105 protein-coding genes, 7 tRNA genes and 1 other annotated feature (1 of these 113 running past the window's edge) are annotated in these 115,343 nt (G+C 54.8%); of the genes, 79 read left to right on the top strand and 33 right to left on the bottom strand.

Annotation, left to right across the window (positions count from 1 at the left end; genetic code table 11):
* The 10 genes from lgt to recD all read left to right on the top strand — a co-directional run.
* Nucleotides 1-397, top strand: the 3' end of a protein-coding gene (gene lgt / locus RAC90_RS07730) for a prolipoprotein diacylglyceryl transferase (RefSeq protein ID WP_033739682.1). 485 nt of this gene lie to the left of the window's left edge; the window shows 397 of its 882 coding nt (coding positions 486-882); its start codon lies off the left edge, out of view; it ends in the stop codon at nt 395-397.
* Nucleotides 394-1,188, top strand: coding sequence for a thymidylate synthase (thyA, locus tag RAC90_RS07725; RefSeq protein WP_006120797.1), 795 nt, complete (start codon nt 394-396; stop codon nt 1,186-1,188). The genes lgt and thyA overlap by 4 nt, the downstream gene beginning before the upstream one ends.
* 189 nt (nt 1,189-1,377) lie before the next feature.
* On the top strand, nt 1,378-1,848 hold the full coding sequence (locus tag RAC90_RS07720; protein ID WP_033739681.1) for a prepilin peptidase-dependent protein: 471 nt from the start codon (nt 1,378-1,380) through the stop codon (nt 1,846-1,848).
* Entirely contained in the window at nt 1,845-2,372 is a 528-nt protein-coding gene (locus RAC90_RS07715; protein ID WP_081011334.1) for a prepilin peptidase-dependent protein, read from the top strand. The genes RAC90_RS07720 and RAC90_RS07715 overlap by 4 nt, the downstream gene beginning before the upstream one ends.
* The gene (locus RAC90_RS07710) at nt 2,369-2,773 is read left to right on the top strand and encodes a DUF2509 family protein (RefSeq protein ID WP_205953613.1); all 405 of its coding nucleotides are present in this window, start codon (nt 2,369-2,371) and stop codon (nt 2,771-2,773) included. The genes RAC90_RS07715 and RAC90_RS07710 overlap by 4 nt, the downstream gene beginning before the upstream one ends.
* Entirely contained in the window at nt 2,733-3,059 is a 327-nt protein-coding gene (locus RAC90_RS07705; protein ID WP_172913418.1) for a prepilin-type N-terminal cleavage/methylation domain-containing protein, read from the top strand. Before RAC90_RS07710 ends, RAC90_RS07705 begins: the two co-directional genes overlap by 41 nt.
* A gap of 103 nt (nt 3,060-3,162) precedes the next feature.
* Entirely contained in the window at nt 3,163-6,540 is a 3,378-nt protein-coding gene (gene recC, locus RAC90_RS07700) for an exodeoxyribonuclease V subunit gamma (RefSeq protein ID WP_054687109.1), read from the top strand.
* Between the two features lie 99 nt (nt 6,541-6,639).
* Nucleotides 6,640-9,528, top strand: a complete 2,889-nt coding sequence (gene ptrA / locus RAC90_RS07695; RefSeq protein ID WP_375124193.1) for a pitrilysin — start codon at nt 6,640-6,642, stop codon at nt 9,526-9,528.
* A complete protein-coding gene (gene recB / locus RAC90_RS07690) occupies nt 9,525-13,064 on the top strand; it encodes an exodeoxyribonuclease V subunit beta (protein WP_375124192.1) in 3,540 nt (1,179 codons plus the stop codon). The genes ptrA and recB overlap by 4 nt, the downstream gene beginning before the upstream one ends.
* Nucleotides 13,061-14,914, top strand: a complete 1,854-nt coding sequence (gene recD / locus RAC90_RS07685; RefSeq protein WP_033739591.1) for an exodeoxyribonuclease V subunit alpha — start codon at nt 13,061-13,063, stop codon at nt 14,912-14,914. The genes recB and recD overlap by 4 nt, the downstream gene beginning before the upstream one ends.
* A gap of 34 nt (nt 14,915-14,948) precedes the next feature.
* Here the strand turns inward: recD and argA are convergent, their stop codons facing one another.
* Nucleotides 14,949-16,277: an amino-acid N-acetyltransferase gene (gene argA / locus RAC90_RS07680; protein WP_375124191.1), complete on the bottom strand. Its 1,329-nt coding sequence runs from the start codon at nt 16,275-16,277 to the stop codon at nt 14,949-14,951.
* A 233-nt stretch (nt 16,278-16,510) separates the two neighbouring features.
* Between argA and amiC the strand changes: the two genes are divergently transcribed.
* On the top strand, nt 16,511-17,755 hold the full coding sequence (gene amiC, locus RAC90_RS07675) for an N-acetylmuramoyl-L-alanine amidase AmiC (RefSeq protein ID WP_033739588.1): 1,245 nt from the start codon (nt 16,511-16,513) through the stop codon (nt 17,753-17,755).
* 117 nt (nt 17,756-17,872) lie between these two features.
* Here amiC and dsdA read toward each other — a convergent pair whose 3' ends face one another.
* From dsdA to RAC90_RS07655, 4 genes are all read right to left on the bottom strand, one after another.
* Nucleotides 17,873-19,201, bottom strand: coding sequence for a D-serine ammonia-lyase (gene dsdA, locus RAC90_RS07670; protein ID WP_375124189.1), 1,329 nt, complete (start codon nt 19,199-19,201; stop codon nt 17,873-17,875).
* 176 nt (nt 19,202-19,377) lie between these two features.
* A tRNA-Met gene (locus RAC90_RS07665) sits at nt 19,378-19,454 on the bottom strand.
* A gap of 61 nt (nt 19,455-19,515) precedes the next feature.
* A tRNA-Met gene (locus tag RAC90_RS07660) sits at nt 19,516-19,592 on the bottom strand.
* A 62-nt stretch (nt 19,593-19,654) separates the two neighbouring features.
* Nucleotides 19,655-19,731 (bottom strand) — tRNA-Met (locus RAC90_RS07655).
* Nucleotides 19,732-19,935: 204 nt separating this feature from the next.
* Here RAC90_RS07655 and mltA point away from each other — a divergent pair.
* Both mltA and tcdA read left to right on the top strand, forming a co-directional pair.
* The gene (mltA, locus tag RAC90_RS07650; protein WP_033739585.1) at nt 19,936-21,084 is read left to right on the top strand and encodes a murein transglycosylase A; all 1,149 of its coding nucleotides are present in this window, start codon (nt 19,936-19,938) and stop codon (nt 21,082-21,084) included.
* Between the two features lie 49 nt (nt 21,085-21,133).
* Nucleotides 21,134-21,934 carry a tRNA cyclic N6-threonylcarbamoyladenosine(37) synthase TcdA gene (tcdA, locus tag RAC90_RS07645; protein ID WP_375124188.1) on the top strand — a complete coding sequence of 267 codons (801 nt, stop codon included), beginning with the start codon at nt 21,134-21,136 and terminating at the stop codon, nt 21,932-21,934.
* Between the two features lie 106 nt (nt 21,935-22,040).
* On the opposite strand, the gene csdE is transcribed toward tcdA, so the two are convergent.
* Together csdE and csdA are read right to left on the bottom strand one after the other, a co-directional pair.
* Complete coding sequence (csdE, locus tag RAC90_RS07640; RefSeq protein ID WP_375124187.1) at nt 22,041-22,490, bottom strand: cysteine desulfurase sulfur acceptor subunit CsdE; 450 nt, start codon at nt 22,488-22,490, stop codon at nt 22,041-22,043.
* Nucleotides 22,491-22,492: 2 nt separating this feature from the next.
* A complete protein-coding gene (gene csdA / locus RAC90_RS07635) occupies nt 22,493-23,701 on the bottom strand; it encodes a cysteine desulfurase CsdA (RefSeq protein ID WP_006120784.1) in 1,209 nt (402 codons plus the stop codon).
* Nucleotides 23,702-23,908: 207 nt separating this feature from the next.
* Here csdA and RAC90_RS07630 point away from each other — a divergent pair, with 207 nt between their 5' ends.
* The 4 genes from RAC90_RS07630 (at nt 23,909) to rlmM (ending at nt 26,923) form a co-directional block, all read left to right on the top strand.
* Complete coding sequence (locus RAC90_RS07630; protein WP_006120783.1) at nt 23,909-24,130, top strand: YgdI/YgdR family lipoprotein; 222 nt, start codon at nt 23,909-23,911, stop codon at nt 24,128-24,130.
* A 336-nt stretch (nt 24,131-24,466) separates the two neighbouring features.
* Complete coding sequence (locus tag RAC90_RS07625) at nt 24,467-25,384, top strand: transcriptional regulator GcvA (RefSeq protein ID WP_375124186.1); 918 nt, start codon at nt 24,467-24,469, stop codon at nt 25,382-25,384.
* Between the two features lie 50 nt (nt 25,385-25,434).
* The gene (locus RAC90_RS07620; RefSeq protein ID WP_014605150.1) at nt 25,435-25,830 is read left to right on the top strand and encodes a DUF423 domain-containing protein; all 396 of its coding nucleotides are present in this window, start codon (nt 25,435-25,437) and stop codon (nt 25,828-25,830) included.
* Nucleotides 25,823-26,923 carry a 23S rRNA (cytidine(2498)-2'-O)-methyltransferase RlmM gene (gene rlmM / locus RAC90_RS07615; protein ID WP_277283086.1) on the top strand — a complete coding sequence of 367 codons (1,101 nt, stop codon included), beginning with the start codon at nt 25,823-25,825 and terminating at the stop codon, nt 26,921-26,923. The genes RAC90_RS07620 and rlmM overlap by 8 nt, the downstream gene beginning before the upstream one ends.
* 39 nt (nt 26,924-26,962) lie before the next feature.
* Here rlmM and xni read toward each other — a convergent pair whose 3' ends face one another.
* The 3 genes from xni to queF all read right to left on the bottom strand — a co-directional run bounded on the left by xni (nt 26,963) and on the right by queF (nt 30,134).
* Nucleotides 26,963-27,721: a flap endonuclease Xni gene (xni, locus tag RAC90_RS07610; protein ID WP_006120779.1), complete on the bottom strand. Its 759-nt coding sequence runs from the start codon at nt 27,719-27,721 to the stop codon at nt 26,963-26,965.
* Nucleotides 27,722-27,754: 33 nt separating this feature from the next.
* Nucleotides 27,755-29,119 carry a nucleotide 5'-monophosphate nucleosidase PpnN gene (gene ppnN, locus RAC90_RS07605; protein WP_006120778.1) on the bottom strand — a complete coding sequence of 455 codons (1,365 nt, stop codon included), beginning with the start codon at nt 29,117-29,119 and terminating at the stop codon, nt 27,755-27,757.
* A gap of 169 nt (nt 29,120-29,288) precedes the next feature.
* On the bottom strand, nt 29,289-30,134 hold the full coding sequence (gene queF, locus RAC90_RS07600; RefSeq protein ID WP_033739575.1) for an NADPH-dependent 7-cyano-7-deazaguanine reductase QueF: 846 nt from the start codon (nt 30,132-30,134) through the stop codon (nt 29,289-29,291).
* 61 nt (nt 30,135-30,195) lie between these two features.
* Between queF and syd the strand changes: the two genes are divergently transcribed.
* The 4 genes from syd to RAC90_RS07580 all read left to right on the top strand — a co-directional run bounded on the left by syd (nt 30,196) and on the right by RAC90_RS07580 (nt 32,889).
* Nucleotides 30,196-30,744 (top strand): SecY-interacting protein, encoded by a 549-nt coding sequence (syd, locus tag RAC90_RS07595; protein ID WP_375124185.1) that lies wholly within the window; start codon nt 30,196-30,198, stop codon nt 30,742-30,744.
* A 577-nt stretch (nt 30,745-31,321) separates the two neighbouring features.
* The gene (locus RAC90_RS07590) at nt 31,322-31,651 is read left to right on the top strand and encodes a YqcC family protein (protein ID WP_006120775.1); all 330 of its coding nucleotides are present in this window, start codon (nt 31,322-31,324) and stop codon (nt 31,649-31,651) included.
* Complete coding sequence (gene truC / locus RAC90_RS07585) at nt 31,651-32,430, top strand: tRNA pseudouridine(65) synthase TruC (RefSeq protein ID WP_375124184.1); 780 nt, start codon at nt 31,651-31,653, stop codon at nt 32,428-32,430. The genes RAC90_RS07590 and truC overlap by 1 nt, the downstream gene beginning before the upstream one ends.
* A gap of 12 nt (nt 32,431-32,442) precedes the next feature.
* A complete protein-coding gene (locus RAC90_RS07580) occupies nt 32,443-32,889 on the top strand; it encodes a flavodoxin (protein ID WP_033739574.1) in 447 nt (148 codons plus the stop codon).
* A gap of 85 nt (nt 32,890-32,974) precedes the next feature.
* Here the strand turns inward: RAC90_RS07580 and garD are convergent, their stop codons facing one another.
* Nucleotides 32,975-34,534, bottom strand: coding sequence for a galactarate dehydratase (garD, locus tag RAC90_RS07575; protein WP_375124183.1), 1,560 nt, complete (start codon nt 34,532-34,534; stop codon nt 32,975-32,977).
* Between the two features lie 510 nt (nt 34,535-35,044).
* On the opposite strand from garD, the gene RAC90_RS07570 reads away from it, so the two are divergent.
* From RAC90_RS07570 to RAC90_RS07545, 6 genes are all read left to right on the top strand, one after another.
* The gene (locus tag RAC90_RS07570) at nt 35,045-36,388 is read left to right on the top strand and encodes an MFS transporter (RefSeq protein ID WP_375124182.1); all 1,344 of its coding nucleotides are present in this window, start codon (nt 35,045-35,047) and stop codon (nt 36,386-36,388) included.
* A 9-nt stretch (nt 36,389-36,397) separates the two neighbouring features.
* On the top strand, nt 36,398-37,744 hold the full coding sequence (locus RAC90_RS07565) for an enolase C-terminal domain-like protein (RefSeq protein WP_375124181.1): 1,347 nt from the start codon (nt 36,398-36,400) through the stop codon (nt 37,742-37,744).
* 10 nt (nt 37,745-37,754) lie between these two features.
* Nucleotides 37,755-39,086, top strand: coding sequence for a glucarate dehydratase (gene gudD, locus RAC90_RS07560; RefSeq protein ID WP_375124180.1), 1,332 nt, complete (start codon nt 37,755-37,757; stop codon nt 39,084-39,086).
* A gap of 46 nt (nt 39,087-39,132) precedes the next feature.
* Entirely contained in the window at nt 39,133-39,903 is a 771-nt protein-coding gene (garL, locus tag RAC90_RS07555; RefSeq protein ID WP_033739566.1) for a 2-dehydro-3-deoxyglucarate aldolase, read from the top strand.
* 18 nt (nt 39,904-39,921) lie between these two features.
* The gene (gene garR, locus RAC90_RS07550; protein ID WP_039338380.1) at nt 39,922-40,806 is read left to right on the top strand and encodes a 2-hydroxy-3-oxopropionate reductase; all 885 of its coding nucleotides are present in this window, start codon (nt 39,922-39,924) and stop codon (nt 40,804-40,806) included.
* A gap of 73 nt (nt 40,807-40,879) precedes the next feature.
* On the top strand, nt 40,880-42,016 hold the full coding sequence (locus RAC90_RS07545; protein ID WP_262959414.1) for a glycerate kinase: 1,137 nt from the start codon (nt 40,880-40,882) through the stop codon (nt 42,014-42,016).
* A 52-nt stretch (nt 42,017-42,068) separates the two neighbouring features.
* Here the strand turns inward: RAC90_RS07545 and barA are convergent, their stop codons facing one another.
* Entirely contained in the window at nt 42,069-44,798 is a 2,730-nt protein-coding gene (gene barA, locus RAC90_RS07540; RefSeq protein ID WP_039338376.1) for a two-component sensor histidine kinase BarA, read from the bottom strand.
* An 87-nt stretch (nt 44,799-44,885) separates the two neighbouring features.
* Between barA and rlmD the strand changes: the two genes are divergently transcribed.
* The 7 genes from rlmD (at nt 44,886) to queE (ending at nt 54,732) form a co-directional block, all read left to right on the top strand.
* On the top strand, nt 44,886-46,205 hold the full coding sequence (rlmD, locus tag RAC90_RS07535; protein ID WP_039338374.1) for a 23S rRNA (uracil(1939)-C(5))-methyltransferase RlmD: 1,320 nt from the start codon (nt 44,886-44,888) through the stop codon (nt 46,203-46,205).
* 32 nt (nt 46,206-46,237) lie between these two features.
* Nucleotides 46,238-48,469 carry a GTP diphosphokinase gene (relA, locus tag RAC90_RS07530; RefSeq protein WP_006120764.1) on the top strand — a complete coding sequence of 744 codons (2,232 nt, stop codon included), beginning with the start codon at nt 46,238-46,240 and terminating at the stop codon, nt 48,467-48,469.
* 89 nt (nt 48,470-48,558) lie between these two features.
* Complete coding sequence (gene mazG, locus RAC90_RS07525; RefSeq protein WP_375124179.1) at nt 48,559-49,347, top strand: nucleoside triphosphate pyrophosphohydrolase; 789 nt, start codon at nt 48,559-48,561, stop codon at nt 49,345-49,347.
* A gap of 229 nt (nt 49,348-49,576) precedes the next feature.
* Complete coding sequence (gene pyrG, locus RAC90_RS07520; RefSeq protein WP_006120762.1) at nt 49,577-51,214, top strand: glutamine hydrolyzing CTP synthase; 1,638 nt, start codon at nt 49,577-49,579, stop codon at nt 51,212-51,214.
* A gap of 76 nt (nt 51,215-51,290) precedes the next feature.
* Nucleotides 51,291-52,586, top strand: a complete 1,296-nt coding sequence (gene eno, locus RAC90_RS07515) for a phosphopyruvate hydratase (protein ID WP_006120761.1) — start codon at nt 51,291-51,293, stop codon at nt 52,584-52,586.
* A gap of 233 nt (nt 52,587-52,819) precedes the next feature.
* Entirely contained in the window at nt 52,820-53,935 is a 1,116-nt protein-coding gene (locus RAC90_RS07510) for an endonuclease/exonuclease/phosphatase family protein (protein ID WP_375124178.1), read from the top strand.
* Between the two features lie 125 nt (nt 53,936-54,060).
* Entirely contained in the window at nt 54,061-54,732 is a 672-nt protein-coding gene (queE, locus tag RAC90_RS07505) for a 7-carboxy-7-deazaguanine synthase QueE (protein WP_006120759.1), read from the top strand.
* A 33-nt stretch (nt 54,733-54,765) separates the two neighbouring features.
* On the opposite strand, the gene RAC90_RS07500 is transcribed toward queE, so the two are convergent.
* The 3 genes from RAC90_RS07500 to RAC90_RS07490 form a co-directional block, all read right to left on the bottom strand.
* Nucleotides 54,766-55,365 (bottom strand): inorganic diphosphatase, encoded by a 600-nt coding sequence (locus RAC90_RS07500; protein ID WP_039338364.1) that lies wholly within the window; start codon nt 55,363-55,365, stop codon nt 54,766-54,768.
* Between the two features lie 159 nt (nt 55,366-55,524).
* Nucleotides 55,525-55,884, bottom strand: coding sequence for a 6-carboxytetrahydropterin synthase QueD (gene queD / locus RAC90_RS07495; protein ID WP_006120757.1), 360 nt, complete (start codon nt 55,882-55,884; stop codon nt 55,525-55,527).
* A gap of 133 nt (nt 55,885-56,017) precedes the next feature.
* Nucleotides 56,018-56,845 carry an arylamine N-acetyltransferase gene (locus RAC90_RS07490; RefSeq protein ID WP_058702184.1) on the bottom strand — a complete coding sequence of 276 codons (828 nt, stop codon included), beginning with the start codon at nt 56,843-56,845 and terminating at the stop codon, nt 56,018-56,020.
* Between the two features lie 276 nt (nt 56,846-57,121).
* Here RAC90_RS07490 and cysJ point away from each other — a divergent pair, with 276 nt between their 5' ends.
* The 3 genes from cysJ to RAC90_RS07475 are packed head-to-tail and all read left to right on the top strand — an operon-like array spanning nt 57,122 to nt 61,373.
* Nucleotides 57,122-58,924 (top strand): NADPH-dependent assimilatory sulfite reductase flavoprotein subunit, encoded by a 1,803-nt coding sequence (gene cysJ / locus RAC90_RS07485; protein WP_375124177.1) that lies wholly within the window; start codon nt 57,122-57,124, stop codon nt 58,922-58,924.
* A complete protein-coding gene (gene cysI / locus RAC90_RS07480; protein WP_375124176.1) occupies nt 58,924-60,645 on the top strand; it encodes an assimilatory sulfite reductase (NADPH) hemoprotein subunit in 1,722 nt (573 codons plus the stop codon). Before cysJ ends, cysI begins: the two co-directional genes overlap by 1 nt.
* A complete protein-coding gene (locus RAC90_RS07475) occupies nt 60,642-61,373 on the top strand; it encodes a phosphoadenylyl-sulfate reductase (RefSeq protein WP_006120753.1) in 732 nt (243 codons plus the stop codon). Before cysI ends, RAC90_RS07475 begins: the two co-directional genes overlap by 4 nt.
* Before the next feature lie 91 nt (nt 61,374-61,464).
* Here RAC90_RS07475 and RAC90_RS07470 read toward each other — a convergent pair whose 3' ends face one another.
* From RAC90_RS07470 to RAC90_RS07445, 6 genes are all read right to left on the bottom strand, one after another.
* Nucleotides 61,465-62,736, bottom strand: coding sequence for an alanine racemase (locus tag RAC90_RS07470; protein ID WP_324029891.1), 1,272 nt, complete (start codon nt 62,734-62,736; stop codon nt 61,465-61,467).
* Nucleotides 62,737-62,745: 9 nt separating this feature from the next.
* A complete protein-coding gene (locus RAC90_RS07465; protein ID WP_033739676.1) occupies nt 62,746-63,483 on the bottom strand; it encodes an amino acid ABC transporter ATP-binding protein in 738 nt (245 codons plus the stop codon).
* On the bottom strand, nt 63,483-64,124 hold the full coding sequence (locus tag RAC90_RS07460; RefSeq protein WP_006120747.1) for an amino acid ABC transporter permease: 642 nt from the start codon (nt 64,122-64,124) through the stop codon (nt 63,483-63,485). The genes RAC90_RS07465 and RAC90_RS07460 overlap by 1 nt, the downstream gene beginning before the upstream one ends.
* Complete coding sequence (locus RAC90_RS07455) at nt 64,121-64,858, bottom strand: amino acid ABC transporter permease (protein ID WP_039338355.1); 738 nt, start codon at nt 64,856-64,858, stop codon at nt 64,121-64,123. The genes RAC90_RS07460 and RAC90_RS07455 overlap by 4 nt, the downstream gene beginning before the upstream one ends.
* Before the next feature lie 48 nt (nt 64,859-64,906).
* Nucleotides 64,907-65,749, bottom strand: a complete 843-nt coding sequence (locus tag RAC90_RS07450) for a transporter substrate-binding domain-containing protein (protein ID WP_039338353.1) — start codon at nt 65,747-65,749, stop codon at nt 64,907-64,909.
* Nucleotides 65,750-65,871: 122 nt separating this feature from the next.
* Nucleotides 65,872-66,264 carry a RidA family protein gene (locus RAC90_RS07445; RefSeq protein WP_033739549.1) on the bottom strand — a complete coding sequence of 131 codons (393 nt, stop codon included), beginning with the start codon at nt 66,262-66,264 and terminating at the stop codon, nt 65,872-65,874.
* A gap of 361 nt (nt 66,265-66,625) precedes the next feature.
* Here RAC90_RS07445 and RAC90_RS07440 point away from each other — a divergent pair, with 361 nt between their 5' ends.
* Nucleotides 66,626-67,378, top strand: a complete 753-nt coding sequence (locus tag RAC90_RS07440; RefSeq protein ID WP_033739547.1) for an IclR family transcriptional regulator — start codon at nt 66,626-66,628, stop codon at nt 67,376-67,378.
* 43 nt (nt 67,379-67,421) lie between these two features.
* Here RAC90_RS07440 and RAC90_RS07435 read toward each other — a convergent pair whose 3' ends face one another.
* Complete coding sequence (locus RAC90_RS07435; protein WP_033739545.1) at nt 67,422-67,706, bottom strand: YciI family protein; 285 nt, start codon at nt 67,704-67,706, stop codon at nt 67,422-67,424.
* Between the two features lie 9 nt (nt 67,707-67,715).
* Nucleotides 67,716-68,726 carry an aminopeptidase gene (locus RAC90_RS07430; protein ID WP_006120741.1) on the bottom strand — a complete coding sequence of 337 codons (1,011 nt, stop codon included), beginning with the start codon at nt 68,724-68,726 and terminating at the stop codon, nt 67,716-67,718.
* Nucleotides 68,727-68,977: 251 nt separating this feature from the next.
* Between RAC90_RS07430 and cysG the strand changes: the two genes are divergently transcribed.
* From cysG to rpoS, 13 genes are all read left to right on the top strand, one after another.
* The gene (cysG, locus tag RAC90_RS07425) at nt 68,978-70,393 is read left to right on the top strand and encodes a siroheme synthase CysG (protein ID WP_033739542.1); all 1,416 of its coding nucleotides are present in this window, start codon (nt 68,978-68,980) and stop codon (nt 70,391-70,393) included.
* 11 nt (nt 70,394-70,404) lie between these two features.
* Nucleotides 70,405-71,313 carry a sulfate adenylyltransferase subunit CysD gene (cysD, locus tag RAC90_RS07420; RefSeq protein WP_006120739.1) on the top strand — a complete coding sequence of 303 codons (909 nt, stop codon included), beginning with the start codon at nt 70,405-70,407 and terminating at the stop codon, nt 71,311-71,313.
* Nucleotides 71,314-71,324: 11 nt separating this feature from the next.
* The gene (gene cysN / locus RAC90_RS07415) at nt 71,325-72,752 is read left to right on the top strand and encodes a sulfate adenylyltransferase subunit CysN (RefSeq protein ID WP_033739540.1); all 1,428 of its coding nucleotides are present in this window, start codon (nt 71,325-71,327) and stop codon (nt 72,750-72,752) included.
* A complete protein-coding gene (cysC, locus tag RAC90_RS07410; RefSeq protein WP_033739539.1) occupies nt 72,752-73,357 on the top strand; it encodes an adenylyl-sulfate kinase in 606 nt (201 codons plus the stop codon). The genes cysN and cysC overlap by 1 nt, the downstream gene beginning before the upstream one ends.
* 55 nt (nt 73,358-73,412) lie before the next feature.
* A complete protein-coding gene (locus RAC90_RS07405; protein ID WP_375124175.1) occupies nt 73,413-73,733 on the top strand; it encodes a DUF3561 family protein in 321 nt (106 codons plus the stop codon).
* A 169-nt stretch (nt 73,734-73,902) separates the two neighbouring features.
* Nucleotides 73,903-74,220 carry a cell division protein FtsB gene (ftsB, locus tag RAC90_RS07400; protein ID WP_006120735.1) on the top strand — a complete coding sequence of 106 codons (318 nt, stop codon included), beginning with the start codon at nt 73,903-73,905 and terminating at the stop codon, nt 74,218-74,220.
* Nucleotides 74,221-74,223: 3 nt separating this feature from the next.
* On the top strand, nt 74,224-74,940 hold the full coding sequence (gene ispD, locus RAC90_RS07395; protein WP_277283075.1) for a 2-C-methyl-D-erythritol 4-phosphate cytidylyltransferase: 717 nt from the start codon (nt 74,224-74,226) through the stop codon (nt 74,938-74,940).
* Nucleotides 74,940-75,422 (top strand): 2-C-methyl-D-erythritol 2,4-cyclodiphosphate synthase, encoded by a 483-nt coding sequence (gene ispF / locus RAC90_RS07390; protein WP_006120733.1) that lies wholly within the window; start codon nt 74,940-74,942, stop codon nt 75,420-75,422. Before ispD ends, ispF begins: the two co-directional genes overlap by 1 nt.
* Nucleotides 75,419-76,459 (top strand): tRNA pseudouridine(13) synthase TruD, encoded by a 1,041-nt coding sequence (gene truD, locus RAC90_RS07385; protein ID WP_375124174.1) that lies wholly within the window; start codon nt 75,419-75,421, stop codon nt 76,457-76,459. The genes ispF and truD overlap by 4 nt, the downstream gene beginning before the upstream one ends.
* A gap of 267 nt (nt 76,460-76,726) precedes the next feature.
* Nucleotides 76,727-77,488 carry a 5'/3'-nucleotidase SurE gene (gene surE, locus RAC90_RS07380; protein ID WP_375124173.1) on the top strand — a complete coding sequence of 254 codons (762 nt, stop codon included), beginning with the start codon at nt 76,727-76,729 and terminating at the stop codon, nt 77,486-77,488.
* Nucleotides 77,482-78,108, top strand: a complete 627-nt coding sequence (locus RAC90_RS07375) for a protein-L-isoaspartate(D-aspartate) O-methyltransferase (protein ID WP_006120730.1) — start codon at nt 77,482-77,484, stop codon at nt 78,106-78,108. The genes surE and RAC90_RS07375 overlap by 7 nt, the downstream gene beginning before the upstream one ends.
* Nucleotides 78,109-78,272: 164 nt before the next feature.
* Nucleotides 78,273-79,397 (top strand): murein hydrolase activator NlpD, encoded by a 1,125-nt coding sequence (nlpD, locus tag RAC90_RS07370; RefSeq protein WP_033739535.1) that lies wholly within the window; start codon nt 78,273-78,275, stop codon nt 79,395-79,397.
* A 51-nt stretch (nt 79,398-79,448) separates the two neighbouring features.
* Nucleotides 79,449-80,441, top strand: a complete 993-nt coding sequence (gene rpoS / locus RAC90_RS07365) for an RNA polymerase sigma factor RpoS (protein WP_006120728.1) — start codon at nt 79,449-79,451, stop codon at nt 80,439-80,441.
* Between the two features lie 69 nt (nt 80,442-80,510).
* Here the strand turns inward: rpoS and RAC90_RS07360 are convergent, their stop codons facing one another.
* The 3 genes from RAC90_RS07360 to mutS form a co-directional block, all read right to left on the bottom strand.
* Complete coding sequence (locus tag RAC90_RS07360) at nt 80,511-81,242, bottom strand: 2-phosphosulfolactate phosphatase (RefSeq protein ID WP_324029899.1); 732 nt, start codon at nt 81,240-81,242, stop codon at nt 80,511-80,513.
* 48 nt (nt 81,243-81,290) lie between these two features.
* A complete protein-coding gene (locus RAC90_RS07355; protein ID WP_324029901.1) occupies nt 81,291-81,764 on the bottom strand; it encodes a helix-turn-helix domain-containing protein in 474 nt (157 codons plus the stop codon).
* Nucleotides 81,765-81,991: 227 nt separating this feature from the next.
* Entirely contained in the window at nt 81,992-84,553 is a 2,562-nt protein-coding gene (gene mutS / locus RAC90_RS07350; RefSeq protein WP_172913447.1) for a DNA mismatch repair protein MutS, read from the bottom strand.
* 335 nt (nt 84,554-84,888) lie between these two features.
* Between mutS and mltB the strand changes: the two genes are divergently transcribed.
* The 16 genes from mltB to luxS all read left to right on the top strand — a co-directional run bounded on the left by mltB (nt 84,889) and on the right by luxS (nt 97,792).
* Nucleotides 84,889-85,977, top strand: coding sequence for a lytic murein transglycosylase B (gene mltB, locus RAC90_RS07345; protein ID WP_039338335.1), 1,089 nt, complete (start codon nt 84,889-84,891; stop codon nt 85,975-85,977).
* Nucleotides 85,978-86,052: 75 nt separating this feature from the next.
* Entirely contained in the window at nt 86,053-86,388 is a 336-nt protein-coding gene (locus RAC90_RS07340; RefSeq protein WP_006120723.1) for a zinc ribbon domain-containing protein YjdM, read from the top strand.
* A 195-nt stretch (nt 86,389-86,583) separates the two neighbouring features.
* Entirely contained in the window at nt 86,584-87,360 is a 777-nt protein-coding gene (gene tam / locus RAC90_RS07335; protein ID WP_033739528.1) for a trans-aconitate 2-methyltransferase, read from the top strand.
* Between the two features lie 105 nt (nt 87,361-87,465).
* Nucleotides 87,466-87,960 (top strand): nicotinamide-nucleotide amidase, encoded by a 495-nt coding sequence (gene pncC, locus RAC90_RS07330; RefSeq protein ID WP_006120722.1) that lies wholly within the window; start codon nt 87,466-87,468, stop codon nt 87,958-87,960.
* Nucleotides 87,961-88,055: 95 nt separating this feature from the next.
* Complete coding sequence (recA, locus tag RAC90_RS07325; protein ID WP_006120721.1) at nt 88,056-89,126, top strand: recombinase RecA; 1,071 nt, start codon at nt 88,056-88,058, stop codon at nt 89,124-89,126.
* 114 nt (nt 89,127-89,240) lie between these two features.
* Nucleotides 89,241-89,753 carry a regulatory protein RecX gene (locus RAC90_RS07320; RefSeq protein WP_080752857.1) on the top strand — a complete coding sequence of 171 codons (513 nt, stop codon included), beginning with the start codon at nt 89,241-89,243 and terminating at the stop codon, nt 89,751-89,753.
* Between the two features lie 131 nt (nt 89,754-89,884).
* Complete coding sequence (gene alaS, locus RAC90_RS07315; protein ID WP_058708936.1) at nt 89,885-92,512, top strand: alanine--tRNA ligase; 2,628 nt, start codon at nt 89,885-89,887, stop codon at nt 92,510-92,512.
* 249 nt (nt 92,513-92,761) lie between these two features.
* The gene (gene csrA, locus RAC90_RS07310) at nt 92,762-92,947 is read left to right on the top strand and encodes a carbon storage regulator CsrA (protein ID WP_006120718.1); all 186 of its coding nucleotides are present in this window, start codon (nt 92,762-92,764) and stop codon (nt 92,945-92,947) included.
* 284 nt (nt 92,948-93,231) lie between these two features.
* A tRNA-Ser gene (locus RAC90_RS07305) sits at nt 93,232-93,324 on the top strand.
* A gap of 8 nt (nt 93,325-93,332) precedes the next feature.
* Nucleotides 93,333-93,409: transfer RNA gene (locus tag RAC90_RS07300), tRNA-Arg, on the top strand.
* 135 nt (nt 93,410-93,544) lie between these two features.
* Nucleotides 93,545-93,621: transfer RNA gene (locus RAC90_RS07295), tRNA-Arg, on the top strand.
* Nucleotides 93,622-93,808: 187 nt separating this feature from the next.
* Nucleotides 93,809-93,885 (top strand) — tRNA-Arg (locus tag RAC90_RS07290).
* 612 nt (nt 93,886-94,497) lie between these two features.
* Nucleotides 94,498-95,064 carry a fructose-1-phosphate/6-phosphogluconate phosphatase gene (gene yqaB, locus RAC90_RS07285; protein WP_044242548.1) on the top strand — a complete coding sequence of 189 codons (567 nt, stop codon included), beginning with the start codon at nt 94,498-94,500 and terminating at the stop codon, nt 95,062-95,064.
* Entirely contained in the window at nt 95,061-95,489 is a 429-nt protein-coding gene (locus tag RAC90_RS07280) for a YqaA family protein (protein WP_110268336.1), read from the top strand. Before yqaB ends, RAC90_RS07280 begins: the two co-directional genes overlap by 4 nt.
* 31 nt (nt 95,490-95,520) lie before the next feature.
* The gene (gshA, locus tag RAC90_RS07275; RefSeq protein WP_367143724.1) at nt 95,521-97,125 is read left to right on the top strand and encodes a glutamate--cysteine ligase; all 1,605 of its coding nucleotides are present in this window, start codon (nt 95,521-95,523) and stop codon (nt 97,123-97,125) included.
* Nucleotides 97,126-97,276: 151 nt separating this feature from the next.
* On the top strand, nt 97,277-97,792 hold the full coding sequence (luxS, locus tag RAC90_RS07270; RefSeq protein ID WP_006120714.1) for an S-ribosylhomocysteine lyase: 516 nt from the start codon (nt 97,277-97,279) through the stop codon (nt 97,790-97,792).
* Between the two features lie 126 nt (nt 97,793-97,918).
* Here luxS and RAC90_RS07265 read toward each other — a convergent pair whose 3' ends face one another.
* Nucleotides 97,919-99,205 carry an HlyC/CorC family transporter gene (locus RAC90_RS07265; RefSeq protein ID WP_033739517.1) on the bottom strand — a complete coding sequence of 429 codons (1,287 nt, stop codon included), beginning with the start codon at nt 99,203-99,205 and terminating at the stop codon, nt 97,919-97,921.
* An 18-nt stretch (nt 99,206-99,223) separates the two neighbouring features.
* Nucleotides 99,224-100,021, bottom strand: coding sequence for an inner membrane protein YpjD (locus RAC90_RS07260; protein WP_006120712.1), 798 nt, complete (start codon nt 100,019-100,021; stop codon nt 99,224-99,226).
* Nucleotides 100,022-100,188: 167 nt separating this feature from the next.
* On the opposite strand from RAC90_RS07260, the gene ffh reads away from it, so the two are divergent.
* The 6 genes from ffh (at nt 100,189) to RAC90_RS07230 (ending at nt 104,649) form a co-directional block, all read left to right on the top strand.
* On the top strand, nt 100,189-101,550 hold the full coding sequence (gene ffh / locus RAC90_RS07255; protein WP_006120711.1) for a signal recognition particle protein: 1,362 nt from the start codon (nt 100,189-100,191) through the stop codon (nt 101,548-101,550).
* Between the two features lie 142 nt (nt 101,551-101,692).
* On the top strand, nt 101,693-101,941 hold the full coding sequence (gene rpsP / locus RAC90_RS07250; RefSeq protein WP_033739514.1) for a 30S ribosomal protein S16: 249 nt from the start codon (nt 101,693-101,695) through the stop codon (nt 101,939-101,941).
* Between the two features lie 18 nt (nt 101,942-101,959).
* Complete coding sequence (gene rimM, locus RAC90_RS07245; protein ID WP_006120709.1) at nt 101,960-102,508, top strand: ribosome maturation factor RimM; 549 nt, start codon at nt 101,960-101,962, stop codon at nt 102,506-102,508.
* 35 nt (nt 102,509-102,543) lie between these two features.
* Complete coding sequence (gene trmD / locus RAC90_RS07240; protein WP_375124172.1) at nt 102,544-103,305, top strand: tRNA (guanosine(37)-N1)-methyltransferase TrmD; 762 nt, start codon at nt 102,544-102,546, stop codon at nt 103,303-103,305.
* Between the two features lie 42 nt (nt 103,306-103,347).
* Complete coding sequence (rplS, locus tag RAC90_RS07235) at nt 103,348-103,695, top strand: 50S ribosomal protein L19 (RefSeq protein ID WP_006120707.1); 348 nt, start codon at nt 103,348-103,350, stop codon at nt 103,693-103,695.
* A 399-nt stretch (nt 103,696-104,094) separates the two neighbouring features.
* On the top strand, nt 104,095-104,649 hold the full coding sequence (locus tag RAC90_RS07230) for a hypothetical protein (RefSeq protein WP_033739511.1): 555 nt from the start codon (nt 104,095-104,097) through the stop codon (nt 104,647-104,649).
* Nucleotides 104,650-104,670: 21 nt separating this feature from the next.
* Here RAC90_RS07230 and RAC90_RS07225 read toward each other — a convergent pair whose 3' ends face one another.
* Nucleotides 104,671-105,198, bottom strand: a complete 528-nt coding sequence (locus RAC90_RS07225; protein ID WP_375124171.1) for a GNAT family N-acetyltransferase — start codon at nt 105,196-105,198, stop codon at nt 104,671-104,673.
* 284 nt (nt 105,199-105,482) lie between these two features.
* Between RAC90_RS07225 and RAC90_RS07220 the strand changes: the two genes are divergently transcribed.
* Together RAC90_RS07220 and tyrA are read left to right on the top strand one after the other, a co-directional pair.
* A complete protein-coding gene (locus RAC90_RS07220; RefSeq protein WP_033739508.1) occupies nt 105,483-106,562 on the top strand; it encodes a 3-deoxy-7-phosphoheptulonate synthase in 1,080 nt (359 codons plus the stop codon).
* Nucleotides 106,563-106,568: 6 nt separating this feature from the next.
* Complete coding sequence (gene tyrA, locus RAC90_RS07215; protein ID WP_006120703.1) at nt 106,569-107,690, top strand: bifunctional chorismate mutase/prephenate dehydrogenase; 1,122 nt, start codon at nt 106,569-106,571, stop codon at nt 107,688-107,690.
* A gap of 36 nt (nt 107,691-107,726) precedes the next feature.
* Here tyrA and pheA read toward each other — a convergent pair whose 3' ends face one another.
* From pheA to bamD, 4 genes are all read right to left on the bottom strand, one after another.
* Nucleotides 107,727-108,890: a bifunctional chorismate mutase/prephenate dehydratase gene (pheA, locus tag RAC90_RS07210; protein ID WP_033739505.1), complete on the bottom strand. Its 1,164-nt coding sequence runs from the start codon at nt 108,888-108,890 to the stop codon at nt 107,727-107,729.
* Nucleotides 108,891-108,912: 22 nt separating this feature from the next.
* Nucleotides 108,913-109,036: a sequence feature (Phe leader region), on the bottom strand.
* Entirely contained in the window at nt 108,988-109,035 is a 48-nt protein-coding gene (locus RAC90_RS07205; RefSeq protein WP_193750318.1) for a hypothetical protein, read from the bottom strand. It overlaps the preceding feature by 48 nt.
* A 99-nt stretch (nt 109,037-109,135) precedes the next feature.
* On the bottom strand, nt 109,136-109,468 hold the full coding sequence (raiA, locus tag RAC90_RS07200; RefSeq protein WP_006120701.1) for a ribosome-associated translation inhibitor RaiA: 333 nt from the start codon (nt 109,466-109,468) through the stop codon (nt 109,136-109,138).
* Between the two features lie 276 nt (nt 109,469-109,744).
* Nucleotides 109,745-110,476 (bottom strand): outer membrane protein assembly factor BamD, encoded by a 732-nt coding sequence (gene bamD / locus RAC90_RS07195; RefSeq protein ID WP_006120700.1) that lies wholly within the window; start codon nt 110,474-110,476, stop codon nt 109,745-109,747.
* A 129-nt stretch (nt 110,477-110,605) separates the two neighbouring features.
* Between bamD and rluD the strand changes: the two genes are divergently transcribed.
* The 4 genes from rluD to RAC90_RS07175 form a co-directional block, all read left to right on the top strand.
* On the top strand, nt 110,606-111,586 hold the full coding sequence (gene rluD, locus RAC90_RS07190) for a 23S rRNA pseudouridine(1911/1915/1917) synthase RluD (protein ID WP_006120699.1): 981 nt from the start codon (nt 110,606-110,608) through the stop codon (nt 111,584-111,586).
* Nucleotides 111,583-112,314, top strand: coding sequence for a purine nucleoside phosphorylase YfiH (gene yfiH / locus RAC90_RS07185; protein ID WP_375124170.1), 732 nt, complete (start codon nt 111,583-111,585; stop codon nt 112,312-112,314). The genes rluD and yfiH overlap by 4 nt, the downstream gene beginning before the upstream one ends.
* Nucleotides 112,315-112,439: 125 nt before the next feature.
* On the top strand, nt 112,440-115,013 hold the full coding sequence (gene clpB, locus RAC90_RS07180) for an ATP-dependent chaperone ClpB (RefSeq protein WP_375124169.1): 2,574 nt from the start codon (nt 112,440-112,442) through the stop codon (nt 115,011-115,013).
* A partial coding sequence (locus tag RAC90_RS07175; protein ID WP_375124168.1) for a hypothetical protein occupies nt 114,979-115,343 on the top strand: 365 nt, incomplete at its 3' end. The genes clpB and RAC90_RS07175, both read left to right, overlap by 35 nt.

Below are 115,343 nucleotides of genomic sequence, written 5' to 3'. Positions count from 1 at the left end.
CGCCATGCTGTTCCCCGGCTCACGCAGCGAAGATATCGCGCTGGCGGCTAACAACCCACAATATCAGGCACTGCTGAACACCTATGGCGTCCTGCCGCGCCATCCTTCACAGCTCTATGAACTGTTCCTTGAAGGCATTGTGTTGTTCATTATCCTGAACCTGTTTATTCGCAAACCCCGCCCGATGGGCAGCGTGTCCGGCCTGTTCCTGATCGGCTACGGTTGCTTCCGCTTTATTGTTGAGTTCTTCCGTCAGCCCGACGCGCAACTGGGTTTGCTCACCGGCGGCCTGAGCATGGGACAAATACTGTCTCTGCCGATGATCATCGCCGGTGTGATTATGATGATTTGGGCGTACCGTCGACGTCCGCAGCAACAACTTCACGAGGAAAAATGAAACAGTATCTGGACTTAATGCGCTACGTGCTGAACGAAGGCACACCAAAATCTGACCGTACCGGTACAGGCACGCTTTCAATTTTTGGTCACCAGATGCGTTTTAATCTGCAGGATGGCTTTCCCCTGGTCACGACTAAAAAGTGCCATGTTCGCTCCATCATTCATGAGCTGCTGTGGTTTCTGCAAGGGGACACCAACATTGGTTACCTGAAAGAAAACAATGTCTCTATCTGGGATGAGTGGGCAGATGAGCAGGGCAATCTGGGACCGGTATACGGCAAACAGTGGCGTAGCTGGGGCACCGCCCGTGGCGAAGAGATTGATCAGATCACCAAAGTGATTGAACAGATCAAGCGCGATCCGGATTCCCGCCGCATCATTGTCTCGGCGTGGAACGTGGGCGAACTGGATGAAATGGCGCTGGCTCCGTGCCATGCCTTTTTCCAGTTCTACGTCGCGGATGGCAGGCTCTCCTGTCAGCTTTACCAGCGTTCCTGCGACATTTTCCTGGGGCTACCGTTTAACATCGCCAGCTATGCGCTGCTGGTGCATATGGTCGCGCAACAGTGCGATCTGGAGGTCGGTGACTTTGTCTGGACCGGCGGCGATACGCACCTTTACAGCAACCATCTGGAGCAGGCGCGCCTGCAACTGACGCGCGAACCGCGTCCGTTACCGAAGCTGGTGATTAAACGCAAGCCTGCCTCGCTGTTTGACTATCGCTTCGACGATTTTGAGATTGAAGGTTACGATCCGCATCCCGCCATCAAAGCGCCGGTTGCGGTCTGAACACCCGCCGCCAGCATCCGCCCCGGTCTTGCCACAGCATGCCGGGGCGTTTTTTTTACAGCGATGTTGCGGCGCGGTGCACACTTGCACTGATCATGTCTTTATCCAGAGGAATAATGCTGTAGCTTTGCTTCCAACAGGTGGCTTTCGGGCTTGCTGAAGCGCTCGCTGCTGCGGCACTCTGCCGCCATGAAAAGATCACAGTCAAAAGGGTTTACGCTGGCGGAGCTGCTGCTGGTGATGGTAATCGCTGGCATACTCAGCGCCTTTGCCACGCAAGGCTGGCAGCGCTGGCAGCAGCGTCAACAGCTTCGCGATACGGCGCTGCAACTGCAACACTTTCTGTTACGCGTCCGTGCTCAGGCCAATGCGCAAAACCGGGACCTGGTGCTGTGGCACCGCCCCACACAGCCCTGGTGTATCGGCGTGGCAGCACCGCCACAGAATGGCTGCAGTACGGCAAGCCGCCTGCACTTTATCGCGCCGTATGCGGACATCACCCTTCACGCCCTGCGTGGCGAGCCGGGTTTTTACGGACGCCGCAACGTGGCCAAAGCGGGCAGCATTGAGCTGCGCAATCGCGCCGGAAAAATACGGGTGATTATTTCTGCACGGGCGCGAATTCGTCTTTGCCGTATTGACGATGCGGACTGCGAATGAAAAGGGCCGGGTTTAGTCTGCTGGAAATGCTCATCGCCATGGCGATCAGTGCGGTGCTGATGGTCAGTGCAGGACGCTTTATGCCGCGACTGTTGGCCGAAAACCTCAGGCTGCAACAACAGGTTCAACTGCGTCAGGAGTTACAGCAAATGCTGTCCACGCTGGAAAAAGCGATCCGGCGGGCGGGTTATTGCCACGGGGAGTGCGGAACGGGTGGCCTGATGACAGCCGAAGGCTGTGTGCTGATCCGGTTTGACGAGAACAGCAACGGTCAGTGGGAAGGGGTTACGCACAGTGAGAGCGATTACTACGGTTACCGGCTGCGACAACACCAACTGGAGATGCAGCGTGGTGTGGATAACTGCAACGGCAGTGGATGGGAACGGCTTTCCGATCCGGCTTTCCTTTCGATTGAGGCATTCGACGTGCGCCGTGAAGGCCGGCTGGTCACCGTTGTACTGCAGGGGCGAAGCGGGAACCGAACCGAAACGCTGGAAAGCCGGGTCGAAGGAATGAATCTGTGAACGCCGAGGGCAACAGTGCGCTGGGGATGGTACTCATCATCCTGCTGACAGGCGGCATCACGCTTCAGGCCAGCCGCGAGATGCTGGCGCAGGGAATGTTTATCGTCGCCGATGAGCAACACGCTATTCAGGGGTTTTGGCAGGCCCAGTCGGCACTGCAATGGGGACTGACATTAACGTGGCCAGCGCAACCACCTGCCACCTGCCAGCGCGAGTCGCAGTATGGCTGGCAGGCGTGCCTGCATCGCGTGGACGATGAGAAAGGATTGCTTAAAGGTGAAACGCAAAAAGGTGATAAGGCGTTATGGCACTGGGTCAGGCTGGAGGGCAGCAAAATCAGTCCGTTGCCACAGGGCTGGATTGATTATTGCCCGCAATCCGCGCCGGAGCAGTGCCTGTGAGGCGGCAGGATTCAGCCTGCCGGAAGCCTTGTTTGCCCTGTTACTGATGGCCGTCAGCACCAGCGCCTTATTGCAGTATCACCGGGTGTTAACGCTCGGCTTTAGTCAGCAATGGCAGCAGCGTGAAGCCTGGCGTGTGGCGGAACAGCGGTTGTTGGGGCGCGAGGTGGCGGGCTGGCAAACGCGGTCAGATAAAAAAACGGGGCCGGGCGGCTGCACGCTGGAAACGGTTACGGTGAGCGGTCCGCATCAACGTCAGGCCAGCCTGACGCGATTGCACTGCTGAGCGGATGAGAATGGGTTTTCACGGTAGGCTTCAAATGCGATACGCGGTAGAGTGAGTACCGTCTGCCATCGCCATGCCGTTTAGCGTTTCCACAGGAGTTTGCATGTTTCACGTTTATCACTCTAATCAGCTTGATCTGCTCAAAAGTCTGGCAGCGAGAGTGATTAAACTGGATCCGCTTGACGATCCCTTTGCGTCAGAAATGGTGCTGGTGCAAAGCCCGGGGATGGCGCAGTGGTTGCAGATGGAACTGGCGCGCACCTTTGGCATTGCGGCAAATATCGAATTCCCGCTCCCGGCCAGCTTTATCTGGGAAATGTTTGTGCGCGTCCTGCCAGACATTCCGCCGGAGAGCGCCTTCAGCAAAGCCAGCATGAGCTGGAAACTGATGCATCGTTTACCTACGTTGCTGCTGCAGGACGAGTTTGCCTCACTGCGCCATTATCTGAGTGACGACGGAGACAGGCGCAAACTTTTTCAGCTCAGCGCCCGCATTGCCGACCTGTTTGACCAGTATCTGGTTTACCGCGCGGACTGGCTTAACAGCTGGGAACGCGGTCAACAGATCGAGGGCCTGGGAGAGGCGCAGGTGTGGCAGGCCGCGTTGTGGCGTGATTTAGTCGATTATACCGACGCGCTGGGCCAGCCCAAATGGCATCGTGCCAACCTCTATGCGCGCTTTATTACCACGCTTGAGCAGGCACAAACCCGACCTGATAACCTGCCGCAGCGGGTGTTTATCTGTGGTATTTCAGCGCTGCCGCCGGTCTATTTACAGGCGTTGCAGGCGCTGGGGCGGCACGTTGATATCTATCTGCTGTTTACCAATCCCTGCCGTGATTACTGGGGCGATATTCAGGACTATGCGTTTCTGGCGAAGCTACAAAGCCGCCAGCGGCGGCGTCATGACCGGGAAGAATATCGCGGTTTATTCAGTGATGTGGCGCGCGCGCCAGCCCTGTTTAGTGAGCAAGGGGAACAACATCTGACTAACCCGCTGCTGGCCTCCTGGGGCAAGTTAGGCCGCGATAACCTCTTCCTGCTCAGCCAGATGGAGCTGAACAGCGAAATCGATGCGTTTGTTGACGTCGAAGAAGACAACCTGCTGCACTGCATGCAGCACGATCTTCTTAATCTGCAGGACAGGGCAATCATTGGCCTGACGGCGGATGAACTGGCTTACAGTGGGCAGAAACGGCGGCTGGACCCGCAGGATCGCTCTGTTGCCATCCAGGTTTGCCACAGTGCGCAGCGCGAAGTTGAAGTGCTACAGGATCATCTTCTGGCATTGATGGAAGCCGATCCTGAGCTGAAAGCGCGGGATATTATCGTCATGGTGGCCGATATTGACGCTTACGCGCCTTTTATTCAGGCCGTGTTTGCAAACGCCCCGGCAGAACGCTATCTGCCGTTTGCCATTTCTGACCGTCGTGCCAGTCAGGCGCATCCTGCTATCGTTGCGTTTCTGCAATTACTGTCACTGCCGGACAGCCGGTTTGTCTCTGAAGATGTGCTGGCGCTGCTGGATGTCCCGGCCTTAGCGAATCACTTCTCGATTGACGAAAGCGGCCTGCGTCTGTTGCGCCGCTGGGTCAGCGAATCAGGCGTGCGCTGGGGGCTGGATGATGCCAGTGTGGAAGCGCTGGCTCTGCCGGTCACCGGTCAGCATACCTGGCGCTTTGGCTTGCAACGTATGCTGCTGGGATATGCAATGGAAAGCCAGCATGGCGACTGGCAAGGTATTCTGCCTTATGACGAATCAAGTGGGCTGGTCGCCGAACTGGCGGGCCATCTGGCCGAACTGCTGTCCCGGCTTAATCACTGGCGACAGGTCTTATCGGAGCCGCGCCCGCTGGAGGCCTGGCTGCCGCTGTGTCGCGAACTGCTGAATGCCTTTTTTACACCGGATACCGAAACAGAAGCGGCATTGCTGCTGGTGGAAGAGCAGTGGAAAACGCTGATTGAGTACGGTATGGACGCGCGTTTCAATGAGGCGATTCCGGTCGTGCTCCTGCGCGACGATCTGCGTGGGCGGCTGGATCAGCAGCGGATCAGTCAACGCTTTCTTGCCGGGCAAATCAATTTTTGTACCCTGATGCCGATGCGCTCGATTCCCTTCAGCGTGGTGTGCTTACTGGGGATGAACGACGGCGTTTATCCGCGCACTTTAGCGCCGCTGGGGTTTGACCTGATGCAGCAGCAGTCGCGCAAAGGTGACCGTAGCCGTCGTGATGACGACCGCTATCTGTTTCTGGAAGCCCTGATTTCCGCTCAGCAACAGCTCTATATCAGCTATATTGGCCGCGCTATTCAGGACAATACCGAACGTTACCCTTCGGTGCTGGTCACCGAATTGCTGGAGTATATCGGGCAAAGTTTTTACCTGCCTGGCGACGAGGACAGGGAACTGGATGACAGCGCACAGCGGGTACGGGCACACCTGGAACATTTACACAGCCGGATGCCGTTTGCGCCGGAAAACTTCCAGCCTGCGTCAGCGGCACACAGCTTTGCTCGTGAATGGCTGCCTGCCGCACAGGGCACCGGTCAGCCCCAGCCTGATTTTGTTCAGCCGCTGAGCACACCGCCTGTAGAGACATTAGCCTTCGAACAGTTTCTGCGCTTCTGGCGTCATCCGGTTCGGGCCTGGTTTCAGCAGCGCCTGGGGGTCAATTTCTGGCTTGAAGAAAATGAACTGCCCGACAGTGAACCCTTTGCTCTGGACAGCCTGGAGCGCTATCAAATCAATGCGCAGCTACTGAATGCGCTGGTAACAGGAGAGGACACCGATCGCCTTTATGCCCATCACCGCGCCGCCGGCAATTTACCTTATGGGGCGTTTGGCGAGCTGTTCTGGCAGGCTCAGCGCGAAGAGATGCAGGAGGTGGCCGCAGAGGTGATCACTCAGCGCAGTGAGGGTGAAAGTCGGGAGATCAATCTGGCACTGGCGGGCGTCACATTAACCGGCTGGTTAACCCAGGTGCAGAGCGATGGCCTGCTGCGTTGGCGACCGGGTGTGCTGAATATCAATGACGGTTTATTACTGTGGCTGGAACATTTAGTTTATTGTGCACTGGGTGGCGACGGTAAAAGTCGGATGTTTGGCCGACAGCACAGCTACTGGTGCTTCCCTGCCGTGCCGCCGGACGAGGCGACTGATGCGCTGGCGCGCTATATGCAAGGCTATCTGCAGGGCATGCGCGAGCCTTTGATGTTGCTGACCAAAAGCGGTGGTGCCTGGCTTAATGCGTGTTTTGACAAGAAAAATCATCAGTTTATGACAGATGAGGCGACACAGCTCAAAGCCCGTAACGCTCTGCTTGCCGCCTGGGTCGGCGGTTACCAACAGGAAGGTGAGGGAAGCGATCCCTACCTGCAACGGTTATGCAGGGCACTGGATGAACCCCGGATACAGCAGATAACCGACGCGGCTGAATGCTGGTATTTACCGGTACTCCAGGCGCATCAGGACGACCGGTAAGCGACCGCTGCCGGGTAATGAAAACATCAAAAAGTTTGTTGTACTTTCAGCCGTTAATGCGCTCGCAACGCGGCTTTTGGGTAACGTAAGAGGTTTTACATGCGCACACATGCACGCTTGATCGCCGCAATTCTGCTGGGCTTACTGGCGCTGGCGGTACAAGCCGAAACCGGCGCGGGCTGGCAGCCTGTCAACACGCCCATCGGGAAAAGCGAACAGGATCCGCGTCAGTATCAGGCCATCACGCTGAATAATGGCATGACGGTGCTGTTGGTTTCAGATACTCAGGCGCCGAAATCCCTTGCTGCGCTGACATTGCCCATTGGCTCACTGGATGATCCCGCGCAGCAGCCCGGCCTGGCGCACTACCTTGAACATATGGTGCTGATGGGCTCAACGCGTTACCCACAGCCTGACAGCCTTGCCGATTTTCTCAAGAAACACGGTGGCAGCCATAATGCCAGCACCGCCTCCTGTCGCACAGCTTATTACCTCGAAGTCGAAAACGATGCGCTTGAGCCTGCCGTCGATCGTCTGGCCGACGCGATTGCCGAACCCTTACTGGATCCGGTCAATGCCGATCGGGAACGCCATGCGGTCAATGCGGAGTTGACCATGGCACGGTCCCGTGACGGTTTGCGCATGGGACAGGTCGGGGCTGAGACGATTAACCCGGCGCACCCGGCCGCGCATTTTTACGGCGGCAATCTGGATACCCTGCGCGATAAGCCCGGCAGTAATCTGCATCAGGCGCTGCTGGACTTTTACCACACGCACTATTCAGCCAATCTGATGAAGGCGGTGATCTACAGTAATAAACCGCTGGCAGAGATGGCGACCATCGCCGTGAATACGTTTGGGCGCGTGGCTAACCACAATGCCAGCGTTCCCGCGATTACCGAGCCGGTCGTCACGGAAGCCCAGCAGGGCATCATTATTCACTATGTGCCGGCGCAGCCGCGTAAGCAGTTAAAAATCGAGTTCCGTATACCGAATAACAGTGACCGCTTTCGCAGTAAAACGGACACGCTTATCAGCTATGTCATTGGTAACCGCAGCCCCAATACGCTGGCCGACTGGCTGCAAAAACAGGGCCTGGCCGACGGCGTCAGCGCGGGGGCCGATCCGGTGACCGAGCGCACCAGCGGCGTGTTCTCCATCAGCGTGTCATTAACGGACAAAGGTCTGGCACAACGTGATGAGGTCGTCGCGGCTGTTTTTAGCTATCTCGCGATGCTGCGCAAAAACGGTATCGACCAACGCTATTTCGATGAAGTTTCGCATGTGCTGGCGCTGGACTTCCGTTATCCGTCAATCACCCGCGACATGGACTACATCGAGTGGCTGGCGGATACGATGCTGCGTGTCCCGGTTGAGCACACGCTGGATGCGCCTTATCTGGCCGATCGCTACGATCCCGCGGCTATCAATGCTCGTCTGGAAAGCATGACGCCAGCGCAGGCGCGAATCTGGTACATCAGCCCGCAGGAACCGCATAACAAGCTGGCCTATTTTGTGAATGCGCCTTATCAGGTTGATAAGATAACGGCCCAGACGTTGACGCAATGGCAACAGCGTGGCCAGGCGATTCAGCTCGCCATGCCGCGCTTAAATCCCTACATTCCCGATGCGTTTACCCTGGTGTCGACTGACAAAACCTACCGTCATCCGGTTAAGCTCGACAATGATTTCGGGATGCGTATTTACTGGATGCCAAGCCAGTTCTATGCCAGCGAGCCAAAGGCCAGCATCACCGTCGCGCTGCGAAATCAGCAGGCGATCAGTGATGCGCGTCAGCAGGTACTGTTCGGCCTGAATGATTATCTGGCAAGCCTGGCGCTGGATGAACTGAGTTCCCAGGCGTCTATTGGCGGCATCAGTTTTTCAACCAGCGAAAACGATGGTCTGGTCTTTAATGCCAGCGGCTTTACACAACGCCTGCCTGACCTGCTTAAGCAGTTAGTTAATCGCTACAGCACTTTTCAGCCCAGCGAGGCACAGCTACAACAGGCCAAATCCTGGTATCTGGAGCGTCTGGATGCCGCAGAGAAAGGAAAAGCCTTCGAGCAGGCGATCCAGCCTATGCAGCTCTTATCCCAGCTGCCTTACACGCAGCGAGACACGCGCCGTAAGCTGGTCAAGGGGATTACACTGAATGATGTCGTGGCCTATCGCGATGCCTTAATTAAAAATGCCACGCCAGAAATGATGGTGATCGGTAACCTGAGTGCTGACAGTGTGACGCAACTGGGACGCGAGCTGAAACAGCAGATGCAGTGCGACGGTACGCACTACTGGCACAGCAATTACCTCAGTGTCGAAAAGCCACTTAAGGCGAATCTGGAGCAGCACGGCAGCAGCACGGACTCTGCGCTGGCGGCGCTTTATATTCCCCTGGGTTATGACGAATACCAGAGTATGGCCAACAGCGCGATGCTCAGTCAGATTGTCCAGCCGTGGTTCTATAACCAACTGCGTACCGAGGAGCAGTTAGGTTATGCCGTGTTTGCGTTCAGGATGCCGGTAGGGCGTCAGTGGGGGATTGGCTTTCTGCTGCAAAGTAACAGTAAACCACCCGCTTATCTGATGCAGCGCTATCAGGCGTTTTATCCCCAGGCGGAACACCGCCTGCGCTCGATGAGTCAGGCCGATTTTGTGCAGTATCAGCAGGCCATGATCAACGATTTGAAACAGCGTCCACAAACGCTGAATGAAGAGGCCGACCGTTACAGCCGCGATTTTGATCGGCAGAATTACGATTTTGATACCCGACAAAAGCTGATGGAGCAGGTTCAACAGCTTACCCCTGCCGGACTGGCGGACTTCTTTCACCAGGCCGTCATGCAGAAAAAGGGCATGGCAATGACCTCTCAAATCGCCGGTAGCGGCGAGCATAACATCGCGTTCGCACCGTTACCGGGCTGGCGGACCTGGCCAGAAATCGCCAAATTACAGCAGTCTTTGCCGGTCAAGAGTGAAACACCATGACGGCGTCCAGACCTGAACCGTTAAACCCCCTAACGCTGCCTCTCAACGGCGAGCGGTTAATTGAAGCCTCAGCGGGCACCGGTAAGACCTTTACGATTGGTCTGCTCTACCTACGTTTGTTATTAGGGCTGGGGGGCGAGAACGCCTGGCGCAGGCCGCTGTCAGTCGAAGAGATCCTGGTGGTGACTTTTACAGAAGCCGCCACGGCGGAGCTGCGCGGTCGTATTCGTGACAATATTCATCAGCTTCGGCTCGCCTGCGTGCGGGGTAAAAGCCATAACACCATGCACCAACAGCTGATTGAGCAGATAGCGGATTTGCCCCAGGCGGCCTCGCTGCTGCTGGCGGCTGAGCGGCAAATGGATGAAGCGGCGATTTTTACCATTCATGGTTTTTGCCAGCGTATGCTCAACCTGAATGCCTTTGAGTCAGGCATGTTGTTCGAGCAGGAACTCATCGAAAACGAACAAACATTACTCCGCCAGGCCGCGGCGGATTTCTGGCGTCGCCAGTGTTATCCCCTGTCACTGGATGTGGCCCGGGTGATCGCGGCGGAGTGGAGCGGCCCGGACAGTTTGTTGACGACGTTACGGCCCTGGCTGCAGGGGGAATCCCCCAGGCTGAAGCGCCCGCCTCGCGCAGACGAAACGCTGGCATCACGTCATACCGCTAACCTGCAACGCATCCAGGCTCTCAAGCAGCAGTGGCAGACTGTCTGTGCCGATATCGAAGGGATGATCGCGGCTTCCGGCGTCGACAAACGCAGCTATAGCAGTAAGCACTTACCTAACTGGGTGGCGAAAGTGACTCAGTGGGCACAGAGCGATACGCTGGATTACCAGTTTCCTAAAGAGCTTGAACGCTTTGGCCAGCAGGTGCTGCACGAAAAAACTAAAAAGGGCGAGGCACCGCAGCATGCGGTGTTCGATGCCGTCGATGGCTTTCTTGCCGAACCGCTGACGCTCCGCGATATCATCATCTGGCAGGCGCTGAGCGAGGTGAAAGAAACGGTGCAGCGGGAAAAACGGCAGCGTGCCTTGCTGGGATTTGACGATCTGTTAAGTCGTCTGGATGAAGCGCTTCAGCAGCCGGGCGGGGCGTTGCTGGCCGAAACCATTCGTGGCCGTTTCCCGGTGGCCCTGATTGACGAGTTTCAGGATACCGACCCGCAACAGTACCGAATCTTCCGTACGCTGTATATTCAACAGCCGGATGTGGCGTTGCTGCTCATTGGCGATCCCAAGCAGGCGATCTATGCGTTTCGCGGCGCAGATATTTTTACCTACTTACGCGCCCGTAGTGAAGTTAGTGCTCACTATACGCTGGAGACGAACTGGCGCTCATCGCCCGCGATGGTGAACAGCGTCAACCGCCTGTTTTCACAGGTTGACGCACCCTTTTTGTTTTCTTCCATTCCGTTTCTTGCGGTCAGCCCGGCCGCCCCGAATCAGGCGTTAACGCTGGTTTACCATGATCAGCCCCAGCCTGCCTTGCGCTTCTGGCTCCAGCCGGGCGAAGGTGTTGGAGTAAGTGATTACCAACAATTTATGGCCCAGCAGTGTGCGGCCGATATCAGCCGCTGGCTGGCGGCCGGTCAGCAGGGCAAGGCGCGGTTAGGGAAAGGCGATGCACTGCAGCCGGTTAAGGCCTCGGATATCACCGTACTGGTGCGTAGCCGCAATGAAGCCAGTCTGATTCGTGATGCGCTGAATAAGCTGGCCATTCCGTCGGTCTACCTGTCCAGCCGCGACAGCGTTTATACCACGCCTGAAGCGCGCGAGCTGTTATGGCTGTTGCAGGCGGTGCAGTCACCTGAACAGGAGCGGCTGCTGCGTAGCGCGCTGGCCACGTCCATCTTTGCTATCGATGCCGCCCAACTTGATGCGCTGGCGCAAAACGAACGTGAGTGGGATGCGCTGGTAGAGCAGTTTGTCAGCTGGCAGCAGATCTGGCAGCAACGTGGCGTACTGCCCATGTTGCGCGATGTAATGATTAAACGGCAACTGGCGGAAAATATGCTGGCTTCCGAAAATGGCGAGCGGCGCTTAACCGATCTGATGCATCTGGGCGAGTTACTGCAGGAAGCGGCAACGCAGCTCGACAGCACGCATGCACTGGTGCGTTTCCTGGCACAGCAAATTGCCCGCCCTGACAGCCAGGCCGCCAGTCAGCAGCTGCGTCTGGAAAGCGATCGCCATCTGGTGCAGATCGTCACGATTCACAAATCCAAAGGCCTGCAGTATCCGCTGGTCTGGCTGCCGTTTGCGGCCGGATTTCGCGAAGCGGCCAGCGCCCTGTATCACGACCGTGAAAGTTTTGCTGCCATGCTCGACCTGCAGGGCGATGCACAGAGCCTGACGCTGGCGGAAGAGGAGCGACTGGCCGAGGATTTACGGCTGCTCTATGTCGCGCTGACGCGCTCGGTTTACCACTGCAGCGTGGGTATTGCGCCCCTGATCAAAGGCGCGCGTAAAAAAGAGGGCGACAGCGATCTGCATAAGAGCGCGCTGGGCTACCTGGTACAGCGCGGTGAGAGCGGCGATGCCGCCGTGCTCAGTCACCATCTTGAGGCGCTCGCAGGCGAAGGGATTGAGATGATACGGAGCGAGCTGCAGCCCGGCGCGAAGTGGCAGGACAGCGAACACCGCGAGAACGCGCTGAGCAGTCGGGAAATGACCCGAGCGCTGGCGGACAGCTGGCGCGTCACCAGTTATTCCGGATTACAACAGCACGGCAGTTCCCCCCTGCTGGATGCTTTGCCGAAATTCGATATTGATGCTGCTGGTGAGGCGGCTGAGGATGAAGAGCCCTTGTTAACGCCGCACCACTTCCCCCGCGGTGCGGCTCCCGGCACGTTTCTGCACGGGCTGTTTGAGGCCATGGATTTCACTGAGCCGCCGGACGCATTCTGGCTGGAGGATCAGCTTCAGCAACAGGGCTATTCCCTGAACTGGCTGCCCGTGATTCAGCAGTGGATCGCCCGCGTACTGACCACGCCGCTCAACAAAGACGGCTTAACCCTGGACTGCATCCGCAGCGCTGATCGGCTGATTGAGATGGAGTTTTACCTGCCGATCAACCGCCTGCTGACGGCTGCCGATCTGGATGCGCTGATGCGCCGGTACGATCCACTGTCGCAGCGCGCTGCCGCGCTGGATTTCCGTCAGGTGAGAGGCATGTTAAAAGGGTTTATTGATTTGGTATTTCGCTGGCAGGGAAAATATTATCTGCTGGATTACAAATCGAACTGGCTGGGTGACAGCCATACCGCGTATACGCAGGAGGCGATGGCGCAGGCCATGATCGACCATCGCTATGACCTGCAATATCAGCTGTACACACTGGCGCTGCACCGGTATCTGCAGCACCGCCTGGCGGGCTATGATTACCAACAGCATTTTGGCGGCGTCTTTTATGTATTCCTGCGCGGGGTGGATGGCACCTCTGCCGATAACGGCATCTTTACCACTCGTCCCGATCCCGCCTTTATTGAGGAACTGGATGCATTGTTTGGTCATACAGAGGAGAGCTTATGAGTGATATAAACGCCTTGCTGCTTCAGGCAGTCGAAAAGCGTTTACTGCGTCCTCTGGATATTCAGTTTGCCCGCCTGATTGCAGATGAGACGCAACCCTTTCGGTTGCTGGCAGCGGCCTGTGTGAGTGCCGACGCGGGCGAAGGACATGTCTGCCTGCCGCTGGCTAACCTGAATGAGGCTGGGCTGTTCTCCGGTCGTCAGCCCGCACTGGCGCAGGCACTGTGGCAGGCTGCAGGCGCGCCTGATGAAGCGGAGCGGCATGCACAGCTGGCCAGCTGGTCAGCTGTGAGCGATGGCCGTGTTGTGACGCCCCTGGTGCTGAGTCACCAGCGTTTATACCTGCACCGGCTCTGGCAAAGTGAAGGCCAGGTTGCCCGGTTTTTCTCATTGCAGCCGGATAGCGGGACGTTCGATTCGCAGCAGGCACGAGATGTTCTGCAGACGTTATTTGGCCGTCAGCCTGACGACTGGCAAAAAATTGCTGCTGCGGTGGCACTGACCCGTAAAACCGCCGTTATTTCAGGCGGACCCGGTACCGGCAAAACCACGACGGTGGCGAAATTGCTGGCGGCGCTGATTCGCCTGAATCCCGAACCTCTGCGCATACAGCTGGCGGCACCGACAGGGAAAGCGGCAGCCCGTCTGACCGAATCCCTGGGAAAAGCTCTGCAGGGACTGGCGGTGGACGATGACGAGCGTGCGCGTTTTCCTGCTGAAGCGACCACGCTGCATCGCCTGCTTGGCGCACAGCCTGACTCGCAGCGCATGCGCTACCATGCGGGTAACCCGTTGCACCTGGATGTGCTGGTGGTTGATGAAGCGTCGATGGTTGATCTGACGATGATGGCAAAACTGATTTCCGCCTTGCCGCCTCACGCCAGAGTGGTGTTTCTGGGCGATCGCGATCAGCTGGCTTCGGTTGAAGCCGGAGCGGTGTTGGGGGACATTTGTCGTTGCAGCGAAACCGGCTTCAGTCCGGCGCGCGCCGCACAACTGGTGACGCTTACCGAATGTGCGCTTACGGGCAGCGATGACGATACCGCGCCTGCCGTTCGCGACAGCATTTGTCTGCTCCGCCAGAGTTACCGCTTTGACGAAAAGTCCGGTATTGGCCAGCTTGCCCGCACCGTCAACCAGGGCGATGCGCGCCAGATGAGTAAGGTGTTCGCCGCCGGACATGCTGACCTGTCTTTTCAGCCGCTGAATGACGGTGAGGCATATCAGACCATGCTGAACGAGGTGGCGCAGGGCTATCAGGACTATCTGGATGCCGTTCAGCGTCAGGCTGCGCCAGAACAGGCCATTGCGGCATTTAGCCGTTATCAGCTCCTGTGTGCCCTGCGTGAAGGGCCATTCGGTGTGCACGGATTAAATCAGCGCATCGAACAGCGTCTGATGCAGCTGCAGCGCATCCGGCGTCCTGCACTGGGCAGCCGCTGGTATCCGGGACGTCCGGTGATGATCACCCGCAACGACAGTGCCCTGGGGCTGTTTAACGGCGATATCGGCATTACGTTGCGTGATGCTGAAGGGCAACTCAGGGTGTTTTTTCCGTTGCCAGACGGCAGCGTGAAAGCGATTCAGCCCAGCCGTTTGCCGTCTCATGAAACGGCATGGGTGATGACGGTGCACAAGTCGCAGGGTTCAGAGTTTGATCATACCGCGCTGGTCATGCCGACGCAGTTTTTGCCGGTCCTGACCCGTGAGCTGGTTTACACGGCCATTACCCGTGCACGCAAACAACTGACCCTTTACAGCGATCGCGCGATATTTGAACGGGCAGTCCAGCTGCAGACGCAGCGGCGAAGTGGCCTGGTGGAAAGGCTGGGGGCGGAAACGCAGGGATAACAGGTCGGGCGGCGGGATGGCCGCCCGGCTGCCATCAGGTTAAATCGGCCATCAGCACCTTGGAACGGCGCTGGTAGTTGTACATCTCTTTCTTACTCTCCGGCAGCGACTCGATATCCACCGGCGTGAAACCGCGCTCCTGGAACCAGTGGATACTGCGTGTGGTTAACACAAACAGTTTTTCCAGCCCCATCTGCTTCGCCTGAAGTGCAACGCGTTGCAGCAGCAGCTCTCCGCGCGAGGAGCTGCGGTAATCCGGATGGACCGCAACGCACGCCATTTCGCCAATCTTTTCATCCATAAACGGATAGAGCGCGGCGCAGGCGATGGTCAGGTTGTCCCGCTGAATGATGGTGAATTTGTCGATCTCCATTTCCAGCTGTTCGCGTGAACGGCGTACCAGAATCCCTTGCTGTTCCAGCGGACGAATCAGCTCCAGAATGCCACCGATGTCGTTGATCGTGGCCCGACGAATCTGCTCGGCGGACTCCATGACAATCTGCGTACCAATGCCGTCGCGCGAGAAGAGTTCCTGTAACAGGGCGCCGTCTTCCTGATAGCTGATCAGATGGCTGCGACGGACGCCGCTGCGACAGGCTTTAACGGCGCCACGCAGAAAGCGCACCGTGCCAGACAGAAAATCGCCATCGCGTTCCATTTCATCAATGCGTGCCTGAGCGTCATTGGGAAATAACTCCGAAACAATGTTGCCTCCACGATCGATTACGCCCTGTTCCGAGCAGAAGCCAATCATTTTTTCTGCTTTAAGCTTAATTGCCAGCTGCGTGGCCACTTCTTCAGAAGTCAGGTTAAAACTTTCACCGGTCACTGACACGGCCACCGGACCCAGCAGCACAATGGCATCGTTGTCGAGCTGGCGGTGAATAGCCTCTTCATCGATACGACGAATGCGACCGCTGTGACAGTAATCGACCCCGTCATCCACGCCGAGCGGCTGGGCAATGATAAAGTTGCCGCTCACCACGTTGATATGCGCGCCCTGTAACGGAGTGTTGTTCAGGCTCATGGAAAGGCGGGCGGTAATATCCAACTGAAGACGGCCTGCGGCCTGCTTTACCAGCTCCAGTGACTGCGCGTCGGTCACGCGGGTATATTTGTGGTAAGCCGGTTCCAGCTGGTTTGCGGCGAGGCTGGCATCAATCTGCGGACGTGCGCCGTACACGACGACTAAACGAATGCCAAGGCTGTGAAGCAGGCCAATATCGTTGACGATGCTGGAGAAATTTTCATGCTCAATGGCCTCACCGCCAAGCATGATGACAAAAGTCTTATCCCGATGCGCATTGATATAGGGAACGGTATGGCGAAAACCCTGAACCAGTTCAGTACTACGTTCCTTCACGGCTAACCCTCAGTGAATGTTTATTCGTATTTTCTGTATTTTTATGCCTTTAGCGGCCATTTTGCAAGCGCTAATCCTGACGTTTATTTACGTTTTTTCAGGTGATAACGCCGCTAACAGACTGCATTATTTAGAGTTTCCGGGGTGACATCGTCAGCCGGATTGGATAAAGTTTTCGCCGCCATTTTATTTGGTTGCCGTTTTTTTAAACACGATATAACAGCTGGAGTGGCATGTCGGAAGGTCATCCCCTTATTTCACGTAGACGATTATTAAAAGGTACTGGGGCACTGCTGCTGCTCAGCGTAAGCGGTGTGGGCATCGCGGCCACCAGCCATATTATGGCGGTTCGCATCTGGCCCTCTTCAACCTATTCGCGCATGACGCTGGAATCCAATGTTGCCCTTAAGTATAAGCAGTTCGCACTGACGAATCCGGACCGGCTGGTCATCGACATTGAGAACCTGCACCTTAATTCGGTCCTTAAGGGTGTTAACCAGCACGTCAGGGTGGACGATCCTTTTATCAAAAACGCCAGGGTCGGGCAGTTCGATGCCAATACCGTGCGGGTGGTGCTGGAACTGAAACGCAACGTCTCGCCAAAAATCTTCAGCCTTGCACCGGTCTCCAGTATTCAACACCGGCTGGTGGTCGATCTCTACCCCAGCCAGAATACGGTAGAAGATGATCCGCTGCTGGCATTACTGAAAGATTACAACCAGGGCGATCTGGATAAAAATGAAAGCGTTCAGCCGCCGTTACCCGGTAAAGCCGGGCGCGATCGCCCCATCATTATCATGATCGATCCTGGCCATGGCGGGGAAGATCCGGGCGCGCACGGTAAATACAAAACCCGTGAAAAAGACATTGTGTTGAAGATTGGCCGCCGCCTTAAGGCGCTGATTGAGAAAGAACACAATATGAAGGCGTACATGACGCGTAACGAGGATGTGTTTATTCCCCTGCGGGTTCGCGTGGCCAAAGCCCGTAAACAGCGGGCCGATCTGTTCGTCTCCATTCATGCGGATGCGTTCACCAGCCGGGCCGCACGGGGCTCCTCTGTGTTTGCCCTTTCGACCCGGGGGGCGACGTCAGCCGCGGCGCGTTTTCTGGCGCAAACCCAGAATGAATCCGACCTGATTGGCGGCGTCAGCATGAGTGGCGATCGCTATCTGGATCACACCATGTTTGATATGGTGCAGCGCCAGACGATCCATGACAGCCTGAAGTTTGGCAAAGAAGTGCTGCACCGGATGGGGCGGATTAACCACCTGCACAAACGCACTGTGGATCAGGCCGGTTTTGCGGTGCTGAAGGCACCGGATATTCCCTCGATCCTGGTGGAAACCGCGTTCATCAGCAACGTCGAAGAAGAGCGTAAACTCCGCACCACGCGTTATCAACATCAGGTCGCCGAGGCCATTCTGGAAGGCATTAAAGCCTATTTCAAAAACGGGGCGGCGCTGGCACACCGTTAAGCAGCCGGGCAGGAAAAATCACCCGCCCGGCCTTATCTGCTGTCAGGGTTTGCCGTCAGAAGCGGAACAGGGACCGGGTTGCGTGGCGTTCCTGTCTCGCCGGCGATGTGCGTCCACTTAGCAACCTTTTGCCAGGTAGTGCGCCATTTCCTGTTCCGGCACCATGCCGCCGCCCGTCGCCCAGACCAGGTGAGTGGCCTGTCGTAACTGTGTTGGGCTGAAGTCGTGCAGCGCGTGATAGTGCGCTGAACCACATACGTGCTGTGGACCGATCATCCCGGCCAGCGCAGAAGGTTCAAGCCGCAGACCTTCTTCCTGCGCCAGCCAGCCGAGCATGTCGTACATGCGCGCATCATCAAGTGTGTAAATGCCATCCAGCAGACGTTGCATGGCTCTGCCCACAAAGCCGGACGCCCGGCCTACCGCCAGACCATCCGCAGCCGTGACATTATCAATACCTATGTCCTGTACGGAAATGCCGTCGTGTAAGCCCGTTGTTATGCCCAGCAACATGCAGGGCGAATGAGTGGGCTCCGCAAACAGACAGTGAACATGGTCACCCCATGCCAGCTTCAGGCCAAACGCGACGCCGCCGGGGCCACCGCCCACGCCGCAGGGCAGGTACACAAATAAGGGATGTTGAGCATCAACCACGCGGCCCTGTTGTTCAAACTGCGCTTTCAGGCGTTGGCCGGCGACCGCATAACCTAAAAACAGCGTGCGGGAGTTTTCATCGTCAATAAAGAAACAGTTGGGGTCCGATGCGGCCGCTTTGCGTCCTTGCCCGACCGCCACGCCGTAATCCTGTTCATATTCCACCACCGTTACGCCATGGCTGCGCAGTTTTGCTTTCTTCCATTCCCGGGCATCCGCCGACATATGAACGGTTACGTTAAAGCCGAGGCGGGCGCTCATGATGCCAATCGACAGCCCGAGATTGCCGGTCGATCCCACGGCAATACGGTACTGGCTAAAAAACTGCCGAAGCGTGGGGGAGAGCAACGTGCGGTAATCCGCCTCCGGGGACAGTAAACCGGCAGCTAATGCCAGTTTCTCGGCATGATTCAGGACTTCATAAATGCCGCCACGCGCTTTGATGGAGCCAGAAATCGGCAGGTGGCTGTCTTTCTTCAGCAGCAGTGTGCCTGCAATTTTCTGGCCGTACGCCTGTTCCAGCCGGGCCTGCATGGCGGGGATCGCGACCACATCCGATTCGATTATACCGCCCGTGGCGGCGGTTTCAGGAAAGGCCTGAGCCAGCAAAGGCGCAAACCGCTTCAGGCGGGCATGGGCGGCTTCAACGTCCTGCTCTGTCAGACCCACAAAGGGCAGGGCGTCGGCGACGGTTGTGGTGGCAGGATTGAACCAGATGGTTTCTTTCAGCGCGATCATATCCGCAACCGGCGGATACTGTGCAGCAAGTGCAGCAATGTTGAAGGTATTCATAACAGACCTTGTCGTGTCCGGATGAATCATAAAAGCAGAAACGGGTTGGCCAGAGCAAGATCTGTTGCGACATTCGCGTGCGGTCTGATCTCACTGCGTGTCTGAGCGGTAAAAAGGAGAGGGGAATTGACTGACGTAGGCCAGAAACAAAAAAACACCTTCTCAGGTGTTTAAAGTGGTTGCGGGGGCCGGATTTGAACCGACGACCTTCGGGTTATGAGCCCGACGAGCTACCAGGCTGCTCCACCCCGCGTCCGATTGCGCATAGCGACTTTCACATTGTCCCTTCTGAGTGAGCATTATCTCAGAAGAATTGGTTGCGGAGGCCGGATTTGAACCGACGACCTTCGGGTTATGAGCCCGACGAGCTACCAGGCTGCTCCACCCCGCGTCCGATTGCGCATAGCGACTTTTCACATTGTTTCTTCTGTCTGAGCAAAACTACAGAAGAACTGGTTGCGGGGGCCGGATTTGAACCGACGACCTTCGGGTTATGAGCCCGACGAGCTACCAGGCTGCTCCACCCCGCGTCCGTGGATGCGCACTATACTCCGCACGATGATTGTTGCAACCCCTTTTTGCCCTAAAAGGCTAAATTTGCTGTTAATTGCTGAAGGATTCCACCAATTGGTGAATTATTGCACCGATATCCGTTATGACGAAAGAGGATGGATTTCATTCTGATGACGGCTTTGCTATCGTCGCGTGGCGAACACTTATAAAAAGAGATGAAGATGAAAGGACGTTGGGCGAAGTACGCACTTACTGGCGCATTTTTAGCGCTTCTGGCGGGCTGTAGTTCTAAGCCGACCGATCGGGGTCAACAATATAAAGACGGAAAACTTGATCAACCCTTAGCGCTGGTGAATCAACCTAACGCCAAAGGCCGTCCGGTTAACGGCAGAGATTTTGGGCAACAGATTCAGCAAATCCAGGCGGCCGCTTCGGGTTTGTTTGGCCGTAACAACAGCACTTACAGTGCGGTTGAAAACTGGCTGATGGCGGGGGGCGATACACGACAGTTGCGCCAGTTTGGGTTAAATGCGTTTCAGATGGAAGGCACCGATAATTACGGTAACGTCCAGTTCACGGGCTACTACACGCCGGTCGTTCAGGCACGCTACACGCGACAGGGCGAGTTTCAGTACCCTATTTACCGCATGCCGCCGCGCAAACGCGGTCAGAAATTACCCAGCCGCGCATCGATATACAGTGGGGCGTTAGACGATCGCTACGTGATTGCCTGGAGTAACTCACTCATTGATAACTTTATTATGGATGTGCAGGGCAGCGGCTATGTCGATTTTGGTGACGGACGTCCGATGAGCTTTTTTGGTTATGGCGGCAAAAACGGCTGGGGTTATCATAGCATCGGTAAAGAGCTGATCGACCGGGGCGAGGTCAAGCGTGAAGACATGTCAATGCAGGCCATTCGCCAGTGGGCTGAGGAACATTCACCCGAGGAAGTGCGGGCGCTGCTAGAAACTAACCCCTCCTTTGTCTTTTTCAAACCCGAACCTTATGTGCCGGTACGTGGCGCGAGCGCGGTACCGCTGGTGGCGAAAGCCTCTGTGGCATCCGATCGTTCACTGATTCCTGCCGGAACGGTGCTGCTGGCGGAAGTGCCGCAGCTCAATGAAAAGGGCAAATTCAACGGGAAATATGAAATGCGGGTGATGGTGGCGCTGGATGTCGGCGGCGCGATCAAAGGCCAGCACTTCGATATCTATCAGGGCGTAGGGCCAGATGCTGCCCATCTGGCGGGGTTCTATAACCATTATGGTCGTGTGTGGGTGCTGAAATCGGCACCGGGAGCCGGTCAGCCGCTGTTCAGCAACGCGCAGAGCAGCAACAACGGCAGCCTGCTGTTAGGCGCTAACTAAATTTTGAAGCGGCGGGCGATCGGGCCCGCGCTCAGTAACAGGTTCAACTATGAAAGTGTTAAACTATGCCTGGCACCAGCGATTTGGTGGCACGGCACGTCTTTATGGGCAGTCGGCGTTGCAGCATTTCGCTGATGCCCACTTCTGCGTGATTGGTATTGGCGGCGTGGGCTCCTGGGCTGCCGAGGCACTGGTAAGAACCGGCATCGGCAGGATTACCCTGATCGATATGGATGATGTCTGTATCACCAACACCAATCGTCAGATACATGCGATGAGCGGCAATGTGGGTAAAGCCAAAACGGACGTGATGGCCGAGCGTCTGCGCGCCATTAATCCTGACTGTGAGGTGATCTGTATTGATGACTTTATCACCCCGGAAAACACGGCGACGCTGCTGACTGCCGATATCGACTATGTAATTGACGCTATCGACAGTGTGCGCCCCAAGGCGGCGCTGATTGCCTGGTGTCGACGCAATAAGATTCCCCTGATCACCACGGGCGGCGCAGGTGGGCAAATCGATCCCACGCAAATCCAGGTGACTGACTTAGCGAAGACCATCCAGGATCCGCTGGCGGCTAAATTACGCGAGCGGCTTAAACAGCTGGGCGTGGTAAAAAACAGCAAAGGCAAGCTGGGCATCGACTGCGTTTTCTCTACAGAGGCGCTGGTTTATCCGCAGGCGGATGGCTCGGTTTGCGCCTCACGCAGCACAGCGGAAGGGCCGAAAAGAATGGATTGTGAATCCGGATTTGGCGCAGCCACGATGGTCACCGCCACCTTTGGCTTTGTTGCCGTTTCGCATGCCCTGAAGAAATTTCTGGCACGGGCCGCGCGCCAGGCGTAATGCTAATCTGCCGTGCAACGCGGTTGTACGGCTTTAGCCCGCGTTTGCCAGGCCGCCAGCCTGACCTGATTAGCTAAACACTGGCCGACGACTGCGCCATGAGCGGTTAACCCAGCGTCCGTTGCGCATGCTGCTGGACGGCATCGGCCAGCGCTTTCAGGCCGCTACTGCGTGAGGCGCTAAGCTGCGCACGCAGGCCCAGCGATTCAAACAGATCCAGCGGATCGGCCGCCAGTAATTGCGCGGGCGTCTGGCCTTCAACAGCGGTGAGCAGCACGGCCAGCAAACCACGAACGATGCGACCTTCGCTGTCACCGTAAAAATGCAGGGAACCTTCTTCCCGGATCTGGCTGCCCAGCCAGACGCGATTCTCGCAACCACTCAGCTCACTGTCCGGTGTTCTTAATGCGTCAGGTAAGGCCGGCAACTGTCGGCCAAGTAAAATCAGCTGCCGGTAGCGATCCTCCCACTGCCGACAGTGAGAGAAGGTTTCTTTCAGATCCGCAGGCGTAATTTCAACACCGAACGGATGCGGGGCAAGCAGGGATGCGTGCATGATTAAAACTCCGATAACAACGCGACAGCGCTGTGCATAGCGCGCAGCAGCGCATCGACGTCCTGTAAATTATTATAGGGGGCAAACGATACGCGCAGCGTCCCCTCAACGCCCAGTGCCGCCATTAACGGTTGGGCACAATGTTGACCCGCACGTAAGGCGATCCCGTGCTCTGCCAGCAGTGTCACGATATCGCTGTGATGAATTCCCTGAATGTCGAAGGCCAGCAGGCTGGCCTGGCCACAACGGAAACTGCGAAAGCCCGGCAGTTCTGCAAGCTGTTCCTCGGCCAGACTGGCTAACTGCTGGCTCCAGATCTCTGCTTTAGACATATTATGCTGTTGCAGCCAGCTCAGCGCGGCACTCAGTCCGGTCACGCCCGCCACGTTTGGCGTACCGGCCTCAAAGCGCCAGGGCACCGGCTGGGGCGTAAAGCCGGTGAAGTCGACCTTCGTCAGCATCTTACCGCCGCCCTGCCAGGGGGCCATCTCTTCCAGCAATTCCGCTTTACCGTACAGCACACCGATGCCCATTGGGCCATAGAGCTTGTGGCCGGAAAAGGCATAGAAATCAATATCCAGCGCCTGTACATCCGGCGGGCAATGTACGACGCCCTGCGCGCCATCGACCATAACTTTTGCCCCTGCCGCATGGGCAAGAGCGATGGCCCGGGATAAATCGGGGCAGCCGCCTGTGACATTGGACATCTGACCCAGCGCGAGCAGACGCGTCCGGTGAGTGATCAGTGAGGGCAGCACGGCGATATCGGGCAGGCGATCCTCACCGATTGGCCATTTTACCACGCGCGCGCCCGTGGCCTGTGCGACCATGAGCCAGGGAACCAGATTGGCGTGGTGCTCGGCTTCGCTGACGAGGATTTCATCGCCGGGCTGTAAACGCGGGGCTAACCAGCTTTGCGCCACCAGGTTAATGGCTTCGGTGGTACCGCGCGTCCAGACAATCTGCCGGTCGCTGGCGGCATTGAGCCACTGCGCCACCTGGCCTCGCGCCTGCTCATACTGCTCGGTTAACCGGCGGGCCGCTGCAAACTGGCTACGATGAACCGTACCGGCGCTCAGGCTGTAGAACTGCTGAGTCGCCTCGATTACCGCCTGCGGTTTTAGCGTGGTGGCGGCGCTGTCGAGATAAACACCCGCGTCGCTCAGGGCAGGAAACTGCTGCCGGAATGAAGAAGGATTAAAGGCACGCATACATAGCTCGTTGTTAATTATCAGACTCAGGCTGAAAGATGGATGTCTGTCTGGCAAAGCTGGAAAAGCGGGTTATGCTGAATATTGCAAGGTAAAAACTTCACCCGCATGGCGATACGACATTCTGATAGTCGATCCCACTTGACCATTTCTCGGGTCAGCGTAACGCGGGCGGTTTGGTGCAATCAATCTGCAAGGAGATAGAAGATGAAAAAACTCGCCGCAATGCTGGCCGTTTGTACAATGGCCTTTACCCTGGCTGCCTGTTCAAGCAACTACGTAATGCATACCAATGACGGACGCACTATCGTTGCTGAAGGTAAACCAAGAGTCGATACTGATACCGGTATGATTAGCTATAAAGATGCGAATGGCAATGAGCAGCAGATTAACCGTTCAGATGTGAAAGAAATGGTTGAGATGAAGTAATCCGCGCATAAAAAAAGCACCGCAATTTGCGGTGCTACTCAATATCACAATGGACAGACAGGGTAAATCTACAGGAAATAAAAAAGCTTGATCTGTAAAGGTCAGATCAAAATTGCAAACACAACATCACGACCACAAGCCAAAAGCTTTCAGAAAATCTGCGAACTCACTCACAAATCTAAAAACTTTTCGTTCCGGCTCAGGAAGTACCGCAACTATAGGTATTTGCTGGAGCTTCCTCAACGGACAATTTATAATGTCTCGGATTATAAATTCTAATACGTTAAGGCTTTGTATTAGTCCGCGTATTTTTTGCCAGGCTGGCTATGGATAACCATGTCAAAACGTCTTCCTCCCCTGAATGCACTGCGGGTATTTGATGCCGCAGCACGCCATTTAAGCTTTACCAAAGCCGCTGAAGAGCTGTTTGTGACCCAGGCTGCTGTCAGTCACCAGATCAAATCACTGGAAGATTTTCTGGGACTGAAGCTGTTCAGACGGCGAAACCGGTCGCTTTTACTCACCGAGGAAGGCCAAAGTTACTATCTGGATATCAAAGAAATTTTCTCTGCGCTCAACGAGGCGACGCGTAAACTGCAGGCACGCAGCGCCAAAGGGGCGTTGACGGTGAGTTTGCTGCCAAGCTTTGCGATTCAGTGGCTGGTCCCGCGTCTTTCCAGCTTTAATCTGGCTTATCCGGGAATTGACGTCCGCATTCAGGCGGTCGATCGGGATGAAGAGAAGCTGGCCGATGATGTGGACGTGGCCATTTTCTATGGCCGGGGAAACTGGCCAGGCCTGCGGGTCGAAAAACTCTATGCCGAATATTTGCTGCCGGTTTGTTCGCCATCGCTGATGACGGGGGAAAATCCCCTGAAAACGCCCACGGATCTGGCTCGTTTTACACTGTTGCATGATGCTTCCCGCCGTGACTGGCAGGCGTATATCCGTCAGTCAGGCGTCCAGCATATCAATGTGCAACAGGGGCCCATTTTCAGCCACAGCGCGATGGTGCTGCAGGCGGCCATCCATGGGCAGGGCGTTGCCCTGGCCAATAACGTTATGGCGCAAAGCGAAATCGAAGCGGGACGGTTGATTTGTCCGTTTAATGACGTTTTAGTGAGCAAAAATGCTTTTTATCTGGTTTGTCATGACAGTCAGGCAGAACTGGGTAAAATAGCCGCCTTTCGACAGTGGATCCTCGCCAAAGCGGCTACCGAACAAGAAAAATTCCGCTTTCGTTATGATCAGTAACTTTTTTATTTTTTTGCAGGGACCTGCAAACGCACCTTGAGGATACATTCATGTCCAGACGTGCCATGTTTATTTTTGCGGCCATCAGTGGGTTTTTCCTGGTGGCATTTGGTGCTTTTGGTGCTCATGTGTTGAATAAAACGCTGGGAGCGACTGAAATGGCCTGGATTCATACCGGGCTGGAATACCAGGCTTATCATACGCTGGCTGTGCTGGGGCTGGGAGCGGCGATGCTTTATCGCTGTAATATCTGGTTCTACTGGAGCAGCGCCTCTATGGCACTGGGTACCGTATTATTCAGCGGCAGCCTCTATTCCCTGGCGCTGTCGCACTTAACGTTTTTTGTTTTTATCACGCCAGTTGGGGGGCTGTTCTTCCTCGTTGGCTGGCTATTGATGTTGATTGGCGCACTGCGTCTTAAAACCAAGGCAGAACGCCATGAATAAAGTTTTACTGTATTGCCGCGCTGGCTTTGAAAAAGAGTGTGCGGCGGAAATTAGTGCTAAAGCCGCCGAGCGCAATGTTTACGGCTTTCCGCGGGTTAAAGAGGATGCAGGTTATGTCCTGTTTGAGTGCTATCAGCAGCCCGATGCGGAGAGACTGATCCGCGAGTTGCCGTTTGAGCAGTTGATTTTTGCCCGTCAGATGCTGGTTGTTGGCGAACTGCTGCGGGATCTGCCCCAGGACGATCGTATTTCCCCCATCGTAGGCATGTTAAGCGGCGTGGTGGAAAAGGGTGGGGAACTGCGTGTTGAAGTGCCGGACACCAACGAAGCCAAAGAGCTCACCAGGTTCTGCCGCAAGTTTACCGTCCCGCTGCGCGCCAGCCTGCGTGAGAGCAAAATCCTGCTCAACTATGAAAGCCCAAAACGCCCGGTCGTGCATGTGTTCTTTATCGCCCCCGGCACCTGCTACGTCGGGTATTCACTGCCGGAGAACAGCTCACCCTTTTATATGGGCATTCCGCGTCTTAAGTTCCCGTCTGATGCGCCGAGTCGGTCCACGCTTAAGCTGGAAGAGGCCTTTCACGTTTTTGTTCCGGCCGATGAGTGGGATGAACGTCTGGCCAGTGGAATGTATGCCGTCGATTTGGGGGCCTGTCCAGGCGGCTGGACCTATCAACTGGTAAAGCGCAGCATGATGGTTTACGCCGTGGATAACGGGCCGATGGCGCCCAGCCTGATGGAGACCGGCCAGGTTTTTCACGAGCGTGAAGACGGTTTCCGTTTCCGTCCGCCCCGCACCAATATCAGCTGGCTGGTCTGCGACATGGTGGAAAAGCCGGCTCGCGTGGCGAACCTGATGGCGGACTGGCTGGTCAACGGCTGGTGCCGCGAAGCCATATTTAACCTGAAACTGCCCATGAAGAAGCGCTACGAAGAAGTCACGCAAAATCTGGCCATGATCGAGCAGCGACTAAATGAAAATGGCGTTAACGCGCAGATTCGGGCACGTCAGCTTTATCACGATCGTGAAGAAGTGACAGTGCACATTCGTCGCATCTGGGCCGCTGTCGGTGGCCGCCGCGACGAGCGTTAACCCTGCAGACCGGGCGCGATTGTGCCCGGTCTGATATGATTACCCGCCATGGTAACGCAGTAAATTCAGATTCCCTTCCAGCACCAAATCCTGTTTCAGCCGGGCCACATCGCGGCTGATCAGCGCCATCTCCTGTCCGGCCTGTAACTTATTACGCCATTTGGTCGGCACCTGATCCAACTGCTGATACAGCGATTCCAGTGAACCAAACTGCTGTAGCAGTTCCCGGGCGCTTTTGGGTCCAATGCCTGCGATGCCGGGAATTTTACTGCTGCTGATGCCGCACAATCCCCAGTAGTCAGGCAGCAACGCGGGTGCAACGCCGAATTCGGCTTCAATAAAAGGCACATCCAGCCAGCGCTTTTGAAAATAGTCACGGATGCGAATCGTCGGTGCCAGTAACTGGCAGTAACCTTTGTCGGTTGAAACGATGGTCGCCTGATGACCTGCCTGCGCCATTTTGACCGCCAGCGTCGCCGCCAGATCGTCGGCTTCATCCTGGTCGGCTATCCAGCAACTGACGCCCGCGTTTCGAAAGGCGTCCTTCAGCGCGGGCATTTCGGCCTGCAAATCGTCGGGCATCGGTGGGCGGCCACTTTTATAGTCAGGCAACAACTGGTGCCGCCATCCCTGATGGCGGGCTTCACCATCAAACACCGCCACCACGTGCGTCGGCCGCGTGTGCCCCAGAAGCTGACGCAGCGCGCCTACGCAACTGTCGACGCAGGGCGAGCCTTGTACCGCATGCAGGCGACGAATTAAATTGAGGGCGTCAACAATGAGTAAGTGAAGAGACATAAGATATGGGCAGCCCGCAGGCTGCCTCCAGATTTACTTGATGATTTCGTAGCACGGAATATAGGCAGTGCCGGGCAGTTTCATACGTTGCTGCGCCACAAAGCCCTGTAGCAGTTCATCCATGCGGTGCATGATGTCGGCATCGCCGTGCAGTTTGTAAGGGCCTTTTTCGCGGATTTCGCGAATGCCCATCTCTTTGACGTTTCCTGCAACAATCCCTGAGAAGGCCCGGCGCAAATCCGCCGCCAGTTTTTCTGGAGCCTGGTTTGTGTAGAGATTGAGGTTGGCCATATTTTCATGCGTTGGCATAAACGGCACCTGCAGATCCTGAGCAATACGCATTGACCAGTTAAAACTGTAGGCGTCACCGGTTTCACGGCGATGCTCTTTCACCTGCGGCATGGCTTTTCTCATCAGACGGGCAACTTCAGCAGCATCGTCAATGATGATCTGATAATGCTTACGTGCCTGCTCGCCGAGCGTGCTGACAATGAAGTCGTCCAGTACGCGGAAATAATCGGCGCTCTCTTTCGGGCCGGTCAGAATAAGCGGCAGAACCTGATGTGCGTTCTGTGGATTCATCAGAATGCCCAACAGATAGAGGAACTCCTCTGCGGTACCCACGCCGCCCGGGAAGATGATGATGCCGTGCGCGATGCGCACAAAGGCTTCCAGGCGCTTTTCGATATCCGGCATGATGATAAGTTCGTTCACCAGCGGATTCGGTGGCTCAGCCGCGATAATAGACGGCTCAGTTAATCCGATAAAGCGGCTGTCACGATAGCGCTGCTGGGCATGGCCCACGGCGGCACCTTTCATCGGCGCTTCCATCACGCCCGGCCCACAACCGGTACAAATGTTCAGCTCACGCAGCCCCAGTTGCGTGCCCACGTTGCGACAATACTGGTATTCCACCGCGTTGATCGAGTGGCCACCCCAGCAGACAACGGTATTGGGATATTCACCCACATGCAGGGCGCGGGCATTGCGCAAAATGGAAAACACCGTGTTGGTGATGGTGGCTGAGTCGTTGTCCTCTTCGCAGGGTAAACGCCCCGAGCTGGCGAGCTGGCCATTGACAAACAGGATGTCGCGCAAGACGGCAAACAGGTTGGCCTGGAGTGAACGGATGATACGACCGTCGACGAAGGCTTCTTCCGGGGGATTAATCAGTTCCAGCTTAACGCCGCGCTCACGGCGCAGTACGTTGATGTCGAAGTTCTCAAAACGCGACAGCAGTTCATGGCTGCTGTCAGTCTGACTGCCAGAGTTGAGTACGGCGAGCGAGCAGTTACGGAAAAGTTGATACAAATCGCTGCTGGCCGTGCGCTTCAGCATATCTACTTCCAGTTGGGAGAGCAGATCCATAGAGCCAAGAGGGCTGACATGTGTAATCAAATGAACTCCTTTGCACCCGCTGGGGTGATAACTGACACTGCAAATGCAGTGACCAAAATCCCTGGTTGGCAACCCGCAGGTTACCGCCCTGTCCAGAGTAGCCTTGTCGGCAAGGTTTGCTCAAGTGGAACCGTATGCGCGTTTAACAGTCTGAGAAAGGATTCGCAAACTATTGACGAACCAGACGAGAATGGCCCGGCGTAAAGGGCACATTACTGCGCCACGGATTGATATCCAGTCCACCCCGTCGCGTGTAACGTGCGTAGACGGTCAGCTGTGATGGCTGACAAAAGCGCATCAGGTCGTTGAAAATACGCTCCACGCACTGTTCATGAAACTCATTATGCTGACGAAATGAAACGATATAGCGCAGCAGAGCTTCACGATCGATGCGCGGGCCCTGATAGCGAATCATTACCGATCCCCAGTCAGGCTGATTGGTGATCAAACAGTTGGATTTAAGCAGATGGCTGACCAGCGTTTCTTGCACCTGTTCCTGACCGGCGGCGTCGATCAGATAATCGGCATTGAAGCCGTAATCTTCAATCTCGATGTCCTGCTCATCAATGCAGGTGCCCGCAAAGTGACCGACAGGCTGACCTTCGATCTCCTGTAAGCGAAACAGCGCCACACGGACATCGCCCTCGGCACAGGCGCGCAGGTCCTGCTCCAGCGTCTGGCGTACCTCGGCCCAGTCTGTAAATCGCGTCTGGTTAAAGCTGTTAAGGTAGAGCTTAAAACTCTTTGATTCGATAAGATTACGGCTCCGGGCATCAAGCTCGACTTCGCCCACGGCCACCTGGGGCACGCCTTTGCTGTTGAGCCATGAGAGTTCATAGAGCGTCCAGATATCACTGCCCGAGAAAGGCAAATTATCGGGATAAAGGCCCAAAGGCTCGCGATTCATGCTGCGCGGCACGGCCTGTAATAAGCTGTTGTCATAGCGATCGTGATACGCTGTAGGCTTGCCCAGCGTCAGGTTGCTCAGTGCCGGGTCCGGCTGGTAAGAAGACATAACGGTTACCACTAGAGTCATCAAAGTGAGTAAGTGTAACCTATCAGAAGTGAGAATTTGAATGATGCAGCAAACCGCTGAAGCGTTAACGGATTTTACTACGCGCTACTGCCAGCACTGGCAGCAGAGCCGGGGCCATGCGCCAGCCAGTCGCGATCTTTATGGTATTCCTTCCCCCTGTTTGCTGGAAAACCGTGATGAGTGTGCGCTCTGGCAACCGCAACCCTTTACACTACCGCCCTCGCTGGAGGCGGTTGAGCGGGCGCTGGAGATTGCGCTGCAACCGCAGATTACGGCCTTTTATACGCACCAGTTCGCGGGGGACATGCAGGCCATGTGGCAGGACCACAGGCTAACGCTGCTCCAGGTCTGGAGTGAAACCGACTTTGTCCGGCTGCAGGAAAACCTGATCGGGCACCTCGTCATGCAGCGGCGCCTGAAGCAGAATCCAACACTGTTTATTGCCACCACTGCGTCAGAAGAGAACATTATTTCCCTGTGCAATCTGAGCGGTGACATCATCCTTGAAACGCCCGGTCAGAAGAAACGTATTACGCTGGCATCGGATATCTGTACTTTTCTTAATAATTTACAATCGCTTAGTGATTAATTGCAGAGATGTGCCGCTTCGCGTGTGAGAGATCTCTTACATGCCGTGTGAGAGATCGCCATATTAGCGAAACGGTGAAGTAGCGGCCGAGATGTAAAAATATTGTAAATCATTAACTTATTAGCACCGCTGTTCAATCTCTTGAACAGGATCGCGTTATATCGTGTTTTAACACCTTGTGCCCTGAGGCTTTTCTTAAGAGAATAGGTCTCGCTGACAGGACGTCATGGACAGCAGGAACCGTCAGGAAGACGGTGGCCAGGAGGCAGGAACGTAATACTGTTACGTCACAAGGAAGGCTTCAGGACGAAGCAGGACACTCAGGAATGAGTTAAGGGACACCTCCAGGATGGAGAATGAGAGCCCCTCGGACGAGGCGGTGGGCCAGGAGGCTAAGGAGTGATCAGGATGATTCGCGGAAGGACTACGCACGGGAAAAGTTGTCAAGGATGAGCAGGGAGCATTAACGTAGCAGGAGAGCTGCAAACGAACCGGGAGCACTGTTTAATACAGTGCTCCCTTTTTTTGTGCCTGCGGGTTATCCTTGCCGCCCCTTTTTATTCGTCAGAGGTGAGGCATGACGTCAGAACAGTTTATTATGCAACGGCTTGAACAGCTCGAAGCCGTCATGCGTGAGCACGATCTGTGGCAGGTGGACGCGCCAGACGAACAGGCTTTCGCAAGCCAGCAACCTTTTTTCCTCGACACGATGCAGCCGCTGGAATGGTTGCAGTGGGTCCTGATTCCACGGGTGCAGATGCTGATTCGTGCGGGCCAGGCATTGCCAAAAAATTTTGCGGTTGCCCCCTATTTTGAAATGGCGTTAACGCCGGTTCAGCCGGGGCGCACACTGTTGTTGCTGACCTTACAGCAGCTGGATGCATTGCTGCAGGATGACCCGGTCTGATGCTGGAAATCATTTATCAGGATGCGTGGCTGGTCGCGGTGAATAAGCCCGCAGGCTGGCTGGTGCACCGCAGTTGGCTTGATCGCCATGAAACCCGGTTTGTGATGCAGACGGTACGCGACCAGATAGGCCAGCATGTTTTCACGGCGCATCGGCTGGATCGCCCCACATCAGGCGTGCTGCTGATGGGGCTGTCCAGTGAGGTAGGCCGCCTGCTGTCCCAGCAGTTTGAGCATCACCACATGGAAAAGACCTACCATGCCATTGTGCGCGGCTGGCTTGAAGGCAGTGACAGGCTGGATTATCCGTTGGTGGAAGAGCTGGACAAGATCGCGGACAAATTTGTCAGCGAACCCCGTGCGCCGCAGCCGGCAGTGACCGATTACGCCCCACTGGCAACGGTAGAAATGCCGGTCGCCATCAGTCGCTATCCCACGGCACGTTACAGCCTGGTTGAGCTTAAACCGCAAACCGGGCGGAAACATCAACTCCGTCGGCACATGTCCCATTTGCGTCATCCCATCATCGGCGATTCGGCCCACGGGGATTTACGCCAGAATCGTGGTGCGGCTGCGCACTTTGGGGCCAGCCGTTTGATGCTGCATGCCAGCAGCTTATCCCTTAACCATCCTGTGACGGGCGAACCGCTGCTTATTCGTGCCGGGCTCGATCCTGTCTGGCAACGGGTGATGGAGCAGTTTGGCTGGCAGGCCTGTATTCCTGATGTGCCACGGGTTGAGTTTCTCGCAGGCTCAGGTCAGGATAGCGTTCCGGAATAAAGGGGAAAAGAAATGGCAAAGATTGGGATTTTTGTAGGCACCGTCTATGGGAACGCCTTACTGGTTGCAGAAGAAGCTGAGCCGTTGTTGCAGCAGCAGGGCCATGAGGTAACGATTTTCGAAGATCCGACACTGGCCGACTGGCAACACTATGCCAGTGATGTCGCCCTGATCATCACCTCGACCACCGGTCAGGGCGATTTTCCGGATACGATTTCCGGCCTGTTTCATGCTATGCAGGATAAGCTGGGCCACCAGCCCACGCTGCGTTATGGCGTGATAGCGTTAGGCGACAGCAGTTATGAAAATTTCTGCGGCGCAGGCAAGCGTTTTGATGCATTGCTGCAGGCGCACCAGGCGAAGCGGATCGGTGACGTGTTGCTCATCGACGCCACCGAAAATCCGGAGCCAGAGTCGGTAACGTCTCCCTGGGTTGAGCAGTGGGGCAAACAGCTCTGACTGTACAGGGTGGGAAGACGGCACCCGCGTGGCTGACATGCGCGCCACGCGGGTGTCAGCACGGCCTGTCTGCATAAAAACGGCATCAGGTGATCGGTGCGGGATTAAAGACCGCCAGCTGATTGCGGATGCCCCAGCGGTCTGACCAGGTTTGTTTCCGGCCGCTGGCAATGTCCAGAATTAGTGTAAACAACCGCCAGCCAACCTGTTCGATGGTTTCTTCGCCCGTGGCAATCGTACCGGCGTTAATATCCATTAAATCATGCCAGCGTTCAGCCAATGCGGTACGGGTTGCCATCTTAATCACCGGAATCGCCGCCAGGCCGTAAGGCGTTCCCCTGCCTGTTGTAAAAACCTGTAAGGTGATGCCTGAGGCCAGCTGCTGCGTGCCGCAGACAAAATCGCTGGCGGGCGTGGCGGCAAAAATCAGCCCTCGTCGTGTTGGCCGTTGTCCCGGTGACAGCACTTCCATAATCGGGCTTCGGCCTGATTTGGCAATCGAGCCTAATGCTTTTTCCACCACGTTGGCCAGTCCGCCTTTCTTGTTGCCGGGCGAGGGATTGGCGCTGCGGTCCGTTTTGCCTTGATCGAGATAGCGATCATACCAGGCCATTTCCTCAATCAGTCGCTGGCCCACGGCCTGGTCAACCACGCGTGGCGTCAGTAAATGAATGGCATCCCGTACCTCCGTGACTTCAGAAAACATTACGGTGGCTCCGCAGCGTACCAGCAGATCAGCGGCGAAGCCGACGGCGGGATTCGCGGTCACGCCCGAAAACGCGTCGCTGCCGCCACACTGCATGCCAACCACCAGTTCAGAGGCCGGGCAGGTTTCGCGCTGGCGTTGATTAAGGCGGCTCAGGTGACGCTCTGCGACCTGCAAAATGTCATCCACCATGGCACCGAAGCCCACCCGGCTCTCGTCCTGCAAACGCACAATATCCGCATCGTCCAGCGAGATGGGCTGTACGTCAGGCGTGCCGGTCAGCAGGCGTTCGGGTTGTAACTTTTCGCATCCCAGACTGACCACCATGATTTCGCCGCCGAAATTGGCATTCAGGGCCAGATTATGAACGGTTCGGATCGGGATCACCGCCGCGGGGGCATTGATCGCCACGCCACAGCCATAAAGATGATTCAGCGCCACCACGCCATCAACGTTGGGATAGCGGGGCAGTAAATCACGCTCAATGATTTGCACCACATAATCCACCACGCCCGCGACGCAGTGCACGCTGGTGGTGATTCCCAGCAGATTACGGGTGCCCACGCTGCCGTCGGCGTTGCGATAGCCCTCAAAGGTATAACCGTCCAGCGGCGGTAACGCCGGCGGCACATTATTCGCTAAAGGTAAATGCGCTAAGTCCGGGGCGTCCGGCAGAGCAATTAGCGATTCGTCGATCCAGCTCCCCTGGGCGATATCACGCATGGCCAGACCAATCACCTCGCCATAGCGCAGTATGGGCTGCCCATCAGGAATAGCCTGCAGCGCCACCTTGTGTCCCTGGGGGATATGCTCGGTCAGAGTTAAGCCATCACGAAACGTGGTACCGGCAGGCAGTCCCTGGCTGTTAACCACAATGGCCACGTTATCGTTTTCATGAACTTTGATATAGAGCGGTTGTTCGTTTGACAGGGGGATCATCGCTCACCTTCCAGTGCGTCGCGCCTTATTTCTGTGGCGCATTCATTATAAGAAGTCAGGTGTCACAGGTTCAGTATTTGCCACCGTCAGTATAAAGAGGGGTTCTCACCTGCACATTGTGCAATTGACCTACATTAAGCCTTCAGAGACGGCCGTTTTCATGTATTTTTACCAAATCAAGTGAAGATTCTCACAAAGCCGGCGATCGTCGGGCGTAGGAGTTGGCTTTGGGTGAGGAATACCAAAATACGTGAAATGCGCCGCAGTGTTTTATGCAATAGCCCAAAAAAGCACGATTCCTTCTCCTTATTCCAGGGAGATATTCCAATGTCACCGTGAAACCCACTTCTTATACTGATTTCCGTTTCCCCGGTCAGGTTATATGTCACGCCGCGTGAGTAATTTGCCAATAAAAAAATCGCCGTGTTTAACCTACATCTCTCTGATACCCAACGCGATGTGTATGCAGTCAGAGCGAATGTCACTTTCGCTATTTTTCAGGAGTGCATCATGAGTAGTTTTCACCAGACGTCAGAGGCGGTCCAGAAACGGACAAATGCACGCTACTGGATTGTGGTCATGTTGTTTATTGTGACCTCATTTAACTACGGCGACCGGGCGACGTTATCCATCGCTGGCTCCGCGATGGCAAAGGATATTGGCCTCGATCCCGTGGGCATGGGTTACATCTTCTCGGCGTTTTCGTGGGCCTATGTTATTGGACAAATCCCCGGCGGCTGGCTGTTGGATCGCTTTGGTTCCAAACGCGTCTATTTCTGGAGCATCTTCCTCTGGTCGTTATTTACCTTGCTGCAAGGCTTCGTGGACCTGTTCAGCGGTTACACCATCGTAATGGCGCTGTTTATGTTGCGCTTTATGGTGGGGCTGGCAGAAGCACCTTCATTTCCGGGTAACAGCCGGATTGTGGCCGCCTGGTTTCCGGCTCAGGAGCGCGGTACCGCCGTGGCCATTTTCAATTCTGCCCAGTATTTTGCGACCGTGATTTTCGCACCCATCATGGGCTGGCTGACCTCCGCAGTCGGTTGGGCTCATGTCTTCTGGTTCATGGGGGGACTGGGCATCATCCTGAGTCTTATCTGGCTCAAAGTGATTCACGATCCCAGCGATCATCCTGGCGTTAATCAGGCGGAACGGGAATACATGGAGCAGGGCGGTGCGCTGATCAACATGGATCAGAAAAGCGAAAAGCAAAACGTCAGCTTCCGTGACAAGTGGTTCCAGATCAACCAACTGCTGCAGTCACGCATGATGATCGGTATTTATATTGGCCAGTACTGCATCAACGCACTGACCTATTTTTTTATCACCTGGTTTCCGGTTTATCTGGTTCAGGCGCGCGGAATGTCGATTCTTAAAGCCGGTTTTGTTGCCTCCGTACCGGCGCTGTGCGGCTTTATTGGCGGCGTGCTGGGTGGCGTGATCTCTGACTGGCTGATGCGCAAAACCGGTTCCCTGAACATCGCCCGCAAAACGCCCATTGTGCTCGGGATGCTGCTCTCGACCTCCATGGTGATATGTAACTACGTTGAAACCGACTGGGTTGTGGTGCTGTTTATGGCGACGGCCTTTTTTGGCAAAGGCATTGGTGCGTTGGGCTGGGCGGTGATGGCCGATACCGCGCCGAAGGAGATCAGCGGTCTGAGCGGCGGCCTGTTCAATATGTTTGGTAATGCGTCCGGCATTATCACGCCTGTCGCGATTGGCTACATCATTGCCTCGACCGGCTCGTATAACGGTGCGCTGGTATACGTGGGTATCCACGCCTTTGTCGCGGTACTCAGTTATCTGGTGCTGGTGGATAACATCAAGCGCATTGAGCTGAAAACCCGCTAAGGAGCCTGTATGAATACGCAATCCACGCCCGTTATCACCGCTATGCAGGTTGTGCCGGTGGCCGGTTACGACAGTATGCTGCTCAACATTGGGGGGGCACACAATGCCAGTTTTACCCGCAACATTGTGATACTGACGGACAGTGCGGGCCATACCGGGCTGGGTGAGGCACCGGGAGGCGAGACCATTTATCAGACCTTACTGGATGCCGCACCGCAGGTGACAGGTCAGCAGGTCGCCTGCCTGAACCGGCTGGTACAGCAGGTGCATCGGGGCAATCAGTCTGCGGATTTCGAGACCTTTGGCAAGGGCGCCTGGACGTTTGAACTGCGCGTAAATGCGGTTGCGGCGCTGGAGGCCGCGCTGCTGGATCTGCTGGGGCAATGTCTGGGCGTGCCGGTCGCCGAGCTGCTGGGACCGGGTAAGCAACGCGATGCGGTCACGGTGTTAGGTTACCTGTTCTATATCGGCGACCGGCGTAAAACCGATCTGCCTTACCTCACTGGTGAGAACGCGCAGCATGACTGGTATCGGCTGCGTCATCAGGAAGCCCTGAGCAGTGAGGCCATCGTCAGGTTGGCGGAAGCGGCTCAGGATAAATACGGATTTCACGATTTTAAACTCAAGGGCGGCGTGCTGCCGGGCGAACAGGAAATCGCGACCGCGCAGGCGTTGAAAAAACGCTTTCCCGATGCGCGTATCACCGTTGATCCTAACGGCGCATGGCGGCTGGACGAGGCGATCCGGCTGTGTAAAGGCATGCAGGATGTGCTGACCTATGCAGAAGATCCCTGTGGGGCGGAGCAGGGTTATTCCGGGCGTGAAATGATGGCAGAGTTTCGGCGCGCGACGGGCCTGCCGGTCGCCACCAACATGATCGCCACCAACTGGCGCGAGATGCAGCATGCACTGATGCTCAACGCGATCGATATCCCGCTGGCCGATCCCCATTTCTGGACGCTGAGCGGTGCCGTGCGGGTCGCTCAGCTGTGCGATGAATGGGGACTCACCTGGGGCTGTCACTCCAATAACCACTTTGATATTTCCCTGGCCATGTTTACCCATGTCGGCGCTGCGGCACCCGGTAACCCCACCGCGATAGACACGCACTGGATCTGGCAGGAGGGCGACCAGCGCCTGACGAAAAACCCACTGCCGATTCAGCAGGGAAAAATTGCAGTGCCCACTGCACCGGGCCTGGGCATTGAACTGGACTGGGCGCAACTGCGGCGGGCAAACGAACGCTACAAATCACTGCCAGCGGGCGGACGTAATGACGCGACGGCCATGCAGTACCTGGTTCCCGGCTGGACATTTGACCGTAAACGCCCGGCTTTTGGCCGGGCCTCTGCTTAAGGGATAACAGATGAACACGACACCGAAGATCACCGCCATGCAGGTCATTCCGGTCGCCGGCTATGACAGTATGTTACTGAACCTGAGCGGCGCCCATTCACCTTTCTTTACCCGTAATATCGTCATCCTTGAAGATAATGCCGGCAATACGGGCCTGGGAGAAATCCCCGGCGGCGAAAAGATACGCCAGACGCTGGAAGAGGCTGCCGCGCAGGTGGTGGGTAAAACGGTGGGTGAATATAAAAATATCCTGAATCTGGTGCGCACGTCTTATGCCGATCGGGATGCCGGTGGGCGCGGTAATCAGACGTTTGACCTGCGCACCACCATTCACGTCGTCACCGGCATCGAAGCCGCGCTGCTGGATCTGCTGGGACAGCATCTGGGCGTGAATGTCGCCTCACTGCTAGGGGACGGGCAGCAGCGCGACAGCGTCGAGATGCTGGGTTACCTGTTTTACGTCGGCGACCGCCGAAAAACCACCTTGCCTTATCAGAATCAGGACAGCGAGACCTGTGACTGGTATCGCCTGCGTCATGAGGAAGCGCTCACGCCTGAGGCCGTGGTCAGGCTGGCCGAAGCGGCCTATGAAAAATACGGCTTTAACGACTTTAAACTGAAAGGCGGTGTGCTGAACGGCCATGATGAGGCGGAAGCGATCGCTGCGCTGGCGAAGCGTTTCCCCCAGGCGCGTATCACGATCGATCCCAACGGGGCCTGGTCGCTTGAGGAGGCCATCGCGCTGGGTAAACAGCTTAAAGGTGTGCTGGCCTATGCAGAGGATCCCTGCGGCGCAGAGCAGGGCTACTCCGGACGCGAAGTTATGGCCGAATTTCGGCGCGCCACCGGCCTGCCTACCGCCACCAATATGATTGCTACAGACTGGCGTCAGATGGGACACACCTTGTCTTTACAGTCAGTCGATATCCCGCTGGCCGATCCGCACTTCTGGACGATGCAGGGATCCGTGCGCGTGGCGCAAATGTGCCATGAATTTGGCCTGACGTGGGGTTCCCATTCCAACAACCATTTTGATATTTCCCTGGCGATGTTCACGCACGTTGCGGCCGCCGCACCGAGCAACATCACCGCCATTGATACGCACTGGATCTGGCAGGAGGGCAATCAACGGCTCACAAAGGCGCCTTTCCAGATTGAAGGTGGCAGGGTGGCAGTGCCGCAGAAGCCGGGCCTGGGTATTGAGCTGGACAGGGAGCGGGTGATGCAGGCTAATGCGCTTTATCAAAAGCATGGCCTGGGTGCCCGTGATGATGCACAGGCCATGCAGTTTCTGATTCCGCAGTGGACGTTCGATCACAAGCGTCCGTGCCTGGTGCGTTAACGTTTTTGGGCTTCCTGCAGGAAACCCGTTTCACAGGAGTAAAACCATGAGTAATACAGCCTGGCGCAATGAATTTCGCCATCGCCTGCTGGCAGGTGAAACCCTGATTGGCAGTTGGTGTGCCCTGGCGAATCCCCTTTCGACCGAAGTCCTGGGGCTGGCCGGATTTGACTGGCTGGTGCTGGACGGCGAGCACGCGCCTAACGATATCACCACCTTTGTGCCTCAACTGATGGCGCTGAAAGGCAGCAATAGTGCGCCGGTTGTGCGTCCACCCTGTAACGAGCCGGTGATTATTAAACGCCTGCTGGATATTGGTTTTAACAACATTCTGGTGCCCTTCGTCGAGAACGAAGACGAGGCCAGACGTGCGGTCGCCTCGACGCGTTATCCGCCCGCGGGGATTCGCGGCGTATCCGTTTCACATCGCAGCAATATGTACGGCACCATGCCAGCGTACAACAGCACTATCAACGACAACATTACGGTGTTAGTCCAGATAGAAACGCAGCAGGCCGTGGACAACATCGATGCTATCGCGGCCGTTGAGGGCGTGGACGGGATCTTTGTCGGACCGGGCGATCTGTCCGCCGCGCTGGGTTATCTCGGCCAGCCTGCGCACCCGGCGGTATTGCCCGTCATCAAACACATCTTTGAACGGGCAAAAGCTGCCAACAAACCCAGCGGGATTCTGGCGCCGGTCGAGGCCGACGCCCGCCGCTACCTCGAGTGGGGCGCGACCTTTGTTGCTGTGGGTAGCGATCTCGGTGTTTTCCGCAGTGCCACGCAGGCGTTGTGTGACAAATTTAAAACGTAATCATCCAGGAGAGACGCAATGAAAATTGGCTTTATTGGCCTTGGGATTATGGGCAAACCTATGAGTAAAAACCTGCTGAAGGCGGGTTATTCACTGGTCGTGCGGGATCATCATGCCGAAAACGAGGCCGAGCTGGTCGCGCTGGGTGCGACAACGGCCAGCAACGCGAAAGAGATTGCCGGGCAGTGCGATGTGGTCATCACCATGGTGCCGAACTCGCCGCAGGTCAAAGAGGTTTGTCTGGGTGAAAATGGCATTATCAATGGGGCAAAACCCGGTCTGATTGTCATCGATATGAGCTCAATCGCCCCACTGGCAAGCCGGGAAATCCATGATGCGCTGGCGGCAAAACAGATCCGTATGCTGGATGCGCCGGTCAGCGGCGGCGAACCCAAAGCCATCGAAGGCACGTTGTCGGTGATGGTGGGCGGCGATAAAGCGGTGTTTGACCAGTGTTACGACATCATGAAAGCCATGGCGGGCTCGGTCGTGCATACCGGCGATATCGGTGCCGGTAACGTGACCAAGCTGGCCAATCAGGTGATTGTGGCGCTGAATATTGCCGCGATGTCAGAAGCGCTGTCACTGGCGACCAAAGCCGGTGTCAATCCGGAGCTGGTCTATCAGGCTATACGTGGCGGTCTGGCAGGAAGCACCGTGCTGGATGCGAAAGCACCGATGGTGATGGACCGCAATTTTAAACCCGGCTTCCGTATCGATTTACATATTAAAGATCTGGCTAACGCACTGGATACCTCACATGACATTGGTGCTCCTCTGCCACTGACAGCGGCGGTGATGGAGATGATGCAGGCACTGCGTAACGACGGACAGGGAACCGCCGACCACAGCGCGCTGGCCTGCTATTATGAAAAGTTAGCAAACGTCGAAATTTCGCGCTAAGGGTTGCCCGGTATCTGCGGATGCCGGGCGAATGTCCTTCCCTTACCGTCAAACCATACCGCCTGGATTGCTTATGAAAATCGTCATCGCACCGGATTCATATAAAGAAAGTCTCTCTGCCCTGGATGTGGCGTCGGCAATCGAAGCGGGATTTCGCGAGATTTTCCCCGATGCGCATTATGTGAAAATACCGGTCGCTGATGGCGGTGAAGGCACGGTTGAAGCGATGGTCGCCGCAACCCAGGGAAAAAAGATCAGGTTAAAGGTGACCGGTCCACTGGGGGAACCTGTGGAGGCGTTCTATGGGGTGTCGGGCAACGACGAGACCGCCTATATCGAGATGGCCGCCGCCAGTGGCCTGGAGCTGGTCCCGGCGGCGCGGCGCGACCCATTAATTACCACTTCGTTTGGCACAGGTGAACTGATCAAAAACGCGCTGGATAAAGGGGTAAAGCACATCATTATTGGCATTGGTGGCAGCGCCACCAATGACGGCGGCGCAGGAATGATGCAGGCGCTGGGTGCACGTTTGCTGGATAAGCAAGGTGAAGAGATTGGCCCAGGCGGCGGCGCGCTGCCGCATCTGGCCCGCATTGATATTTCCCGCCTGGACAGCCGTATCCGGGCGTGCCGTTTCGAAGTGGCCTGTGATGTGACAAATACGCTGACAGGCGATGACGGTGCGTCGGCGGTCTTTGGCCCGCAAAAGGGCGCAACACCTGAACGGGTGGCACTGCTCGATAAGGCGCTGACGCACTATGCTGCGATGATTCAGCGCGATCTGGGCATGGATGTCCTGCAGGTCAGCGGTGGCGGTGCCGCAGGGGGAATGGGGGCCGCACTGTATGCATTTTGCCAGGCGGCCCTGCGCCCCGGTATTGAAATCGTTACAGAAGCGCTGGGGCTGGCGGCGCAGTTGCAGGACGCCCAACTGGTGATTACGGGCGAAGGGCGCATAGACAGTCAGAGTATCAATGGCAAAGTGCCGATTGGCGTCGCGAAAGTTGCAAAGCGGTTTGGTCTTCCGGTGATTGGCATTGCCGGTAGCCTGACGGACGATGTCGGCGTCGTTCATCAACATGGCATTGATGCGGTATTCAGCGTGCTATACCGTATCTGTTCGCTGGATGAAGCGCTGGATGGCGCACGCAACAATGTGCGGCTTACTGCACGCAATGTGGCGGCCACCCTGAAAATCGGAGGTTTTTAAACGCTAATTTGGGGGCCCCTGGCGTTCAGGGGCCTGCTGACTGACCGGCTTTTCACGGCATAGCGAGCACGCGGCGCGCCTGTCTGGCCACATTTTCCATCTCATCCTGCAGCTCCAGCAACTCCGGCTCCAGCGCCTCAATATCACTGGCCTGATGCAGTTCTTTTTCCAGTTTACGACAGAGTTGCTTCATCCGCGGTACGCCGCTGTAACTGGCGCTGCCGTGAAGTTTATGGATAATTTCCCGCAAGGCAACCGCATCGTTTTCAGCCATGTACTGTACGATCTTAGCGTGCACTTCCGGCAAAAATTCCAGCAGCATTCGCAATAAATCCCGCGCTAAATCAGGTTTGTTGGCCGCCTGACGCAACGCCAGTTTCCAGTCCAGCGTGGGCAGGATCTGGGGAACCTCGGGCACAGCGCTGGCCGGGCTGGGCATATAACGCGTCAACACCTGACTGAGCTTATTTTCATCAATAGGCTTAGCAAGATAGTCGTTCATGCCGGCCCGGATCAGGTGCTCACGTTCACCATCGATCGCGTGCGCGGTTACAGCGACGATCGGCGTGTTGGCATGGTTTGGCAGCGTGCGGATAATTTCACTGGCGCGAATGCCATCGATGTCGGGCATCTGGATATCCATTAAAATCACGTCCAGTGCTTGCCGGTGGGCGACGTGGATGGCCTGCTCGGCGTTATTGCACAGGATGCTGTGCTCAACCTGTTCTTCCAGCAGTGCGCCGATCAGCTTGAGATTCGCAGGATTATCATCCACCGCCATGACGGTTAACGGCAGACGCGGCGAGGAAGAGGCATCGTTACTGTGGCGGGCATGCAGCTCCAGCAGCATGGGCAGTAAACGCGTTTGTGAGACAGGTTTGGCAATACAGCCGTCAATACCGCGTACTTTTAGCTCATCGGCCAGCAACATCATTGGGCTTGGCAGCGCCATGATGACCTGATCGGCGCGTTCCAGCAGCGAATTGATAAACCGGCTTTCCAGCACCTGCGACTGGCTGGCATCGACAGGCATCGCCATCAGCAACAGGGGATAACGCGGCTGACTCAGGCCTTCCAGCGTTAAGCTGTGCTCTACCTGTAACGGCGTCGCGCCTAAAATCTCGACGACTGCGCTGGCAACATCGGGATTCGCTTCCACATAGGCCATGCGGGTGTTCGATAGTGCGTCAAGGACGCGCGGCATACTCGGTGCATTCGGATTGAGATCAAGTTTCACGCGCACCCAAAAGGTGGAACCGTGATTCTGGCGGCTGACGAAGGTGATCTCCCCGTTCATTTCCCGCACCAGTTTCTGGGTGATCACCAGTCCCAGCCCCGATCCGCCGTGGCGACGGGAAATGCTGGCATCCGCCTGGCGAAAAGCCTGAAACAGCTGCGCCTGCTGTTCTTCGGAAATGCCTATCCCCGTATCACGCACCTGAATCTCCAGCTCAACCTGGGTTGCCGTAAGGGTATGTTGCTCAACCCGTAAATTGATGGTGCCTTTTTCGGTGAACTTAATCGCATTGCCCATCAGGTTAATCAGGATTTGCTGCAGGCGAAGCGCGTCACCGATCACGTTGTCGGGGACGTTGTTATCGCATACCACCGTCAACTCCAGCTTCTTTTCGTGGGCCGATGGGGCCAGCAAAACCAGCGTTTCATCCAGCGTGGCGCGAAGCGGGAAAGGAATGGATTCCAGCATCAGCTTTCCGGCTTCCAGCTTCGAGAAATCCAGTACGTCATTGATAATCGACAGCAGGTTATTGGCCGAACGTTCAATCGTCAGCATATAGTCACGCTGGGTGGTGCGCAGCGGCGTTTTCAGCATCTGACGGGTAAAGCCCAGCACGCCATTCAGCGGCGTGCGCAGTTCATGGGACATGTTCGCCAGGAATTCGGATTTGATGCGGGCAGCTTCCTGGGCACGTTTTTTGGCCAGATCCAGCTCAACATTCTGAATTTCGAGCTGCTCCAGCGTTTCCCTCAGGTCCCAGGTCGCCTGATCGATGTTGTGCTGCATCTCTTCGTGGTAGGCGGTAAGCGACATCGCCATGGCATTGATCCCATTCTTCAGGATGCTCAGCTCGCCCAGCATGTGGCCTTCCACCCGGCTGTCCAGTTGCCCACGACGAATCCGGTCAACGGTGCTGACCATATTGCGAATGGGGCCGGTAACGTCCCGCATCAGGCGATAGGCAAACAACATGGCAATACACAGGCAGAACAGCAGCATCAGGGTGGCAATAAAGACTTCCCGGTATTGCTGTAAACGCACGGACTGCAAATCCAGCTCTATCGCCACGTAGCCCAGCGGATTCCCGGCGGGCTTGGCATCCTGTCCGGGCAATTCATCCACGGCGTAACGCTCGGAGGTGATGGGTTTGCGCAGGATCAACAGGTTGCCGCTGCCCTCCAGGGAAACATCCTCGGGCAGCGCCTGGATCGCCTGCTTTGTCTTCAGGCTGAGGTTTTGGTTGGTGTTGGAGGTGACGTAGAGCTGGTTATTATCATCAAAAACAGAAATGGCCCGTACAATGCCGGAATGGCGGCGATGGAGTAAACTCACCAGTTCACGCAGCGCATCACGATTGTGCCAGGTCATGCTGTATTCTGTGGAGACCGCCAGCGGTTCAATGATATTCGCCCCCGCCTCAATCACCTGACGCTGTAATTCATTGTAGCGATGCACCACAAAAAATGAGCTGAGCAGCAAGCCTACCATTAGCGTAGGCGCCAGGATTAAAATCATCATTCGCGCCCGCAGGCTGTATTTAGTCATAATAGTCGCCTGCTGTTTCGGCCTGAACGTCCCTGTGCACGTCGCTGAAATGGATGCACATCGAATTTAAAGAGAAAGAACTACACTATGGCGCAATTTTATTCCGCAAAACAGCGCGTGACGACCCGAAAAAGGCTGACCGTCACTATCGAAGACCTGGATCCTTTCGGTCAGGGCGTGGCCCGGCACAAAGGAAAAACCCTGTTTGTCGCGGGTGCGCTGCCCGGCGAACAGGCGGAAGTCACCCTGCTGGAGGAGAAGCGCCAGTATGCTCGCGCCAAAACAGAGCGTCTGTTGAACCACAGCCCGTCACGGGTTGAACCTCGCTGTCCGCATTTTAGCCGCTGTGGTGGCTGCCAACAGCAACATGTTGATGAGCCGCTACAGCAGCAGAGTAAAGCGCGTGCGCTGGCACGAATGCTTACTCAGGCAGCAAAGCAGCCGATCACGGTGGATGAGATCATCGCCGGTCCTGCCTGGGGCTATCGCCGCCGTGCCCGCCTTGGCCTGCAGTGGCACAGCAAAACACAGCAGCTCCAGATGGGCTTTCGCCAGGAAGCCACCAACGATCTGGTTGATATCCAGCAGTGCCCCGTTTTGGTGCCCCAACTTGAGGCGCTGATTATTCCGCTGCGCAATTGTCTCACTACGCTTAATGCTGTCAACCGTTTAGGCCATGTCGAACTGGTGCTGGCTGATAACGGGCCGGTGATGTTATTGCGTCATCTGGATGCATTAACTGCTGACGATATGGCAAAACTGGAACGGTTTTCGCATCAGCATCAGCTCATGCTGTTTTTGGATGATGGCGGCGAGGCACTGCGCGCAATCAGCGAACAACGCCCGTTTTATCATTCACACCAGCTTACGCTAACCTTCAGTCCACAGGATTTTATTCAGGTTAACGATACGGTGAATCAGCAGATGGTCGCCAGGGCAATCGCGTGGCTGGATTTACAGCCCGACGATCGTGTGCTGGACCTGTTTTGCGGCATGGGAAACTTTACGCTCCCTGTAGGAAAAACGGTACAAAATGCCGTTGGTGTGGAGGGCGTTGCAGCATTAGTCCAGCAGGCAGAGTATAATGCTGAGGTCAATGATCTTAAAAACGTCAGATTTTTTCAGCACAATCTGGAAGACGATGTTTCGCGTCAGCCCTGGGCGACGCAAGGCTTTAATAAGGTGTTACTCGATCCGGCGCGGGCCGGGGCGGCGGGTGTCATGTCCCATGTCGTCAAACTATCACCACAGCGTGTGGTCTATGTATCGTGTAATCCTGTAACACTCGCGCGTGACAGCGAAACACTGTTGTCGGCGGGCTACCAATTGGAAAGGGTCGCGATGCTGGATATGTTTCCGCATACCCGTCATCTCGAATCCATGGTGCTGTTCAGAAAAAAAACATAAGTGTCCGGCAGGGGCGCTGTGCAGGAGAGGATATGGTTGCGGTCAGAAGTGCACATTTAAATACGGAAGGGGAATTTGCCCTCGACCAGTGGATCGCCAGTCTTGGCGTGGCTAACCCGCAATCATGTGAACGTCTTGCTGAAACCTGGCGCTATTGTGAGGCGCAGACGCAAGGCCATCCCGACCAGTCGCTGCTGCTGTGGCGCGGTATTGAGATGGTGGAAATCCTCTCAATGCTCAGCATGGATATTGAAAGCCTGTGCGCGGCACTGATTTTCCCGCTCGCCAATGACGAAGTGGTCAGCGAAGAAGAGCTGGAAAAAACCGTCGGCAAAGGCATCGTTTCGCTGGTACATGGCGTGCGCGATATGGATGCGATTCGCCAGCTGAAAGCCATTCATAACGATTCAATGGCCTCAGAGCAGGTGGATAACGTGCGCCGCATGCTGCTGGCGATGGTGGAAGATTTCCGCTGCGTGGTGCTTAAGCTGGCAGAGCGCATTATGAACCTGCGCGAGGTGAAGGATGCACCGGAAGACGAACGCGTTCTGGCCGCCAAAGAAAGCACCAATATTTACGCGCCGCTGGCCAACCGGCTGGGCATCGGCCAGCTGAAATGGGAGCTGGAAGATTACTGCTTCCGCTATCTGCATCCCGAAGAATACAAGCGCATTGCGAAACTGTTGCACGAACGTCGTATCGATCGTGAGCAATATATCGATAACTTTGTCGTTAACCTGCGTAAAGAGATGGCGAAAGAGGGCGTTCGTGCCGAAGTGTACGGCCGTCCCAAACATATCTACAGCATCTGGCGCAAGATGCAGAAAAAATCGCTCGCCTTTGATGAGCTGTTCGACGTGCGCGCGGTGCGTATTGTGGCTGAGCGTTTACAGGACTGCTATGGCGCGCTGGGTACGGTACATACACTGTACCGCCATCTGCCCAGTGAATTCGACGATTACGTCGCTAACCCGAAGCCTAACGGCTATCAGTCCATTCATACGGTGGTGCTGGGACCGCAGGGTAAAACCGTTGAGATCCAGATTCGTACGCGTCAGATGCATGAGGACGCGGAACTCGGCGTCGCGGCACACTGGAAATACAAAGAAGGTCCGTCGTCCAGCCATGCCCGTGGGGCGGCAGGCCATGAAGAACGCATTGCCTGGTTACGTAAGCTGATCTCCTGGCAGGAAGAGATGGCCGATTCCGGCGAGCTGCTGGAAGAGGTCCGCAGTCAGGTGTTTGATGACCGCGTCTACGTCTTTACCCCGAAAGGCGATGTGGTCGATTTGCCCGCCGGTTCTACGCCGCTGGACTTTGCCTACCATATCCACAGCGATATTGGCCATCGCTGCATCGGTGCCAAAATCGGTGGGCGCATAGTGCCCTTTACCTATCAGTTGCAGATGGGCGACCAGGTTGAAGTCATCACACAAAAACAGCCGAATCCGAGCCGCGACTGGCTGAACCCGAATTTAGGATTCATCACCACCAGCCGTGGCCGCGCCAAAATTCACAACTGGTTCCGTAAGCAGGATCGCGATAAAAATATTCTTGCCGGTCGCCAGATTCTGGACAACGAGCTGAACCAGATGGATATCAGCCTGCGTGAAGCCGAGAAGCTGCTGCTGCCGCGCTATAACGTCACCTCGCTGGACGAGTTACTGGCCGCCATTGGCGGCGGGGATATTCGTCTGCACCAGATGGTGAATTTCCTGCAGGCCAAGCTTAATAAGCCGACGGCGGAAGAACAGGACCGTGAAGCCCTGCGTCAGCTGACGCAAAAATCGCACGCGCCGTCTGCCCGCAAGGAAAGTGGTCGCGTCGTGGTAGAAGGGGTGGGCAACCTCATGCACCATATCGCACGCTGCTGTCAGCCTATCCCGGGCGATGATATCGTCGGCTTTATCACCCACGGACGCGGTATTTCCATTCACCGTGCCGACTGCGATCAGCTGTCGGAGCTGATCTCCAACGCGCCAGAGCGCATCGTCGATGCCGTATGGGGCGAAAGCTACTCCAGCGGCTATTCGCTGGTGGTGCGCGTCACGGCTAACGATCGCAGCGGGCTGTTGCGCGATATCACCACGATTCTCGCCAACGAAAAGGTCAACGTGCTCGGCGTATCGAGCCGCAGCGATACCAAAAAACAGCTCGCCACCATTGATATGGACATCGAGATTTACAATCACCAAGTCCTGGGGCGCGTGCTGTCTCGCCTCAATCAGGTACCTGACATCATCGATGCCCGCCGCCTGCACTAACCTGTCATCAGGCGCACGTTTTGACCGACGTGCGCCTGGCTGCTTTTATCACCGCGTTTATGCCAACGGAACACCGGAAGGATTACCCTATGACGTCAATTGATCGCCTGCTGGGAATTATGAAAACCCTGCGCGATCCGCAACAGGGCTGCCCGTGGGATTGCGAGCAGACCTTTGCCACCATCGCGCCTTATACCCTGGAAGAAACCTACGAAGTGCTGGATGCGATCCAGCGCGAAGACTTCGACGATCTGCGGGGGGAGCTGGGCGATCTGCTGTTTCAGGTGGTGTTTTATGCCCAGATGGCACAGGAGCAGGGGCGCTTTAATTTTGATGATATCTGCCATGCCATCAGTGACAAGCTGGAACGTCGCCATCCGCATATTTTTGCGGAAGGCACCGCCGGGAACAGCGCTGAGGTGTTGAAAAACTGGGAGGCGATAAAAAGCGCGGAACGGGCAGAGAAAGCCCAACATTCGGCACTGGACGATATTCCAAAAGCGCTGCCTGCGCTGATGCGCGCCCATAAAATTCAAAAGCGTTGCCACAATGTGGGCTTCGACTGGACCACGCTGGGCCCGGTGGTCGACAAGGTGCATGAAGAGATCGATGAGGTGATGCACGAGGCGCAGCAAAGCGTCGTCGACCTGCAAAAGCTGGAAGAAGAGATCGGCGATTTACTGTTTGCGACGGTTAACCTCTCGCGTCACTTGGGCAGCAAAGCCGAAATCGCGCTACAGAAGGCCAACGATAAGTTTGAACGCCGTTTCCGTGCGGTGGAAGCAATCATTACTGCACAGGGGCTGTCTATGCCTGGCGCCACGCTGGAACAAATGGAAGCGGTCTGGCAGCAGGTAAAAGCCGACGAAAAACGCTGATTATTCCAGCGCTGCGCATAAAGTGCGCGCTTGGGCTTACTCGATTCAGCTTCGCGTCAACTTTGTGATGTACGTCAACATTTTGTTAACCGCTATCCGCTAAGGTACGCGCAGCAATGCGTGAGGAGAGGGATGTGATTCATCAATTGTGGCTGATGGCGGTTTCCAGTATACTGTTTTCCCGTCCTGGTTATTCCACCGTCTTTAAACCTAAACTCTCAGGTTCAGCATGACAACGAATTATATTTTTGTGACCGGCGGGGTCGTTTCCTCTCTGGGTAAAGGCATTGCCGCAGCCTCCCTCGCAGCCATTCTCGAAGCGCGTGGTCTGAACGTGACCATCATGAAACTGGATCCGTACATTAACGTCGATCCGGGTACCATGAGCCCGACACAGCACGGTGAAGTATTCGTCACTGATGATGGGGCCGAAACCGATCTGGATTTGGGTCACTATGAGCGCTTCATCCGCACGAAAATGTCGCGCCGCAACAACTTCACCACTGGCCGTATCTACTCGGAAGTCCTGCGCAAAGAGCGCCGTGGCGACTATCTGGGTGCCACGATTCAGGTCATTCCGCATATTACTAATGCGATTAAAGAGCGCATCATCGAAGGTGGCGAAGGTCACGACGTCGTGCTGGTCGAAATCGGCGGTACGGTCGGTGATATCGAATCCCTGCCGTTCCTGGAAGCGATTCGTCAGATGGCCGTCGACGTGGGCCGCGAACACACGATGTACATGCACCTGACGCTGGTGCCTTACATGGCGGCAGCGGGCGAGGTCAAAACCAAGCCGACGCAGCACTCTGTAAAAGAACTGCTCTCTATCGGTATTCAGCCAGACGTCCTGATCTGCCGTTCCGATCGGGCGGTGCCGGCCAACGAGCGTGGCAAAATTGCCCTGTTCTGTAACGTGCCAGAAAAAGCCGTTATTTCGCTGAAAGACGTCGATTCCATCTACAAAATTCCAGGCATGCTGAAATCGCAGGGTCTGGATGACTATATCTGTAAGCGTTTCAATCTGAATGCTCCGGAAGCCAATCTGGCCGAGTGGGAGCAGGTGATTTATGAAGAAGCGAACCCGGGCGGCGAAGTCACCATTGGTATGGTGGGCAAATATGTCGAACTGCCGGATGCGTATAAATCTGTTATTGAAGCCCTGAAGCACGGCGGGCTGAAGAATCGCGTTACCGTCAACATCAAGCTGATCGACTCCCAGGACGTAGAAACCCGTGGTGTCGAATTGCTGAAGGATTTAGATGCCATTCTGATTCCGGGTGGGTTTGGTTACCGCGGTGTCGAAGGCAAGCTGATGACGGCGAAATATGCCCGCGAAAACAACGTGCCTTATCTCGGCATCTGTCTTGGCATGCAGGTTGCCCTGATGGAGTTCGCGCGCAACGTTGCCGGTATGGAAGGCGCAAACTCCACAGAATTTGTGCCAGACTGTAAGTACCCGGTGGTCGCCTTGATCACCGAATGGCGTGACGAAGAAGGTAACGTTGAAGTCCGTTCTGAGCAGAGCGATCTGGGCGGTACCATGCGTCTTGGCAGCCAGCAGTGCCAGTTGACCCCGGAAAGCAAGGTTCGCCAGCTGTACGGTTCTGACACGATTGTTGAGCGCCATCGTCACCGCTACGAAGTGAATAATATGCTGCTGAAGCAAATTGAAGCAGCGGGTTTACGCGTGGCAGGACGTTCTGGCGACGATCAGTTGGTTGAGATCATTGAGATCCCGAACCATCCATGGTTTATTGCTTGCCAGTTCCACCCTGAGTTCACATCGACGCCACGCGATGGTCATCCGTTGTTTGCCGGGTTTGTGAAGGCAGCACATGAGCATCAGAAGCGTTTAGCGAAATAAGTTTAACGAACAACGCGCGAACTTTTCGCGCGTTGTTTGTCTTAGGATTGACTAACTTGTACTGAGGAAAATCGTAATGGCCAAAATCGTAAAAGTCATCGGTCGCGAAATTATCGACTCACGTGGCAACCCAACTGTTGAAGCTGAAGTGCACCTGGAAGGCGGCTTCGTAGGCCTGGCTGCAGCACCATCAGGTGCCTCTACCGGTTCTCGTGAAGCACTGGAACTGCGTGACGGTGACAAATCTCGCTTCCTGGGCAAAGGCGTAACTAAAGCGGTTGCTGCGGTTAACGGTCCGATTGCTGAAGCGGTAAAAGGCAAAGACGCGAAAGATCAGGCGAACATTGATAAAATCATGATCGACCTGGACGGTACTGAGAACAAATCTAACTTCGGTGCTAACGCCATTCTGGCTGTTTCACTGGCTGCGGCAAAAGCGGCGGCAGCCTCTAAAGGTCAGGCGCTGTATGAGCACATCGCTGAACTGAACGGCACCCCAGGCAAATATTCTATGCCACTGCCTATGATGAACATCATCAACGGTGGTGAGCACGCGGACAACAACGTCGACATTCAGGAATTCATGATTCAGCCTGTCGGCGCATCAAGCGTGAAAGAAGCGATCCGCATGGGTTCAGAAGTGTTCCACAACCTGGCGAAAGTGCTGAAAAGCAAAGGTATGAGCACAGCGGTAGGTGACGAAGGTGGCTATGCGCCAAACCTGGGTTCTAACGCCGAAGCGCTGGCGGTTATCGCGGAAGCGGTAAAAGCAGCAGGCTATGAGCTGGGTAAAGATATCACCCTGGCAATGGACTGTGCGGCATCTGAATTCTACAAAGATGGCAAATACGTGCTGGCCGGTGAAGGCGGTAAGGCCTTCACCTCTGAAGAGTTCACCCACTTCCTGGAAGATCTGACGAAGCAGTATCCGATCGTTTCTATCGAAGATGGCCTGGACGAATCTGACTGGGATGGCTTCGCCTACCAGACCAAAGTGCTGGGCGACAAAATCCAGCTGGTAGGTGACGATCTGTTCGTTACCAACACGAAGATCCTGAAAGAAGGTATCGAGAAAGGTATCGCGAACTCCATCCTGATCAAATTCAACCAGATCGGTTCACTGACCGAAACCCTGGCTGCGATTAAAATGGCGAAAGACGCAGGCTACACCGCTGTGATCTCTCACCGTTCAGGTGAAACCGAAGATGCGACCATCGCTGACCTGGCGGTCGGTACTGCTGCAGGCCAGATCAAAACCGGTTCAATGAGCCGTTCTGACCGTGTTGCGAAGTACAACCAGCTGATCCGTATCGAAGAAGCGCTGGGTTCAAAAGCGCCCTTCAACGGCCTGAAAGAAGTAAAAGGCCAGTAAGTTTACTGACTTCTGACTTCTGATGAAAACCCGCCCACGTGGCGGGTTTTTTTATGCCTTTGCCGTCAGGCTTCCTCACCTTTTTCTGCGACGTCTATGCTGTTTACATCTGTGCTTAACACAACCCACCGACACTGACGCTGTATACATGAATCTGACGCATCCTGTTGCTCGCCTGAGGCGCATGAATCACCGCTTTCAGGCAAAGATTAACTGGCTGAAGGAGAAAACCTGTGAGGCTGGCTTCGTATAACGTTGAAAACCTGTTTGATCGCGCCAGAGCGATGAATCAGAACGAATGGCGTGCAGGAAAACCGGTACTCGAAAAATTCGCCGAGCTGAATGCCCTGCTGGGGCAGGCTGAGTATACCGACGCGATGAAAAAACAGATGGTTGAACTGATGGTGGCGCTGGGACTGCAAAAGTCAGACACCGGGCCTTTTGTTCTCCTGCGGCGCAACCGGGGTAAACTGTTGACCCGACCCACAGACAACAGCGGCATTCGCATTATCGCCAATGGCCGTGCTGACTGGGTCGGATCGCTGGAACTGCGACGTGCGCCGATAGACGAGATTGCTATGGGATTAACGGCGCAGGTCATGACAGATCTCAGGGCGGATATCCTGACGGTCGTGGAAGCAGAAAGCCGCCCCGCGTTGCTGGAATTTAATAACACGATGCTGCCTGCCCGCGGCGGCACGCCGTTTAATCATGTGATGGTGATTGATGGCAACGATGAGCGGGGCATTGATGTCGGGCTAATGAGCGCGGCAGACTTTGCTATCGACACAATCCGAAGCCATGTCGATGACAAAGATAAACAGGGCGAGCTGATTTTCTCGCGCGACTGTCCCGAATTCACGATTCCTTTGCCCGACGGTCAAACCCTGCTTGTGCTGGTTAACCATTTTAAAAGCAAAGGGTACGGTGCAAAAGCCACCTCTGACGCCCGCCGTAAACGGCAGGCGGAGCGGGTCAAAGCGATATATCAGCAACGCATTAAAGACGGGCAAACCCTGATCGCGATCACGTGCGATTTTAACGACACGCCAGACAGCGAGGCCTTATCACCGTTGCTGAAGGACACCGACCTGAAAGATATCTTTACCCATGAAAAGTTTGATAACGGTGGCTATCCCGGTACCTGGGGCGGTTGCAGCGCCAGTAATAAAATTGACTATATTTTGCTGTCGCCCGCCCTGTGGAAAAAGGTCGAAAAAGGCGGCGTGTGGCGCAAAGGGATGTGGCCCGGTGTTCGCCCGGTAAAATGGGAAACCTATCCCGAACTGAAAAAAGAGGTGAATGCGGCGTCTGATCATGCGGCGGTGTGGGTGGATCTGGCCCTCTGATCCCGCCTGCTGTCCTCCTGTCGCCTGGCGCGTTCACAGCAGATCGCGTCGGTTCAGCATCACCTGACATGATCTCAGCGCTGAGTTCTGCGATAATCGCGTTTTAAAACTTCACAGAGATGATTATGCAGTACCCGATTAACGAAATGTTCCAGACGCTGCAAGGCGAAGGCTATTACACCGGCGTGCCGGCGATTTTCATCCGCTTACAGGGATGTCCGGTAGGATGCAGTTGGTGTGACACCAAACACACCTGGGAAAAACAGGCGGATCGGGAAACAGCATTAGGCGATATTCTGGTTAAAACGGTGGAAAGCGATGCCTGGGGCAACGCGGATGTGCCAATGCTGCTCAGCAGCATCGCGCAACAGGGCTGGACTGCCCGTCACATTGTGATCACCGGCGGAGAACCGGCCATCTACGATTTGCGCCCACTGACCGACGCGCTGGAAGCCGCAGGGTTTCAGTGCCAGATCGAAACCAGCGGGACCCACGAAATCCACTGCTCTGCACAAACCTGGGTGACCGTGTCGCCGAAAGTTAATATGCGCGGCGGTTATGATGTCCTGGCACAGGCGCTGAGCCGTGCAGATGAGATCAAACATCCGGTAGCACGGCAACGTGATGTGGAGGCCTTAGACGATTTACTGGCCGGGATTCAGGACACGAAAGCGCGCATTATTGCGCTGCAGCCGATCAGTCGCAAAGATGATGCGACCAAACTGTGTATCGAAACCTGCATTGCGCGCAACTGGCGCCTGTCGATGCAGACGCATAAATACCTGAATATTGCCTGACAGCAAAAAGGCGGCCCTGGCCGCCTTTTTCATTTACTGTTTCGCTTTCCAGGTTTCATAAGCCTGCTTAATCTCCGCTTTTGCGGCGTTCGCGTCTTCAAACCCTTTCAACTCAACCTTCTTACGGCCCTCGGGCAGTTCCTTGTAAACGCGAAAAAAAGCCTCCAGCCGCTGCTGCTCCATTTTGGGCAAATCGGCTACCGTCTGAATCGCATCATAGGTTGGATCGACATGACTGGCGGGTACGGCGACAATTTTGTCATCCACTTCGCCGCCGTCGATCATTTTCAGTACGCCAATCGGGCGCAGTTTAATGAGTGTCCCGGGGGCGAGTGGGGCGCGCGTATAGAAGATCACATCCAGCGGATCGTTATCACCGCCCAGTGATTGCGTCAGCGAACCGTAGTTAGCCGGATATGCAACCGGCATGGACTGAAAACGGTCGGCAACGATGAAACCGGTTTTCGCATCGGTTTCATATTTAATGATGCCGCCTGCCGGAATTTCCGTGACGGCATAGAAGGCGTCCGGCAGCGTTTCGGGTTGCGGGAAGTTAAGGATGTTTTCCGCCTGAACGGCGGCAGAGGCAGTGATAAAAACGGACAAGGCCAGAAAAGGCTTTCTCAGGTTCATTGTTGATTCTCATGATCTTTAATGAAGGAGAGAACAGCCTGGTCGGTAAAGATGACAGCGGGATGACAGCCGACGGAACGTTACAATGCACATGTCAGCAACCCTGCCGACTGATCAACCCTGTGCCCGATCAGCCGCCCGTTGGCGAAGGGCGGCCGGTTAACCGCGGTAGGTACAGCCTGCGGTGCAGGTTTCTTTGATCATGACCGCGCTCAGCAACGGCAGGCGAGGCTTCATATGATCCCAAATCCATTTGGCCAGCACTTCGCTGGTCGGATTCTCCAGTCCCGGAATGTCATTGAGGTAATAATGATCAAGCCGGTCATAAAGGGGTTTAAAGGCCGCTTTCAGTTCGGCAAAATCCATCACCCAGCCGGTATGCGCATCCACTTCGCCGGTGATTTCCAGACGCACCAGGAAGGAGTGACCGTGCAAACGACCGCATTTGTGTCCGGCCGGTACATTAGGTAAATGGTGTGCGGCTTCGAACTGGAACTCTTTAAATAACGTGGTAGACATAATCGCTCTCAGGCATTAAAAACGGGCCGAATTCTACCTGAAAAGCAGCTTTTTCGCACCCGTTAAGCGCAGTTTGCTCAGCCAATCGCCAGAATGGTTAAGCGCATCAGGGCGTTAACCCGGCATAAAGCCGTTAACCGTTGTGCGACACGTCGGCGGGAAGACGCGCCACGATTTCTTCGGCGATACCGAAATGTTCAATTAACAACTGATGTTGTTGTGATTGTGACAGCGGCGTGAAGCTTTCGCTTCCGTCCTGGGCTCTTACTACCTGCTCACCTTTAACGATGCCGGTGAGTGTTTCATGACCTGCCCGACGAATCAGCAGTGCACCGTCAAAGCGACTGGTGTTGCGGCTTTTTTGATGGCGCGCCTGAAAGTCAGCGAAGGGGATATTAAGCGCCAGGAGCTGACAATCCAGCCTTGCCCGACCTAACGGCTTCCAGTTAATCAACCAACTGTCGCCCTGCTGATGAACCTGCGTGCCCCAGACGGGATGCGCATACTCTGCTACCTCAAGCGGCAGCGGATGGCCATGAAGCATCGTAGCATCCACCACCAGAGGACGATCGTCGAGGGTGACCAACAGCAGACCATGACCGGGAGAATCGACGGGGGACGGACGCGAGGACAGCATCCTGGATACACCGAGTTGCGCACGAAATCCCAGTTGCATGAGCAGCGCAAAGAGTGCGCCATGACCGGCCCAGCAGGTGCCGCCAGTGCCGAATTGTAGCCAGTGCGTGAAAAAATCGTCGGCCGTAGTGCCGGGCAACGGTTGTGAAGGAGGATCGTTCGCGAGAATGCGCCGGCGGATATTGTCGAAGGGCACCTTCTGGCACCAGGCGCGGTAAAGCGCCTGAAGTCCGGCCGCATCTGGGGCAGGGGAGTGATCCAGGCCCAGTTTATCCAGGATTCGCTCTGTCAGCGCAGGCGATAATGCAGTTACTGTCTCAGGCACCCGATCCTCTCGTATCGTCGCTTTGGCAATGCGTTATGCCACGTATTCAGGGCAATCACCCGCCATTAATCAGAGCGGGAAGGATGATTACCTGAGTCTGTTGATGACTGTCAGGATTACCACTTTTAACGATTAATTGTATCTGAAAAACCATTTAGTCATTTTGGTTATTTGATATGTCGAAGGCGTCTTTAATCGTTAATATAGCTGGCTGTACCCTTCTCTCTCTTCCGCCACTATTCGGTCCGGATTTCTGCTACTGGAATTTTTATCGCGATGACGACTCAGGCCCCAGGTTCACTGCTTCCGCTCTCTCCGGAGCAACTTGCCCGTTTAGAGGCAGCAACGACAGATTTTTCCACCACTCAAATGGCGTGGCTCTCCGGCTACTTCTGGGGCAAAGTCAATCATGCGCCTGGTCAGGCGGTGGCCAGCGCTCCGGCACAGCCTGAAGCGCCCGCGATTACGCTGCTTTCCGCCTCGCAAACCGGCAACGCCCGTCGGGTGGCTGAACAGCTCCACGATGACCTGCAGGCCGCAAAGCTGACCGTGAATCTGGTGAACGCCGGCGACTACAAATTTAAACAAATCGGCCAGGAAAAGCTGCTGATTGTGGTGACCTCCACGCAAGGGGAAGGCGAGCCGCCGGAAGAAGCCGTTGCGCTGCATAAATTCCTGATGTCGAAAAAAGCGCCCAAAATGGACGGTGCGGCTTTTGCCGTACTGGGTCTGGGCGACACCTCCTATGAATTCTTCAGCAAGGCGGGCAAAGATTTCGATACACGGCTGGCTGAGCTGGGGGCGGAACGCCTGCTGGATCGGGTTGATGCCGATGTTGACTATGCTGAGCAGGCCAGCGCCTGGCGCAAGGCGCTCACCGACATTCTGAAAGCACGGGTCCCGACGGCCTCGCCCGCACAGGCGGCGGCAACCGTGGCGGGCAGCGTCAATGAAGTGTCCACCAGCCCCTATTCCAAAACGCAGCCCCTCAGCGCGAGTTTATCGGTCAATCAGAAAATCACCGGCCGCGATTCGGATAAAGACGTCCGCCATATCGAAATTGATTTGGGCGATTCCGGTTTGCGCTACCAGCCCGGCGATGCGCTGGGCGTCTGGTATGAAAACGATGCCGCGTTGGTCAGCGAACTGCTGGAGCTGGTGTGGTTAAAAGGCGATGAGCCAGTTGACGTACAGGGCCAGACGCTGCCGCTGGCAGAGGCGCTGCAGAAACATTTCGAGTTAACGGTCAACACCGCGCAAATTGTTGCGCAGTACGCCACTTTATCCCGCAACGATGAACTGCTGTCGCTGGTGGATGACAAAGTTAAACTTCAACAGTACGCGCAACGTTATCCGATTGTCGATATGGTTCGCCTGGCGCCTGCGCAACTGACGGCTGAGCAGCTGACCGGCCTGCTGCGTCCCTTAACCCCGCGCTTGTATTCGATTGCCTCTTCGCAGGCGGAGACCGATACCGAAGTGCATATCACCGTGGGTGCGGTACGTTTTGATATCGAAGGACGGCAGCGCGGCGGCGGCGCATCAACCTGGCTGGCAGACCGTGTTGAAGAAGACGGCGAAGTCCGGGTGTTTATCGAACATAATGATAACTTCCGCCTGCCGGAGAATCCCGATGCACCTGTGATCATGATTGGTCCGGGCACCGGAATCGCCCCGTTCCGCGCCTTTATGCAACAGCGTGATAACGATGGGGCCAGCGGGAAAAACTGGCTGTTCTTTGGCAATCCGCACTTTACGGATGACTTTCTGTATCAGGTGGAATGGCAGAAATATGTTAAAGACGGCCTGTTAACGCACATCGATCTGGCCTGGTCGCGCGATCAGGCAGAGAAAATATACGTACAAGATAAAATCCGCGCGAAGGGTGCGGAAGTCTGGCGCTGGATTCAGGATGGCGCGCACCTGTATGTCTGCGGCGATGCAAATCGCATGGCAAGAGACGTTGAGCAGGCGTTACTGGATGTGGTGGTCGAGCACGGTGCTATGGATCGTGAAACGGCTGACGAATTTTTAAGTGAGCTGCGCATTGAGCGCCGCTATCAGCGAGACGTTTACTAATGACTGAAAAATACCCTGGACCGCTGGTGGTTGAAGGCAAACTGACAGATGCAGAGCGGTTAAAAAAAGAGAGCAATTACCTGCGTGGAACCATTCTTGACGATCTTGAGGATGGACTGACCGGTGGTTTCAGCGGCGACAACTTCCTGCTGATCCGTTTTCACGGCATGTACCAGCAGGATGATCGCGATATTCGCGCAGAACGCGCCGAGCAAAAGCTGGAACCGCGCCATGCCATGATGCTGCGCTGCCGCCTGCCGGGTGGGATTATCACGCCGACCCAGTGGCTGGCGATCGATAAGTTTGCCACCGAGAAAACGCTCTACGGCAGCATTCGTCTGACGAACCGTCAGACGTTCCAGTTTCACGGCATCCTGAAAAAGAACGTCAAACCTACGCATCAGATGCTGCATGAAGTGGGGCTGGATGCGCTGGCGACGGCGAATGACGTTAACCGTAACGTCCTGTGTACCTCCAACCCGGTGGAATCCGCGTTGCATCAGGAAGCCTACGAATGGGCGAAAAAGCTGTCAGAACATCTGCTGCCGCAAACCCGCGCCTATGCTGAGATTTGGTGGGATCAGGAGAAAGTCGCCACAACCGACGAAGAGCCGATCCTGGGGGAAACCTACCTGCCGCGTAAGTTTAAAACCACGGTGGTGATCCCGCCGCACAATGATGTCGATCTGCACGCTAACGATCTGAACTTTATTGCCATTGCGGAAAACGGCAAGCTGGTCGGCTTTAACCTGCTGGTGGGCGGCGGTTTGTCCATTGAGCACGGTAACAAAGCGACCTATGCCCGTACCGCCAGCGAATTCGGCTATTTTCCGGTAGAGAAGATTCTGGACGTCGCCGCGGCGGTGGTTACCACGCAGCGCGACTGGGGCAACCGTACCGATCGTAAAAACGCCAAAACCAAATACACGCTGGAGCGCGTGGGCGTTGACACCTTTAAGGCCGAAGTTGAGAAGCGCGCCGGTGTGACGTTTGAGCCGACGCGCCCTTACGAATTCACTACACGCGGCGATCGTTTCGGCTGGATCAAAGGGATCGACAACAAATGGCATCTGACGCTGTTCATTGAAAACGGCCGTCTGCTGGATTATCCGGGACGTCCGTTAAAAAGCGGCATCGCCGAAATCGCCAAAATCCATCAGGGCGATTTCCGCCTGACCGCCAACCAGAATCTGATCGTGGCGGGCGTGCCAGAAAGCCAGAAAGCGCAGATTGAGGCGATTGCCCGTGAACATGGCCTGATGGAAAATGTGACGCCGCAGCGAGAAAACTCAATGGCCTGCGTGGCGTTTCCGACCTGTCCACTGGCTATGGCGGAGGCTGAGCGTTTCCTGCCGTCTTTCGTCACCCGGGTTGAAGCGATCATGCACAATCACGGCGTCGGTGAAGAGCACATCGTGCTACGCGTTACCGGTTGTCCGAACGGCTGTGGCCGTGCGATGCTGGCAGAAGTGGGCCTGGTCGGGAAAGCGCCAGGGCGTTACAACCTGCACATTGGGGGTAACCGTATCGGCACGCGCATCCCACGTATGTACCGTGAAAACATTACCGAACCTGAAATTCTCGCCACAATTGATGAGCTGGTAGGGCGCTGGGCGAAAGAGCGCGAGGCCGCAGAAGGCTTTGGCGACTTCGTGATCCGTGCGGGCATCGTTGCACCGGTGCAGGACCCTGCGCGCGACTTCTGGCAGGAGGCAAAATGAGTATCGATCTTGCAGCACTGAATGCGATGTCGAAGGTCCAGCGCGCGATGGCGCTGGCCGCGACGAATGCCCAACTGGAAAAAGCCTCTGCGGAAGAACGCGTAAGCTGGGCACTGGAAAACCTGCCGGGTGCTTATGTGCTCTCGTCCAGCTTTGGTATTCAGGCTGCCGTATCGCTACATCTGGTCACGCGTGTGCAACCCGATATTCCGGTTATCCTCACGGATACGGGCTATCTGTTTCCGGAAACGTATCGCTTTATAGATGAGCTGGCCGACCAGCTCAATCTCAACCTGAAGGTGTTCCGCGCCGAAACGTCGCCTGCCTGGCAGGAAGCGCGTTATGGCAAGCTGTGGGAACAAGGGGTTGAAGGCATTGAGCAGTACAATCAAATCAACAAAGTTGAGCCGATGAACCGGGCACTGGAAACGCTGGGCGCCCAGACCTGGTTTGCGGGCCTGCGTCGCGATCAGTCAGGCAGTCGTGCCAGTCTGCCGGTGCTGGGCGTTCAGCGCGGTGTGTTTAAAGTGCTGCCGATTATTGACTGGGATAACCGCCAGGTTCATCAGTATCTGCAAACCCATAATCTGAAATACCATCCGTTGTGGGACGAAGGCTACCTGTCGGTGGGAGATACGCACACCACGCGTAAGTGGGAACCGGGCATGGCGGAAGAAGAAACACGTTTCTTTGGCCTGAAACGCGAGTGCGGCTTGCACGAAGGCTGATGAAGGCAGCATAACAAAACGGGCGATTCGGATGAATCGCCCGTTTTGTTATGGGCCGGGTCGCGGCCTCAGCGGTGGAGATTCTCTGCGGTCAGAACGCGGTTTCTACGCTGTCCACGACGCGGTAGTCGTCATCGACCAGCGGAAGATAGCGCCACTTATCAAAAGCGGTACAGGGATGAGAAATACCGCATCCTACCCAGTCGCCCGGCTGAAGGGATTCATCCGCAGGCAGGCGCAGATAGGCATGCTGATCGTTAACCTCGCTGATCGACAGATGCGTGCCGGATCGCGATGCGCTGCCGTCAGCGGCACGCATCCATAGCGGGACAGGTAAATCCTGATCGAAAGGGACATCGCGTCGGCCAAAGTCCAGCAGCGCCAGTCCCGGTTCCGGACGGGACAGTACGCGCCCCCAGATTTCCAGCGCGGCTTCAAAATGGTGGCCTGAGCCCGGCTGCGCAAAGGGGGCGATACGGGAATAGAGACCGCTGTCGTGTGCCATATACGCACCCGAGCGAATTAAAGGCTGAACCGGTAGCGGCAGCGTGGCCTGGGTAAAGCACGCTGTCACCACATCAAACCAGGCACCCCCACCGGCGCTCAGCAGAATGGTCTCACTCTGAAACAGCTGGCGTTCAGCCAGCAGAGTGGCGGTAGATAACATGACGTTGCAGTAGTGCTGAATTAACGCCACGCCCGCTGCATCACGCGCGGCACCCAGCGCCCCTTCATAGCCCGCGACACCGACAAGCTGCAGGTGACGACTCTGGGCGATGCGTTCAGCTATCCTCAGCACTTCCTCCTCGGTTCGGCATCCTGTTCTGCCGCCGGGAATCGATACTTCAATCAACACGGCAATGGCCGTATCGCCCAGGTTCTCTTCCAGCAGCGTGATGCCCGCCAGTGAGTCCACATAACAGAGAAAGCCGTGGTCAGGATGCTGGCGCTGCCATTCACCGATCCAGCGAATACCGGCAGGATCGACTAACTCGTTTGCCAGAAAGACATTGCGGATACCAAAGTGTCGCAGGGCACGGACCTGAGCAGGCGTGGCGGCGCTGATGCCCCATGCACCGCCCTGACTGACAGCTCGCCGTAAGATGGTCGGTGCCATCGACGTTTTACCGTGCGCCGCCAGCATGACACCTTTTTCGCGACAGAATGCCGCGAGTTGCTGCAGGTTATTCTCCAGTGCGGCCTGTTTCATGACCATCACCGGCGAAAACACCGCTGCGCTGCGCAGGACGTCGGTGCCGATCTCAAGCGGCGCCGCGCCGGTACCGGCAACGGATTTAAAACGGGGCGATGGCTGCGCGGCATCCAGCGTGGCATCCGCGTTTAGCGGAAGACGTAAAGACATAGCGGCTCCTTAATGCTCAAGAACGCGTGACAGAAACTGTTGCGTGCGTGGATTCTGGGGATGCCCGAAAATGGCGTCTGGTGTGCCCTGTTCGGCAATCACGCCCTGATCCATAAACACCACCCGGTCGGCGGTTTTGCGGGCAAAGCCCATCTCATGCGTCACCACAACCATGGTCATCCCTTCACGCGCCAGCCCGCGCATGACTTCCATGACTTCGCCGACTAATTCGGGATCGAGTGCGGAGGTCGCTTCGTCGAAAAACATGATTTTGGGCTGTACCGCCAGCGCGCGTGCGATAGCCACACGTTGCTGTTGTCCGCCCGAAAGCTGAGAAGGATAGTGGCCGGCGCGGTCAGCCAGTCCGACGCGTTCCAGCGCGGCCATGCCGCGCGCGTTTGCCTCTGCGACGGAGAGTTTCTGGGCTTTAATCAAGGCCAGCGTGACGTTGCCCAGTGCCGTTTTGTGGGGAAACAGATTGAACTGCTGAAACACCATGCCGACGTGCCCACAGATATCACGACTCCGTTTTTGATCGTGCAGCGGTATGCCGTTAACCCAAATTTCGCCGCCGTCGGCTTTTTCCAGACCGCTCATAATGCGCAGTACCGTACTTTTACCCGAACCGGACGCTCCGATCAGCACCAGAACCTCGCCCGGCGAGACATCCAGACTGATTTCTTTCAGAACCTGAGTCGCGCCGAATGACTTCGTGATCCGGCTCAGGGTAATGGCTGCATTTTTCATCATAACGGGTTCCTGGTTTGCTGGTGTTGCACCCAGCGAGAAAGCGGGTAACAAAGCGCGAAGTAGAGCAGGGCGACCAGACCATAAATCAGCACCGGCTGCCCGATACGATCAACTATGGCCTGGCCCTGATGCATCAGTTCAGACATGCCGATCATGCTGACAATCGAGGTATCTTTGATGAGCGACAGATACTGGCCGACAAGCGGGGGCAAGACGATCCCACGGGTTTGCGGCAGGATAACGCTGGTGAAGGTCTGTCGTCTGGACAGGCCGAGGATCCAGGAAACCTCCCACTGGCCTTTCGGGACCGCCTCAATGCCACCACGAAAGATCTCGGCAATGTATGCGCCCTGATAAATGCTCAGCCCCAAAATGCCTGCGGCAAACAGGTTGATGTCATAGCCAAAATACGCCACGCCAAAGTAGATAAACATCAACGTGATCAAAACCGGTGTGCCGCGAAACAGCTCGGTATAGATCACCGCAATCTGCCGGGCGACAGGCAGGCGGCTGGTCCGCAAGACGGCGGCCAGAAGGCCAAGCAAGGTACTGCCGACAATGGCGGCAACCGACAGCAACAACGTAATTATCAGACCGCGCCACAACAATGGCAGGCTGCTGAGAATCAGTTCGCTCATTGGACCGGCTCCTGTTTAGCGGAAGGTGACAGCATTTTTCTGGCCTGTGACCAGAGCGGCCTTTTTACGGCGACGACCAGCGGTGGCATGAACAGCCGACGTCCCGCAACCGTCCCTAACCACGAGAACAGGTTGCTGAGAAACAGGTAGACCAGCGCGACAACGCTAAAGGTCTGGATGTAGAGCAGCGTCCGGGCGTTAATCACGGTGGCTGTGCCCGTCAGTTCCGGTAGCGCAATCGCTGACAGCAGTGAGGTGCCCAGCAACAGCTGAATCAGGTTATTCACGATAGCGGGCCAGACCGCGCGCGCTGCCTGGGGCATGACCACATTGATAAACATCTGGCGGCGGCTGATGCCCAAAATCCAGGCGGCTTCCAGCTGACCTTTAGGAACCGACTGAATCCCGGCCCGGAAAATCTCGGCCAGATAGGCTCCGACGTTAATGCCCAACGCCAGCACACCCGCCGTAAACGCACTCATGGTGATGCCCAGCGAAGGCAGCCCAAAGAACACGATGAATATTTGCAACAGCACGGGCGTGTTACGGATAAATTCAACATAGCCGTGGCTCAGCCAGCGAACAGGCGCAAAGCGGGCGGCTTTTGCCACGGCAGCCAGCAATCCCAGCGCCAGCGCCAGCATAAACGCCAGCAGCGTCACCTGAAGCGTCAGCCAGGTCGCGGCGAGAAAGGTGTCGGCATACTGCCAGAGTGTCAGCCATTGATAGCGCATAGGAAGCCTCCTTAGCAGGACGCAGGACATCACCTGCGTCCTCTCTGGTCAGAACTGCGGATTCAGCGGATAGCGAGGTTTACTGCCAAACCATTTCTGGTAGAGCTGGGCATTCTCACCGGATGCATTAATTTCAAACAGGAACTCGTTGAGGTAGTTCGTCCAGATCTGATCGCCCTGTTTAACACCAAACGCGTTATATTCCAGCGGGACCAGCGCTTCGTTTGTCACTTCCAGCGTCGGATCGAGCTTGGCCTGGTAGGCGAGGAAGTTGTTATCCTCAATCATCGCATCGGCTTGTCCCTGTTTCACCGCCAGGATAGCGGCCTGAGAAGAGTCATATTCCTGAATCTTCACGTCGATCCCCATGCTGCGTACTTCGTCGCCGTTGGTCGAGCCTTTCACGGTCGCAATGGTTTTGCCCGCCATGTCGTGGGCCGATTTGATCCCGCTCGCTTTACGCACCAGCATGGCTTCACTGGCCACCACGTAGGGCTGAGTAAAGCCAATCTCTTTCGCGCGCGTCAGGTTACGGGTGAAATTACAGAACACGACATCCACTTTGTTGGTTTGCAGATTGGGAATACGGTTAGCGCTGGTGGTATTCACCATTTCCAGTTTGACGCCCATCTCTTTTGCCAGCGCTTTCGCCAGGTCGACATCGTAACCATCCGGATTACCCGCTTTATCGTAAAAACCGAACGGTGCGAAACTCAGGCAATCGCCCACCCGCAATGTGCCGCGCTGAAGAACGGTTTGTAGCGTGGATGGCGGTGCTGCACCTGCGGTTTCGTTTTTATTTTCGGTCGGTGTACAACCGGTCAGCGCCGCGACGGTGAGCAGAGCGGGAAGGAGCCGGACGAATACATTTTGCTGGAAAGTGGTATTCATATTTCTTCTCTCAAATAAAAGAGGGATATCACCAACATTATTAAATAATGTGGCGGGATATTTTTAATTATGGCTTTTCTGTTGGATGCGTTTATTTTTACCAGGCGAATAAACCGCAGCTATTATTTTCGTCCGGCATTAAAACACGTCATATCGACTTCGACTTTGCAATCCACAACCAGGTCCTGCACGCTGCAGATTCGGGCGGGCGGATGGTCATGAAAGAGTTCACTAAACACTTTATTAAATGAACTAAAGTACCGGGCATCCGTCAGGACCGCCGTCACATGCACCACGTCCTTAATCTGATAACCCGCTTCCCGCATGATGGTCAGGCAGTTTTCAAAGGCCAGCCGAGTTTGCTCAATGATGCCGCCCTCTACGACTTCACCGCCTGTCATCGGTGTTTGTCCGGAGATATAAAGCCAGCCATCGGCTTCGACCGCACGTGCAAAAGGCAGTTTTTGTCCTCCGGTTCCGACGCCGCCTTCCGTACCGTAACGCTTGATAGTCATACTTATGCCCTTAAAATCGTCACTTCGCTTTGTCTGGTATACCGGAATTCAATCTGCAATACCGGATGGGTCGAGATTTGCACAATGTTAATTATTTTGCAATAGCGAGTAACGGGATTATTTTTTAGCATTAACGTATGGCTCACGAATATTTTTTATCAATGATTAGTTTTTTAAATTAAAAGTGATCGATGTCTCTTTTTTTATTCAGTGTGCGCGTTTTTGGTGCCCCAATAATTAGCATCAGGAGGAAAAAGAAAAGGATGGTTATTGTGCGCGTACTCAGGTAAAAACATGTTGGCTGTGTATGATGGCGGCCTGAACCGATTTAACGTGGCGATGCCGGTAGGAGAAAAGTGGTATGCAGGAAGATAAACCCGCCAGAGCGCGCGGCGTGGACCGCGTAATTGATATTTTCCGTCAGCTGCATATTGCCCGCCAGCCGATGGCGATGCGCGAACTGATTGAAGCGACCGGTGCGCCGCGTTCCAGCGTTTATGAACTGGTTAATCTGCTGAGTGAGGCAGGGCTGGTTGAACTGGATGCAGAAGGCAGCGTGTATTTTGGCCGCGAAATGCACTATTACGGTGCGGACTACATGGCGCACAATCCTCTGATTCGCCGCGCGCATCAATTAATGATCGAGATGGTTGCTGAGCATGGCGAAACCGTGCAGCTGTGCATGCTGGAAGGCAATAAATATACGGTGGTGCTGTCAGAGAGCAATGCGCATCCTTTCAAAATCACCTCAGACATCGGCGTTAAAATTCCGATTCCCTGGACCGCAACGGGCCGTCTGCTGTTGAGTAACTGGAGTGATGAGGCGATTCTGGCCCTGATCCCCGAGGAGGATTACCGGCTGGCCAATGGTAACGTCTTAGATAAGCAGGCTTTTCTGACCGATATTCATCGGGCGGGCCATCAGGGCTATTCGATGACGGAAGGGCTGTCTGAAAGTTTTACCTGTTGTATGGCCGCCCCGATTCGCGCCCGAAACGATCTGGCCGTGGCCGCGATTTGTTTTATGGTCAGTCGGGATACGCCCGAAGAGCGACGTCAGATGCTGTTAAAAACGCTTATTAACGCGGGGCAAAAGCTGTCTGACTTTACCTGAACCGACAGAAGAGCCTGCTTCTTCTGTCGGTCACACTGACGCGCTAATAACCTTTGAGGACCGCGACTTCATCGGCTGCGCGCGTGATGTTAACGTTAGTGACCTCGTAATGGGCCACCGCAACGAAAGGATCGTCCGCCAGAATGTGATCTAACCGGGCGCGCGGCATTGCTTTGACCATAATCATGCCGCCGGTACGCGGATCCTTTCGGCCCGCAGCGATAAAGTCGCCGCTGTTAAAATGCTGATCCAGCCACGTAATGTGCGGAGCCAGCAGGGCCTCGACGTCCTCAATCGGGCGGAAATAGTTCAGGTAAACGATGTACATCGTAGCTCCTCACACTTTGGGGTTGGTTAGTTCACTCAGTAACGGCAGCAGGACTTTCACACTGTCATGGGTGCGCAGACTGATACGACCGGGCAGCCAGTGATCCAGGAAATCCAGATTGTCGCGGTCGGTCTGATGCCAGGTGGTACCGTCAGGGAAATGCCGGGAACGGCGGCGCTGTTGGTCGCCGTCTTTGCTGCCTGCGTTCCAGTTTCTGGCGGTGACATCCAGTAAGGGAAAACCTGCCGCATCGAAAGGATTGACACCGTGAAAGTCATTTTTCGTGAGCTGACGACTGGCGGCGGAAATGCCAAAACGACGCGCCAGCAGCAGGGCGCGTTCGCTGGTCTGTTTGCGTACGGCACGCGGCGTGTTCATACCGCTGTTGAAATAGAGGTGGTCGCCCGTAATCAAACTGTTGAGATCGATTACCAGCAGCGTATTCTTCTTCTCTTTCTCGCTCATGCGCGCCACATAATCGTCCATGCCATGCAGATGGGATTCGCTGGCGCTGAGCGCCACAAAGCGCACCCCGTAATGAAGCGGCTTATGGCTTAACTGCTTAGCCAGTTCCAGCATCACGCCTAATCCGGAAGCATTATCATCCACGCCTTGCAAACGCAGGCCACCCAGGCCGCGCGCCTGCTCATTGTCGCTGAGTGGAATCCAGGTATCCAGGCTGGCAATTACCAGAATTTCCTGTGGGGCGCTGCCTTCCCGTGCGGCGATCACCGAGGTCGCGGTAAGCTTGCGCCAGCGCGATGTGCCATCACGTTCCTGCCATGTGTAACCCGTATTGAACTGTCGGGTATTGGTTTCAAAACCCAGGGCCGTAAACTGATGTTGCAGGTATTCCGCCGCCATCAACTCGGCCGGGCTGCCGCTCATGCGACCGGGAAAGTACGTTGAGATATGACGGACCTGCTGTTCGGCGAAGTGTCCTGTGAGGTCGGTCAGGGCCTGAGCGCTGAAGATCACGCTGCCACCAAGCAGTGCGGCCAGGCGGAGAAAGGCAAGCATGTCGGGTTCCTTGTGGCTTATTCCTAAAAAGGAGGGGCATTTTTTGTGGCCTAGTATGAAACTGTGATGCTCATTACACAATTTGAATCGTCCTGAAAGGCCTGTAGGATCATCCGCTAAGCACATTTTGTTCTGAGCTTTTCTTTAGCGTTATTCCATTCGGTAACATCTCATTCCAATTCGTAATTTCATCTCAATTCACCAGGGAACGTATAGTCGCGATAACGCATCGTAACAACACCAGGGTTAACGTGGATTATTTGCCTCTTTTTGCCGATCTCGCGGGTCGACCTGTACTGGTCGTGGGCGGGGGAGATATCGCGGCGCGCAAGATTGAATTGCTGCGTCGGGCGGGGGCGCGCATTCAGATTGCCTCACGCGAGCTGTGCCCGGAGTTACAAACCTTACTGGATGAACAGCAGCTTGAATGGCTGGCGACGGCTTTTGAGCCTGCACAGCTAGACAAGGTGTTTCTGGTCATTGCCGCGACCGACGATAACGCGCTGAATGCGCAGGTTTATGACGAGGCCAATGCCCGCCATAAACTGGTCAACGTCGTCGACGATCAGCCGAAATGCAGTTTTATTTTCCCCTCCATCGTAGACCGCTCACCGCTGGTGGTGGCGATCTCCTCCAGCGGGACGGCACCGGTCCTTGCCCGCATGTTACGTGAAAAACTGGAAACGTTGCTGCCGTCTCATCTGGGCCAGATGGCCGAGCTGGCGGGGCAGTGGCGTGACAAAGTCAAAGCCCGCTTCAGTCGCATGTCCGATCGCCGCCGCTACTGGGAACGGATCTTTAACGGCCGCTTTGCCAGTCAGATGGCAACAGGCGATGTTGAGGCCGCCAAAGCGACGCTGGACAGCGAACTGGGCGATCAGCCGCCCCGGCAGGGCGAGATTATCCTTGTCGGTGCCGGGCCGGGCGACAGCGGTCTGCTGACGCTGCGCGGACTGCAGGTGATGCAACTGGCCGATGTGGTGCTCTATGACCATCTGGTCAGTGAAGAGGTGCTGGATCTGGTTCGACGCGATGCCGACCGTATCTGCGTGGGCAAGCGTGCCAGCGCGCATCTGTTACCGCAGGACGAAATCAACCAACTGATGGTGCAGCTGGCGCAGAAAGGCAAGCGCGTGGTGCGGTTGAAAGGCGGCGATCCGTTTATCTTCGGCCGCGGCGGCGAAGAGTTACAGGCCGCCCAGCAGGCGGGCATTCCGTTCCAGGTCGTGCCTGGCGTTACCGCTGCCGCTGGCGCAACCGCCTACGCCGGTATCCCGCTGACGCACCGTGATTACGCGCAGAGCGTTCTGTTTATTACCGGTCACTGTCGGCCGGACAGTGATGACATTGACTGGCCGTCCCTGGCGCGCGCGCGACAAACGCTGGCGATTTATATGGGTGCGATGAAGGCCGCCGAAATCAGTCGACAGCTTATTCTCCATGGACGCGCGGCGTCGACGCCGGTGGCGGTAATTGGCCGCGGCACCCGGTCCGACCAACAGGTTCTGACCGGCACGCTTGAACATCTTGAAACGCTGGCAGCGTCAGCGCCTTCCCCGGCCCTGCTGGTGATTGGGGAAGTGGTTAATTTACACGGGCAACTTGCCTGGTTTCAGCATTCGGCACAGCAGGGGGCTCGTGAGTCCGCCGTTGTCAATCTGGCTTGAGAGGAAAAACGATGGATCAAAAACGACTCACTCATCTGCGCCAACTGGAGGCAGAGAGTATCCATATCATCCGTGAAGTGGCAGCCGAATTTGGCAATCCGGTCATGATGTATTCTATCGGCAAGGATTCTTCTGTGATGCTGCATCTGGCACGCAAAGCCTTCTATCCGGGTACGCTGCCCTTCCCGTTGCTGCATGTCGATACCGGCTGGAAGTTTCGTGAGATGTACGAATTCCGCGATCGCACCGTAAAAGCCATGGGGGCCGAACTGCTGGTGCATCGCAACCCGGAAGGCGTGGCGATGGGCATCAATCCCTTTGTGCACGGCAGTGCCAAACACACCGACATCATGAAAACCGAAGGCCTGAAGCAGGCCCTGAACAAATACGGTTTCGATGCGGCCTTTGGTGGCGCGCGCCGTGATGAAGAGAAGTCACGCGCTAAAGAGCGTATCTACTCATTCCGTGACCGTTTTCATCGCTGGGACCCGAAAAACCAGCGCCCGGAACTGTGGCACAACTATAACGGCCAGATTAACAAAGGCGAGAGCATCCGTGTTTTCCCGCTGTCAAACTGGACCGAGCTGGATATCTGGCAGTACATCTTCCTGGAAAACATTGAGATTGTTCCGCTCTATCTTGCCGCGCCGCGTCCGGTACTGGAACGTGATGGCATGCTGATGATGATCGATGACGACCGTATCAACCTTCAGCCAGGTGAAGTGATTAAACAGCGCATGGTGCGTTTCCGTACCCTGGGATGCTGGCCGCTCACCGGTGCGGTGGAATCTGAAGCGCAAACCTTGCCTGAGATTATTGAAGAGATGCTGGTTTCGACCACCAGCGAACGTCAGGGCCGGGTAATTGACCGCGATCAGTCCGGTTCGATGGAACTGAAAAAACGTCAGGGTTATTTCTAAGGAGACGCCAGATGAATACCGTAATTGCACAACAAATTGCCGAACAGGGCGGCGTTGAAGCCTGGCTGACCGCACAACAATACAAAAGCCTGCTGCGTTTTCTGACCTGCGGCAGCGTGGACGATGGGAAAAGTACGCTGATCGGTCGCCTGCTGCACGACACCCGACAAATCTACGAAGATCAGCTGTCGTCATTACAAAGTGACAGTAAACGTCATGGTACGCAGGGCGAAAAACTGGATCTGGCCCTGCTGGTGGATGGCCTGCAAGCCGAGCGTGAGCAGGGCATCACCATTGACGTCGCTTACCGCTATTTCTCTACCGAGAAGCGCAAGTTCATCATTGCCGACACGCCGGGGCATGAGCAGTACACCCGCAATATGGCGACGGGGGCATCGACCTGCGATCTGGCTATTCTGCTGATCGACGCCCGTAAAGGCGTGCTGGACCAGACCCGCCGCCACAGCTTTATTTCCACTCTGCTGGGAATCAAGCATCTGGTCGTGGCGATCAACAAAATGGATCTGGTGGACTATCAGCAGTCTGTGTTCGAGCAGATCAAACAGGATTACCTCGATTTTGCCGGACAACTGCCCGACGACCTGGATATTCGTTTCGTGCCGATGTCGGCGCTGGAAGGCGAAAACGTCGCCTCACAGAGTCAAAGCATGCCCTGGTACACCGGTCCGACCTTACTGGACGTGCTGGAAACGGTGGAGCTGAACGCAGTCGTCGATCATCAGCCAATGCGGTTTCCGGTGCAGTACGTCAACCGTCCCAATCTTGATTTCCGGGGTTATGCCGGTACGCTCGCGTCCGGGACCGTAAAGGTGGGCCAGCGGGTTAAAGTGCTGCCCTCCGGCGTTGAATCGACTGTTGCCCGTATCGTGACTTTTGATGGCGATTTGCAGGAGGCGGGCGCGGGTGAAGCCATTACGCTGGTTCTCAATGATGAGATTGATATCAGTCGTGGCGATCTGCTCGTGGAGGCAAGCGCGGAACTGCGTGCGGTTCAGTCAGCCACCGTCGATGTGGTGTGGATGGCAGAGCAGCCGTTACAGGCCGGGCAAAGTTACGATGTAAAAATTGCGGGCAAAAAAGCGCGCGGTCGTGTTGAAAAGGTCATTCATCAGGTTGAGATTAACTCGCTGGAAAAACGCGAGGCGGACAGCCTGCCGCTGAATGGCATTGGTCTGGTGACGTTTACCTTTGACGAACCGCTGGTGCTCGACAGCTATCAGGATAACCCGGTCACCGGCGGAATGATTATCATCGATCGTCTGAGTAACGTGACCGTCGGGGCAGGGCTTATTCATGAGCCGCTGGCCGATAACCCCCAGCAGCACGGTGAATTTAGTGCGTTTGAACTGGAACTGAATGCGCTGGTTCGTCGTCATTTCCCGCACTGGAATGCACGCGATCTGCTGGGCGGTCAGTAATGGCCCGGCATGATGAAAATGTCGTATGGCATGACCATCCCGTCACGCGCGATGCGCGTGAACAGCAGCACGGCCATCAGGGCGTGGTGCTGTGGTTCACCGGCCTTTCGGGGTCGGGAAAATCCACTGTGGCTGGCGCGCTGGAACAGGCGTTGCACCGCATCGGCGTCAGCACCTATCTGCTGGACGGCGACAACGTGCGCCATGGCCTGTGCCGCGATCTGGGCTTTAGCGATGCCGATCGTAAAGAGAATATCCGCCGGGTAGGCGAAGTCGCAAAACTGATGGTGGATGCGGGGTTAGTGGTGCTGACCGCGTTTATCTCGCCGCATCGGGCCGAGCGTCAAATGGTGCGTGATCTGCTGGATGAAGGCCGGTTTATTGAGGTTTATGTCGATACACCGTTGGCAGTGTGTGAAGCGCGCGACCCGAAAGGGTTATACAAAAAAGCCCGCGCGGGCGAATTGCGAAATTTCACCGGTATAGACAGCGTTTATGAAGCGCCGGAACAGCCAGAAATCCGGCTTAATGGGGAACAATTGGTTACAAAACTGACGCCCCAATTATTAGATCTGCTGCGCCAGCGCGATATTATCAGTTCCTGAACAGACAGCGGCAGAGCGCATTCCGTTTTGCCGCCTTCGCGTTGACAGGATATTTATGCAGAATATAACCCCCATGCTGACACGCAAAGACTCACGTACGCCTGATGAACCGCGTTCGGTATTACCGGGTGGCATCATTGGTTTCGTATGTTACTGGTGTGCGCTGGCCATTCCTTTCCTGTTGTACGGCTCCAGTACGCTATTTTTCTTTCTCTACACGTGGCCCTTTTTCCTGGCGTTGTTTCCGGTTTCCGTCCTGACGGGCATGGTACTGAGTACCTGGCTGCGTGGGCAATGGATATGGACCTCCCTGATATGCGTTATCGCTGTCGCCCTCCAGTTCTGGATACTGTTCCTGTTTCTGTCACGCTGGTAACGGCGTTGATGTCTAAACGCACCAGCAGGTTACAAAAGTTTTCCGGTCTTGTACCTTCTCGCTCTTCTCCTTTTTTTGCTCAGGCGAACGGCATTAGCAGGCATTTTCGCTGCCAGTGTGGAGTCCTGAGTAAAGTTATGGGATGATTGAGCCGTTTTTAGGGGGCGGGATGGGAAAACTGACGTTACTGCTACTGGTGCTGCTTGGCTGGCTGCAATATTCCTTGTGGTTAGGCAAGAATGGTATCCATGATTTTACGCGCGTCAGCGATGACGTGGCGGTACAAAAGGCGACAAACGCCAAACTTAAAATGCGTAACGATCAACTGTTTGCCGAAATTGACGATCTCAATGGCGGCTCTGAAGCGATCGAGGAACGCGCACGCAGTGAATTAGGCATGATTAAGCCGGGTGAAACCTTCTATCGTCTGGTGCCTGACCAGAACAAACGCAACGCGCAACAAGCTGCGCAAAACCAACAACGATAAAACATGAACAATCAGTCCCACTCTGCGGATGTGATTGCCGTGGTGCCCGCTGCCGGTATCGGCAGCCGCATGCTGGCAACCTGTCCCAAACAGTATCTGACGATTGGTCAGCACACACTTCTGGAACACAGTATTGCGCGTCTGTTCTCCCATCCCGCGGTTTCTCAGGTCATCGTCGCGTTAAGCCCTGACGATAATCACTTTGCCCGTTTGCCGCTGGCCAGCGATCCGCGTGTTGTGCGCGTGACCGGCGGCGAAACGCGTGCCGAGTCGGTGCTGGCGGGATTACAGGCGGCGCAGGGCGCGCACTGGGTGTTAGTGCACGATGCCGCGCGCCCGTGTCTGCATCCGGATGATCTGGACCGCCTGCTGCAGTTACCAGGAAAGAGCAAAACGGGTGGCATTCTGGCGGCACCGGTCTGTGACACCATGAAGCGGGGGGAACCCGGCCAGTCAGCGATTGCGCATACGGTCGAACGTGACCATCTGTGGCATGCCCTGACGCCGCAACTTTTTCCCCACGCGCTCCTTACCGCCTGCCTGACCCGCGCCTTGAATGAGGGCGCGATCATTACCGATGAAGCCTCGGCACTGGAATATTGTGGCTACCATCCTGAGCTGGTCACAGGTCGCAGCGATAACATTAAAGTTACCCGCCCGGAAGACTTAGCCCTGGCGGCTTTTTATCTTAGTCAGATTCAGTCAAAGGAGAGCGCATGATGCGTATCGGTCACGGTTTTGACGTTCACGCTTTCGGTGGAGAAGGTCCGCTGGTGATTGGCGGTGTGCGAATTCCATTTGAGTATGGTTTTATCGCCCATTCGGATGGCGACGTGGCACTGCATGCTCTGACCGATGCCTTACTGGGCGCGGTGGCAATGGGCGATATTGGCAAGCTGTTCCCGGATACCGATCCGGCGTTCAAAGGCGCAGACAGCCGCGGTTTGCTGCGGGAAGCCTGGCGCCGTATTGCGGCGAAAGGCTATCGCATCGGTAACGTGGACGTCACGATTATCGCTCAGGCACCTAAAATGCTGCCGCATGTACCCCAGATGCGCATCAATATTGCTGAAGATCTGGGTTGCCATATGGATCAGGTGAACGTTAAAGCCACCACGACGGAAAAGCTCGGGTTCACCGGACGCGGCGAAGGCATTGCCTGTGAAGCGGTCGCGTTGCTGCTGAAAACGGAGTCGGCATGACGTTGCAGTACCTCCACGGTGTGCCTGGCGCGACGGGCGTGATTAAAGCCCGCCCGGAAGACTTCGAGGTGAAGGAAGACCTGGGGTACCGCCCTGACGGTGAAGGTGAGCATGTGCTGGTGCGCATTCGTAAAACGGGTGCCAATACGCGTTTTGTTGCCGAAGCCCTGGCAAAATTTATGAAAATTCCTGCCCGCGACCTCAGTTATGCCGGCATGAAAGACCGCCACGCCGTGACTGAGCAAACACTCTGCTTCCGTGTGCCGGGCAATGCGATGCCCAACCTGACAGGCTTTGCATCAGAAGGCGTCGAAATCCTTGAGGTTGTGCGTCATAAGCGCAAATTGCGCGTCGGCGCGTTGGCCGGAAACGCCTTTCGGTTGACCATACGACAGGTCAGCCAGCGCGATGACGTCGAGGCCCGCCTTAAGCAGATTCGTGAACGCGGTGTGCCTAATTATTTTGGCGAGCAACGCTTTGGGCGCAACGGCAACAATCTGCAGACGGCGTTGAAACTGGCGCGTCAGGAAATCCAGATACGTGACCGCAATAAACGTGGCCTGATGTTCTCTGCTGCACGCAGTGCGTTATTCAATCAGGTCACCAGTCTGCGTTTGCAGCAGCAGGGTAGCCTGACTCAGGTCATGAACGGGGATGCATTGCAGCTTACCGGGCGTGGCAGTTGGTTTGTCGCCCAGCCCGAGGAAAGGGAGGCGTTGCAGGCGCGCGTGGATCAGCAAGCGCTGCGTATCACGGCCCCCTTGCCCGGAAAAGGCGAGGCGGGGCCACAGGGCGACGCGCTGGCGTTCGAAGAGCACTGTCTGGCGGATGCCGTAGAACTGCGCGCGCTGCTGGTGCGTGAACGGGTGGAGGCCAGCCGGCGTGCCATGCTGGTGGTGCCGCGCGATTTGCACTGGCAGTGGCTGGATGACGCCACCCTGACGTTGCAGTTCTGGTTACCGGCGGGCAGCTTTGCCACCAGCGTGGTCAGAGAGCTGGTCATCACTGACGACACAGCGGATTTACCTGACGAATAAGCCTCGTCCTCACCTGGCCAGTCGCGCGGGTGAGGGACGCGCTGGCGTACACGATGGGCTGCGTAGCAGGGGGCCAGCATCGCACGAAATCTTTCCTTTCAAGCAAATGTGTTACCTTTTTCCTGCCTGTGCGTTTTATTTTCGTCTACCACTTCCTCTCGCTCACCGCTAGAATGCAAAAGTCGCTGTCCAGTCATAACCTGTTGCCATGCTTCAAAACAGGTCCTTATTACGGCGACCCGGTTGAACAGAAAAGGTCAGAATTAAATGCGGATATTGCTCAGCAACGATGATGGCATCCATGCACCTGGTATTCAGACGCTGGCAAAGGCTTTGCGTCAATTTGCCGAGGTGCAGGTGGTGGCACCGGATCGCAATCGCAGTGGTGCCTCCAACTCATTGACGCTGGAAACCCCGTTGCGCACCTTTACCCATGAAAACGGGGACATTGCGGTGCAAATGGGCACGCCCACCGATTGCGTGTATTTGGGCGTAAACGCGCTGATGCAACCCCGACCCGATATTGTGGTCTCGGGGATCAATGCCGGCCCCAATCTGGGTGATAACGTTATCTATTCCGGCACGGTGGCCGCGGCCATGGAGGGACGTCATCTGGGTTTGCCCGCCATTGCGGTTTCGCTCAATGGTCACGAGCACTATGCCACTGCGGCGGCGGTAACCTGTGCGCTGCTAAAAGCGCTGAGTCGTGAGCCGCTGCGCACCGGACGCATACTGAACATCAATGTGCCCGATCTGCCGCTGGCGGAGGTGAAAGGCATTCGCGTGACGCGCTGTGGCAGTCGGCATCCGGCCGATCAGGTGATTGCCCAAACCGATCCGCGCGGCAATCCGCTGTACTGGATAGGACCACCGGGCGAAAAACTGGATGCCGGCCCTGATACTGATTTTGCCGCCGTGGATGAAGGTTATGTGTCCGTCACCGCGCTGCATGTTGATCTCACCGCGCACAAGGCTCAGGACGTGCTGAGTCGCTGGCTGGATAACGCTGAGGTAAACCTGGTATGGTGAGTCGGCGTATCGAGACACTGTTGGCGCAACTGCGTCAACAGGGGATTCATGACGAACACCTGTTAAAAGCCATCGCCGACGTGCCGCGTGAGCGCTTTATCGATGAGGCCTTTGAGCACAAAGCCTGGGATAACATGGCGCTCCCCATCGGCTCAGGCCAGACGATTTCACAGCCCTATATGGTGGCGCGGATGACCGCCCTGCTGGAGCTCGATGTGCACTCGCGTGTTCTGGAAATCGGGACCGGTTCTGGTTATCAGACCGCGATTCTGGCTCATCTGGTTGAGCATGTTTACTCTGTCGAACGCATCAAAGGTCTGCAGTGGCATGCAAAGCGCCGTCTGAAACAGCTTGATTTACATAACGTCTCTACTCGCCACGGTGATGGCTGGCAGGGCTGGCCCTCGCGCGGGCCTTTCGATGCCATTATTGTGACGGCGGCGCCCCCCGAAATTCCGACTGCGCTGATAGCACAACTGGCAGAAGGTGGCATTATGGTGCTACCTGTCGGTGAAGAGCAGCAGGTGCTTAAACGCCTGCGCCGACGCGGCGGTGAAATCACCGAGGAAACGATTGAGCCGGTGCGTTTCGTCCCGCTGGTTCAGGGCGATCTGGCCTGATGACCGTGTTAGCATTTCTTAATAACTGTTTCATGGCACACGGTAGTTGATATTGTTACTATCCAGTCAGTTCAACGAAAATACAGCGTTTAACGTGCCACACAGTGTAATGTGCTGGTGAAAAGAGAAAGTCAGTTTTTAAAGGTTGCCACCACGGGGGATTAATGAGCACGGGAAGCACAATTTTTCAGTTACGCCGTCTGGCGGCGCTTTCACTGGTGAGTTTTTGGCTGGCAGGCTGTAGTTCAGGCGACAATACACAAGCGCCAATAAGTAATATCGGCGACGGCAGCAGCATGAATGATAACGGTAATATGGCCAGCACTGGTACTGCGCCTGTTGCCAGTGGTGTGCCGACGATGCCATCGCAGGGCGGCATGTTGAGCCGAAATACGCCTGTGCCGCAGAATAAGCCGGGAATCATTAGTACCGGTAATAATACAAGTAATGAAGTTGAAACCCAGAACGGGCGAATTGTGTACAACAGAAGTTATCAGAATATTCCTAAAGGAAGCTATTCTGGACAAACGTACACCGTAAAACGCGGCGATACCCTCTTCTATATTGCCTGGATTACCGGCAATGACTTCCGCGATCTGGCGCAGCGCAACAACGTACAGCCACCGTACAGCCTAAATGTTGGGCAAACCTTGCAGGTCGACAACGGCTCCGGCCAGCCTATTACCGGGGGCAACGCGATTACCGCGGCGGATGCATCACAAAGCGGCATCGTCACCGCACCACAAATAAAACAGGCCCCTGTTGCACAGCAGCCTGTTATTACGTATTCTGATGATTCAGGTAACTCGAATGGCAGTAAATTGTTGCCTTCGAAGGGAGCAAATGTTGCAACGACAACAGCTCCAGCCGTTACCGCACCACCGACGGTGAGCAGTACAACAAACAGTTCAACGCCTGTTGGAAGCTGGCGTTGGCCGACCGAAGGTAAGATCATCGATAACTTCTCTGCCACCGAGGGTGGTAACAAAGGGATCGATATCGCAGGTTCGCGCGGACAACCGGTTGTGGCCACTGCTTCAGGAAGGGTGGTTTATGCAGGCAACGCGCTTCGTGGTTACGGTAATTTAATCATCATCAAACACAATGATGATTACCTGAGTGCCTACGCCCACAACGATACAATGCTGGTCCGGGAACAACAGGAAGTTAAGGCTGGGCAAAAGATCGCTACCATGGGTAGCACCGGAACCAGTTCAGTTAGATTACACTTTGAAATTCGTTACAAGGGGAAATCCGTAAACCCGTTGCGTTATTTACCGCAGCGATAATCCGGCAGAGTCCTCTGGAGTCTGCCCTGGAATCACGGGTAGGAGCCACTTATGAGCCAGAATACGCTGAAAGTAAACGAGTTACATGAGAATGCGGAATTCGAAGAGAATGGAGCAGAAATTTTTGATGAGAAGGCGCTCGTCGAAAATGACTCTGGCGACAATGATGTAGCAGAAGAGGAGTTGCTGGCGCAGGGTGCGACGCAACGTGTCCTTGACGCTACTCAGCTCTATCTTGGGGAGATTGGCTATTCTCCATTGCTGACGGCCGAGGAAGAGGTACTCTTCGCTCGCCGGGCATTACGAGGTGATATTCCTTCTCGTCGCCGCATGATCGAAAGTAACTTACGACTGGTGGTGAAGATTGCACGACGTTACAGCAATCGCGGTCTGGCCCTGCTGGACCTGATTGAGGAAGGTAACCTCGGCTTGATTCGCGCCGTTGAGAAATTTGATCCAGAACGTGGATTCCGTTTCTCAACGTATGCCACCTGGTGGATTCGTCAGACCATTGAACGGGCAATCATGAACCAGACCCGGACAATTCGTTTGCCGATCCACATTGTGAAAGAATTGAACGTTTATCTGCGTACTGCGCGTGAACTTTCTCACAAGCTCGACCACGAGCCGAGTGCGGAAGAGATTGCAGAACAACTGGATAAACCGGTTGATGACGTAAGTCGTATGTTGCGTCTCAACGAACGTATTACCTCAGTTGATACTCCATTAGGGGGCGATTCTGAGAAAGCGCTGCTGGATATCCTGGCCGATGAAAAAGACAACGGCCCAGAAGATACCACGCAAGACGACGATATGAAGCAAAGTATCGTTAAATGGCTGTTCGAACTGAACGCCAAGCAGCGCGAAGTGCTGGCTCGTCGTTTCGGCCTGTTGGGCTATGAAGCGGCAACGCTTGAGGATGTTGGCCGTGAAATCGGTTTAACCCGCGAGCGTGTGCGCCAGATTCAGGTTGAAGGTTTGCGCCGTCTGCGCGAAATCCTGCAAGGTCAGGGCCTCAGCATTGAAGCACTGTTCCGCGAATAAGCTGAACACGGCACGTCAACAGAAAGCGATGGGTAACCCCCATCGCTTTTTTTTGTCTGTTATTTACGCTTAAGCCTGTCCGGCAAAATACTCCCTTGTCAGAAAACAGGGCTGACGGGCGGCATCTTTTGTCAGGCAAAGTGTCACATCGTCCGGAAAGCCTCTTTGTATCAGCTCGACTGCGGACGCGCAGTGAAACAGTGCCGCGAAATTCTGGGACTGATGAGCGTGCCAGGCGGCGACAGCGGTCTGCGCTTCAGGTGAAAGCGTGCGTTGTGCCAGCGCGGCAATGATTCCCCCCGCTACCACATAATCCTCAATACAGGGGCGAAGGCTCCCGTCTGGCCAACGTTCGCCACAGGGGACAATCAGAATACGGCTGAAGGCGCGGCAGGCTTCGGCCGTTGCGGTCAGGTTTCTCAGGCAGCCTGTCAGCACGGGGACGCCCCGTTCCCGCGCCCTGAAGCAGGTTGCGGAGCCATTAGGGGAGGGCAGCACCAGTTTTTCATCCGGACGAACACTGAGTAACGTTCGCGGTGACAGACTGTAGCCCTCGCCACTGAATCGCCTGTCGCTGTTAGCCGCGATGGCACCGACGGACTGCGCATACTGCGTGACAGAGTGATCTTTCCAGGGATAAGGATAGACGCGCGCCCCGTTCTCCACTGCCACGCTGACACAGGTAGAAAAGGACATCACGTCAATAATCACGATGATATCCACGTCCCCGGCAAAATGATCAATGGCCGGGATCCCCCATTCCAGACGAACAGCAAACGCGTCCTGACGATACCAGTTCATAGGCTTTTCCCGCAGTGTGGTGTAACAGAGATGTGCAACCGGCGGAAGTTAGCCCTGCCTGCGCAATAATTTTTGCAGCCGTTTTTGCTGCCAGCGGCGGATCGCATCCTTAAATATAAACAGACGCAATGCTCTGACGAGCAGTAAGGCGCCCCAAATGGCGGCGACCCAGAGTGACCAGCGGTCATTGGGCGCCGTAAAGTAGTTCAGGACATACAGCAATGCGCATACCACCACAGCGCTAAACAGAGAACGGTAAAACCGGCTCTCGGCAGCGAGCTGCTGGCGGGCGTCAGAAATGTAGCTGTCCAGCGCTTCACCGTTATTCGCAGGGGCATCGGTCAGATCGGTCACGTTAATCTCAAACACGGCTGCCAGTGCGCTCAATGTTTCCAGGCTGGGCGGATCGCCGTTTTCGATGCGCTGTATGGTTCGGGTGCTGAGGCCGGCCATTTCAGCCAGTTGTTCCTGTGACCAGGCACGTGCCAGACGATATTCTCTGACATTGTTCAGGTTACGCATAATGAGTCTCCGAAAGAGTAAACAATCGGTTTGCAGCATCGCCGGTAAGTGTCGACAGAAACACGATCGCAGCACGACAGGCACACGACAGCATTATGACACCGCTTTATCAGCCTGTAATCGCGTAAAGCGGTAGCAGAAGGATGCGCCAGCAGGGATAAAGAAAGCGGGCGCAGAGAAACGCGTAACGGGAAGTCCGTAGCCGCCCTGCGAAAGGGCGGCCGTCATCAGACCAGTGCTTTAAGGCGGTAAATCCAGTCCAGCGCCTGGCGCGGTGTCAGCGTATCGGGATCCAGTGCTTCCAGCGCTTCCACGGCGGGAGACGTTTCTTCCACCAGCAACGGCAACTGCGAGCCGTCAACGTTTGACGTTGCGGATTGACTGGAAACCGTTTCGAGCTCTTTCAGCTTATTACGCGCGCGTTTAATCACCTCTTTTGGCACGCCGGCCAGCGCGGCCACGGCCAGCCCGTAGCTTTTACTGGCGGCACCGTCCTGCACACTGTGCATGAACGCAATCGTATCGCCATGTTCTACCGCATCCAGGTGAACGTTAACCACGCCTTCCAGTTTTTCAGGCAGGGTCGTCAGTTCAAAGTAGTGCGTTGCAAACAGGGTCATCGCTTTGATTCGGTTCGCCAGATTTTCCGCACAAGCCCAGGCAAGCGACAAGCCGTCATACGTAGAGGTGCCGCGGCCGATTTCATCCATCAGGACCAGGCTGTTTTCAGTCGCGTTGTGCAGAATATTGGCCGTTTCCGTCATTTCGACCATAAATGTCGAGCGGCCGGAGGCCAGATCATCTGCTGCGCCCACACGGGTGAAGATACGATCCAGTGGACCAATGACCACTTCTTCGGCGGGAACGAAACTGCCGATCCAGGCCATCAGCGCGATTAACGCAGCCTGACGCATATAGGTACTTTTACCGCCCATATTCGGGCCTGTGATGATCAACATGCGGCGTTGTGGTGCCAGCGAGAGCGGGTTGGCGATAAAAGGTTCTTTCAGGACCTGCTCCACTACCGGATGGCGGCCGGCGGTGATTTTAATCCCGGGCTTGTCGTGCAGCGTGGGACGGCAGTAGTTTAGCGTCCATGCGCGTTCCGCGAGGTTACTCAGTACATCCAGTTCGGCCAGCGCCGCCGCACTTAACTGTAACGCTTCAAGGTGCGGCAGCAGCAGATCAAACAGGCCTTCATACAGGCTTTTCTCCAGCGCCAGCGCTTTGCCTTTTGACGTCAGGACCTTGTCTTCATACTCCTTCAGCTCGGGAATGATATAGCGTTCAGCATTCTTAAGAGTCTGACGGCGGACATAGTGAATAGGCACCTGATGGCTCTGACCCCGGCTGACCTGAATGTAATAACCGTGCACGCCGTTAAAACCGACTTTCAGGCTGTCCAGACCGAGTTTTTCACGTTCGCGGATCTCCAGGCGATCCAGATAATCCGTCGCGCCATCCGCCAGGGCGCGCCACTCGTCCAGCTCAGCGTGATAACCCGGGGCGATCACACCGCCATCTCTGATTAATACGGGTGGGGATTCGACAACGGCCTGCTCAAGCAGCGTGCGCAGGTCGCTAAAGTCACCTATCTGGGTACGCAGGGTTTTCAGGTGGGCGGACCCGGCGTTTGCCAGCAGATCGTTGAGTTCCGGCAACTGCTGAAACGCATGGCGCATGCGCGCCAGATCGCGTGGACGCGCCGTGCGTAGCGCCAGACGGGCCAGAATACGCTCTAAATCACCGACCTGGCGCAGAACGGGCTGAAGCACGTCGCTCAGCGCCTGCAGCTCGGCGATTGATTCCTGTCGTTTCGCGATGACGCTGCTGTCACGCAACGGCATATGCAGCCAGCGTTTTAGCATCCGGCTGCCCATTGGCGTGACGGTTTTATCCAGCACCGCGGCTAAGGTGTTCTCGGTACCGCCTGCAAGGTTTTGGGTAATTTCAAGATTACGTCGGGTGGCGGCATCCATGATGATGCTGTCCTGCTGACGTTCCATGCTGATGGCGCGGATATGTGGCAGGCTGGTCCGTTGGGTATCTTTGACATACTGCAGCAGACAACCCGCCGCGCGCAGGCCGAGATGGGCCTGCTCCACACCAAAACCGTTTAAATCCCGCGTACCAAACTGCAAAGTAAGCTGCTGACGCGCGGTATCAATTTCAAATTCCCACAAAGGACGACGGCGCAGACCACGACGCTGATCGATGAGCGACATCGGCGAAAAATCTTCTGGATAAAGGAGTTCGGCAGGATTGGTTCGCTGCAGTTCGGCCGCCATGGTTTCCAGATCCATGGGCTCACTCAGACGAAACCGGCCTGAACTGATATCCAGCGTGGCATAACCATAGCCGCGCGCACCGTGCACCACAGCGGCCAGCAGGTTATCCTGCCGCTCCTGCAAGAGTGCCTCATCACTGATCGTCCCCGGGGTAACAATGCGGACGACCTTACGTTCGACCGGCCCTTTGCTGAGCGCCGGGTCGCCAATTTGTTCACAGATGGCGACCGACTCACCGAGTTGCACCAGCCTCGCCAGATAATTTTCAACCGCATGATGCGGGACACCGGCCATAGGGATCGGTTCGCCCGCCGAGGCACCGCGCTTGGTTAAGGAAATGTCTAATAACTGAGAGGCGCGTTTCGCATCGTCGTAAAACAGCTCATAGAAATCGCCCATGCGATAAAACAGCAGGATGTCAGGATGCTCGGCCTTGAGACGTAAATACTGCTGCATCATTGGCGTATGGGTGCTCAAGTCCATTTGCTCTGCTTTTTTCATCTCATCTTTACTCAAGGTTGACTCTTCCTTTTGCCCGTCACGGTCAAGGCGGTGGTTTAACAGAGAGACAGACAGGGATGTCTGTACCGTGCAGGAATCTTACCAGTTTACGGCTTCTGCATCATCAGGGTTGCCACGGCGAGTCATGAACTTAACAAAGCCGCGGGGTGACAGAAAGCGCGTCAGTAAAGGGAGGCCTCAGCGTTCGGGCCACTTCACAAAACGTGCCGATGCAGCGGTAAAAAAAGCGATTTTTTATACGATCACGTTTGTATGTCTTCCTGCTGAACGATTAACATTAACATCCCTGGTCTGGCTTGTTATATGGATATCCAATGCGTTCTAAGCTTGCTCTTCTTCCGCTTTTTGCCCTGCTTGCCGCCTGTAGCAGTAAGCCACACTCTTCGCAGCCGCAGCCTCCTGCGGAACTGATTGCGCCGAAAGGCGGATTTTTACTGGAACCCGCACATGCGGTTCAACCGATGTTTGGTGATTTCGCCAGTAATCCTGTTGCAGAACAATTTATTGATAAAATGGTGGCGAAGCACGGCTTTGACCGTCAGCAACTCCACGCCATCATCGGCCAGGCAAAACGACTGGATTATGTCCTGCGTCTGATGGATCGCCAGGCTCCCTCGTATACACCACCAAGTGGGCCTAACGGTGCCTGGATCCGCTATCGCGATAAGTTTATTACGCCGGATAACGTACAAAATGGCGTGGCGTTCTGGAATCAATATCAGGATGCTCTGCAGCGCGCGCAGCAGGTCTATGGCGTTCCTCCGGAAATTATCGTCGGCATTATTGGCGTCGAAACGCGCTGGGGCCGTGTTATGGGCAAAACCCGTATTCTGGATGCACTGGCTACGCTTTCCTTTGATTATCCACGCCGTTCTGCCTATTTCAGCAGCGAACTGGAAACCTTTTTGCTGATGGCGCGTGATGAAAAAGACGATCCGCTCGATCTCAAAGGATCGTTTGCCGGTGCGATGGGCTATGGCCAGTTCATGCCATCGTCCTACAAAGCTTACGCAGTCGACTTCAATGGTGATGGCCATATTAATTTATGGGATCCGGTCGATGCGATAGGCAGCGTCGCGCACTATTTTCAGCAGAATGGCTGGCGTCCTGGCGAGAATGTGGCCGTGCCGGCCAGCGGCCAGGCACCGATGCTGGAGAATGGCTTTAAGACCCGTTACAGCGTCAGTACGCTGGCCGCGTCAGGACTTTCTCCCCAGGGTCCGCTGGACGGCAATGATCAGGTCAGCCTGCTGCGGCTGGATTTAGGCACCAGTTATCAGTACTGGTACGGTTTACCTAACTTCTATGCCATTACGCGTTACAACAACAGCACGCATTATGCGATGGCTGTGTGGCAGTTGGGTGAAGCCGTCAGTAAGGCGCGTAAGGGCTCGCTGTTTTAATACTACCCTTATTAACTGTAAGGCTATATGATGGCGGCCCTGTATTTTGTGCCGCCGTTATTATCTGGAGTCGTTATGTCTTTACCTGCTTGTCCCGTTTGCCAGGCTGATTACACCTGGCAGGATGCTGAGAACCTAAACTGTCCGTCATGTGGTCATATCTGGACGCAAGCTGAAGGCAGCGACAGCGCTCAGGAACAGGTCGTTCGCGATGCTAACGGCAATATACTGGCAGATGGCGACAGCGTAACGGTTGTCAAGGATCTCAAGGTGAAGGGCAGCTCTTCTGTGCTGAAGATTGGCACCCGCGTGAAGAGTATCCGGCTGGTAGAAGGCGACCACAATATCGATTGTAAAATTGACGGATTCGGTCCGATGAAGCTGAAGTCTGAGTTTGTCAAAAAGAACTGATGGTATTGGGCGCCCAGTGCGCCCGATTTTATGTGTCCTCACGTCGCCCTGATGCGTTACCGGTACTCACCGGCTCTGCCAAAATCCGTTGACAGCCCCACCAGACATTATCCCTTTTGTTGCCTGAACGGGCACTTTATGCGTATTTATACGTCTATGTTCTGTGTGTCCGGAGCGCATGAGAGGTGAAACGTTATGCAAGACTGGGATCCCACGCTGTATCGCAAGTTCGAAGCCGAAAGAACACGACCGGCTCAGGAATTACTGTCCAGAATCAGGGTTGAAGATGTCCGTTTCGTTACCGATCTGGGGTGCGGCCCCGGCAACAGTACCGAACTGCTTGTCGATGCCTGGCCACAGGCGCAGATTACGGGCCTCGACAGTTCTGCTGCCATGCTGGAGCAGGCGCGTGAACGTCTACCACAATGCGCATTTATTCAGGCTGATATCGCCACCTGGCAGGCCGCGATTCCACAGCAGGTTATCTATGCGAATGCCTCGCTACAGTGGCTGGGCGGCCATTCCTCGCTCTTACCACATCTCGTAAATCAGCTGGCACCCGGCGGTACGCTGGCCGTCCAGATGCCTGATAATCTGGATGAGCCTTCACATCAGTTAATGCGAGATGTGGCCACTTCCGGGCCGTGGCGTGACAAAATCAGCGCGCAGGCGGCCGAGCGCAAGCGATTACCTTCAACTGAACACTATTACGATGTGCTGACAACGGCCGGGTGTGCCGTTGATATCTGGCGGACCACCTATTATCACGTTATGGATAATGCCCAGGCCATCATCCACTGGTTGAAAGCCACCGGGCTGCGTCCGTTTCTTGCGCCACTTAGCGTATCTGAACAGGAACAGTTTCTGGCCGCCTATCACCAGTGCCTCATGACCGCGTATCCGGCGCGGCAGGACGGCAAGGTCTTACTGGCGTTTCCCCGGCTTTTCATGGTGGCGACACGTAATCGCTAAAATATCTGGATAGTCACACGCAATTTCTGCATTGCTTTACCCCAGGCGCTTGAAAAAGGGCAGGGCTTGCACCATGTTCAGTACTCGTTGACAGGGAGCGACAAAATGAATGATTCGCAGTTGCAGACGTTGAGTGCGCAGATTGGTGAGGCGCTGAAGCAGCGTAATGCTACGGTGACCTGCGCCGAATCCTGCACCGGCGGCTGGATCGCCAAGGTGTTTACGGACATCAGTGGAAGCTCGGCCTGGTTTGAACGGGGATTCGTGACCTACAGTAATGAAGCCAAGCAGGAATTAGTCGGCGTCAGTGCCGCCTCACTGGCGCAATCTGGCGCGGTCAGTGAAGCCGTAGTGCGCGAAATGGCTGTCGGTGCCCGGCAGCAGGCGCGGGCCGATTACGCCATTTCCGTGAGCGGCATTGCTGGCCCGGAGGGGGGCAGTGAAGACAAACCCGTGGGAACGGTGTGGTTTGGCTTTGCCGGCCCCGACGATATTGTCATGGCTTTTCGCCAGCAGTTTGATGGTGACCGTGATGCGGTGCGCCGTCAGTCGGTTGCCTGGGCGCTGCAGACATTGGCCAGTAAATTTCTGAAAAATTAAACTTGATACTGTATGACTATACAGTATAATTATTCGCAACAGAAAGTGCACAGGCACCATGTGTGCGTGTTTACCCGGCATGATTAGGAGTAGAAATGGCAATTGATGAAAACAAACAGAAGGCTTTAGCTGCCGCGCTCGGCCAGATTGAGAAGCAATTTGGTAAAGGCTCCATCATGCGCTTGGGTGAAGACCGCTCAATGGATGTGGAAACCATCTCAACAGGCTCCCTGTCACTGGATATCGCATTAGGTGCGGGTGGATTGCCGATGGGCCGTATCGTCGAGATCTACGGTCCTGAAGCCTCGGGTAAAACCACGCTGACGCTGCAGGTGATTGCCGCCGCACAGCGTAAAGGTAAAACTTGTGCCTTTATCGATGCTGAACACGCACTGGATCCGGTCTACGCCAAGAAACTGGGCGTTGATATCGATAACCTGCTGTGTTCACAGCCCGATACGGGTGAACAGGCGCTGGAAATCTGTGACGCGCTGGCGCGCTCCGGTGCCGTTGACGTGATTATCGTCGACTCCGTTGCTGCCCTGACACCAAAAGCCGAAATTGAAGGCGAAATCGGTGACTCACATATGGGCCTGGCGGCGCGTATGATGAGCCAGGCGATGCGTAAGCTGGCCGGTAACCTGAAACAGTCGAATACGCTGCTGATCTTCATCAACCAGATTCGTATGAAAATTGGTGTGATGTTCGGTAACCCGGAAACCACTACCGGCGGTAACGCACTGAAGTTCTACGCGTCAGTTCGCCTTGATATCCGCCGTATTGGCGCCATCAAAGAGGGTGATAACGTCGTCGGTAGTGAAACCCGCGTTAAAGTGGTTAAGAACAAAATTGCTGCGCCCTTTAAGCAGGCTGAGTTCCAGATCATGTATGGCGAAGGGATCAACACCTTCGGTGAGCTGGTAGACCTCGGTGTGAAGCACAAGCTGATTGAAAAAGCGGGTGCCTGGTACAGCTATAAAGGCGATAAAATTGGTCAGGGTAAGGCAAACGCCAGCAACTTCCTCAAGGAAAATGCGGCTGTCGCGAACGAAATTGACCTGAAACTGCGCGACATGTTGCTCAACGGCGCTGAGCAAAACGACGCAGCGGACTTCTCCGCTGACGACGTTGAGAATGCAGCCAGCGAAGCAAACGAAGACTATTAATGCCTGAAACGGGAGCAGAGAAATCTGCTCCCGTTTGACGTTAACCTCTCACTTGCCTTTCCTCTTTCCTCCTCTGCCTCCATACTCTCTTTCCGTTTGTTAAAGGTGCGCAGTATGTCTGAACAACCTCAGCCACACGTTATCTCTTTTTCACGCCTGCTCGATCGGGCAATGCGCCTGCTGGGTCAGCGCGATCACAGTCGCGAAGAGCTCAAACAAAAACTGCAGTTATCTGCCCAGCGCAGTGCGTGGATAAAACAAAAAGAACCTGAAATTATCACTCCCGAGCTGTTGGAAAGGGTCATCAACTGGTGCAGCGAAAATGGCTGGCTGAACGATGAGCGCTTCACAGAGCGATTTATTCAGAGCCGCAGCCGTAAAGGCTTTGGCCCACAACGGATCCGGCTGGAGCTGGGGCAAAAGGGCATAAGCCGTGATGCGATTGATCTCGCCATGGAAGAGACGGAGATCGACTGGTCAGCCTGCGCAGCGGAACTGGCAGAAAAGAAATTTGGCCATCCGTTGCCGACCGAATGGAAAGAAAAAGCAAAAGTGCAACGCTATCTGCATGCAAAAGGCTTTCTGAGTGAAGATATTCAGCAGGTTTTCAGAAATTTTGACGACTAAAGGCCGATGTGATTTTACTTCCCTCCGAAGAATATTTATCTTACCCCTTTTGGTTCCTTAAGCTTGCTGCCGTGATAACGCGGTACGCCTGATAAAGAAGGACCTTTCGTTAGCGTGATTCCAGGATATATATGAGCAAGAGCACTGCTGAGATCCGTCAAGCGTTTCTCGACTTTTTCAATAGTAAGGGACATCAGGTTGTAGCAAGCAGCTCCCTGGTACCGAACAACGATCCGACGTTACTGTTTACTAACGCCGGAATGAACCAGTTTAAAGATGTGTTTCTCGGTCAGGACAAGCGTGACTATACCCGCGCCACCACGTCGCAGCGTTGCGTTCGTGCGGGCGGGAAGCATAACGACCTTGAAAACGTCGGTTACACCGCACGCCATCACACCTTTTTTGAAATGCTGGGCAACTTCAGCTTCGGCGACTATTTCAAAAAAGAAGCCATTGCCTATGCCTGGGAACTGCTGACCGGTGACCAATGGTTCAGGCTGCCGAAAGAGCGCCTTTGGGTTACTGTCTATGAAACCGATGACGAAGCGTTCGACATCTGGGCCAATGATATTGGTGTTCCGCGCGAACGTATTATCCGTATTGGCGACAACAAAGGCAGTGCTTACGCGTCAGATAACTTCTGGCAGATGGGGGACACGGGTCCTTGTGGTCCCTGCACCGAGATTTTCTACGATCATGGCGATCATATCTGGGGCGGGCCGCCAGGCAGTCCTGAAGAGGACGGCGATCGTTACATCGAAATCTGGAACATCGTCTTCATGCAGTTTAACCGTCAGGCGGATGGCACCATGCTGCCATTACCTAAGCCGTCGGTAGATACCGGAATGGGGCTGGAACGCATCACGGCGGTCCTGCAACATGTGAATTCCAACTATGAAATCGATCTGTTCCAGAAGCTGATTAACGCGGTTGCTGAGGTCACTGGTGCGACCGATCTGAGCAATAAGTCGTTGCGCGTTATTGCCGATCATATCCGCTCCTGTGCATTCCTGATTGCGGATGGCGTGATCCCGTCGAACGAAAACCGCGGTTATGTTCTGCGCCGTATCATTCGTCGTGCAGTGCGTCACGGCAACATGTTGGGTGCGAAAGAGGCGTTCTTCTACAAACTGGTTGCACCACTGATTGAGGTGATGGGGGCGGCTGGCGAAGAGCTGCAGCGCCAACAGACTCAGGTTGAAAATGTTCTGAAGAGCGAAGAAGAGCAGTTTGCGAAAACACTGGAGCGTGGCCTGGCCCTGCTTGATGACGAACTGGCTAAACTGAAAGGCGATACGCTGGATGGTGAAACTGTCTTCCGTTTGTACGATACCTTTGGTTTTCCTGCCGATTTAACGGCCGATGTCTGCCGTGAGCGTAATCTCAAAATTGACGAAGCCGGTTTTGAAAAAGCCATGGAACAACAGCGTCAACGGGCCCGTGAAGCCAGCGGCTTTGGCGCTGACTACAGCAATGTCATCCGTACAGATGCGGCCTCATCCTTTAAAGGCTATGACCAACTGGACCTGGCCGCGACGGTGAAAGGGCTGTTCGTCGCAGGTGAAGCGGTTGACACCGTTTCGGCAGGGCAGGATGCGGTGGTAGTGCTGGATGAAACGCCTTTCTATGGCGAGTCGGGTGGTCAGGTTGGCGATACCGGTGTGCTGAAAGGCAATAACGTTGAATTCCAGGTTCAGGATACGCAGAAATATGGCCAGGCAATTGGGCATATTGGCAAAGTGAGCAGCGGTAAGCTGCGCATTGGCGACCGCGTGGAGGCGGTGGTTGATGAAGCACGTCGTGCACGTATCCGTCTGAATCACTCCGCAACGCACTTAATGCATGCTGCATTGCGTCAGGTGCTGGGTGAGCACGTCGCACAGAAAGGATCTCTGGTTAACGATAAATACCTGCGTTTTGACTTCTCTCATTTTGAGGCCATGAAACCTCAGGAGATTCGTCAGGTCGAAGATATTGTGAACGCGCAAATCCGTCGCAACTTACCGGTAGAAACCGACGTGATGGATCTTGAGGCGGCGAAGGCGAAAGGCGCAATGGCGCTGTTTGGCGAGAAATATGACCAACGCGTGCGTGTACTGACCATGGGCGATTTCTCTGTTGAACTCTGTGGTGGTACGCACGCTGCACGTACGGGGGATATTGGTCTGTTCCGTATTCAGGCTGAATCGGGTAGCGCAGCCGGTATTCGCCGCATTGAAGCGGTCACGGGTGAAGCAGCACTGGCGCAGGTTTATGCCCAGAGCAGTCAGTTACAGGACATTGCTCAGTTGGTGAAAGCCAACAGCAGTAACCTGAACGACAAAGTGCGTGGGCTGGTTGATCACGTGCGGTTGCTGGAAAAAGAATTACAGCAGTTGCGCGATCAGCAGGCTGCGCAGGAAAGTGCCCAGCTCGGCAACAACGCCATTGATGTGAAAGGCGCGAAGCTGCTGGTGACAGAGCTCAGTAACACCGATCCGAAAATGTTGCGCACTATGGTTGATGATCTTAAAAATCAGCTGGGTTCAGCCATCATTGTTCTGGCCACTGTCGCTGAGGGCAAAGTGTCATTGATTGCTGGCGTAACAAAAGATCTTACCGACCGCGTAAAAGCGGGAGAGCTGATTGCTGAACTTGCCCCGAAAGTGGGCGGGAAAGGCGGTGGTCGACCTGATATGGCGCAGGCAGGTGGCAGTGATGCTACGGCACTGAAAGGTGCGCTGGCAGGTGTTGAAGGATGGGTTTCGAGCCGTCTGTGATGAAATAAAATAATTCATCGTAGCAAGCGTCAGAACTGGTGTTCCGGCGCTTTTTAATACGGTGTTAAATTTGCTAGTGACAAAGTCGGGTTGATGTAGCGTATTTCGGCTAAACTATTTATCAGCAGAATGTATTGGCGCGTTGATGTGCAATGGTGTATTTCTCATAACCTGTGTACAGCGTTAAGTGATGGATAACGCCGGGAAGCTGTATGAGCCCGACTCTTTTAATCTTTCAAGGAGCAAAGAATGCTTATTCTAACTCGTCGAGTTGGTGAAACCCTCATGATTGGCGATGAGGTGACTGTAACGGTGCTGGGCGTCAAAGGTAACCAGGTCCGTATTGGTGTTAACGCACCCAAAGAAGTGTCTGTGCATCGCGAAGAGATTTACCAGCGCATCCAGGCCGAAAAAACGCAACAAACTAACGTCTGACAGATTCTGCGTCTCGCACCTGTGCGAGACGCTCCCCTTTTTCCTCCCGCCGCTTAATTTCCTTTTTTCTGTTTATCGCCCATTTTTGTTAACTTCATCATCTTTCATTGTTGATTATTCACTCTTTTTGCCGTCATTTTGTCCCAATTGCCTGTCATTTGTGCAAACAGAAAAAACCTTCCGAAAAATTGTTTGACTTATAAGTCCGGGAAAGTAATATGTGCGCCACGCAGTGCCGATGAGCGGAAACAAAGTTCAGAAGCACAGTTCGGAAGAACGCGTAAGGTGAGGTGGCCGAGAGGCTGAAGGCGCTCCCCTGCTAAGGGAGTATACGGTCAAAAGCTGTATCGAGGGTTCGAATCCCTCCCTCACCGCCATTTCCGATGCATCCGTAGCTCAGCTGGATAGAGTACTCGGCTACGAACCGAGCGGTCGGAGGTTCGAATCCTCCCGGATGCACCATATCGTTGAATATGGACACGTTGATGCAAGGCTACGCGCCAGCAGAGAACGGTATCGGAACAGAGTTGTAAAGTGAATTAGCAATTCCTTCATGGTGAGTCGTTAGCACCCTGCGTTGTACAAGAATTTCATAATGCATCCGTAGCTCAGCTGGATAGAGTACTCGGCTACGAACCGAGCGGTCGGAGGTTCGAATCCTCCCGGATGCACCATACTTTCCAGTATGGACGTGTGTTCCTGGTCTGTAAGACATTTAATCTGTCAGTCAGAACCAGTGAGGATAACGTTGCAACAGCAACGGCCCGAAGGGTAAGGCGCCAGCCGAATCATCCTCCCGGATACACCATTCTTCGTATTATCCCCAGGTTGATTTCTGCCGTCCCATAAAGCTTTCTAAATGCATCCGTAGCTCAGCTGGATAGAGTACTCGGCTACGAACCGAGCGGTCGGAGGTTCGAATCCTCCCGGATGCACCATACTTTTCAGTGTGGACGTGTGTTCCTGGTCTGTAAGCCATTCAGTCTGTCAGTCAGAACCAGCGTTGCGTCAGCAACGGCCCGAAGGGTAAGGTCCCGCCGAATCATCCTCCCGGTGTATCGCGATTAATCTTCAAACGCCTTCTCTCTGCGCTCCACCTGACAGCCCACACAACCTCGCCACGCGTGCTAAACGCAAAAGCAAGGATTGTCGTCGTGTATTTCATTCAACGCCTTCCTGGTGCAGCAGGTGCGTAACAGCCAGCCTTACCGTCGCAATCCAGAACGCCAACTTAACTGTTTTAGTCATAAACATAGTATTGAATTCCTCTCGATCAGGCTGATTTTGTAAGGAATATCGTGTTTATCGCGACGTAAACTTTCTGTCCCGGATGGCAGGCACTTCGGCTTTCTTAACATAATGCTTACGTTCTGCTTTCCTGCTAAAACCATTGGAAATTCGAAGGGTTACAGGCTTTCCATCACGATCACCTTTATCTGAAAACTAAAATAGCTAATGCTTTCAAAGCATTTGCTGTTCATCCCGCCTGGCGACAACCTACGCACATTCAGCTAAAGTAGTGGCTCATTTGTTGGAGGTCCTCTGTGACAATCTACGATCAATACGACGCCCTGATTTTCGATATGGACGGGACTATTCTTGATACAGAACCGACACATCGAAAAGCGTGGCGTCAGGTGCTGACGCGTTATGGCTTAACGTTTGATGAAGCGCGCATGATGGATTTCAATGGTGCGCCATCATGGCGGCTGGCGCAGCTAATTGTCGAAACCAATAACGCCGATCACGATCCTTATCTGCTTGCCGCAGAAAAAACGGCGGCAGTGAAAGCGATGCTGCTGGAAAATGTCCAGCCGCTTCCGTTAATGGACGTCGTTAAGGCTTATCACGGACGTCGACCACTGGCTGTTGGCACCGGTAGCCAGCACGCCATGGCAGATGCACTTCTTAATCATCTGGGTGTCAGAGATCTCTTCTCGGCGGTGGTTGGGGCGGATGACGTCGAGCATCACAAACCGGAACCCGAGACGTTCCTGCGCTGTGCGGCATTACTGGGCGTTGAACCGGCGCGTTGTGTGGTATTTGAAGACGCAGATTTTGGCGTACAGGCAGCGAAAGCCGCAGGTATGGCCGTGGTTGATGTCCGTCTGCTGTGATCGAGACGCTGGCATATCTGTCTTTATTGAGCAGCAGCTTTCTTAGTGCGACGCTACTTCCGGGTAGCTCAGAGGCGCTGTTGGTTGCATTGCTGATCGCGAAAAGCGCATCAGTTTACGGGTTGATTGGAGTCGCATCGTTAGGGAATACCCTGGGTGGCTTGACCAACATAATTTTGGGTCGCTTATTGCCGTTAAAACGTCAGGGGCGATGGCATGAAACAGCAATGGCATGGTTGCAGCGGCTTGGGCCGGCGGCTTTGTTATTGAGTTGGTTGCCGGTAGTGGGTGATTTGCTCTGCGTGCTTGCAGGCTGGTTGCGTTTTGCCTGGCTACCCACTGTGCTGTTTCTGGCGATTGGCAAAACTCTGCGTTACATCGTTATTGCGACCGCCACATTACAGGGCATGGAATGGTGGCATTGATTCGTACAGATTCGGGGCTAGGGTTAACACTATGCTGAACAAAAATAAATTATTCACACAGCCGGAGGTTAATGTGATCCCCGACGTATCAAAGGCGTTATCCTGGCTGGAGGCGCATCCTGATGCACTGAAAGGCATTGGTCGTGGCATCGAACGTGAAACGTTGCGCGTGCAGCCGGATGGACATCTTGCAACGACTGCGCATCCTGCGTCGCTCGGATCGGCGCTTAAGCATGACTGGATCACCACTGACTTTGCTGAGACGCTGTTGGAGTTCATTACCCCAGTCGATCACAGCATTGAGCATATGCTGGCGTTTCTGCGCGATGTCCACCGCCATGTTGCGGATGAGCTCGGTGACGAACGCATGTGGCCTTTTAGCATGCCTTGCCTGATTGAGGACGCCAATAAGATTACGCTGGCGCAGTATGGCACATCGAATATTGGTCGGATGAAAACGCTGTATCGCCAGGGGCTTAAAAACCGCTATGGTGCGCTGATGCAAACCATCTCCGGTATTCACTATAACTTCTCTCTGCCGCTGTCGTTCTGGCAGGCATGGGCAGACGTAAAAGATTACGAAAGTGGTAAAGAGACGATTTCTGCGGGTTATCTGCGCCTGATTCGTAACTATTATCGCTTTGGCTGGGTCATTCCTTATTTGTTTGGCGCATCGCCCGCTATCTGCTCCAGCTTCCTGCAGGGCAAAGAAAGCGCACTGCCGTTTAAACACGATGAGAAAGGCACGCTGTGGCTGCCTTACGCGACATCGTTACGTCTGAGCGACCTGGGTTACACCAACAAGTCACAAAGCGCATTGGGCATTACCTTTAATTCCCTTGAGGGTTACGTCAGCGCACTGAAAAAAGCGATTAAAACGCCTTCAGAAGACTTTGTGAAGATGGGCACCCGGGATGCAGAGGGCAACTGGTTACAGCTGAATACCAACGTATTGCAGATTGAAAATGAACTCTATGCGCCGATTCGTCCGAAACGCGTTACCCGTTCCGGAGAAGCTCCATCAGATGCGTTGTTACGGGGTGGCATTGAGTACATTGAAGTGCGTTCCATGGACATTAATCCCTTCTCACCTGTTGGTGTGGATGAGAATCAGGTCCGCTTCCTCGATCTGTTCCTGATCTGGTGCACGCTGGCAGACGCGCCTGAAATGAGCGCTGATGAATTACAATGTAGCCGGCAGAACTGGAACCGCGTGGTGCTGGAAGGACGTAAGCCTGACCTGAAGATTGCGGTAGGATGTGGTGAGGCGGAATATTCACTGCGCGAGGTGGGCAAAACCTTGTTCGCCGACCTGCGCCGCGTCGCAGAAGCGCTGGACAGTAATCAGGGCACCACTGAGTATCAGCAGGTCTGCGATGAACTGGTAGCATCCTTTGACGATCCTGAGCTAACCTATTCGGCGCGTATTCTGAATGCCATGAAAGAACACGGCGTAACGGGCACGGGGATTATGCTGGCGGAACAGTATCGTCAGTTGCTGGTTAATGAGCCGCTGGAAGTGTTAAAGCCAGAGGACTTTGCGCAACAGGCGCAGGCATCTGTTGCGGCGCAACAGCAGCTTGAAGCGAGTGATACGCTGGATTTTGAAACCTATCTGGCCAGCCGGGAAGGGTAGAAAAGAAAAAGGCCACATCACTGTGGCCAAATTAACATCTCTGTTGTCAGGGATGGATGATAACAAATGCGCGTCTTTCATATATTCAGACGCTGGGCGATCGGAAAAGTTTCATCGTTCATAAAAAATTTTTCAGACTAAGAGGTGACGTATGCCATTACTGGATAGTTTTACTGTAGATCATACCATCATGGCCGCGCCCGCCGTGCGTGTTGCAAAAACCATGAAGACGCCGCATGGCGATACGATTACCGTTTTCGATCTGCGTTTTTGTCGCCCCAATATCGATATTCTGACTGAACGTGGCATCCATACGCTTGAGCATCTGTTTGCAGGTTTTATGCGTAACCACCTCAACGGTGATGGCGTAGAAATTGTCGATATTTCACCTATGGGTTGCCGTACCGGCTTCTACATGAGCCTGATTGGTGCGCCAGATGAGCAACGTGTGGCACAGGCCTGGAAAGGCGCGATGGAAGATGTGCTGAAAGTGAAAGATCAGAACCAGATTCCTGAGCTGAATGAATACCAGTGTGGAAGTTACAAGCTGCATTCGCTGGATGAAGCGCAGCAAATTGCCCGTAATGTGCTGGCACAGGAGATCGGCGTTAACCACAATGACGATCTGAAACTGCCTGCTGAAAAGCTGAAAGAGCTGCACATCTAGTCTGGGCTGTTCTCACAAAAACGCCGCGCATACGCGGCGTTTTTTATTGGGTTACGGCTCGCCGTTTATGCAAAAAGCCGGAGCCAGGCCAATAAAAAGCCGCCCTAAAAGGCGGCTTTATTCTGCTCAGGAGCCTACAGACTGTTTAAGCGGCGTCTGTGGCGTAATGCGCACCTGCTTAATCATATTATCCTGCACATCCAGGATATCGACGTCGTAATGATTCACCCGGACTCGCGTATTAACGGTGGGGATCTCTTCCAGCGCCTCCAGCAGCATGCCGTTAATCGTGCGCGCTTCCTGCTCGGGTAACTGCCAGTTGAAAGCTTTGTTGATCTCACGAATATTGGCGCTGCCTTCAATGAGCACCGAGCCATCGTTTTGCGGCATGACCTCTTCGGCCAGCGACGGAGACATCGAGGTAGTGAAGTCCCCGACAATTTCTTCCAGAATATCCTCAATAGAGATCAACCCTTTAATATCGCCATATTCATCAACCACCAGACCGGTCTTTTTCTTGTTGCGCTGAAACTTCACCAACTGCGTGTTAAGCGGAGTGCCTTCCGGGATGTAGTAAATTTCATCAGCGGCACGCAGCAACATCTCTTTAGTGAACTCTTTTTTCTCCGTCATCATGCGCCAGGCTTCACGCACGCGCAGCATGCCCACGCAGTCATCCAGTGAGTCGCGGAACAGTACAATACGACCGTGCGGTGAGTGGCTGAGCTGACGAATCACGGATTTCCAGTCGTCATTGATATTGATGCCGACGATTTCATTGCGTGGCACCATAATATCGTCCACGCTGACCTTTTCCAGGTCCAGTACGGACAGCAACATGTCCTGGTTGCGTCGGGACATGTGCGTACGTGATTCATAAACGATAGTGCGCAGTTCCTCTTTACTTAACGCGGAACTGATAGCCCCTTCTGCCCGAATGCCAACAAGACGCATCAGTAGACGCGTAATGGTATTCAGTAACCAGACCAGCGGCAGCATAACGTACTGCAGCGGGCCCAGCAGAAAGCTACTGGGATAGGCGACTTTTTCTGGATAAAGCGCAGCAACGGTTTTAGGGAGCACCTCTGCAAAAACCAGCACGACAAAGGTCAGAACACCCGTCGCAATCGCCACACCGGCGTCACCATACAGGCGCATTCCCACAATGGTGCCAATGGCGGACGCAAGGATATTGACCAGGTTATTCCCGATGAGCACCAGGCTGATAAGGCGATCGGGACGCTTTAACAACTTTTCAACGCGGCGGGCGGCGCGGTGACCATTTTTTGCCTGATGACGCAATTTATACCGATTGAGCGTCATCATGCCGGTCTCAGAACCCGAAAAGTAGGCTGAAACCAACACCATGATGATGAGCGTGACAATCAGGGTCGTGGTCGAAACATGTTCCACCGCAAAACTTCCTTTTGATTAAGAACTGTGAATAAGCAGATGCTGAAGCACGCGACTGCCGAAATAAGCCATCGTCAGCAGCACAGCGCCGCTGCAGTTGAACCACACCACACGGCGACCGCGCCAGCCTTCATGATAGTGGCCCCAGAGCAAAACGATGTAGACAAACCAGGCAATAATGGACAGCACGGCTTTATCCACGTTCTCGGCGCTGAACAGATCGTGCATATAGAACAGGCCCGTACACAGCACCAGCGTCAGTAACACCACGCCGACCTGGGTGATGTGGAACATCTTCCGTTCAATGGTCAGCAGCGGTGGCATATCCTGCGTGAAGGCCAGCTTTTTGTTTTTCAACTGGTAGTCAATCCATGCCAGCTGTAACGCATACAACGCCGCAATAATCAGCGTGGCATAGGCAAACAGCGACAGGCCAATGTGGATCATAATGCCTGGCGTTGTTTCAAGATGGGTAATGAATGCGTTCGGTACAAATGTGGCAAAAGCCAGGTTAATTAAGGCAAAGCTGTAGACAATCGGCAGCAGTAACCAGCCACGATTCCGTGAGGCAACAATGGTCATAATGGCACAGATCAGCAGGCTGACCAGCGAACCAATATTCAGCAGGCTGAGGTTTTGCCCGCCATCGACAGCGAAAATTCGTTGCTGCAGGGCGACGGCGTGGGTGACAAGCGCCACACAGGCCGACAACACAGCTAACCGACGCCAGCCGCTTTGACGTTTCAACAGGCTGGGGATGATGAGTGCAAGACTCAGGGAGTAGGCGAACAGCGCCACAATCGCGAAAACGGACATAGTTCCTTTCAGGCATCAGTCAGATAAAGGAAAAGGGCAGTATAGCGCCAGGCGAAGCAGGCTCCAAACGATCTGAGGTGGAATTGAAGAGATCGGCTCGGCTTCGTGTTATAATCCGCCGCATTCTGCCGATATGGCGCCTCGCGATTTTTTTTAAGTGAGAGACAATGTTTGACAATTTAACCGATCGTTTGTCGCAAACCCTGCGCAATATCAGCGGCCGCGGAAGGCTGACTGAAGACAACATCAAAGACACGCTGCGCGAAGTGCGCATGGCATTGCTGGAAGCTGACGTTGCGCTGCCGGTGGTGCGGGATTTCATTAACCGCGTAAAAGAAAGCGCGGTGGGCCATGACGTCAATAAAAGCCTGACGCCGGGGCAGGAATTTATCAAAATCGTCCGCAATGAACTGGTTGCGGCGATGGGCGCAGAAAACAACGCGCTGGATCTGGCCGCGCAGCCGCCGGCTGTCGTGCTGATGGCGGGCCTGCAGGGTGCGGGTAAAACCACCAGTGTGGGTAAGCTGGGTAAATTCCTGCGTGAAAAGCACAAGAAAAAAGTGCTGGTGGTGTCCGCGGACGTTTATCGCCCGGCGGCGATCAAACAGCTGGAAACTCTGGCACAGCAGGTGGGGGTGGATTTCTGCCCGTCCGATCTGAGCCAGAAGCCTGTTGATATTGTCAACAACGCGCTGCGTGAAGCCAAACTCAAGTTTTACGATGTATTGCTGGTGGATACCGCAGGTCGTCTGCACGTAGACGAAGCGATGATGGACGAGATTAAACAGGTTCATGCCGCGATTAATCCGGTTGAAACCCTGTTTGTCGTGGATGCCATGACCGGTCAGGATGCGGCGAATACCGCGAAGGCCTTTAATGAAGCGCTGCCGCTGACCGGGGTTATCCTGACGAAAGTGGATGGTGACGCGCGCGGCGGTGCCGCGCTGTCGATTCGCCATATCACGGGCAAGCCAATCAAGTTTATGGGGATGGGCGAGAAGACCGATGCGCTGGAAGCGTTTTATCCGGACCGTATCGCCTCACGCATCCTTGGTATGGGCGACGTCCTCTCGCTTATTGAAGATATCGAGAGCAAAGTTGACCGCGCGCAAGCGGAAAAACTGGCGAAGAAGCTGAAAACCGGCGACGGTTTTGATCTCAATGATTTCCTTGAGCAACTGAAGCAGATGCGCAACATGGGCGGAATGGCGAGCCTGATGGGCAAGCTGCCGGGCATGGGGCAACTGCCTGACAACGTGAAATCGCAGATGGATGACAAAGTGCTGGTCCGCATGGAAGCCATCATCAATTCAATGACGCGCAAAGAGCGCGAAAAACCAGAAATCATCAAAGGCTCACGTAAGCGCCGTATTGCCACCGGCTCCGGTATGCAGGTGCAGGACGTTAACCGCTTATTAAAGCAGTTCGACGACATGCAGCGGATGATGAAGAAAATGAAGAAGGGCGGAATGGCGAAAATGATGCGCGGCATGAAAGGTATGATGCCGCCAGGTTTCCCCGGACGCTAAGAGGTTCCACAAAAAAGCCTGGGATGGCTCAGTTTAGGTTGCTTTTTGCGCCAAAATGAGTAAAATTTTCGGGCTTTTTATACAGCACCCGGACCCCGTTCCTCGATGGGGGCCGGGTGTTTTATTAACTGAAGAGGATGTTATGGTAACAATTCGTTTGGCACGTCACGGCGCTAAAAAGCGTCCGTTCTATCAGGTCGTCGTTACTGACAGCCGCAATGCACGCAACGGTCGCTTCATCGAGCGCGTAGGTTTCTTCAACCCGATCGCTTCTGGTCAGGCTGAAGCACTGCGTCTGGATCTGGATCGTATCGAGCACTGGGTTGGCCAGGGCGCAACGCTTTCTGATCGCGTTAACGCGCTGATCAAAGAAGCAAAGAAAGCAGCTTAATCTGTCACGGTGGTGAGCATGAGCAGACAACTTGCCGCACAGGCACCTGTTAACCCGATTGTATTGGGCAAAATGGGCGCTGCATACGGCATTCGCGGCTGGCTCAAAGTGTTTTCCTCCACTGAAGACGCTGAAAGCATCTTTGACTACCAACCCTGGTTTATCCAGCGCGCCGGTAAATGGCAGCAGGTGGAACTGGATAGTTGGAAGCACCACAATCAGGACCTGATCATCAAAGTCAAAGGCATTGACGATCGGGATGCGGCGGCACAGTTGACCAATTGCGAAATTCAGGTCGACTCGACGCAACTGCCTGCGCTGGAAAACGGTGAGTACTACTGGAAAGACCTGATGGGTTGCAAGGTGGTCAACGTTGAAGGCTACGAGCTGGGTAAAGTCATCGATATGATGGAAACCGGTTCGAACGACGTTCTCGTCGTGAAGGCAAACCTGAAAGATGCGTTTGGTGTACAGGAGCGGTTAATTCCGTTTCTTGATGAACAGGTTATCAAGAAAGTCGATCTCGCTACTGGCCTTATTGAAGTAGATTGGGATCCTGGTTTTTGATCTCCGAATCAAACGGTAACGTAACGGCGAAAACAATGTGGATTGGTGTAATTAGCCTGTTTCCAGAAATGTTTCGCGCTATTACCGATTACGGGGTAACTGGCCGGGCAGTAAAAAATGGCCTGCTCAGCGTTCAAAGCTGGAGTCCACGTGACTTCACGCACGACCGGCACCGTACTGTGGACGATCGTCCTTATGGTGGCGGACCGGGAATGCTGATGATGGTACAACCTTTACGGGATGCCATCTCCGCAGCGAAAGCAGCGGCGGGAGAGGGTGCCAGGGTGATATATCTTTCACCTCAGGGGCGCAAACTGGACCAACAGGGCGTTTGCGAACTGGCGTCACGCGACAAGTTAATTCTTGTTTGTGGCCGCTATGAAGGGATTGATGAGCGCGTAATCCAGACCGAAATTGATGAAGAATGGTCAATCGGTGATTACGTTCTCAGCGGTGGGGAACTGCCCGCAATGACGATGATTGACGCAGTCGCCCGGTTCATTCCGGGAGTACTCGGCAAGCAGGCGTCAGCCGATGAGGATTCGTTCTCGGAGGGATTGCTGGATTGTCCACACTATACCCGACCTGAAGTGTTAGAAGGGATGGAGGTTCCGCCAGTATTACTGTCGGGCAACCATGCCGATATTCGCCAGTGGCGCCTGAAACAGTCGCTAGGCCGTACCTGGCTGAGAAGACCTGAACTTCTGGAAAACCTGGCTCTGACTGAAGAGCAAGCAAGGTTGCTTACGGCGTTCCAACAGGAACACCAGCAACAAAACGATGATGCGGAAGAGTAATCTTCCCTGACTATCAGTTTACCCAGGATAAGAGATTTAATTATGAGCAACATTATTAAGCAAATTGAACAAGAGCAGATGAAACAGGACGTACCTTCCTTCCGTCCGGGTGATACCGTGGAAGTGAAAGTATGGGTCGTTGAAGGTTCTAAAAAACGTCTGCAGGCATTCGAGGGCGTGGTTATCGCTATTCGTAACCGCGGTCTGCACTCTGCATTCACTGTTCGCAAAATTTCTAACGGCGAAGGCGTTGAGCGTGTCTTCCAGACTCACTCTCCGGTAATTGACAGCATCGCTGTTAAACGTCGTGGCGCTGTGCGTAAAGCCAAACTGTACTACCTGCGTGAGCGTACTGGTAAGTCTGCTCGTATCAAAGAGCGTCTTAGCTAAGGTATCGCTAACGCGACATCTAAAAGTTAATAGCAAACAAGGGGTTGGCAGCATGCCAGCCCCTTTTTTTTATTGCCAGAGAAACGCTTTCACAGAAAAGACTTACCCGATGCAGCCCGCAGTCCGGGTCTGTCGGCCTGACAGGGCGGATTGTCGTTTAGGATGACGAATCCCGGCGTGAAGGACGATCACGATCACTCCCGTCAGCAAGGGATGGCGTCTCTGCCGGTGTTTTCAGGTAACATGTGTCCCGCCGTTCGCGCGTTGAAGACAGGGCCGTACTGCAAAATAAAAGCACGCTGTCATGAGCGGCTGCATAAATATTGCCTCCCCGATTTTCGTCGTCTCGCCCATGAGAGGGGTTGCCCGGGAAGGTGCGCATTATCATAAGGACAGGTTGTGAAGGACGCTCTTTTTTTTCTTTCTGGATTTTTACTTTCCATCGCCTCATTTCGTTCAGCCCGCTATGCGCTGGAAGGCAACAGCAATCTATGGCTTTGCCGCATTCTGACCGTGCTGTGGTCCCTCATGGTGTTCGTGTTGTTTCCCCTGTTTCTCGCCATTGGATTATATGGTCCGGCCCTGATTCTGGTGGCGCTGAACCTCATCATTGTCTGGGCTGGCCGTGAACACAGAAAGGAAATGGCGCGTAAGAAGCAGAAAGCCACGGCAGTTAAGCCGCATATCCCGTTAGTCGATGTGGATATGCCCTGGCTGAACATGAAAGAGATCGGCTTCAGTTATTTTGACTATGAGGGCAAGGTCGTTTACCAACGCGTCGATGTGGAATCCTGCGATGGGCGATTTATTAAAGGTTATAGTCATTTTTACAGAGAGTTACGCGCATTCGAACTGGACCGGATTGAGTACGGCATGGTTATTGTCTGGCGGACAAATGAAAGCATGACCGTTGACGACTGGCTTATCGCTTATGTTGAGGCTTATAGCCTCTGAGAACGCCCGGCTGACCTGACATCAGGGGCGCTGAAAATGATAGATCGCCGCGTTTACTGGCCCGCTGTCCAGGACAATTAAGCCATAACGGTAATCGATAAAGCGCCCACCGCTTTTTTCTGCCACTCGCCGGCTGGCATAGTTGTTCTCCACCGCCAGCAGTTCGATTGTCTGCACATCCGGCCGCGCAAAGCCAAATTCCAGTAATAACTTCACCGCCTGCATAGCCACGCCCTGGCGCTGTGCATCGCTGCGCACCCAGTAACCGAGGGAACACAACGCGCCCGGCTCGCTGGCAAAACGAAAACCAGCACCGCCTAACAGACGATCCTGCGCATCCACAATCGCAAACTCTTCTGATTCTCGTACCGCCCGTTGTAAGTGGGTAAAGCGAATCCAGCTTTCGGCCTCATGAGGCTGATAGTTTTCGTGTGCCCAGCTCATCCAGGGCAAAAGGGTATCAAGTGAGGCATTTACCGCCGCGGTAAATGCCTCGACATCGTTTAACTGAAAAGGACGTAGCCGGATTGTTGGTGGGATCTGAACCATATTTCTGCCTCTCTGTGGGAATGCGCTTATCTTAACAGGCGATACCGCCACGTAAAATTCTTGTATGTATATTAAAGTTTACACATTCAGCGACTTTTGAGTTCTTTTGTTTTTTATTAATATTATGTTTTTATTGGTATTTAATTTATTTTGCCAATGATTTTATGGTTAGTGGTAAATAAAGTGTACATCCAGCATTGTTGCGTGTATCAGTTATGGTACAGTAGTGCCACATCCTCTGTGAGGATCCTGTAAACGCATAAATGAGTGTAAAGGACAGCAAGATGCAAAAAGACGCGCTAAACAATGTTCACATTGCGAATGAACAAGTGTTGATCACCCCTGAAGAGCTGAAAACCAAGTTTCCGTTAAGCCCTGCGCAGCAGGCGCAAATCGCGGCATCGCGCCAGACCATTGCCGATATCATTGCCGGTCGCGATCCACGCCTGTTAGTGGTGTGCGGTCCTTGCTCTATTCATGACACAGAAGCCGCTCTTGATTATGCGCGTCGTTTAAAAACTCTTTCCGAAACGGTGAGTGATCAACTCTATCTTGTTATGCGCGTCTACTTTGAGAAACCCCGCACAACCGTTGGCTGGAAGGGGTTGATCAACGATCCTTACATGGATAACTCATTTGATATGGAAGCAGGGCTGCATATTGCACGTGAATTGCTGGTTAATCTGGTCGACATGGGCCTGCCTTTAGCTACGGAAGCGCTGGATCCTAACAGCCCACAGTATCTGGGCGATCTCTTCAGCTGGTCGGCGATCGGTGCGCGTACAACGGAATCGCAAACGCACCGTGAGATGGCGTCAGGACTCTCCATGCCGGTTGGCTTCAAAAACGGGACTGATGGCAGCCTGGGCACGGCGATTAATGCCATGCGTGCGGCGGCGATGCCTCACCGGTTTGTCGGGATCAATCAGTCGGGCCAGGTCTGCCTGCTGCAAACGCAGGGTAACCCGGATGGCCACGTCATTTTACGCGGAGGAAAAGCGCCCAACTACAGCCCTGAAGATGTGGCGCAGTGCGAAGCCGCCATGCTAAAAGCGGGACTCCGTCCGGCCTTAATGATAGATTGCAGCCATGGTAACTCCGATAAAGATTACCGCCGTCAGCCCGGTGTAGCGGAATCTGCCGTTGCGCAAATCAAACAAGGTAACCGCTCAATTATTGGCTTGATGCTGGAAAGTCACATCCATGAAGGCAACCAGTCTTCTGAGCAGCCGCGCAGCGAGATGAAGTATGGTGTTTCCGTCACGGATGCCTGCATCAACTGGCAGGTTACCGAAGATTTACTGCGTGGCATGCATCATGAGCTACAAGGGGCGCTGGCGGCGCGTTTTTCACACGAGGTCTGATAGGTAATGGTCGCGGAACTAAACGCATTACGTGAACAAATTGATACGGTAGATAAAGCTTTACTGGATCTGCTGGCAAAACGTCTGGAACTGGTCGCTGAAGTGGGTGAAGTCAAAAGCCGCCATGGTTTGCCGGTCTATGTCCCTGAACGTGAAGCATCGATGCTGGCGTCGCGTCGTAAAGAAGCTGAGGCCCTTGGTGTTCCTGCGGACTTGATCGAAGACGTATTACGCCGGGTGATGCGTGAATCTTATGCCAGCGAAAACGATAAAGGTTTTAAAACATTGTGTCCTGCGCTTCGCCCAATCGTGATTATCGGCGGTGAAGGGCAGATGGGGCGCCTGTTCAATAAAATGCTGACGTTGTCTGGCTATGCGGTAAAGACGCTGGACAAAGATGACTGGGACAAGGCGGATACATTGCTGGCGGATGCCGGTATGGTGATGATCAGTGTCCCTATTCATCTGACAGAGGCGGTGATTAACCGGCTTCCTCCCTTGCCGGATGACTGCATACTGGTGGATCTTGCCTCGGTTAAACATCGCCCTTTGCAGGCGATGCTGGCCGCACATCGCGGGCCAGTATTGGGTCTGCATCCAATGTTTGGGCCTGACAGCGGCAGCCTGGCCAAGCAGGTTGTGGTCTGGTGTGATGGGCGACAACCGGAAGCCTACCAGTGGTTTCTGGAGCAGATCCAGGTCTGGGGCGCGCGCCTTCATCGTATCGGTGCGGAAGAGCACGATCAGAACATGGCCTTTATTCAGGCCCTGCGCCATTTTGCGACGTTTGCTTATGGGCTGCATCTGGCGGAAGAGAACGTCAATCTTGACCAACTACTGGCGTTGTCATCGCCTATCTACCGGCTGGAGCTGGCAATGGTTGGGCGCCTGTTTGCTCAGGATCCCCAGCTCTATGCGGATATCATCATGTCGTCTGAAAATAACCTGAATCTTATCAAGCGGTATTATCAGCGATTTGGCGAAGCGATTGCTTTGCTGGAACAAGGCGATAAGCACGCCTTTATCGCCAGCTTCAATCGGGTTGAGGCCTGGTTTGGCGATCACGCAAAACGCTTTTTGGTTGAAAGCAGAAGCTTACTGCGATCGGCTAACGACAGCCGTCCTTAAAAGCAAAAGGCATCCAACCGGATGCCTTTTTCATTTCTATTGCTTGGGTTCCACAGGAATCACATTCTCACTGGGATAGCAGCCAAGAACTTTCAGTGAACGCGTCATGGCGCGAAGTTCTTCCAGTGCCTGCTGCATTTTCTCAGACTGCAAATTACCCTGCACATCCAGATAAAACATCTCTTCCCAGGGATTGCCGTTAATTGGACGGGATTCCAGCTTGCTCATGATGAGATTGTGCTGGCGCAGGACCAAAAGGGCGTCAACCAGTGCACCTGCCTGTTGACCGGTTGCCATGATCAGCGTGGTTTTGGCCGAAATCTGATCGGAGACATCAATAGGTTTGCGTGCCAGAACAATAAAGCGAGTATGGTTCTGCTGCTGGTTAGCCAGATGGCGCTCAAGCACGCGTAACTGATAAAGCTCACCTCCGGCCTCACTGCCGATAGCCGCAACCTTCGGCGAGTTGAGCGCGGCCACTTTTTCCATCGCGGCGGCGGTACTTTCTGTGTAAACAATATTCCAGTGTGGAAAACGGTTGATAAAGTGGCTGGACTGCTGGAAAGGCTGTGGGTGGCTGTAAACCGTTTCGATTTGTTCCAGGTCGCTCGGACCGCTCACCAGCATGCAGTGCTCAATGGGCAACGTCATTTCACCGACAATCGACAAATTGGTCTGTTGAAGCAGGTCATAAACATCATTGATGGAGCCGGAACTGGTGTTTTCGATGGGCAGGACAGCGTAGTCTGCCGCGTTGTTCTCAACCTGTTTAATAATGTCGTGGAATTTCAGGCAACCGCATTCCACCATGCTGTCGAAATGGCGGGCAGCATACTGTCGCGCAGCCAGATGAGAATAAGAGCCCTTTGGCCCTAAAAACGCGATGCGCGCAGCCTGTGCATGCGGATGGTTCAGGTTCTTTTGCAGCAATGCCTGCTGTGTCAGCACGGAGTCTTCAATGACTAACTGAAACAGACGGGTAATGTAATGCGCATCTAACTGATGCTTTTTGCCCAGCACAATAAGGTGTTCGATCAGCGCGCGCTCACGTTCGATATCACGGACAGGACGATGGGTGGCGAGTTTCGCTTCTGCCACCTCCACAGCCAGCAAACGCCGTTCGGCAAGTAACGTCAGTAGTTTTTCGTCCACGGCGCTGATTTTTTCACGCAGCGCCAGAAGCGGATTGTCCGGGGTCATAAGGCTCACCTGTAAGCTATCCAATAAAAAAGCCTCCCGATTGGGAGGCTTTGTTGTTCGTCTTCGCTTTCTTTTTACACGACGAATGGCCTCCCGTTCAGGGGAAGGTAAAAAAGAAAGCGAAGAAAAACGACAGTATTTTCATGAGGCGTTCCAAAATTGAGCTGACCTGAGAGTAACCGTACTCACGAAAAGCTGTCAACAAAAAACGCGCCCGGAGGCGCGTCAGAAAAGCGGGGATGAGGCTACTCTTCGGCTGCTGGCGTGAAATCTTTCACGCTGCTGGCCGCACGCCGCGCTTCAGGTTTGTGTTGGACTTTATTGAGTTGGCGCTCAAGTTTGCCGATCAAATCATTGATAGCGGTGTACATGTCGTCATGTTTGGCACTGGCGACCAGGGTACCGTTTGGTGTGTTGATGGTCGCGTCTGCCACAAACTCTTTGGACTCTTTCGACAGGACGATATGCGGATTAATCAGGTCAGTTTGCCATTTCTCAAGCTTGGCAAGGCGGTCTTCGACGTGTTCACGGATGGCTGGAGTAATTTCCATTTGCTTACTGGTAATGTTCACGATCATTATGCTTACCTCTCTGTGATTGCCGTCGGAATAGATCCAGCATAGCGCGATAATTCTGTATTTGTGTGATTTTTATCACAAAAAAATGTCACTTTTTGTCAACCAGGGCAAATTGTGAGAAAGGGCGAGAATGTGGTCGAAAAGGCTTGAAGCCAGGGCATTAACAAGGCATTGTTGATAGGTTAGCTCAGCGGCAACGTGTCAATATTGCCTGTTCTGTGCGCAAAAAAAAGCAGCCTCAGGGCTGCTTTTTTTGTTTCGGGAAAGGAAGGCTGATTAACCGTTATTGGCGGCGATAATTTTTGCCACTTTATCGGCCTCTGCATTCAACTGCAGTTGACGGTAGGCATTTTCCATCAGCGGAAGCGCGTCGTGGGTCGCCTGCGTATCAGGATAATCGCGCATCATGCCTTCAACACGGTTAACGACCGCGACATAAGCCCCGCGCTTGGTATAGAATTGCGCCACCGAGAGTTCATATTTAGCCAGACGATCTTTCAGGAAGACCTGACGCTTGTAAGCATCAGCGGCATACTGGCTGTTCGGGTAACTGCGCAGCAGCTGTGCAAAGTCGCGGAAAGCATCGCGCGCATGCGTAGGATCACGGTCCGAACGGTCAATGCCAAAAAAGCCCTGCAATGCTGAATCGTCCAGCGCCATATCCGTCAGACCTTTCATATAGATGACGTAATCGATATTAGGGTGCGTAGGATTTAAACGCATAAAGCGACTAATCGCCGCCTGCGCCATGGGCAGATCGGCATTTTTATAGTACGCGTAGATCAAATCCAACTGAACCTGCTGCGAATAGGGACCGAACGGGTAACGATTATCCAGCGCTTCCAGTTGCTTAATCGCCGCTTTAAAGTTACCGTCCTGCAGCTTTTGTTGCGCTGTAGCATAGATTTCAGAAGGCGGGTTGTCCGGTACCGCGTCATTTGAGCCGGAACAACCAACAAGTGCCAGGCTCAGTGTGGCTGCAGCCACCAGATATTTCATACGCGTCATGACGAAGTGATTATCCTCAAAATGTTATGGCGGAAGCTGTCCGTATAGCTCCCGGTAATGACCAGGTACGATAGCACATTATATTAAACGGCATCGCCGTAAAACCCAACGTTAACGAAGAAGCTGTATATGGCACAACAAGTTCAACTCACCGCAACGGTATCCGAGTCACAACTCGGACAACGTTTAGATCAGACTTTGGCGGAATTGTTCCCTGATTATTCACGTTCCCGCATAAAAGAGTGGATTCTCAACCAGCGCGTCAGTGTTAACGGCACTGTCATTGATAAGCCGAAAGAGAAAGTGCTTGGCGGCGAGCGCGTCACGATTGATGCAGAGATCGAAGAGGAGCAGCGCTGGGAACCCCAGGACATCCCGCTGGATATCGTATACGAAGACGAAGATATTATCGTCATCAATAAACCACGTGACCTGGTTGTTCATCCTGGGGCGGGAAATCCCGACGGTACGGTACTGAATGCACTACTGCATCACTATCCCGCCATTGTGGACGTTCCGCGTGCGGGGATTGTCCATCGTCTGGATAAAGACACCACCGGTTTGATGGTGGTGGCGAAGACCGTACCGGCGCAGACGCATTTAGTTGATGCCCTGCAGCGTCGTGAAATTACGCGTGAATATGAGGCGGTGGCCATTGGCACCATGACGGCGGGGGGAACGGTGGATGAACCGATTAGCCGTCACTCGACGAAACGTACGCATATGTCCGTGCATCCAATGGGTAAACCCGCTGTGACCCATTATCGCATTATGGAGCATTTCCGCGCCCATACGCGGCTTCGTCTGCGACTGGAAACCGGCCGTACGCACCAGATTCGCGTGCATATGTCGCATATTAATCATCCGCTGGTGGGCGATCCGCTCTACGGTGGCCGGCCGCGTCCGCCAAAAGGCGCGTCTGAAGAATTTATCGCGACCTTACGCGGTTTTGATCGTCAGGCCCTGCACGCCACAATGCTCCGTCTTTATCATCCCATCTCGGGTATTGAGATGGAGTTTCATGCGGCCATTCCGCAGGATATGATCGATCTGATTGACGCGCTGAAAGCCGACACAGAGATGTTCAAGGATCAACTGGACTGGTTATGAGTCTGATTATCCCAAAATGGCCTGCGCCAGCGCAGGTGCGAGCTGTCTCGACATTACGCCACGGTGGCGTCAGTGAGGGAAACTGGTGTTCGCTGAATCTCGGGGGCCATGTCGGTGATAAAGCAGAACATGTTCGTGCTAACCGTGAGCGACTGGTCTCGCTTGCGGCGTTGCCCGCGATGCCGCAATGGCTGAATCAGGTGCATTCAACTGACGTTGAACATCTCTCTGCCCGCATGGTTCCTCAGCCGCGGCAAGCCGATGCCTGCATAACGCGTGAGCCGGGCGTAGTTTGTGCTGTGATGACCGCTGACTGCCTGCCCGTGCTGTTTTGTTCTGACGATGGGCGTGAAGTGGCCGCTGCACATGCCGGATGGCGTGGGCTTTGTGGCGGCGTGCTGGAAAATACGCTGGCGCAGTTTCAGGCGCCGCCCGACAGAATCCATGCCTGGCTGGGGCCGGCGATCGGTCCTGATGCTTTTGAAGTCGGCGCGGAGGTTCGTCGTGCATTCATGGACATTGATCCGCGTGCGGCGGATGCATTCCGCCCCGTCGGAGATAAATTTTTTGCCGATATCTGGCATCTGGCCCGACAACGCCTGCAGGCCGCAGGGGTCCAGTCTGTCAGTGCAGATTCACGCTGCACCTTCAGTGAACCCGACAATTTCTTCTCCTACCGCCGGGACAGGATCACCGGGCGTATGGCAACTTTAATTTGGCTGTTATAGTCTTACGCCATAAGACGATCCAGGCAGTGCATTTTTTACTCATATCTCAGGTCATTATCCTTGAAAACTTGAGGGATGACCTCATTTTAATCTCCAGTAGCATTTGACCTGTAATGGGAGGAATTATGCGTCTGGATCGTCTTACTAATAAATTTCAACTTGCTCTCTCCGACGCGCAGTCTCTGGCATTGGGACACGACAACCAGTTTATCGAACCTTTACATCTGATGAGCGCACTGCTCAAACAGGAAGGGGGATCGGTCGCTCCGCTGTTGTCCTCTACCGGCATAGACGTGGCCTCTCTGCGTACTCAGATTGACCAGGCTATCGATCGTCTGTCCCAGGTGGAAGGCAGCGACGGCGACGTGCAACCTTCTGCCGACCTGATCAGAGTGCTTAATCTGTGCGACAAGCTGGCACAGAAGCGCAATGACAACTTTATCTCATCTGAATTATTTGTTTTGGCAGCCCTGGATTCACGTGGCTCGCTGGCAGACATTCTGAAGTCTGCGGGTGCCACTAACGACAAGCTCACCAAAGCGATAGAACAACTTCGTGGAGGTGACAACGTGAACGATCAGGGTGCTGAAGATCAGCGTCAGGCGTTAAAGAAATACACAATCGATCTCACTGAGCGTGCCGAGAAAGGCAAGCTGGATCCGGTGATTGGTCGTGATGAGGAAATTCGCCGTACCATTCAGGTATTGCAGCGCCGTACTAAAAATAACCCTGTGTTAATCGGTGAGCCCGGCGTAGGTAAGACCGCCATTGTTGAAGGGCTGGCCCAACGCATTATCAATGGCGAGGTGCCGGAAGGGCTGAAAGGTCGCCGTGTACTGGCGCTGGATATGGGCGCGCTGGTGGCGGGGGCAAAATACCGGGGTGAATTCGAGGAGCGCCTGAAAGGCGTACTCAGCGACCTGGCCAAACAGGAAGGCAACGTCATCCTGTTTATCGATGAGTTACATACCATGGTGGGCGCAGGCAAAGCGGACGGCGCAATGGATGCCGGTAATATGCTGAAGCCGGCACTGGCACGTGGTGAGCTGCACTGCGTCGGTGCCACCACGCTGGATGAATATCGCCAGTACATCGAGAAGGATGCGGCACTGGAGCGTCGTTTCCAGAAAGTGTTTGTCGCAGAGCCAAGCGTTGAAGATACCATCGCCATTTTGCGCGGGTTAAAAGAGCGCTATGAGTTGCACCATCATGTACAGATTACTGACCCGGCTATCGTTGCGGCGGCCACGCTTTCTCACCGCTATATCGCCGATCGTCAGTTACCCGATAAGGCGATTGACCTGATCGATGAAGCGGCATCCAGCATTCGTATGCAGATTGACTCCAAACCAGAGGCACTGGATCGACTGGAGCGGCGCATTATTCAGTTGAAACTGGAACAGCAGGCGCTGAAGAAAGAGTCTGATGATGCCAGCGTGAAACGTCTGGAGATGCTCGAAGCGGAGCTGAATCAGAAAGAGCGTGAATATGCTGAGCTGGAAGAAGAGTGGAAAGCGGAAAAAGCCTCATTAACCGGTACGCAGAATATTAAAGCGGAGCTGGAACAGGCACGCCTCCAGCTTGAGCAGGCGCGTCGCTCTGGTGATTTGGCGCAGATGTCTGAGCTGCAGTACGGCAAAATCCCGGCGCTGGAAAAACAACTGGCTTCTGCCACCCAGTCTGAAGGCAAAACCATGAAGCTGCTGCGCAATCGCGTGACAGATGTGGAAATTGCCGATGTGCTGGCGCGCTGGACCGGTATTCCGGTTGCCCGCATGATGGAAGGGGAGCGAGACAAACTGCTGCGAATGGAACAGGAGCTCCACTCGCGCGTTATCGGACAGGATGAAGCCGTCGAAGCGGTGTCCAATGCCATTCGTCGTAGCCGTGCGGGTCTGGCCGATCCAAACCGTCCTGTCGGGTCATTCCTGTTCCTCGGCCCAACGGGTGTGGGTAAAACCGAGTTGTGTAAATCGCTGGCTAACTTCCTGTTTGACAGTGACGATGCGATGGTCCGTATCGACATGTCTGAATTTATGGAGAAACACTCGGTATCGCGGCTGGTGGGGGCACCTCCGGGCTACGTTGGCTATGAAGAGGGCGGCTATCTGACCGAGGCGGTTCGCCGTCGTCCGTATTCGGTGATTCTGCTGGATGAGATAGAGAAGGCGCATCCCGATGTCTTCAATATCCTGCTGCAGGTGCTGGATGATGGCCGGTTAACGGATGGGCAAGGTCGCACCGTTGATTTCCGCAACACGGTGGTAATCATGACCTCGAACCTGGGCTCCGATCTGATTCAGGAACGTTTCGGCAATCTGAACTACGCCGAAATGAAGGGGGTTGTCATGGGTGTGGTAGGACAGCACTTCCGTCCTGAATTTGTTAACCGTATTGATGAGGTGGTGGTGTTCCATCCTCTGGGTGAAAAACACATTGCCTCTATCGCACAGATTCAGCTGCAACGGTTGTACAAACGTCTGGAGGATCGCGGTTATCAGCTGCATATCTCTGATGCCGCGATCAAGCTGCTGGGTGAGAACGGTTATGATCCGGTGTACGGTGCGCGTCCACTGAAACGCGCTATCCAGCAACAGATAGAGAATCCGCTGGCACAGCAGATCCTTTCCGGACAACTGGTTCCGGGAAAAGTGATAGAAATGGATGTCAAAGACGACGTCATTACGGCACATCAGTAAGGCTGTCTCTGTTAAAAACGGGCGTAATGCCCGTTTTTTGTTTCTGAAACGGGCCGGATTGGCGGTTTCTGCGACGGTTTGCCTGGAAAGTGAGCGGTTGAGAGGTTTCTTTGAATTACCCCCTTGCCAGCCCAAAATATTTGCCTATAATGCGCCTCCACTGACACGGCACAACGGCTTACGTAACGCGGTGTTCAGCAGAGAACTCCCCGGAGTTTTCGCCGGAGAAAAACTTCTGAAAAAGAGGTTGACTCTGAAGGAGGAAAGCGTAATATACGCCACCTCGCAACAGACGGTTAACCCGCTGATTGCACTGCTCTTTAACAATTT

The organism is Pantoea sp. CS_6 (genome assembly GCF_041954745.1).
GTDB lineage: Bacteria > Pseudomonadota > Gammaproteobacteria > Enterobacterales > Enterobacteriaceae > Pantoea > Pantoea stewartii.
Note: the sequence above shows the minus strand (reverse complement) of the source record. Positions and strands in the feature narration are given on the sequence as shown.

Bases quoted from the DNA above. Each gene is read 5' to 3' on its own strand.
- yfiH (WP_375124170.1), top strand. From the start codon at position 111,583: ATGAGTCTGATTATCCCAAAATGGCCTGCGCCAGCGCAGGTGCGAGCT.
- RAC90_RS07715 (WP_081011334.1), top strand. From the start codon at position 1,845: ATGAAAAGGGCCGGGTTTAGTCTGCTGGAAATGCTCATCGCCATGGCG.
- RAC90_RS07465 (WP_033739676.1), bottom strand. From the start codon at position 63,483: ATGAAAAATGCAGCCATTACCCTGAGCCGGATCACGAAGTCATTCGGC.
- RAC90_RS07460 (WP_006120747.1), bottom strand. From the start codon at position 64,124: ATGAGCGAACTGATTCTCAGCAGCCTGCCATTGTTGTGGCGCGGTCTG.
- RAC90_RS07620 (WP_014605150.1), top strand. From the start codon at position 25,435: ATGTCCAGACGTGCCATGTTTATTTTTGCGGCCATCAGTGGGTTTTTC.
- rimM (WP_006120709.1), top strand. From the start codon at position 101,960: ATGAGCAGACAACTTGCCGCACAGGCACCTGTTAACCCGATTGTATTG.
- tcdA (WP_375124188.1), top strand. From the start codon at position 21,134: ATGAAAGTGTTAAACTATGCCTGGCACCAGCGATTTGGTGGCACGGCA.
- RAC90_RS07220 (WP_033739508.1), top strand. From the start codon at position 105,483: ATGCAAAAAGACGCGCTAAACAATGTTCACATTGCGAATGAACAAGTG.
- raiA (WP_006120701.1), bottom strand. From the start codon at position 109,468: ATGATCGTGAACATTACCAGTAAGCAAATGGAAATTACTCCAGCCATC.
- csdA (WP_006120784.1), bottom strand. From the start codon at position 23,701: ATGCGTGCCTTTAATCCTTCTTCATTCCGGCAGCAGTTTCCTGCCCTG.
- luxS (WP_006120714.1), top strand. From the start codon at position 97,277: ATGCCATTACTGGATAGTTTTACTGTAGATCATACCATCATGGCCGCG.
- queF (WP_033739575.1), bottom strand. From the start codon at position 30,134: ATGTCTTCTTACCAGCCGGACCCGGCACTGAGCAACCTGACGCTGGGC.
- RAC90_RS07590 (WP_006120775.1), top strand. From the start codon at position 31,322: ATGACGTCAGAACAGTTTATTATGCAACGGCTTGAACAGCTCGAAGCC.
- RAC90_RS07340 (WP_006120723.1), top strand. From the start codon at position 86,053: ATGTCTTTACCTGCTTGTCCCGTTTGCCAGGCTGATTACACCTGGCAG.
- xni (WP_006120779.1), bottom strand. From the start codon at position 27,721: ATGTCTCTTCACTTACTCATTGTTGACGCCCTCAATTTAATTCGTCGC.
- csrA (WP_006120718.1), top strand. From the start codon at position 92,762: ATGCTTATTCTAACTCGTCGAGTTGGTGAAACCCTCATGATTGGCGAT.
- thyA (WP_006120797.1), top strand. From the start codon at position 394: ATGAAACAGTATCTGGACTTAATGCGCTACGTGCTGAACGAAGGCACA.
- RAC90_RS07500 (WP_039338364.1), bottom strand. From the start codon at position 55,365: ATGAACCTGAGAAAGCCTTTTCTGGCCTTGTCCGTTTTTATCACTGCC.
- pncC (WP_006120722.1), top strand. From the start codon at position 87,466: ATGAATGATTCGCAGTTGCAGACGTTGAGTGCGCAGATTGGTGAGGCG.
- recA (WP_006120721.1), top strand. From the start codon at position 88,056: ATGGCAATTGATGAAAACAAACAGAAGGCTTTAGCTGCCGCGCTCGGC.
- cysI (WP_375124176.1), top strand. From the start codon at position 58,924: ATGACTGAAAAATACCCTGGACCGCTGGTGGTTGAAGGCAAACTGACA.
- syd (WP_375124185.1), top strand. From the start codon at position 30,196: ATGATGCAGCAAACCGCTGAAGCGTTAACGGATTTTACTACGCGCTAC.
- garD (WP_375124183.1), bottom strand. From the start codon at position 34,534: ATGATCCCCCTGTCAAACGAACAACCGCTCTATATCAAAGTTCATGAA.
- RAC90_RS07545 (WP_262959414.1), top strand. From the start codon at position 40,880: ATGAAAATCGTCATCGCACCGGATTCATATAAAGAAAGTCTCTCTGCC.
- RAC90_RS07565 (WP_375124181.1), top strand. From the start codon at position 36,398: ATGAATACGCAATCCACGCCCGTTATCACCGCTATGCAGGTTGTGCCG.
- dsdA (WP_375124189.1), bottom strand. From the start codon at position 19,201: ATGAATACCTTCAACATTGCTGCACTTGCTGCACAGTATCCGCCGGTT.
- pyrG (WP_006120762.1), top strand. From the start codon at position 49,577: ATGACAACGAATTATATTTTTGTGACCGGCGGGGTCGTTTCCTCTCTG.
- RAC90_RS07570 (WP_375124182.1), top strand. From the start codon at position 35,045: ATGAGTAGTTTTCACCAGACGTCAGAGGCGGTCCAGAAACGGACAAAT.
- ispD (WP_277283075.1), top strand. From the start codon at position 74,224: ATGAACAATCAGTCCCACTCTGCGGATGTGATTGCCGTGGTGCCCGCT.
- gudD (WP_375124180.1), top strand. From the start codon at position 37,755: ATGAACACGACACCGAAGATCACCGCCATGCAGGTCATTCCGGTCGCC.
- RAC90_RS07470 (WP_324029891.1), bottom strand. From the start codon at position 62,736: ATGTCTTTACGTCTTCCGCTAAACGCGGATGCCACGCTGGATGCCGCG.
- rpsP (WP_033739514.1), top strand. From the start codon at position 101,693: ATGGTAACAATTCGTTTGGCACGTCACGGCGCTAAAAAGCGTCCGTTC.
- cysD (WP_006120739.1), top strand. From the start codon at position 70,405: ATGGATCAAAAACGACTCACTCATCTGCGCCAACTGGAGGCAGAGAGT.
- cysC (WP_033739539.1), top strand. From the start codon at position 72,752: ATGGCCCGGCATGATGAAAATGTCGTATGGCATGACCATCCCGTCACG.
- RAC90_RS07475 (WP_006120753.1), top strand. From the start codon at position 60,642: ATGAGTATCGATCTTGCAGCACTGAATGCGATGTCGAAGGTCCAGCGC.
- RAC90_RS07450 (WP_039338353.1), bottom strand. From the start codon at position 65,749: ATGAATACCACTTTCCAGCAAAATGTATTCGTCCGGCTCCTTCCCGCT.
- RAC90_RS07430 (WP_006120741.1), bottom strand. From the start codon at position 68,726: ATGCTTGCCTTTCTCCGCCTGGCCGCACTGCTTGGTGGCAGCGTGATC.
- rlmM (WP_277283086.1), top strand. From the start codon at position 25,823: ATGAATAAAGTTTTACTGTATTGCCGCGCTGGCTTTGAAAAAGAGTGT.
- barA (WP_039338376.1), bottom strand. From the start codon at position 44,798: ATGACTAAATACAGCCTGCGGGCGCGAATGATGATTTTAATCCTGGCG.
- garR (WP_039338380.1), top strand. From the start codon at position 39,922: ATGAAAATTGGCTTTATTGGCCTTGGGATTATGGGCAAACCTATGAGT.
- clpB (WP_375124169.1), top strand. From the start codon at position 112,440: ATGCGTCTGGATCGTCTTACTAATAAATTTCAACTTGCTCTCTCCGAC.
- RAC90_RS07375 (WP_006120730.1), top strand. From the start codon at position 77,482: ATGGTGAGTCGGCGTATCGAGACACTGTTGGCGCAACTGCGTCAACAG.
- csdE (WP_375124187.1), bottom strand. From the start codon at position 22,490: ATGCACGCATCCCTGCTTGCCCCGCATCCGTTCGGTGTTGAAATTACG.
- RAC90_RS07405 (WP_375124175.1), top strand. From the start codon at position 73,413: ATGCAGAATATAACCCCCATGCTGACACGCAAAGACTCACGTACGCCT.
- rlmD (WP_039338374.1), top strand. From the start codon at position 44,886: ATGGCGCAATTTTATTCCGCAAAACAGCGCGTGACGACCCGAAAAAGG.
- mltA (WP_033739585.1), top strand. From the start codon at position 19,936: ATGAAAGGACGTTGGGCGAAGTACGCACTTACTGGCGCATTTTTAGCG.
- rplS (WP_006120707.1), top strand. From the start codon at position 103,348: ATGAGCAACATTATTAAGCAAATTGAACAAGAGCAGATGAAACAGGAC.
- RAC90_RS07445 (WP_033739549.1), bottom strand. From the start codon at position 66,264: ATGACTATCAAGCGTTACGGTACGGAAGGCGGCGTCGGAACCGGAGGA.
- tyrA (WP_006120703.1), top strand. From the start codon at position 106,569: ATGGTCGCGGAACTAAACGCATTACGTGAACAAATTGATACGGTAGAT.
- RAC90_RS07225 (WP_375124171.1), bottom strand. From the start codon at position 105,198: ATGGTTCAGATCCCACCAACAATCCGGCTACGTCCTTTTCAGTTAAAC.
- RAC90_RS07260 (WP_006120712.1), bottom strand. From the start codon at position 100,021: ATGTCCGTTTTCGCGATTGTGGCGCTGTTCGCCTACTCCCTGAGTCTT.
- alaS (WP_058708936.1), top strand. From the start codon at position 89,885: ATGAGCAAGAGCACTGCTGAGATCCGTCAAGCGTTTCTCGACTTTTTC.
- ispF (WP_006120733.1), top strand. From the start codon at position 74,940: ATGCGTATCGGTCACGGTTTTGACGTTCACGCTTTCGGTGGAGAAGGT.
- RAC90_RS07625 (WP_375124186.1), top strand. From the start codon at position 24,467: ATGTCAAAACGTCTTCCTCCCCTGAATGCACTGCGGGTATTTGATGCC.
- nlpD (WP_033739535.1), top strand. From the start codon at position 78,273: ATGAGCACGGGAAGCACAATTTTTCAGTTACGCCGTCTGGCGGCGCTT.
- RAC90_RS07630 (WP_006120783.1), top strand. From the start codon at position 23,909: ATGAAAAAACTCGCCGCAATGCTGGCCGTTTGTACAATGGCCTTTACC.
- truC (WP_375124184.1), top strand. From the start codon at position 31,651: ATGCTGGAAATCATTTATCAGGATGCGTGGCTGGTCGCGGTGAATAAG.
- rpoS (WP_006120728.1), top strand. From the start codon at position 79,449: ATGAGCCAGAATACGCTGAAAGTAAACGAGTTACATGAGAATGCGGAA.
- amiC (WP_033739588.1), top strand. From the start codon at position 16,511: ATGTCGGAAGGTCATCCCCTTATTTCACGTAGACGATTATTAAAAGGT.
- RAC90_RS07435 (WP_033739545.1), bottom strand. From the start codon at position 67,706: ATGTACATCGTTTACCTGAACTATTTCCGCCCGATTGAGGACGTCGAG.
- queD (WP_006120757.1), bottom strand. From the start codon at position 55,884: ATGTCTACCACGTTATTTAAAGAGTTCCAGTTCGAAGCCGCACACCAT.
- tam (WP_033739528.1), top strand. From the start codon at position 86,584: ATGCAAGACTGGGATCCCACGCTGTATCGCAAGTTCGAAGCCGAAAGA.
- eno (WP_006120761.1), top strand. From the start codon at position 51,291: ATGGCCAAAATCGTAAAAGTCATCGGTCGCGAAATTATCGACTCACGT.
- RAC90_RS07580 (WP_033739574.1), top strand. From the start codon at position 32,443: ATGGCAAAGATTGGGATTTTTGTAGGCACCGTCTATGGGAACGCCTTA.
- ftsB (WP_006120735.1), top strand. From the start codon at position 73,903: ATGGGAAAACTGACGTTACTGCTACTGGTGCTGCTTGGCTGGCTGCAA.
- rluD (WP_006120699.1), top strand. From the start codon at position 110,606: ATGGCACAACAAGTTCAACTCACCGCAACGGTATCCGAGTCACAACTC.
- RAC90_RS07720 (WP_033739681.1), top strand. From the start codon at position 1,378: ATGAAAAGATCACAGTCAAAAGGGTTTACGCTGGCGGAGCTGCTGCTG.
- mutS (WP_172913447.1), bottom strand. From the start codon at position 84,553: ATGAAAAAAGCAGAGCAAATGGACTTGAGCACCCATACGCCAATGATG.
- RAC90_RS07320 (WP_080752857.1), top strand. From the start codon at position 89,241: ATGTCTGAACAACCTCAGCCACACGTTATCTCTTTTTCACGCCTGCTC.
- mltB (WP_039338335.1), top strand. From the start codon at position 84,889: ATGCGTTCTAAGCTTGCTCTTCTTCCGCTTTTTGCCCTGCTTGCCGCC.
- recC (WP_054687109.1), top strand. From the start codon at position 3,163: ATGTTTCACGTTTATCACTCTAATCAGCTTGATCTGCTCAAAAGTCTG.
- recD (WP_033739591.1), top strand. From the start codon at position 13,061: ATGAGTGATATAAACGCCTTGCTGCTTCAGGCAGTCGAAAAGCGTTTA.
- garL (WP_033739566.1), top strand. From the start codon at position 39,133: ATGAGTAATACAGCCTGGCGCAATGAATTTCGCCATCGCCTGCTGGCA.
- RAC90_RS07360 (WP_324029899.1), bottom strand. From the start codon at position 81,242: ATGAACTGGTATCGTCAGGACGCGTTTGCTGTTCGTCTGGAATGGGGG.
- cysN (WP_033739540.1), top strand. From the start codon at position 71,325: ATGAATACCGTAATTGCACAACAAATTGCCGAACAGGGCGGCGTTGAA.
- cysJ (WP_375124177.1), top strand. From the start codon at position 57,122: ATGACGACTCAGGCCCCAGGTTCACTGCTTCCGCTCTCTCCGGAGCAA.
- gshA (WP_367143724.1), top strand. From the start codon at position 95,521: ATGCTGAACAAAAATAAATTATTCACACAGCCGGAGGTTAATGTGATC.
- RAC90_RS07440 (WP_033739547.1), top strand. From the start codon at position 66,626: ATGCAGGAAGATAAACCCGCCAGAGCGCGCGGCGTGGACCGCGTAATT.
- trmD (WP_375124172.1), top strand. From the start codon at position 102,544: ATGTGGATTGGTGTAATTAGCCTGTTTCCAGAAATGTTTCGCGCTATT.
- RAC90_RS07355 (WP_324029901.1), bottom strand. From the start codon at position 81,764: ATGCGTAACCTGAACAATGTCAGAGAATATCGTCTGGCACGTGCCTGG.
- bamD (WP_006120700.1), bottom strand. From the start codon at position 110,476: ATGACGCGTATGAAATATCTGGTGGCTGCAGCCACACTGAGCCTGGCA.
- RAC90_RS07455 (WP_039338355.1), bottom strand. From the start codon at position 64,858: ATGCGCTATCAATGGCTGACACTCTGGCAGTATGCCGACACCTTTCTC.
- relA (WP_006120764.1), top strand. From the start codon at position 46,238: ATGGTTGCGGTCAGAAGTGCACATTTAAATACGGAAGGGGAATTTGCC.
- queE (WP_006120759.1), top strand. From the start codon at position 54,061: ATGCAGTACCCGATTAACGAAATGTTCCAGACGCTGCAAGGCGAAGGC.
- ptrA (WP_375124193.1), top strand. From the start codon at position 6,640: ATGCGCACACATGCACGCTTGATCGCCGCAATTCTGCTGGGCTTACTG.
- ffh (WP_006120711.1), top strand. From the start codon at position 100,189: ATGTTTGACAATTTAACCGATCGTTTGTCGCAAACCCTGCGCAATATC.
- pheA (WP_033739505.1), bottom strand. From the start codon at position 108,890: ATGACCCCGGACAATCCGCTTCTGGCGCTGCGTGAAAAAATCAGCGCC.
- recB (WP_375124192.1), top strand. From the start codon at position 9,525: ATGACGGCGTCCAGACCTGAACCGTTAAACCCCCTAACGCTGCCTCTC.
- mazG (WP_375124179.1), top strand. From the start codon at position 48,559: ATGACGTCAATTGATCGCCTGCTGGGAATTATGAAAACCCTGCGCGAT.
- truD (WP_375124174.1), top strand. From the start codon at position 75,419: ATGACGTTGCAGTACCTCCACGGTGTGCCTGGCGCGACGGGCGTGATT.
- surE (WP_375124173.1), top strand. From the start codon at position 76,727: ATGCGGATATTGCTCAGCAACGATGATGGCATCCATGCACCTGGTATT.